This is a genomic window from Manganibacter manganicus (assembly GCF_002075885.1).
Classification (GTDB): Bacteria; Pseudomonadota; Alphaproteobacteria; order Rhizobiales; family Rhizobiaceae; genus Mesorhizobium; species Mesorhizobium manganicum.
Genome location: NZ_MDET01000016.1, coordinates 1 through 83,685, shown reverse-complemented (window position 1 = coordinate 83,685; position 83,685 = coordinate 1). Strand labels below are relative to the sequence as shown.

General features: G+C 64.1%; 74 protein-coding genes and 2 pseudogenes. 36 read left to right on the top strand and 40 right to left on the bottom strand.

What is annotated here, in order from left to right; genetic code table 11:
• Nucleotides 1-707 (top strand): IS5 family transposase gene (locus BFN67_RS12200; RefSeq protein WP_139789156.1). Its coding sequence is split into 2 segments (ribosomal slippage), with 708 coding nucleotides annotated over them: nucleotides 1-286 and nucleotides 286-707; the frame shifts between segments, so codons are not numbered across the junction. This gene is flagged as partial in the annotation.
• A 108-nt stretch (nucleotides 708-815) separates the two neighbouring features.
• Nucleotides 816-1,846: pseudogene (locus BFN67_RS12195) on the top strand (IS110 family RNA-guided transposase).
• Between the two features lie 224 nt (nucleotides 1,847-2,070).
• Here BFN67_RS12195 and BFN67_RS12190 read toward each other — a convergent pair.
• The 5 genes and pseudogenes from BFN67_RS12190 to BFN67_RS12170 form a co-directional block, all read right to left on the bottom strand.
• Nucleotides 2,071-3,064: pseudogene (locus BFN67_RS12190) on the bottom strand (IS481 family transposase).
• 173 nt (nucleotides 3,065-3,237) lie between these two features.
• Entirely contained in the window at nucleotides 3,238-4,509 is a 1,272-nt protein-coding gene (locus BFN67_RS12185; RefSeq protein WP_425349773.1) for a D-tagatose-bisphosphate aldolase, class II, non-catalytic subunit, read from the bottom strand.
• Nucleotides 4,506-5,501, bottom strand: a complete 996-nt coding sequence (locus tag BFN67_RS12180; RefSeq protein ID WP_080919842.1) for a tagatose kinase — start codon at nucleotides 5,499-5,501, stop codon at nucleotides 4,506-4,508. The genes BFN67_RS12185 and BFN67_RS12180 overlap by 4 nt, the downstream gene beginning before the upstream one ends.
• A gap of 90 nt (nucleotides 5,502-5,591) precedes the next feature.
• Nucleotides 5,592-6,794, bottom strand: a complete 1,203-nt coding sequence (locus BFN67_RS12175) for an ROK family transcriptional regulator (RefSeq protein ID WP_080919841.1) — start codon at nucleotides 6,792-6,794, stop codon at nucleotides 5,592-5,594.
• 206 nt (nucleotides 6,795-7,000) lie between these two features.
• Nucleotides 7,001-7,885 (bottom strand): sugar phosphate isomerase/epimerase family protein, encoded by an 885-nt coding sequence (locus tag BFN67_RS12170; protein WP_080919850.1) that lies wholly within the window; start codon nucleotides 7,883-7,885, stop codon nucleotides 7,001-7,003.
• 350 nt (nucleotides 7,886-8,235) lie between these two features.
• Between BFN67_RS12170 and BFN67_RS12165 the strand changes: the two genes are divergently transcribed.
• The 4 genes from BFN67_RS12165 to eda all read left to right on the top strand — a co-directional run bounded on the left by BFN67_RS12165 (nucleotide 8,236) and on the right by eda (nucleotide 12,641).
• The gene (locus BFN67_RS12165) at nucleotides 8,236-9,276 is read left to right on the top strand and encodes a sugar ABC transporter substrate-binding protein (RefSeq protein ID WP_139789155.1); all 1,041 of its coding nucleotides are present in this window, start codon (nucleotides 8,236-8,238) and stop codon (nucleotides 9,274-9,276) included.
• A gap of 30 nt (nucleotides 9,277-9,306) precedes the next feature.
• Nucleotides 9,307-10,887 (top strand): sugar ABC transporter ATP-binding protein, encoded by a 1,581-nt coding sequence (locus tag BFN67_RS12160; RefSeq protein WP_158083512.1) that lies wholly within the window; start codon nucleotides 9,307-9,309, stop codon nucleotides 10,885-10,887.
• Nucleotides 10,888-10,995: 108 nt separating this feature from the next.
• Nucleotides 10,996-11,937: an ABC transporter permease gene (locus tag BFN67_RS12155; RefSeq protein ID WP_158083511.1), complete on the top strand. Its 942-nt coding sequence runs from the start codon at nucleotides 10,996-10,998 to the stop codon at nucleotides 11,935-11,937.
• A 50-nt stretch (nucleotides 11,938-11,987) separates the two neighbouring features.
• Complete coding sequence (gene eda, locus BFN67_RS12150; protein WP_080919837.1) at nucleotides 11,988-12,641, top strand: bifunctional 4-hydroxy-2-oxoglutarate aldolase/2-dehydro-3-deoxy-phosphogluconate aldolase; 654 nt, start codon at nucleotides 11,988-11,990, stop codon at nucleotides 12,639-12,641.
• A 54-nt stretch (nucleotides 12,642-12,695) separates the two neighbouring features.
• Here eda and BFN67_RS12145 read toward each other — a convergent pair whose 3' ends face one another.
• From BFN67_RS12145 to BFN67_RS12105, 9 genes are all read right to left on the bottom strand, one after another.
• A complete protein-coding gene (locus BFN67_RS12145) occupies nucleotides 12,696-14,150 on the bottom strand; it encodes an FAD-binding oxidoreductase (RefSeq protein WP_080919836.1) in 1,455 nt (484 codons plus the stop codon).
• Complete coding sequence (locus BFN67_RS12140; protein ID WP_080919849.1) at nucleotides 14,150-15,148, bottom strand: ABC transporter permease; 999 nt, start codon at nucleotides 15,146-15,148, stop codon at nucleotides 14,150-14,152. The genes BFN67_RS12145 and BFN67_RS12140 overlap by 1 nt, the downstream gene beginning before the upstream one ends.
• A 22-nt stretch (nucleotides 15,149-15,170) precedes the next feature.
• Complete coding sequence (locus BFN67_RS12135) at nucleotides 15,171-16,691, bottom strand: sugar ABC transporter ATP-binding protein (RefSeq protein ID WP_080919835.1); 1,521 nt, start codon at nucleotides 16,689-16,691, stop codon at nucleotides 15,171-15,173.
• 139 nt (nucleotides 16,692-16,830) lie between these two features.
• Nucleotides 16,831-17,922, bottom strand: coding sequence for a substrate-binding domain-containing protein (locus BFN67_RS12130; RefSeq protein ID WP_080919834.1), 1,092 nt, complete (start codon nucleotides 17,920-17,922; stop codon nucleotides 16,831-16,833).
• A gap of 232 nt (nucleotides 17,923-18,154) precedes the next feature.
• A complete protein-coding gene (gene rpiA, locus BFN67_RS12125; RefSeq protein ID WP_204842165.1) occupies nucleotides 18,155-18,865 on the bottom strand; it encodes a ribose 5-phosphate isomerase A in 711 nt (236 codons plus the stop codon).
• A 45-nt stretch (nucleotides 18,866-18,910) separates the two neighbouring features.
• Nucleotides 18,911-19,750 carry a MurR/RpiR family transcriptional regulator gene (locus BFN67_RS12120; RefSeq protein WP_080919832.1) on the bottom strand — a complete coding sequence of 280 codons (840 nt, stop codon included), beginning with the start codon at nucleotides 19,748-19,750 and terminating at the stop codon, nucleotides 18,911-18,913.
• A gap of 2 nt (nucleotides 19,751-19,752) precedes the next feature.
• On the bottom strand, nucleotides 19,753-20,439 hold the full coding sequence (locus BFN67_RS12115) for an HAD-IA family hydrolase (RefSeq protein ID WP_080919831.1): 687 nt from the start codon (nucleotides 20,437-20,439) through the stop codon (nucleotides 19,753-19,755).
• 16 nt (nucleotides 20,440-20,455) lie between these two features.
• Complete coding sequence (gene xylB, locus BFN67_RS12110) at nucleotides 20,456-21,976, bottom strand: xylulokinase (RefSeq protein WP_204842163.1); 1,521 nt, start codon at nucleotides 21,974-21,976, stop codon at nucleotides 20,456-20,458.
• A gap of 4 nt (nucleotides 21,977-21,980) precedes the next feature.
• Entirely contained in the window at nucleotides 21,981-23,423 is a 1,443-nt protein-coding gene (locus BFN67_RS12105; RefSeq protein WP_080919848.1) for an aldehyde dehydrogenase family protein, read from the bottom strand.
• Nucleotides 23,424-23,860: 437 nt separating this feature from the next.
• Between BFN67_RS12105 and BFN67_RS12100 the strand changes: the two genes are divergently transcribed.
• From BFN67_RS12100 to BFN67_RS12085, 4 genes are all read left to right on the top strand, one after another.
• Nucleotides 23,861-24,622, top strand: coding sequence for an SDR family NAD(P)-dependent oxidoreductase (locus tag BFN67_RS12100; RefSeq protein ID WP_080919829.1), 762 nt, complete (start codon nucleotides 23,861-23,863; stop codon nucleotides 24,620-24,622).
• Nucleotides 24,623-24,700: 78 nt separating this feature from the next.
• The gene (locus BFN67_RS12095; RefSeq protein WP_080919847.1) at nucleotides 24,701-26,197 is read left to right on the top strand and encodes a xylulokinase; all 1,497 of its coding nucleotides are present in this window, start codon (nucleotides 24,701-24,703) and stop codon (nucleotides 26,195-26,197) included.
• A 193-nt stretch (nucleotides 26,198-26,390) separates the two neighbouring features.
• Nucleotides 26,391-28,430, top strand: coding sequence for a transketolase (tkt, locus tag BFN67_RS12090; RefSeq protein ID WP_080919828.1), 2,040 nt, complete (start codon nucleotides 26,391-26,393; stop codon nucleotides 28,428-28,430).
• 22 nt (nucleotides 28,431-28,452) lie between these two features.
• Complete coding sequence (locus BFN67_RS12085; RefSeq protein ID WP_080919827.1) at nucleotides 28,453-29,895, top strand: xylulokinase; 1,443 nt, start codon at nucleotides 28,453-28,455, stop codon at nucleotides 29,893-29,895.
• 11 nt (nucleotides 29,896-29,906) lie between these two features.
• Here the strand turns inward: BFN67_RS12085 and BFN67_RS12080 are convergent, their stop codons facing one another.
• The 13 genes from BFN67_RS12080 to BFN67_RS12020 all read right to left on the bottom strand — a co-directional run bounded on the left by BFN67_RS12080 (nucleotide 29,907) and on the right by BFN67_RS12020 (nucleotide 43,011).
• Complete coding sequence (locus BFN67_RS12080; RefSeq protein ID WP_080919826.1) at nucleotides 29,907-30,638, bottom strand: GntR family transcriptional regulator; 732 nt, start codon at nucleotides 30,636-30,638, stop codon at nucleotides 29,907-29,909.
• 100 nt (nucleotides 30,639-30,738) lie between these two features.
• Complete coding sequence (aldA, locus tag BFN67_RS12075) at nucleotides 30,739-32,175, bottom strand: aldehyde dehydrogenase (protein ID WP_080919825.1); 1,437 nt, start codon at nucleotides 32,173-32,175, stop codon at nucleotides 30,739-30,741.
• A gap of 24 nt (nucleotides 32,176-32,199) precedes the next feature.
• Entirely contained in the window at nucleotides 32,200-33,195 is a 996-nt protein-coding gene (locus BFN67_RS12070) for a zinc-binding dehydrogenase (protein ID WP_080919824.1), read from the bottom strand.
• Between the two features lie 10 nt (nucleotides 33,196-33,205).
• Complete coding sequence (locus BFN67_RS12065) at nucleotides 33,206-33,976, bottom strand: SDR family NAD(P)-dependent oxidoreductase (protein ID WP_080919823.1); 771 nt, start codon at nucleotides 33,974-33,976, stop codon at nucleotides 33,206-33,208.
• Nucleotides 33,954-34,481, bottom strand: coding sequence for a 2,4'-dihydroxyacetophenone dioxygenase family protein (locus BFN67_RS12060; RefSeq protein WP_080919822.1), 528 nt, complete (start codon nucleotides 34,479-34,481; stop codon nucleotides 33,954-33,956). The genes BFN67_RS12065 and BFN67_RS12060 overlap by 23 nt, the downstream gene beginning before the upstream one ends.
• An 11-nt stretch (nucleotides 34,482-34,492) precedes the next feature.
• Nucleotides 34,493-36,157, bottom strand: a complete 1,665-nt coding sequence (locus BFN67_RS12055) for a GMC family oxidoreductase (protein ID WP_080919821.1) — start codon at nucleotides 36,155-36,157, stop codon at nucleotides 34,493-34,495.
• Between the two features lie 8 nt (nucleotides 36,158-36,165).
• Complete coding sequence (locus tag BFN67_RS12050; RefSeq protein WP_080919820.1) at nucleotides 36,166-37,263, bottom strand: ABC transporter ATP-binding protein; 1,098 nt, start codon at nucleotides 37,261-37,263, stop codon at nucleotides 36,166-36,168.
• A 10-nt stretch (nucleotides 37,264-37,273) separates the two neighbouring features.
• A complete protein-coding gene (locus BFN67_RS12045; protein WP_080919819.1) occupies nucleotides 37,274-38,374 on the bottom strand; it encodes an ABC transporter ATP-binding protein in 1,101 nt (366 codons plus the stop codon).
• Nucleotides 38,374-38,616: a hypothetical protein gene (locus BFN67_RS12040; protein WP_080919818.1), complete on the bottom strand. Its 243-nt coding sequence runs from the start codon at nucleotides 38,614-38,616 to the stop codon at nucleotides 38,374-38,376. The genes BFN67_RS12045 and BFN67_RS12040 overlap by 1 nt, the downstream gene beginning before the upstream one ends.
• A gap of 4 nt (nucleotides 38,617-38,620) precedes the next feature.
• Nucleotides 38,621-39,481 (bottom strand): carbohydrate ABC transporter permease, encoded by an 861-nt coding sequence (locus tag BFN67_RS12035; RefSeq protein ID WP_080919817.1) that lies wholly within the window; start codon nucleotides 39,479-39,481, stop codon nucleotides 38,621-38,623.
• 14 nt (nucleotides 39,482-39,495) lie between these two features.
• Nucleotides 39,496-40,440 carry a carbohydrate ABC transporter permease gene (locus BFN67_RS12030; protein ID WP_139789154.1) on the bottom strand — a complete coding sequence of 315 codons (945 nt, stop codon included), beginning with the start codon at nucleotides 40,438-40,440 and terminating at the stop codon, nucleotides 39,496-39,498.
• A gap of 94 nt (nucleotides 40,441-40,534) precedes the next feature.
• Complete coding sequence (locus BFN67_RS12025; protein WP_080919816.1) at nucleotides 40,535-41,890, bottom strand: ABC transporter substrate-binding protein; 1,356 nt, start codon at nucleotides 41,888-41,890, stop codon at nucleotides 40,535-40,537.
• Between the two features lie 53 nt (nucleotides 41,891-41,943).
• Nucleotides 41,944-43,011 carry an Ldh family oxidoreductase gene (locus BFN67_RS12020; protein WP_080919815.1) on the bottom strand — a complete coding sequence of 356 codons (1,068 nt, stop codon included), beginning with the start codon at nucleotides 43,009-43,011 and terminating at the stop codon, nucleotides 41,944-41,946.
• A 126-nt stretch (nucleotides 43,012-43,137) separates the two neighbouring features.
• Between BFN67_RS12020 and BFN67_RS12015 the strand changes: the two genes are divergently transcribed.
• The 17 genes from BFN67_RS12015 (at nucleotide 43,138) to BFN67_RS25070 (ending at nucleotide 59,528) form a co-directional block, all read left to right on the top strand.
• Nucleotides 43,138-43,815, top strand: a complete 678-nt coding sequence (locus tag BFN67_RS12015) for a GntR family transcriptional regulator (RefSeq protein WP_080919814.1) — start codon at nucleotides 43,138-43,140, stop codon at nucleotides 43,813-43,815.
• Between the two features lie 228 nt (nucleotides 43,816-44,043).
• Entirely contained in the window at nucleotides 44,044-44,814 is a 771-nt protein-coding gene (locus tag BFN67_RS12010) for an SDR family NAD(P)-dependent oxidoreductase (RefSeq protein ID WP_080919813.1), read from the top strand.
• Between the two features lie 36 nt (nucleotides 44,815-44,850).
• Nucleotides 44,851-45,939, top strand: coding sequence for a glycerol dehydrogenase (locus BFN67_RS12005; RefSeq protein ID WP_080919812.1), 1,089 nt, complete (start codon nucleotides 44,851-44,853; stop codon nucleotides 45,937-45,939).
• A gap of 11 nt (nucleotides 45,940-45,950) precedes the next feature.
• Nucleotides 45,951-46,676 (top strand): SDR family oxidoreductase, encoded by a 726-nt coding sequence (locus BFN67_RS12000; RefSeq protein ID WP_080919811.1) that lies wholly within the window; start codon nucleotides 45,951-45,953, stop codon nucleotides 46,674-46,676.
• Between the two features lies 1 nt (nucleotide 46,677).
• Nucleotides 46,678-47,448 (top strand): GolD/DthD family dehydrogenase, encoded by a 771-nt coding sequence (locus tag BFN67_RS11995; protein WP_080919810.1) that lies wholly within the window; start codon nucleotides 46,678-46,680, stop codon nucleotides 47,446-47,448.
• Nucleotides 47,449-47,499: 51 nt separating this feature from the next.
• Nucleotides 47,500-48,141 carry a glucose-6-phosphate isomerase gene (locus BFN67_RS11990; protein ID WP_080919845.1) on the top strand — a complete coding sequence of 214 codons (642 nt, stop codon included), beginning with the start codon at nucleotides 47,500-47,502 and terminating at the stop codon, nucleotides 48,139-48,141.
• Nucleotides 48,138-49,088, top strand: a complete 951-nt coding sequence (locus BFN67_RS11985; RefSeq protein ID WP_080919809.1) for a shikimate dehydrogenase family protein — start codon at nucleotides 48,138-48,140, stop codon at nucleotides 49,086-49,088. Before BFN67_RS11990 ends, BFN67_RS11985 begins: the two co-directional genes overlap by 4 nt.
• Before the next feature lie 3 nt (nucleotides 49,089-49,091).
• Nucleotides 49,092-50,015, top strand: a complete 924-nt coding sequence (locus tag BFN67_RS11980) for a phosphoglycerate dehydrogenase (protein WP_080919808.1) — start codon at nucleotides 49,092-49,094, stop codon at nucleotides 50,013-50,015.
• Complete coding sequence (locus tag BFN67_RS11975) at nucleotides 50,015-50,887, top strand: MBL fold metallo-hydrolase (RefSeq protein WP_080919807.1); 873 nt, start codon at nucleotides 50,015-50,017, stop codon at nucleotides 50,885-50,887. The genes BFN67_RS11980 and BFN67_RS11975 overlap by 1 nt, the downstream gene beginning before the upstream one ends.
• Before the next feature lie 103 nt (nucleotides 50,888-50,990).
• Nucleotides 50,991-51,878, top strand: a complete 888-nt coding sequence (locus BFN67_RS11970; protein ID WP_080919806.1) for an SIS domain-containing protein — start codon at nucleotides 50,991-50,993, stop codon at nucleotides 51,876-51,878.
• Between the two features lie 127 nt (nucleotides 51,879-52,005).
• Nucleotides 52,006-52,740 carry a deoxyribose-phosphate aldolase gene (deoC, locus tag BFN67_RS11965; protein ID WP_080919805.1) on the top strand — a complete coding sequence of 245 codons (735 nt, stop codon included), beginning with the start codon at nucleotides 52,006-52,008 and terminating at the stop codon, nucleotides 52,738-52,740.
• Nucleotides 52,741-52,749: 9 nt separating this feature from the next.
• Nucleotides 52,750-54,297 carry a xylulokinase gene (locus tag BFN67_RS11960; protein WP_080919804.1) on the top strand — a complete coding sequence of 516 codons (1,548 nt, stop codon included), beginning with the start codon at nucleotides 52,750-52,752 and terminating at the stop codon, nucleotides 54,295-54,297.
• A 64-nt stretch (nucleotides 54,298-54,361) separates the two neighbouring features.
• Nucleotides 54,362-55,120 carry an SDR family NAD(P)-dependent oxidoreductase gene (locus BFN67_RS11955; RefSeq protein WP_080919803.1) on the top strand — a complete coding sequence of 253 codons (759 nt, stop codon included), beginning with the start codon at nucleotides 54,362-54,364 and terminating at the stop codon, nucleotides 55,118-55,120.
• A 363-nt stretch (nucleotides 55,121-55,483) separates the two neighbouring features.
• Nucleotides 55,484-56,677 (top strand): sugar ABC transporter substrate-binding protein, encoded by a 1,194-nt coding sequence (locus BFN67_RS11950; RefSeq protein ID WP_080919802.1) that lies wholly within the window; start codon nucleotides 55,484-55,486, stop codon nucleotides 56,675-56,677.
• Nucleotides 56,678-56,789: 112 nt separating this feature from the next.
• Nucleotides 56,790-58,274 carry a sugar ABC transporter ATP-binding protein gene (locus tag BFN67_RS11945; RefSeq protein WP_080919801.1) on the top strand — a complete coding sequence of 495 codons (1,485 nt, stop codon included), beginning with the start codon at nucleotides 56,790-56,792 and terminating at the stop codon, nucleotides 58,272-58,274.
• A 12-nt stretch (nucleotides 58,275-58,286) separates the two neighbouring features.
• Complete coding sequence (locus BFN67_RS11940) at nucleotides 58,287-59,351, top strand: ABC transporter permease (protein WP_080919800.1); 1,065 nt, start codon at nucleotides 58,287-58,289, stop codon at nucleotides 59,349-59,351.
• 51 nt (nucleotides 59,352-59,402) lie between these two features.
• The gene (locus BFN67_RS25070) at nucleotides 59,403-59,528 is read left to right on the top strand and encodes a hypothetical protein (protein WP_280951328.1); all 126 of its coding nucleotides are present in this window, start codon (nucleotides 59,403-59,405) and stop codon (nucleotides 59,526-59,528) included.
• A 459-nt stretch (nucleotides 59,529-59,987) separates the two neighbouring features.
• Here BFN67_RS25070 and repC read toward each other — a convergent pair whose 3' ends face one another.
• The 3 genes from repC to repA all read right to left on the bottom strand — a co-directional run bounded on the left by repC (nucleotide 59,988) and on the right by repA (nucleotide 63,561).
• Nucleotides 59,988-61,196, bottom strand: a complete 1,209-nt coding sequence (gene repC, locus BFN67_RS11930) for a plasmid replication protein RepC (RefSeq protein WP_080919799.1) — start codon at nucleotides 61,194-61,196, stop codon at nucleotides 59,988-59,990.
• Nucleotides 61,197-61,357: 161 nt separating this feature from the next.
• A complete protein-coding gene (gene repB, locus BFN67_RS11925; RefSeq protein WP_080919798.1) occupies nucleotides 61,358-62,383 on the bottom strand; it encodes a plasmid partitioning protein RepB in 1,026 nt (341 codons plus the stop codon).
• Nucleotides 62,380-63,561: a plasmid partitioning protein RepA gene (repA, locus tag BFN67_RS11920; protein ID WP_080919797.1), complete on the bottom strand. Its 1,182-nt coding sequence runs from the start codon at nucleotides 63,559-63,561 to the stop codon at nucleotides 62,380-62,382. The genes repB and repA overlap by 4 nt, the downstream gene beginning before the upstream one ends.
• A 1,266-nt stretch (nucleotides 63,562-64,827) precedes the next feature.
• Between repA and BFN67_RS11910 the strand changes: the two genes are divergently transcribed.
• A complete protein-coding gene (locus BFN67_RS11910; RefSeq protein WP_080919795.1) occupies nucleotides 64,828-65,166 on the top strand; it encodes a type II toxin-antitoxin system RelE/ParE family toxin in 339 nt (112 codons plus the stop codon).
• A complete protein-coding gene (locus BFN67_RS11905) occupies nucleotides 65,163-65,507 on the top strand; it encodes a helix-turn-helix domain-containing protein (RefSeq protein WP_080919794.1) in 345 nt (114 codons plus the stop codon). The genes BFN67_RS11910 and BFN67_RS11905 overlap by 4 nt, the downstream gene beginning before the upstream one ends.
• A gap of 22 nt (nucleotides 65,508-65,529) precedes the next feature.
• Here BFN67_RS11905 and BFN67_RS11900 read toward each other — a convergent pair whose 3' ends face one another.
• From BFN67_RS11900 to BFN67_RS11890, 3 genes are read right to left on the bottom strand one after another with little or no spacing between them, the layout of a single operon-like run.
• A complete protein-coding gene (locus BFN67_RS11900) occupies nucleotides 65,530-66,678 on the bottom strand; it encodes a site-specific integrase (protein ID WP_080919793.1) in 1,149 nt (382 codons plus the stop codon).
• A 2-nt stretch (nucleotides 66,679-66,680) separates the two neighbouring features.
• Nucleotides 66,681-67,205, bottom strand: coding sequence for a GNAT family N-acetyltransferase (locus BFN67_RS11895; RefSeq protein ID WP_080919792.1), 525 nt, complete (start codon nucleotides 67,203-67,205; stop codon nucleotides 66,681-66,683).
• The gene (locus BFN67_RS11890) at nucleotides 67,202-67,483 is read right to left on the bottom strand and encodes a type II toxin-antitoxin system TacA family antitoxin (RefSeq protein ID WP_080919791.1); all 282 of its coding nucleotides are present in this window, start codon (nucleotides 67,481-67,483) and stop codon (nucleotides 67,202-67,204) included. Before BFN67_RS11890 ends, BFN67_RS11895 begins: the two co-directional genes overlap by 4 nt.
• A gap of 200 nt (nucleotides 67,484-67,683) precedes the next feature.
• Between BFN67_RS11890 and BFN67_RS11885 the strand changes: the two genes are divergently transcribed.
• From BFN67_RS11885 to BFN67_RS11865, 5 genes are all read left to right on the top strand, one after another.
• Complete coding sequence (locus BFN67_RS11885; protein WP_080919790.1) at nucleotides 67,684-68,712, top strand: DUF1403 family protein; 1,029 nt, start codon at nucleotides 67,684-67,686, stop codon at nucleotides 68,710-68,712.
• Nucleotides 68,713-68,717: 5 nt separating this feature from the next.
• Nucleotides 68,718-69,413: an SMC-Scp complex subunit ScpB gene (scpB, locus tag BFN67_RS11880; RefSeq protein ID WP_080919789.1), complete on the top strand. Its 696-nt coding sequence runs from the start codon at nucleotides 68,718-68,720 to the stop codon at nucleotides 69,411-69,413.
• A gap of 151 nt (nucleotides 69,414-69,564) precedes the next feature.
• Complete coding sequence (locus BFN67_RS11875; RefSeq protein WP_080919788.1) at nucleotides 69,565-70,482, top strand: hypothetical protein; 918 nt, start codon at nucleotides 69,565-69,567, stop codon at nucleotides 70,480-70,482.
• The gene (locus tag BFN67_RS11870) at nucleotides 70,472-70,960 is read left to right on the top strand and encodes a hypothetical protein (protein ID WP_192856819.1); all 489 of its coding nucleotides are present in this window, start codon (nucleotides 70,472-70,474) and stop codon (nucleotides 70,958-70,960) included. The genes BFN67_RS11875 and BFN67_RS11870 overlap by 11 nt, the downstream gene beginning before the upstream one ends.
• On the top strand, nucleotides 70,957-72,996 hold the full coding sequence (locus BFN67_RS11865) for a coiled-coil domain-containing protein (protein ID WP_080919787.1): 2,040 nt from the start codon (nucleotides 70,957-70,959) through the stop codon (nucleotides 72,994-72,996). The genes BFN67_RS11870 and BFN67_RS11865 overlap by 4 nt, the downstream gene beginning before the upstream one ends.
• Nucleotides 72,997-73,017: 21 nt before the next feature.
• Here the strand turns inward: BFN67_RS11865 and BFN67_RS11860 are convergent, their stop codons facing one another.
• From BFN67_RS11860 to BFN67_RS11835, 6 genes are all read right to left on the bottom strand, one after another.
• Complete coding sequence (locus BFN67_RS11860; protein WP_080919786.1) at nucleotides 73,018-74,064, bottom strand: DUF3800 domain-containing protein; 1,047 nt, start codon at nucleotides 74,062-74,064, stop codon at nucleotides 73,018-73,020.
• A gap of 33 nt (nucleotides 74,065-74,097) precedes the next feature.
• Nucleotides 74,098-74,862: a hypothetical protein gene (locus BFN67_RS11855; RefSeq protein ID WP_080919785.1), complete on the bottom strand. Its 765-nt coding sequence runs from the start codon at nucleotides 74,860-74,862 to the stop codon at nucleotides 74,098-74,100.
• 128 nt (nucleotides 74,863-74,990) lie between these two features.
• Nucleotides 74,991-75,905: a nucleotidyl transferase AbiEii/AbiGii toxin family protein gene (locus tag BFN67_RS11850; protein WP_080919784.1), complete on the bottom strand. Its 915-nt coding sequence runs from the start codon at nucleotides 75,903-75,905 to the stop codon at nucleotides 74,991-74,993.
• Nucleotides 75,898-76,740 carry a type IV toxin-antitoxin system AbiEi family antitoxin domain-containing protein gene (locus BFN67_RS11845; protein ID WP_080919783.1) on the bottom strand — a complete coding sequence of 281 codons (843 nt, stop codon included), beginning with the start codon at nucleotides 76,738-76,740 and terminating at the stop codon, nucleotides 75,898-75,900. The genes BFN67_RS11850 and BFN67_RS11845 overlap by 8 nt, the downstream gene beginning before the upstream one ends.
• A gap of 332 nt (nucleotides 76,741-77,072) precedes the next feature.
• A complete protein-coding gene (locus tag BFN67_RS11840; protein ID WP_139789153.1) occupies nucleotides 77,073-77,756 on the bottom strand; it encodes a hypothetical protein in 684 nt (227 codons plus the stop codon).
• 49 nt (nucleotides 77,757-77,805) lie between these two features.
• Nucleotides 77,806-78,723 carry a helix-turn-helix transcriptional regulator gene (locus tag BFN67_RS11835; protein ID WP_080919781.1) on the bottom strand — a complete coding sequence of 306 codons (918 nt, stop codon included), beginning with the start codon at nucleotides 78,721-78,723 and terminating at the stop codon, nucleotides 77,806-77,808.
• Between the two features lie 320 nt (nucleotides 78,724-79,043).
• Here BFN67_RS11835 and BFN67_RS11830 point away from each other — a divergent pair, with 320 nt between their 5' ends.
• Both BFN67_RS11830 and BFN67_RS11825 read left to right on the top strand, forming a co-directional pair.
• Entirely contained in the window at nucleotides 79,044-80,222 is a 1,179-nt protein-coding gene (locus tag BFN67_RS11830; protein ID WP_080919780.1) for an anti-phage 6A-MBL system MBL-fold protein, read from the top strand.
• A 2-nt stretch (nucleotides 80,223-80,224) separates the two neighbouring features.
• Nucleotides 80,225-82,480, top strand: a complete 2,256-nt coding sequence (locus BFN67_RS11825; protein WP_080919779.1) for an anti-phage 6A-MBL system cap2_3 protein — start codon at nucleotides 80,225-80,227, stop codon at nucleotides 82,478-82,480.
• Here the strand turns inward: BFN67_RS11825 and BFN67_RS11820 are convergent.
• Nucleotides 82,477-83,624, bottom strand: a protein-coding gene (locus BFN67_RS11820) for an IS3 family transposase (protein WP_139789152.1) whose coding sequence is annotated in 2 segments (ribosomal slippage) — nucleotides 82,477-83,375 and nucleotides 83,375-83,624 — 1,149 coding nt in all. Because the reading frame shifts where the segments join, the coding sequence is not laid out codon by codon here. The genes BFN67_RS11825 and BFN67_RS11820 overlap by 4 nt on opposite strands.
• Nucleotides 83,625-83,685 lie beyond the last annotated feature (61 nt).

Genomic DNA, 83,685 nt, shown 5'->3' with positions numbered 1-83,685 from the left:
CCATTCTTCCCGCTGTCGCACGGGGTGCCGAGGGTTGACGACCGGCGGGTGGTGAGCGGCATCGTCTACGTGATCCGCAACGGGCTGCAGTGGAAGGATGCGCCGGCTGGCTACGGCCCGCACAAGACGCTCTACAACCGTTTCATCCGCTGGAGTCTGATGGGCGTGTTCGACCGTATCTTCGCAGGGCTTGCCGGAGAAGGACCGAAACCCGAGCGCATCATGATCGACGCGACGCATCTGAAGGCTCATCGCACGGCGGCGAGCCTGCTCAAAAGGGGGATGTTCCCCGTCGTATCGGGCGAACCAAGGGTGGGCTGAACTCCAAGCTCCACACCGTCTGCGACGGTGAAGGCCGGCCGATCATCCTGCTTTTGTCGGAAGGCCAGATGAGCGACCACAAGGGCGCCCGCATGGTGCTCGACGCCTTGCCGAGCGCTTCACACCTGATCGCCGATCGCGGCTACGACAGCGCCTGGTTCCGGACCGAACTCGAAGCACGCGGCATCAAACCCTGCATTCCGTCGAGCCGGAGCCGCAAAGTTCCATACGCCTACGACACCGCGCTCTACCGCCAGCGCCACAAGGTCGAGAACCTGTTCGCCAAGCTCAGGGACTGGCGTCGAATCGCAACTCGCTACGACCGATGCGCCCACACCTTCTTCTCGGCCATCTGCATCGCAGCCGCCGTCATCTTCTGGCTCTGATCAATGAGATGCCGTAACGGGGCCTGCGTCGCGCACTGCTCGTTACCGCTTGCAAGATCAGAGTAAGCCGGTGCTGTTCCCGTATCGGATCCAGAAGGAGGATTGCGGATGAGAGTGTTTGTCGGGTTGGATGTGTCGTTGGCGAAGACCGCTATCTGCATGGTCAGCGAGCACGGGAAGATCGTGAAGGAAGCACAGGTCGCCAGTGAGCCCGAGGCGCTGGCGAGTTGGATAGGAGAACAGAATGGCAGCATCGCCGCCATCGGCCTCGAGGCCGGCCCCTTGTCGCAATGGCTTCATAGCGGATTGTCCGAGGCAGGTCTGGACGTCGTTTTGATGGAAATCGACAGGTCAAGGGCGCCTTGAAGGCCATGCCGATCAAGACCGACCGGCGCGATGCGGAGGGGATTGCACGCCTGCTGCATCTCGGCTGGTTCCGCCCGGTTCACTGTAAATCCGTTTCGGCGCAGGAGGTCCGTGCCGTGCTCGGAGCTCGGAAAGCGATCCAGCAGGGTATGATCGCACTGGAAATGTCCCTGCGTGGGCTCCTGCGGAACTTCGGACTGAAGGTCGGTGCTATCTCGCGCGGGCAGTTCGAGCATCGCATCCGCGAACTGGCGGGCGGCAATCTATTGCTCGAAGCCGCGACGGAACCGATGCTACGAGCGCGGGCCTCTCTGCGGCGCGAACTGGCGGAGCTGGAACGACGCGTCCGCCAGCTCGCCCAGGACGATTCGGTATGCCATCGGTTAATGTCCATGCCCGGGATCGGCGCAGTCGTGGCTCTGACCTTCCGCTCTGCTGTAGATGATCTGCCCGGTTCACATCATCGAAAAAGGTTGGCCCTTGGGTTGGCCTGACACCCTTGCAATCAGTTTGGCGAACGTGATGTATCGGGCGGCATCACAAAGGCCGGAGACGTCAATCTGCGCCGCGCGCTTTGTCAGGCCGCGACCGTCATGATGAATCGGGGGCGCTCGACATGGCTCAGAACATGGGCAGCACAGATCGCACGCCGCCGCGGTCGCAAGCGCGCCATGGTGGCGCTTGCGCGGCGCATCGGAGTGATCCTTCACCGAATTTGGGTCGATGGTACCGCCTTCCAGGCAGAGGCACCGATCATCCCACAAGCGATTTAACGAACTGAAGCTCCCACAGTTGCCTGCTTGACCGCAGGCCTTCGAGGTCCCCCAGGGACGCGGTTCCGATGATGCCGAGGTCAGGACTGTTGCCGATCTCCGTCGAGCACGCCAATGAGATGGGCACATCCGAAACTGCATCGAACCAGCATCATGTTGGCAGCTCGCGCGCTGACCACGGACCGAAGCATGCACCCGGGTGATCTTACAGGAAGGCCGCGGCTCTAGATGTTTGGTCCCGGGATTTGCTGGAGCGGATTGAGTGTGAAGCGTTCGGGCTGAGCGGCCCATGTCTTGCAGATGAACTCGTAGGGCGTGAGCCCTTTGAGGGTCTTGAGCCTGCGGGCGAAGTTGTAAGCGGCAACGAAGTCGGCGAGGGTGTTGCCGGAGCTGATCATGGCTCTCGTAGTAGAAGCGCTTGACCGTGGCGTCTTTGATGGTGCGGTTCATCCTCTCGACCTGCCCGTTGGTCCAGGGATGTTTGGCCTTGGTCGTGCGGTGCTCGATGTCATTCGTGGCGCAGGCATGCTCAAAGGCGTGGGCTCTGAAGGTTTCGCCGTTGGCGATGGCCTCTTTGATCAGCGGCACGGCCGAGCCTCCGGCACCGGGCGTGGTGAACTGGATGCCGTTGTCGGTGAGCACGGTGTGGATCTTGTAAGGGACGGCAGCGATCAGCCGCAGCAGGAACTCTCTGGAGATGGCGGTGGTGGCCTTTTCATGCAATTCGACGAAGGCGAACTTCGAAGTGCGGTCGATGGCCACGAACATGTGCAGCTTGCCCTGTTCGGTGCGCACCTCGGCAATGTCGATATGGAAATAGCCGATCGGGTAGCTCTTGAACTTCTTCTTCGCCGGCCGGTCGCCTTCTACATCGGGCAAGCGGCTGATGCCGTGACGCTGCAAGCAGCGGTGCAATGACGAGCGTGTCAGATGCGGGATCGTCGGCTGCAGGGCATAAAGGCAATCATCGAGCGGCAGCAGCGTATAGCGCCGGAAGGCGATGATGACGGCCTCTTCCTCGACGGAGAGCACCGTCGATCTCGCCTCTTTCGGCCCGGTCGGCAGATCGGCCACCGAGGCCCGCTTCTTCCACTTGGCGACGGTCTTCTGGTTGATCCCGTAGCGCTTCGCCAGCGTTCTCAGGCTCGCTTGACTATGTTGTATCGCTCGACGGACCGCCGCTGTCGTCGTGGCGCTCCCATGGTGAACCTGGCCCATAGCGCATCCTTTGATTCGGATGATAAGGATGCACCATCAAAGTCCGGGATCAAACATCTAAGCACACACTGCGCCACTCAGCATCAAACCGCCGCCACGTCCGCCTGCGGGCGGACGATTACGCTCGCCCAAAATCGCTTGACTGGGACGGCCCCGTTACCGATGTCCTGAGCCTAGCGCATGCCTACTGCCAAGCGATAGCCTTCGAGGCTGGTTTCTACTGCGGTAATCAGGAGTTGCCGGGGATCGAGCGGGCTTCCTGTAAACGATTCGAAGCCGGGCAGGTGCTGGCGCAGCAGCGGCGCGGGCACGATCTTGCCCGCCAAGGCGGCAATGAGCCTATCGACCGCGGCGACGGCGGCGGGATGGTTCCAGTAATAGCGGATTCGGTCGGAAAGCGAGTAGTGCCGCTGGACCCGCCGCTGTGCAGCGTTTCCACGATAATGACTGCGCCACCAGCGAGGCTCTTCGACCATCAGCGCCTCCATTGCCGCAAAGAGCGGTCGCGACCCATAGTCCGCCAGCATGTCCGACGCGATCACGTCCAGACCGTAGAGCGCCTGACGCAGATCGAACGTAAGCTGGGGACCAACCTTTAGGATTGCAAAACCGTCCTCGACTAGTTCGCGTAACGCAGCCGGGGTTTGGTAGTCCGTCGAATGGGCCTCGTAGACGAGCCCCTCTTCCTGACGAAGCAGCCCGGCGAGATGCTGAGCCTTCTCCCGGTCATAGCTAACGACATTTTCGTTGCCGAACTCGACGCCTGGCTGGACCACGATGGCGATGATCCGCGAAAAGGCAGCGGCCAGCCCCGCGTCCTCGAAGACCTCGCGATGGATTTCCCAGGTCCGCCGGACTGCTTCGAGCCTGGTCGGCTCGATCGCGTCGATGACGTGATCCGCGCCGCCCGGCGGCGGAACCTCGGTGCCGATCACGTAGAGCAGCGGCTTTGCCCCCGCAGCCGAAGCCGCCTGCTCCGCGCGCCTTGCGAGCCGGGCCGCGCGCCGCGCGATGGTGGTGTCGTCCAGCGCGGCAGGCTCGCCCGCGCATCCCATCGACGCGTCAAGATGGATCTTGCGGAACCCCGCCTCGACATAGGCGGCGACCATGTCTTCCGCCTTGGCCAAGGCAACCTCCGCGCTCTCGGCGCGCCATGGGTTCGGTCCCAGATGGTCGCCGCCGAAGATCACACGGTCGGCCGGCAGGCCTTCGCTTTGGGCGATTTGAAGCGTCATCGCCAGGAAATCGGCCGGGCGCATGCCTGTGTAACCACCGAACTGGTTGACCTGGTTGCAGGTCGCCTCGACGAGGACCGGATGGTCGTGCCGGACACCGTCGCGGATCGCCGCCCTGATGACCAGCGGATGCGAGGAGCACACCGAAACGATACCTTTCGGCTTGCCGACGCGCAGAGACGGCGCGAGATCGAGCAGCGGGTCCATCAGGCTGGCCTCCTCGGCGTATCGGCCATGAAGCGGTCGAGTTCGGCCCTTGTGCCGGCACCTTCCATCGGCCCCAGCCGGGTGACGTTGCGCGCGCCGGCGGCGTTGGCGTAATCCAGAACCGTCTGCGGCGGCATGCCGAGCCGCCGGCAGGCGATATAGGCGCCACCGAAACAGTCACCCGCGCCCGTGGGATCGACCTCCTCGACGGCGAAAGCAGCCACGTCGGCCCGCTCCCCGGCCGCGGAAAAGAAACTGGCGCCCTGCGCGCCGCGCTTCACCACCACCTCGCCAGCGCCGCGCGAAAACAGCGAGGCAAGCGCGTCTTGTTCCGTCGTCGTTCCCGTCGCGGTGAACAGTTCCTCGCCGGAAGGCAGGACCAGGTCCGATATGTCCAGCATCCGCGCAAAACGCTCGCCGACCGCGCCTTCACCCAGCAGTTCCTTGCGCATGTTCGGATCGACGGAGATGCTGCCGCCCCGGCCCCGGATCACTTCGACGGCGTATTCGAGGATCGTCCAGATCTCGGCGATGGAGAGCGCGGTGCCCATCACATGCAGATGCCCGGCCCTGCCGATCAGCGTCTTGGCCTCGCGCGTGAGACTGACCAGCCCGGACGCGGATTTGGCGATGTTGTAGACGAAGTCGCGCGACCCGTCGCCACGGTAGCGGACAAAGGCGCTGCCCGTCGGGTAATCGGGGCTGACGGCGATGGCCGAAACGTCGGCGCCGTCGCGGCGCAGCCGTTCGACATTGATGCGGCCGAAATCATCATTGCCGACACAGGCCACGATCCCGGCGCTGCCGCCGATCCTGGCGCACTGGTCGATGAAGATCGCCGGCGCGCCGCTTGGGTAGGGACCCGTCAGGTCGATCGGCTCGAGAAAGCCTTCGCCGCGGGTCCTGGCCATGATCTCGACGAGGATTTCGCCCACCGTGACGGTCGGGCCGAGACTGTCCGGAGCTAGAGCTTGGGAGGAGGATCTGGCTGACATCCCGTACCGACCGTCAGACAACGATGAAGACCGGCATAGATCGAATTGTATGTTTATGCAACATATTATTGAACGGCGCACCGTAGCCTATCAGCCGTCGCCGTCAGCCGTTTCCGAGAGGCGCTGGCTTTCGAGCGAAAGATAGCGCTGATGCATCATGCAGGCCGCACCGAACGCCGGCCCGCTTCCCTCCAGTTCCGTCACGACGATCTCCGGCAGCAGGAAGGCGCTGTCCTGCAGCGCAGCCATCGCATCGACGACATGGCCGGCCATCGGCGCGTAAAGAGCGGCCACCGAACCGCCAAGCACGATGCGGTCGGGGTCGATGATGCGGCAGGCCTGGGCGAGACCGAAGGCCAGTGCCCTCGCCCAGTCCCGGGCAACGCCAAGCGCGGCCCGCTTGCCGGCGGCGACGTCGGAAAGGAGGTCGGACAGCAAGGGGTTCCCGCCGGCAAGCCGGCGGTAGCGGTCGAGCAGCACCTCAAGCCCAACGATCCGCTCCAGCGCCCGGTATTCGCCGTCGGCGTCGGGGACGAGCAGATGCCCGACCTCGCCCGCGACGCCATTGCCGCCGCGGAACAGCTTGCCGTCAAAAACGATACCGCCGCCGACGCCGCTCTCCATGACGAGGAACAGGGTGACGCCGGAAGGCGGCTCCTGTCCATGGTAGGTCGCGCCGATGGCGAAGGCGTTTGCATCGTTGTCCGCCAATACAGGCACCCGGACCGGAAGCTGCGCCCGCACGAGATCGGCGAGATCGACCTCGCGCCATCCGAGCAAAGGCGCCAGGCGCACCCTGCCCTGCCCGTCCATCTGCGAGGGCGTCGCCACGCCGACGCCCTCGCACCGCCGCAGCCGCTCCGGCGGAACGACGTCGAGAACAAGCCTGACGGCCTCGCTTGCAGCGACACTGACATCGCTCGATGCGCCCGCGAACGGACGGATTTCGCTGGCGACCACATTGGCGGCGAGGTCTATCTCGACCACGCCCATGTGCTCGACGCCGATTTCGATCCCGACGAAGCCGAGCGCATCGGGAACCAGTTCGAGATGGACGCCTGGCCGGCCGGCACGATTTGCCGTGCCGCGCCCGGCGCTTTCAACCTCCCGCACCAGGCCGTCGCCTGCAAGGGCTTCGATGATATGGCCAGACGACGAGCGGTTGACGCGCAGACGGCGGGCCAGGTCGGCCCGGGTCAGAGAACCGAAATGGTGAAGCGCCTGCAGGACCGCGATCTCATTGCGCTGCCGGATCCGGCGAGGCGAACTGGCGGTCTGCAAGGCGTCGTTCACGAGGATATCTCGTTTTTATGGGGCAAACGGGGCGGATGCCGATTCGCAGTCAGCGTAGCCCTTTTCAGCCCGGGAATGAATTTGCCGGACCCTTTCGTCCACCAGCAGGAGAGCGCGAGGGTCGGCAACGGCCACCCGGTGTGTTCGGCACCTGCGCGATCCGGGCGGGTCGGAGGCCGGCCGGCCTCCGATTCCTCGATGTCGGATCAAGGCCGCGCGTTGGTGGTGCGGCGACGCTTGGCCTCGGCCATTTTGGTCTCGATGAACAGCTTGGCGTGCTCGGCCAGCGGAACGCTGTCGTTCCAGGTATCGCGCCAGATCGCGCAGGCGAGCGAGAGCGCCTGGTCGACGACCTTGGTCGAGAAGGATTCGAAGGTGATGTCGCGCTGGTAGTCGATGTCGAGCAGCGCATCGAACATCAGGTCGAAATCGATGACGCCGTCCCCCAGATAGCCGCGATTGCTTTCGCCGATATGGAAGTAGCCGACCTTGTCGCCGGCGAGACGCAGGGCGGCGGCGGGGTTCGCTTCCTCGATGTTCATATGGAAGGTATCGAGGTGCAGGCGCACATGGTCCGACCCCGTCGCTTCGATGAAATCCAGTCCCTGCGCGGTGGTGTTGAGCAGATTGCTCTCGAAGCGGTTGACGATTTCGAGGACGAGGTCGACGCCGGCCGCCTTAGCGATATCGGCGGTCCGGGCGATGGCCGCGATGCTGTTCTTGCGGCCGCGATCGGTCGGCATGGTCGAATATTTGGTGTGGGCGGAATAAAGGATGCCGCCCAGCTTGCTGCCGCCGATGTCGCGCACGGCCTTGACGGCGTTGGCAAGAGTCTCCTCGCCCTTCTTCACCACCGAGGCGTCCTCGCTGGACACGTCCGCGTCGGGCGACAACCCCATGGTGACGGCGATATCGAGGTCAAGCGACTTCGCCTTCTTCGCCAGCCTGTCGAGATTGAACTTCTCCGGCCGCAGATAGGCGAGTTCGATCAGGCGATAGCCGCAGGCGCTGGATTTTTCCATCGCCTGCTCGATGCCGGATTCGGTGGCGCCGTCGGTCCAGACGAACGAATGAATGCCGAGTTTTTTCAAGAGATCCTCCTTGGCGTCACGACAAATGTTGACTGTCGCAACAAAATGCCTCAAAGTGCCCTCTGTCAAGCGCTGACGACAGAAAGCACTCTATTTTGTACCTTTGCTACATCATGTGTCGGCCTTGGCAAAATGAAAGTCAGAAATCTGGTTGTAAACGGCTAGTTTTCACACGGTAACGATCCGCTGAGGAGCTTGCCAGACCAATATTGGTACTATAACTACATAGTCGCTTGGAGGAGCTGCAGGCCGGAGGAACAGAACCGGAGCGCGGCGCGCCATTCAGGGCAGGAAACCAATCCGACCGAAGGGCAGACGCGGCCCCGAAGGTCCGACATCTGGAGGAACGCATGACCAATCTCGCTCGCTGGGCAGGCTCGACCGCCCGCATTTCGCTCATCGCCATGGCTGCCGCCTTCGGCGTCGGCCAGGCCTATGCGATGGATCCCATCGCCGATCGCCCGCAGCCGGTGGACAATGCCAACGGCACGAAAGCCAGGATCGCTATGATCGGCTTCGCCAACAATCCTTACTGGGTCTCGGTGCAGAAAGGCGTCGATACCGCCAACGAGGTGCTGTCCTCGCGCGGCGGCGAGGTGAAGTGGATCGTGGCCGGCGCCAACATCGACGTGCCCACGGTCGACCAGGCGATCCGCGCCGCGGCCACCCAGGGCTACAACGGCATCGGCTTCTTCATCGCCGGCGAAGGCAACTGCACCCTCGTCAAGCAGATGGTCGCCAAGGACGTCGCCATGGGCGCCTACAACACGCTCTTCCCCTGCGTCGAGGCGTCGGGCGGCGTGATCGACTACGCCCAGGACCAGGTCGCCGCCGGCAAGAACGCCGCCGCGGAACTGATCAAGGCGGTCGGCGACAAGGAAGGCAAGGTCGGCATCATCGTCAGCCAGTTCACCGCCCCGGGCTCCGAGCAGCGCCGCAAGGGCTTCGTCGAAGGCCTGAAGGGCAGCAAGCTCACGCCGGTCAACGAAGGCGTCGAAGCCAAGGATTCGGCCGGCGCTACCTTTGCCGCGGCCAAGGATTTCATCACCTCCACGCCCGATCTCGTCGCTCTCTACGCCACGGCGGGTGGCCCCTTCGGCGCGGCGCAGGCGGTCAAGGCCGCCGGCAAGCAGGACAGCATCAAGGTCATCGGCTACGACTTCACGCCGGAGAACATCGCGGCGATCCGGGACGGCAGCATGTATGGCGCGACCGGTCAGGACGAATTCGGCCAGGGCTACAATGTGGCGATCACGCTTTTCAACGCCGTCGTCGCAAAGCAGAAGCCCGAACAGGTCCTGCAGCCGGCGATCAGCCTGTTCATGACCAAGGACAACGTCGATCAGCTCGATCCGGCCAAGCTGCCGGTCGGCGCCGTGCCGAAGCTCTGATCGCCGATCACGGGCTCGACGATGGCCGGAATGACATCTTCATCGTCCGCGACCGACGCCCTGTCGGTCGCGGATCTCGGCAAGTCCTTCGGCGCCGTGCAGGCGCTGAAGGACGTGACCCTGTCGTTCCGCTATGGCGAAGTGACGGCGCTGCTCGGTGAAAACGGCGCCGGCAAATCCACCCTGATCAGGCTCTGCAGCGGCGAGCACCAGCCGACGACCGGCAAGGTCGCCATCGACGGCCAGGTGCGGGAGCTTCCGAATCCCCTGGCGGCGACGGCGCTCGGTATCGCCGTCGTGCACCAGGAGCCGCAGCTCGTTTCCGCCATGACGATCGCGGAAAACATCTTCCTGGCGCGCCTTGGCGGCAACGCGGCCGTCGCCGCGCATCGTCCCGGCGCCCTTGCCAGGGAGGCAAGGGCGCTCCTTGCCGAGATTAGCCTGTCCGGCGCCTTTGCCGACCTGAGCATGAAATGCGCCGGCCTGTCCGCTGCGGAGCGGCAGCTGGTCGAGATCGCGCGGGCGCTGGCGGCAAAGCCGAAGGTGCTGTTCCTCGACGAACCAAATTCCAGCCTGACGCGCCGCGAAACCGACCGCCTGTTCGGCATCGTCCGCCTGCTGCGCGAGCAGAGCGTCGCCGTCGTGCTCGTCAGCCACAGGCTCGGCGAGGTCTACGAGATTTCCGACCGCGTCATCGTCATGCGCGATGGCAGCAAGGTCGGCGAAGGCACGGTGGGCGACCTGCCGAAAACACAGGCGATCCGCCTGATGGCGGGTGATCGGCTCGTCGAGCAGACGGCCAGGGACGAGGCGGCAGCCAGGGAGATCGACCCGAAGGCCGTGCCGGTACTGCGGGTGCGAGGTGCCAGCGGCATCGCCTTCTCGGACGTTGACATCGATATCCACGCCGGCGAGATCGTCGGGATGGCAGGACTCGTCGGCTCCGGCCGAACCGAGATCGTGCGCGGTGTGCTCGGAGCGGATCCGCTTTATTCCGGCAGCATCGAGTTGAACGGTGATCCGGTACGATTCAGGACCCTGCGCGACGCCGTGAAGCACGGCATCTCCTTCATCAGCGAGGAACGGCGCACCTCGGTCTTCTACGGTCATGACATCGGCTTCAACCTTACGTCGAACGTGCTGGGCCGTTTCGGCCGGCTGGGCTTTTTCAGCCAGCGCCGCCGCATGCGCTTCGCGCAGGAGCGCGCCGACCGCGTCGGCGTCAAGGCCGAGAGCGTCGCCACTCCCATTCGCGCCCTGTCGGGCGGCAACCAACAGAAGGTGCTGCTGGCGCGGGCGCTTGCGTCGAACCCGTCGCTGCTCATTCTCGACGAGCCGACGCGCGGCGTCGACGTGCGCACCAAGGCGGAGATGTACGCGCTGATCCGCAATCTCGCCCATGTCGAGGGGCTGGCTGTGTGGTTCATCTCCTCGGAAATGGACGAGATCCTCCACCTCGCCGACCGCGTCATGGTCGTGCGTGAAGGCCGCATCGTCGACAACATCGCGAAGGGGCCGCAAGCGGCGCAGGTCGTCGCCTCGGCACTGGGCGAGAAGGCCGAGGACGCCGTCGCCTTCTTCGGACGCCAGGAACGGGGCGAAGCGCATTAGATTGCAGGCGGCCGGCGCTGTCGCCGATGCCAAGATGAACGGAACGGAATCGAGATGAGTGTTGCCGGCGTGAGAAACCTGCCTTTCCTGAAGGGCCAGGAACTGGGATTGGCCGCGGTCGTGATCGTGCTGTCGATCGCGTTCTCCTTCTTCAACCCGCACTTCCTGACGACGGACAATTTCCGCAACATTCTCGTCGCCGTCGCCGTGGTCGGCATCATGGCGATCGGCCAGTGCTTCGTCATCATCGCCAAGGAGATCGACCTGTCGGTCGGTTCGGTGATGGGGCTCAGCGGGCTGTGCGGCGCCTACGCCATGTCCGCCGGCCTGCATCCGGCGCTGGGCGTGCTCGTGGCGCTGGCCGTCGGCGCCGGCTGCGGCCTGATCAGCGGACTGATCGTCGTCTACGGCAAGGTGAATTCCTTTATCGTCACGCTCGGCATGCTGTCGGTCGCGCGCGGCCTGACCTACGTGCTGAGCGGCGGCCTGCCCATCCTGATCGATCCGCGCGTGATGTTCATCGGCCAGGGCGAGGTGCTCGGCATTCCCGTGCAGGTCCTGATCTTCTTCGGGCTCGTCGTGCTCGGGCAGATCGTGCTCAAGCGCTCTGTGCTCGGCCAGCGCGTCGTCGCCGTCGGCGACAATGACGAAGCGGCGCGGCTCAGCGGCATCCCGATGAACTCGACGCGGCTCGCCGTCTTCGTCTTCAGCGGGCTGGCGGCGGCGGTGGCCGGCCTCGTCTACACCGCACAGGTGAGCGTCGCCGAGGCGCAGGCCGGCACCGGGCTCGAACTCGACGTCATCGCGGCGGTGGTCATCGGCGGCGCCAGCCTGTCGGGCGGGCGCGGCTCGATCATCGGCGCCATGCTCGGCGCCTACCTGCTCGGCGCGCTGCGCAACGCCTTCATCCTGCTGGAGCTTTCGCCGTTCCTGCAGCAGATGAGCGTCGGCCTGGTCATCGTCCTGGCGGCTCTGTTCGACCAGTTCCGCCAGGGCGCGTTCCAGCATTCGGTTCTCGCCATCCGGCTGCGCCGCCTTTTTGGCCGCTAGAATTTCAGCCCAAGGCGCCTGACCTACTTCAAGCAAGCATTGGAAAGACCATGAACAATCCGATCGATGTCATCGCCAGCCTGGGCGTCGTGCCCGTGATCGCCATCGAAAAGGCGTCGGATGCGGTTCCGCTGGCCGACGCCTTGCTGGAAGGCGGGCTGCCGGTCGCCGAGATCACCTTCCGCACCGAGGCGGCCGCCGACGTGCTGGCCGCGATCCGCGACGCCCGGCCGGAACTCGTCATCGGCGCGGGTACGATCCTCGACCGGGACAGTCTCCGCCGCGCGATCGACAGCGGCGCCCGCTTCGCGCTCGCGCCCGGCTATGATCCCGATATCGTCGATGCCGCGACGGAGGCGGACCTGCCTTTCTGTCCCGGCATCATGACGCCGACGGACCTGACGCTGGCGACGGCGCGCGGCGTCAGGCTGGCGAAGTTCTTCCCGGCCGGAGTCGCCGGCGGTCCCAAGGCGCTCAGTGGCATCGCCGCGCCCTTCGCGCATCTCGGCGTGCGCTTCATCCCGACCGGCGGCGTCACGCAGGCGACGATCGGCGATTGGCTGGCCGTCAGGCAGGTCGTGGCCGTCGGCGGCACCTGGATCGCCAAGACGGAAGACATCCGCGAAGGGCGCTTCAAGGCAATCGCGCAAAACGCGGCCGAAGCGGTGAAAACCGCCAGGCAGGCGCTGGACGCCCGCGCATAACGGCACGGCAAGTCCGGATGCCGGCCGAAAAGCGCGGCCGCCTTGCGGAGACGCCTATTCGGGAATCAGCGCGCCCGGATTCATGATGCCGTGCGGGTCGAGCGCCGCCTTGATCGCCCGGACCGCCGATCTCTGTTCGGCCGGCAGCCAGTCCCAGTAGACGTCGCGGCGGCTGCGTCCGACACCGTGCTCGGCGCTGAACGACCCGCCGAGCGCGCGCATGATGGCGTAGAGGCCGTCGAGCATCACCTTGCCGTTCCGCCTGATCTCCTCCTCCGCCATGCCTACCGGCGGCATGACGTTGAAATGGATGTTGCCGTCGCCGGCATGTCCATAGGAGAGCGGTTCCCAGCCCGGCCAGTCGACGGCGATATAGACGCGCGAGCGCTCGATCACTTCCGCCACCCTGCTCAGCCGCACCGACAGGTCGGTGCGGATATGGCGGCCGCGCTTTGCCTGGCCTTCGACGAGGTTCTCGCGGATCGCCCAGAAATCAGCGGCATGCGCGCGGCTCTGCGCCAGCGCGCCATCGCCGAGGAGCCCGGCCTCGAAGGCTTCCACCAGCAGCGCCTCGACGAGCGCGCGACCGTCGATCGCTGCCGAACAGCCCAGTTCCATGATGACATGCACCGGCCACTCGCCCTCGAGCGGAACGCGCGTGTCGCGGGCGGCGATGCGGGCAAACGGAATGCACTCCGCACCGATCACCTCGAAGGCGGTGAGCAGGTCCGAGCAGACGCGCCGCGCCATGCCGAAAACCGTCATGGCGTCGGCGAAGGAGGCGAGGCCGAGATAGGCGGTCTCGATATTGGCGGGACGCGGAAACAGCTTGACCTCGACGCCGGTCACGATGCCCAGCGTGCCCTCCCCGCCGATCAGGAGTTGCTTGAGGTCGTAGCCGCGATTGTCCTTCCTCAGCCCGTGCATGCCCTCGAACAGGCTGCCGTCGGGCAGCACCGCCTCGACGCCGAGCACCAGGTCGCGCGTCATGCCGTAGCGCAGCACGTTGATGCCGCCGGCGTTGGTCGAGACGTTGCCGCCGATCTGGCACGAGCCCTGCGCGCCGAGCGCGAGCGGAAAAAGCATGTCGCTGGCTTCCGCCGCGTCCTTCAGCACCTGAAGGATCACGCCGGCATCGGCGGCCAGGGTAAAATTCTCCGGATCGATGGCGCGGATCCGGTTGAGCCTTTCCAGCGAGACCACGACGGCGCGGGGCGGCCCTTCCGCGATGCCGCCGCTGACCAGCCCGCTGTTGCCGCCCTGCGGGATCAGCGCGATGCGGTGCTCGGCGCAGATCCTGACGATCGCCTGCACCTCCTCCACGCGCGACGGCCGCAGCACGGCGAGCGCGCCGCCCCGATAGTCGCCCGTCCAGTCGTGAAGATAGCGTTCCGCCTCGGGCGCGCCGGCGTCGACGAAACCGGCAGCATCCACCACGGCGCGCAGGGCCGCCAGCGCGGCGGCGGCCGGCGTAGCGCCGGCCGCCTCTTGGGAGGAAGAGATCGTCATCAGCCGAAGTAACGCACGCGAATGGCGTCGATCGCAACCGCGATGAAGATCATGAAGCCGCCGATCATGCCGACGTAGAAGGACGGGACCGCGATGATGGCGAGCCCCACCTGGATGACGGTAAGCAGCAGCACGCCGCCGAGCACACCCACCACGTTGCCGCGTCCGCCGAAGACGCTGACGCCGCCGATGATGGGCGCGGCGATGGCGTAGAGCAGGTAGCTCGAGCCCTGGTTGGAGGTGATGGCCATCTGCCAGGAGCCCAGCAGGAAGCCACCCACGCCGGCCAGGAATCCGGCGATCGTGAAGGTGATGATCTTGACGCGATCGACGCGGATGCCGGCCGAGTTCGACGCAACCGGATTGCCGCCCACTGCATAGATGCTTCGCCCGAGAACCGTCTTGCGCAACATCACCGCCATCGCCACCAGCGCCACCACGAAGATGATAGGCATGACCGGCCAGCCGCCGATGGCCGCCTGACCGATCCAGACATAGCCGTCGGGCAGGTTGGTGATGGTGCGGCCCTGCGTCAGGGCCAGCAGGGCGCCCTGCAGGATGATCATCATGGACAGCGTCTGGATGAGCGAGACCATGCGCAGCTTGGTGATGCACAGGCCATTGAAGAAGCCGATCAGCGTCGCCACGCCCACACCGACCAGCATGGCGAGGAACCAGGGCAGGCCGAGGTTGGAATAGGCCATGGCGCCGATGGCGGAGGAAAAGCCGAGATTGGCCGGCAGCGAAAGGTCGATCTCGGCCACCAGCAAGGGCAGCGCGACGGCGAGGCCGATCATGCCGAGCACGGTCGCCTGAACCATGATGTTCTGCAGGTTGAAGGTGGTGAAGAAATACTGGTTGAAGAGGCCGAAGATCACCACCAGGGCGACCAGCCAGATCCACACGACGTTGTGCAGCACCCACCCCAGAACGGACGTGCCTTCCTTGCCGGGAGTCTTCGCGGCCGGCGCTGCAAGTGCGGAGGCGACTTGGTTCATTGTTTTCTCCTTCGACGCGCGCTCAGCCATGGGACGTCGTGCCCTGGCGCAGCCGCTCGTTCGTGATCGCGGCGCCCGAGAGTTCCTCCCGTACGGCGCCGCCATCGAAGATGCAGACGCGGTCCACCGACCGGACGATCTCGTCAGTGTCGGTGGAGACGATGATGACGGCCACGCCGCTGCGGCTGAGATCGTCGATGATGCGCAGCACGTCCTGCTTGACGCCGACGTCGATGCCGCGCGTCGGCTCGTCGAGGATGAGCAGCCGCGGCTTCGTCGCTAGAACGCGGCCGAGGCACACCTTCTGCTGATTTCCGCCGCTCAGCGTATCGACGGTGGTGGACGGCCCTGGAGCCTTGATGCCCATCGCTTCGAAATAACGGTCCGACAGGTTGCGCTCGGCGTCGTTGCTGAGAAAACCGGAGCGCGCCAGCGAAACGAGCGAGGAGAGCGAGATGTTTTCGCTGATCGTCATATGCTTGACGAGCCCGTCGCGATGCCGGTCGTCCGAAAGGAAGGCGATGCCGGCGTCGAAGGCGTCGCGCGGCGAGGCCGGCAGCTTGTGAGGCGCCTCGTCGGCAAAGGCGATCGTTCCCGAGCGGACAGGAACGAGGCCGAAGACCGCCCGCACCAGTTCCTTGGCGCCGGCACCCGGAAGGCCGGTGAAGCCGACGATCTCGCCGGCATGCAGGTCGAGCGCCTCGACCCGGACGCCGGCGCTGACGACCGAGCGCAGGCTGACGGCCGCAGGCTCGGTGTCGAATTGCCGCCGTTCGCGTTGGAACAGAACGAGACCCCGGCCAAGCACGAGTTCGGACAATTGCTCCGAGGTCAGTCCCTTCACGTTCTCGGTCCCACCGGCGAGCACGCCGTCGCGCAGCACCGAGCAGGCGTCGCAGATTTCCAGGATTTCGTCATTGTAATGCGAGATGAAGATGAAGGTGACGCCCTGCGCCTTGAGGTCGCGCATGAAGGAGAAGAGCTGCGCCCTGTCCTCCACCGTCAGGGCAGCGGTGGGCTCGTCCAGGATGATGATCTTGCCGCCGCTGAACATGGCGCGCAGGATGTTGAGTTTGCGCCGCGCCACGGCGTCGAGCCGCCCGGCCATCGCCTGCGGATCGATGCCGGTTCCCTCCAGCATGCGCGCGGCGTCGGCGCGTAGCTTGCTCCACCGGACGAAACCGCCGGAAGACGGCCAGATGCCGAGCATCAGGTTCTCGGCCGCCGTGAGATGATCGACGATCATCGGCTCCTGCGTGACCAGGAAGACGCCGGCCTCCTCCATCGCCTTGATGTCGACACTGGCAATGGCCCGGCCGTCGAGAAAGATCGTGCCCGATGTCGGCGTGCGCTGCCCGGAGATCAGGGACACCAAGGTGGACTTGCCAGCGCCGTTCTCACCCAGGAGCCCGTGGATGGTGCCGCGGCGGATGCCGAGCGAAACGTCGTTCAGCGCCAGGACGGGACCATAGCGCTTGGTGAGATTCTCGACCCTGAGGATGAATGGGTCCTGTTGCGATGCGACTGCCGAGGCTGCTGTCAAAACGAACTCTCCGACGAGGACCGGAAAGGAAAGCTCCCTTCGGCGCGGACACGCCACGCCGGCACGGGACCAGCGTGGCGCAGATCATGTCTGCGATCAACCGCCTTCAGGCATTGGTGCCGTAAGGCGTTGGATGCGATCAGGTGTAGGGGATGCCCCATTCCTTCTCCGCGATCGCACCCCAGTGGCGCTTGTCGCCGGCGTTGTCGCTGTCGATGACGAATGGCGGGATGATCAGCGTCGGGCCGGTCGTGCCTGCGACGATCTCGCCCTTTTCCCAGAAATATTTCTTGTTCTCGTAGGTGCCGGTCGGAACCGCCTCGCCCTTGAGCGAATGCTTGACCAGCATCTCGACGGCGATCTCGCCGTAGGCGATCGGATCCTGCGAGACACAGGCATCCATATAGCCTTCCTGGATCCACTTCAGCGCGACCGGCTCGCCGTCGATGTTGACGAAGATGACGTGGCCGTCCTCGCCTACCTTCTTCCAGCGGTTCTTCTGCTGGAGCGCGGTAACGATGCCGCGCGACGGGGAGTCGCTCGGCGCATGGACCGCGTCGAGGTCGGGATATTCCGACAGCGTCGAAAGCGTCACCGACAGCATCTGGTCCAGTGCGCCCTCGGTCGGACGGGCCAGATACTTGATGTCGGGATATTTGGCGAATTCCTCGTCCATGCCTTCCTTGCGCAGCCGCCAGGCCACGCTCTGCAGCGCGCCGAAGCAGTTGAGCACCGTGCCCTTGGGGCTGCCGTGCTTCTTGGTCAGACGCTTGACGATCTCCTGCGCGGCCATGACGCCGCCCAGCTTGTTGTCGAAGCTGACGGTGATCGCCACATCGCCGCCGTCCGCCGGCGTGTCGATGATGCCGACAGGAATCTTCTTCATGTTGTAGCGGCGGATCGCCGACACGATCGCCTGGCTGTCGATCGGATCGGAGACGATCGCCGACGGCTGGCTCAGCATCAGGCTCTGCCACTGCTCGAGCTGCTTGGTGTTGTCGAAGCTGGCGTTGGTCGCCTGGAAGCGCATCTTATTCGCCGCCACGGCGCGCTTCACCGCCTCTTCCTGGATGACGAAGAAATAATAGTCGAGGCTCTTGTTGCTGTAGGGGATGAAACCTTCATCCGCCCACGCAGAGCGCCCCAGCAACGTGCCGGCGCCGGCCGCGATACCCAAAACGCCGCCCGCCTTGAGCAGGCCGCGACGAGTCAATGCGTTCAATCTGTCCATCTGCTTCCTCCCGCAGTTTATCTAGCAATACTAGATTTCCAGAAACCCTTCAAGCCATTTTCGCAGCTTCGCGCAACTAAAATATTGCAAGAGGCGTCCGGTCATATTCAACAAAAATCTCTATATTTTTCAAGATTTTATCTTATGCCCTGATTGAGATGCACAAACGGGATCGCGCCGCGACCAGCGGCGGCAACACACGCAACAAAATAAGGCCAATATGTAGTATTTACTATTTATCGCGGAGTTTCACATAGGCGGTCCCGTCAAAGCGGCCGACAACCATCCCCCGGGATTCCCGTGTGAACAGGCCGTTTTCCACCACGCCGGGGATGCGGTTGAGCTCGATCTCGAGTTTCGCCGGTGCCGGAATGACTCCACACCGGCAGTCGAGGATGAAATTGCCGCTGTCGGTGACGACCGGCTGGCCGTCCCGCATACGGCGTTCGATCGCGGCCCCCTTCACGCGATTGTCCGCCAGCGCCTGCGCGACCATCCGCTCGGTCTGCTTCCAGGCGAATTGCACGACCTCGACCGGCAGCGGGAAAGCGCCGAGCTTCGCCACGATCTTGCTTTCGTCGCAGATGGTGATCATGCGCTTCGACGCATGCGCCACGATCTTCTCCCACAACAGGCACGCGCCGCCGCCCTTGATCATGTTGAAGTCGTGATCGATCTCGTCGGGACCGTCGATGGTAAGGTCGATCTCGCCCATATCGTTGGGATCGGTGATGGCGATGCCGACCTCCCTCGCTACGTCGTTGGTCGAGCGCGACGTGGTGGTGCAGGTCAGCTTCATGCCGCACGCGACATGGTTGCCGAGTTCCCGCACGAAGAAATGCGAGGTCGTTCCAGACCCCAGCCCGAGTTTCATGCCATCCCGGATGAATTCCTCGATGACCTTGCGGCCTGCCGCCTTCTTCGCCTCGTCCTGGACGCTCATCACTATTCCTCGCTACGCATGGGCGCGCCCGCCAGCGGGCGCAATTCAGATCTTTTCCGTCTGCCAGAAATCGAGCGCCGGAAGCTGATCCGGAAACTCGCTGCCGCTCGTCATCGCAATCGCGGTGACAAGCATGTTCACCACGAGATGGTGGTTCAGCCGCGACGCCAGCGGCGTCATCAGTTCCGTGCGGTCGTAAGGCAGGACCGAGATCAGCACGTCCGAAACCTGGGCCAGCGGACTTTGCGCCGCCGTGATCGAAAGCACGCGCGCCCCTTTGGCGCGGGCTGCGGTCGCGATATCGACCATCTGCTTGGTATGCCCCGACTGCGAGAAGATCAGCACCACCTCGCTCGGCCTGGAGGTCTCGGCATGAAGCCATTGCTTCTTGCGGCCGATCAGGGCCGCGCAGCGCATGCCGAGCCGCTGGAATTTGTGTTCCGCGTCCAGCGCCGTGATCTCCGAAATGCCGCTGGCGTAGATGCCGACCCAGCTTGCGGCGTTCAGAAGCCTGGCGCCCTCGTCGACCTGCTGCGGTTCGAGGTCCTCCAGCAGCCGCTGGATCGCGTTGAGCGAATTTCGGGCGGTCTTGCGCACGACGTTCTGGATGGAATCATCGGGCACGATCTGCTCATAGGCAAACGGCGCCGACGGAACCAGGCTCTGCGCCAGATGAAGCTTGAAGTCCTGATAGCCCTGGAAATCGAAGCGCCGGCAGAAGCGCATGATCGTCGGGTCGCTGACCGCGCATTCCTGCGACAGCCGCGCCATGCTCATGTGGATGACATCCGAAGGATTGGCACTGACGAAGCGCGCGACGCGCAGTTCGGCCGATCCCATTCCTTCGCTTTCCTGCAGGATACGCTGGAGCAGGCTTACCGCCATCGTCAGTCCTCCCGGGCGGCGTCATCCATGCCGTCAAGATCGCGCAGACGGGCAAGCCGCATGGACGGCTCGACGTCGACGCGGCGGCCAGTCCCCCAGGACACGGCGTAGAAGGGAACGCCGGCGCCGGCGGCGGTCGTCTTGTCCACGATCGTGTCCCCCACATAGGCCCAGGGCCGTCCGTTCAGCTTCATCCGCTCGGCCACCGCCATGAGGTGCGCGGGGTCGGGCTTGCTCGCCGGAGCGGCGTCGGCGCCGACGATCGCGTCGAACAGATGAGCGATGCCGAGGATGCCAAGGACCTTCAGCGCCAGTTCCTGCGGTTTGTTCGTGCACAGGCCGAGACGGATGCCGCAGTCCCGGAGCGCTTCGAGATCTTCCCGGACATGCGGATAGAACCGGGTCCTGTCGGCGGGCGTGCGGGCATAATTGTCGAGATATTCCTCGAGCGCCGCATCGATCGTGCCGTCGTCCGAAGGTAGGCCGAGCGATACGAAAAGGTCGTGGACGAGCCGACGGGCGCCGAAGCCGATGAATTTTTCCACCGTCGCGACGCTCTGGGCCGGCCAGTTGTTGCGCTCCAGCATGAGGTTGAGCGCCGCCGCGATATCGGGCGCGCTGTCGATCAGCGTGCCGTCGAGGTCGAATACCAGCGCTTCATACCGATGGGTCTGCGTTGTCGTGGCCATTCGTCTCCCCCGCTTCCTATCGGTCCAGGCCGGAACCGGATAAGGCCGAAAAAGCCCCGGACAAGTCGTCGTAAAGGCCTGCGTAGATCGCAAACGCCTCGCGCATCGCCGCCGCGCCGGCCGCGTCCGGCGTTTCGCGGGTCACCGCGCGGCAGGATTTCGCTGCTTCGACCGCGTCGGCCCAGACGCCGACGCCGACGCCGGCGACAAGGGCGGCGCCGAATGCTCCGCCTTCCGCGGCGCCGTCCGTGGTGACGACGTCGCAGCCGAAAAGATCGGCCTGCATCTGCCGCCACAACGTCGAGCGCGCGCCGCCGCCCGACGCCTTGATGATGCTGCGGCCGATGCCGGCGGCTTCCATGAGGCGGTAGATGTCGAAAAGCGAATGCGTCACGCCTTCCATCAGGCTGCGCGCCATGTCTGCCGCCGCGTGACGGGCGGTGAGACCGACGAAACCGCCGCGTGCCGAGGGATCGGGATGCGGGCAGCGCTCGCCGTTGAGATAGGGCAGGAAGACGAGACCATGTGAGCCGGCCGGCGCATTGGCCGCGGTCCCCGCCATGTCCTTCGCCGAGGGCGCCTCGCCGCCGCGGAAACCGGCCAGCATGGTGCGGAACCACTCCATCGCACCGCCGGCATTTAGCGAAACGCCCATGCAATGCCATTTCGACGGCGCGACGTTGCAGAACACCTGAAGCCGCCCGTCCGGATCGGCGACCGGCGCGTCGAGCGCGGCCGCGACGATGCCGGCGGTGCCGATCGTCGTCTGCAGCGCGCCGGGCGTGATCACGCCGGAGCCGATGGTCTGGATGACGCTGTCGCCGCCGCCGCCGACAACCGGCGTCCCTTCCGGGATGCCGAAGAGCGCAGCGCCCGATCGGCCGACCCTGCCGCTGACGACATGCGATTCATGACAGGGCGGCAGAATGGCGGCATCGAGATCCAGCAGCTCCAGCAGGCCGGATGCCCAGCGACGCTCCCGCGTGTCGAAAAGCCCGGTTCCGGACGCGTCGGAGACCTCCGTCGCGATCTCGCCGGTGAGCACGAGACGCAGATAGTCCTTCGGATTGACCACATGGCGCAACCGGCCGAACAGATCCGGCTCGTGGTCGCGCATCCATATGATCTTGCCGCCGGTATAACCGACCAGCATCCGGTTGTTGGTCCGCGCCAGCAGGCCCTGGATGCCGCCGGCGCGTTCCGTGATGGCGTCGCATTCGGCGCCGTTGCGCTGGTCGTTCCACAGGATCGCGGGACGCAGCACCTTGTGGCCGGCATCGAGCGGCGTCAGGCCGTGCATCTGGCCGGAAAGCCCGACCGCCGCGAGTTCGGCCTCCGGCCGCTCGGCAAGAACCGCAGCGACGGCTGCGCGGGCGCCGTCGATCCACGAGGCCGGGTCCTGCTCTGTCCAGCCCGGACGCGGCTGCGACAGACCATAGGTTTCGGTGTGGCTCGCCAGCACCACGCCCTCGCCGTCGATAAGCAGCGCCTTGCAGCCGGACGTTCCGATATCGATGCCGAGGAGCGCCTGGGTCACCGCCTCACCTCGCCTTCGGCTCGCCGTAGCGGATGCGGACATGCTTGAAGTTCATGTATTCGAGCATGCCTTCGCGGCCGTGCTCGTATCCCACGCCGCTCTGCTTGCGCCCGCCATAGGGCGCGTTCATGATTCCCGCATCGACATTGTTGACGGCGACGTTGCCGTAGTCGAGCCGCGCCGAGGCATAGCGCACCTCGTCCATGTCGCGGGCATAGAGATAGGAGGCAAGTCCATAGGGCGTGTCGTTGGCCAGGTCGATCGCCTCGTCGAGGCCGTCATAGGCCATGACGCCGACGAGCGGGCCGAACGTCTCCTCGGTCATGACCTTCATGTCGTGCGTGCAATCGGCCAGAACCGTCGGGCGGAAGAAGTGACCGCGCGCGAAGGCCTCGCCCTGCGGCGCGCTGCCGCCGGCCACGAGCCGCGCGCCCTTGGACAGCGCGTCGGCCAGATGATCCTGCGTCTTGGCGAGCGGCTCGGCGGAGGCCATTGCGCCGACATCGGCGTCCGGCATGTCGATGCCGTTGCCGATGACCAGCGCGTCGGCGGCGCGTCCGAGCTTCGCCGTGAAGTCGTCGGCGACGGCGCGCTGGACGTAGATGCGGTTGATGGCGATGCAGATCTGGCCCATGTTGCGGAAGGAACGCCGGGCAGCCCCCTTCACCGCCGCGTCGATGTCGGCGGAGGCGGTGACGACCAGCGGGCAGTTGCCGCCGAGTTCCAGCGACAGCCGCTTGACGGTCGAACACGACTGCTGAATGCGCAGCCCCACCGCGCTGGAGCCGGTAAAGGCGATCTTGTCGACGTCGGGATGCTCGACCAGCGCCTGCCCCACCTTCGAACCCGGCCCCGTCACCACATTGACGACGCCCGCCGGGATGCCGGCCGCTTCGACCATGCGTGCGATCGCCAGCGCCGTGAACGGCGTCAATTCCGCGGGCTTGATGACGATGGTGCAGCCCGCCGCCAGCGCCCCGCACAGTTTCCAGCCGATCAGCTCGGCCGGATAGTTCCACGGCGTGATGGCGCCCACCACGCCGATCGGCTCGCGCACCACGAGGCTGTCGATATCGGTGGTCGCATTGGGGACGATCTCGCCGTGGACGCGCGCGGCTTCCTCGGCATAGAAATGGCAGGCCTCTGCGAGCTTCAGGATCTCGCCGCGCGCCTCGTTGAGCGGCTTGCCCTGCTCCAGGGTCAAGGTGCGCGCCATGTCGTCCGCATGCATGGCGATCGCCTCACCAAGCCGGTGAAGCGCCTTTGAGCGCTCGACCGGCGCCAGCCGTGACCACGGCCCGAAGGCCTTGCGCGCAGCCGAAACGGCGGCATCGATCTCCGCCGGGGTGGCGCATGCGATATGCCCGAGCACCTCCCCCGTGGCCGGATTTTCGACCGGAATCTGCGCGCCCTCGCCTCGCCGCCACGCGCCGTCGACAAAGAGCATGCCGGCCAGCTCCTGAATCACTTTTCCTCCATCCTCACGACCGAGTTCGCGGATTTTTCCTCACCCCGTCGTCAATAACTAGATTTACTACATGGCGCAACCGTGTTGGGCTATGCCGGCGCAGCAGACCACCAGAAACAATGGGGATTCCATTTAAACCGTTGTTTTAAATGCTATAATTATTCGCCATTCCGGCACTTTCCGGGAACAGATCGCGATAGGCTGCACAAGGAATTGACCTGGAAAAGCAAACCGGAGCAAAATAAGATGCTAGTTAAAAAGTTAGTTCTACTACTACCAAAAATTCGTGCATAGGCACAAGAAATTGACTACAAGACCTCCTTATCGGCCTTTCCGACAGGCCGATCGGGAGGAAAACTACAATTCTCGCCAATCCCGGCGGCACGACGGATACGCACAGCGGAGGAATCGCGTTTATGTCCTATATGTCGAAATACGACCTTTCGGGCCGGCGCGCGCTCGTGACCGGCGCGGGCCAGGGGATCGGCGAGGCGTGCGCCGCAGCACTTGCCGAGGCCGGCGCGCATCTCGTGGTGACCGACCTGAACGGCGCCCGCGCCAAGGCGGCTGCGGAGCGGCTGACGGCCGGGGGCGGAAAGGCGGAAGCACACCAGCTCGATGTGACAGACACGGCCGCCCTCAATGCGCTTGCCGCCTCGCAGCCAGTCCTGGACATACTGGTGTGCAATGCCGGCATCGCTTCCAACACGCCCGCCGAGGACGTTTCCGACGAGGAATGGGACCGCGTCATCGGCATCAACCTGACAGGCGTCTTCAAGACCTGCCGCGCCTTCGGCCGCAAGATGCTGGAAGCGGGCAGCGGATCGATCGTCAATATCGGGTCGATGTCGGCCGACATCGTCAACACGCCGCAACCCCAGTGCCATTACAACGCCTCGAAGGCCGGGGTCCATCATCTGACGCGGTCGCTGGCGGTCGAGTGGGCGCTGCGCGGCGTGCGCGTCAACGCGGTCGCACCGACCTATATCGAGACGCCGCTGCTGGCCAATCTGGAAGACAGCAAGGGCATGGTCGACCGCTGGATCGACCTGACGCCGATGAAGCGGATGGGCCAGCCGGACGAGATCGCCTCGGTGGTCCTGTTCCTCGCTTCGGACGCGTCGAGCCTGATGACGGGCTCCATCGTCTCGGCCGATGCCGGCTATACCTCGATCTGAAGCCGTTTGCCGCTTGGGCGGACCGCGCCGCGCGCGCGGCCGGCAGCACGGGAAAACGCCTGCAAGGAGGGCCATGACTTGAGCGACGCGCTCTATCTCGCCATCGACGTCGGCACGGGCAGCGTGCGCGCGGCGCTCGTCGACAGGACGGGCAGGCCCATCGCCATCCGCGCCTTCGAACACGAGCAGATCGTCCCCGAATACGGCTGGTCGGAGCAACGGCCCGCCGACTGGTGGGCCGGCGTGACGCGCGCCATCCGCACGGTGCTGGACGATGCGCCGGATGCCGCGCGGCGCATCGCGGCCGTCTGCGGCTGCGGCCAGATGCACGGCACGGTGCTGCTCGACGCGAACGGGCAACTGACCCGCGATACCGTTCCGCTGTGGAACGACAAACGCACGATGGGCCACGTCGCCGCGTTCGAAAGGCGTTTCGGCCTGGACGAATTCATTGCCGAAAGCGGCAATCCCCCTGCCCCGCCATGGCCCGGCTTCAAGCTGCAATGGATTCGCGACAACGATCCGGAGGCCTATCGCCGGGCGGCAGCGGTGCTGATGCCCAAGGACTACGTGAATTATCGCCTCACCGGCGAGATCACCATGGACCGCACCGAGGCCGCCTGCTCCTTCATGATGAATCCGCGCACCGGCGACTGGTCGCAGTCGATGTGCGACCGGCTGGGTCTCGACCGCGACAAGCTGACGACGATCCGCGATCCGGCCGAGGTGCTGGGCGTCGTGAGTGCCGAGGCGGCGCGCGAGACGGGCCTGCGCGCCGGGACGCCCGTGCTGGTCGGCGGCGGCGACTATCCCGTCGCCCTGCTCGGCTCAGGCGTATGTCGTCCCGGCCTGGGCTCGGACGTGACGGGCACGTCGTGCATCATCACGGTCGTCGCCGACAAGCCGCTGCTGGCGCCCGAAATCTCCAATGTCGGCACCCCGGAAGGCAATTGGGGCGCCTTCATCCTGCTCGAGACGGGCGGCGACGCGATGCGATGGGCGCGCCGCGCCTTCCATGAAAACGGCTGGAGCTATGAGGCGATCGCCGCCAAGGCGGCTGAAGCGCAGGCCGGCGCCCAGCGCCTCTTCTTCATGCCGTATCTCGTCGGCGAGCGCTTCGGCGAACATCGCAACGCCCGCGCGCAGTTCTTCGGCATCACGGCCGAGCATGGGCTGGCCCATCTTCACCGCGCCGTGCTCGAAGGCGTGGCCTTCGGTGCGACGCGGCACCTGCATCTTATGGAGGACATCTCCGGCCGCAAGGTCGAGCGGGTCGTCGCCTCGAGCGGCGGAGCGAAATCGGAGCTGTGGCTGAAGATCAAGGCGAGCGCCTATAATATCCCCATCCTGCTGCCGGCCGAGCCGGAATGCGGCGTCATCGGCGCAGCGGCGCTCGCCGCGACGGCGGAAGGCAGATTCTCAAGCGTCGAGGACGCAGCCACAGCCTTCGTGCGCCACGAACGCGAGATCCTGCCCGACCCCGCCTGGGCCGAGACCTATGCGCGCATGCAGCCCTTCTTCGAAAAACTCTATCGCCATTCGCAGGCGCTCTATGACGATCTGGATCGTCTCTAAAGCGTGTCGCGGTCTTTCAGATTCGCTCCGTACGCTTTGGGTCCTTGTTTTTTCAGCATGTCTTTCCCGAAACCGATGCCTACTTTCGGGAGACATGCTTTAGGCCGGGCGCAAGCGGCCAGAAGCCGTTTGACAACAAGTCGTCCCGATCGATACTTGTCCGTACAGGATGATAAGTTGAGGAGACGGACGGATGACGGCTCAGGCGCGTGACCATCGCAGGCTGGCCAACGCCATCAGGGCGCTGACGATGGACGCCGTGCAGGCCAACAATTCCGGCCATCCCGGCACGGCGATGGGCATGGCCGACATCGCCGAGGTGCTCTGGAACGATTTCCTGCGCCACAATCCGGGCGATCCGGACTGGCCGAACCGCGACCGCTTCGTGCAGTCGAACGGCCACGGGTCGATGCTCATCTATTCGCTGCTGTACCTGGCCGGCTACGATCTTTCGCTGGACGACCTGCGCAGGCATCGGCAGTTCGGCTCCAGGACACCGGGGCATCCCGAGCGCGGGATAACGCCGGGCGTCGAGACGACGACCGGCCCGCTCGGACAGGGCTTCGCCACCGCCATTGGCATGGCGCTCGCCGAGCGCCGGCTGGCCGAGGAATTCAACCGCGACGGCTTTCCCGTGGTCGATCACTTCACCTATGTCTTCGCCGGCGACGGCTGCCTGATGGAAGGCATCAGCCAGGAGGCCGCCTCGCTTGCCGGCACGCTCGGCCTGTCGAAGCTGATCGCCGTCTATGACGACAACAACATCTCCATCGACGGAGAGGTCGGCGACTGGTTCGCCGACGACACCGCCGCCCGCTTCCGCTCGCTGAACTGGAACGTGATCGCGGAGGTGGACGGCCACGATCCCGTCGCGATCAGGGCGGCCTTCGAGGCCGCGCACGCCTCCGACCGGCCGACCTTGATCTGCTGCAAGACGATCATCGGCTTCGGATCGCCCAACAAGCAGGGCAAGGAGGAATCGCATGGCGCCCCGCTCGGCGCGAAAGAAGTCGCCCTGACGCGCGAGGCGCTCGGCTGGGACTATCCGCCGTTCGAGATCCCGGGCGACGTCGTCGCCGGTTGGGACGGGCGCGAGAAGGGCGCGCGCATGCAAGCGGAATGGGAGCGCATGTTCGCAGCCTACGGAAAGTCCCACCCCGAACTCGCGGCCGAATTCAGACGCCGGATGAAGGGCGAGCCGTCGCCCGCCCTCGCCAAGCTGGTGAAAGAGGAAGCCGCCGCCATCCTCGGCAAGCCGGCGGAAGACCAGCCGCTGCGCAAGGCGTCGAGCCGCATTGCCGGCCTGATGACGAAAGCCGCGCCCGAACTGGTCGGCGGCTCGGCCGACCTCAGCCAGTCGACGCTGGCCTGGACGCAGGCGTCGCGCTCGATCCGTCCGGGCGATTTCTCCGGTAATTTCGTGCATTACGGCGTACGCGAGTTCGCCATGTCGGCGATGATGAACGGCATGGCCGCGCATGGCGGCCTCGTTCCCTCCGGCGCGACTTACCTCGTCTTCAGCGACTACAGCCGCAACGCGGTGCGCCTGGCGGCGCTGATGAAGCTGCGCGCCGTCTTCGTCTACACGCACGATTCCATCGGCGTCGGCGAGGACGGACCGACCCATCAGCCGTCGGAGCAGCTTGTGGCGCTGCGCGCGATCCCGGACTTTTCGGTATGGCGGCCGGGAAGCGAGCTGGAAGCACTCATCGCCTGGGACGAAAGCCTGCGCCGCGAGGGGCCGAGCGCGATGGTGCTGGCGAGGCAAGGCAGCAAGGGCGTCGACCATCGGCCGGGAGACGACGAGAAGATTCGCAAGGGCGGCTATGTGCTCTCCGATCCGGAGAACGGCGCAGCTCCCGATCTGGTTTTGGCCGGCACCGGCTCCGAGCTTTCCCTGGTGCGGCAGGCTGCGGCGCGGCTCGAAGCGGAGGGCGTCGCCGTGCGTGTCGTGTCCGTCCCGAATGCCAACGTCTTCGCGCGCCAATCCGGGGACTACCGGTCCAGCGTGCTGCCGCGCCATCTGCCGACCATCGTTGTGGAGGCGGCCTGCTCGTTCTACTGGTATCAGTTCCTCGGCGAACGCCGCAGGATCATCGGTGTCGACCGCTTCGGCGAATCGGCGCCCGGCCCGGAGGTGTTCTCCCACTTCGGCTTCACAGTGGACGCCGTCGCGGAAGCGGCCCGCAACCTGCTTGCCGAAAACGGCGGCGCGACCGCCGCTCCGGCATAGACGATCGACGGGAGGTCTGTGAATGTTCCTTGGGATCGATCTCGGGACCGGCTCCGTCAAGGCGCTGCTGATCGACGAGAGCGGCCGCCCGGTCGCCGAAGCGAGCCGTGCTTACGAGTTGAGCTCGCCGGTTCCCGGTCATGCCGAGACGGACCCTGAACTATGGTGGACGCAAACCGTGGAGGCCGTGCGCGAGGCCTGCGCGGCGCATGGCGAGGTTGTGCGCGGCATCGGCCTGTCCGGCCAGGCACACGGATTCGTTCTGGCGGATGCGAAAGGGGCGCCGCTCAGGCCCGCCATTCTGTGGCCTGACCTGCGCACGGGCAGGCAAGTGCAGGATGCGCTGGCGCTCGACGGCGATTTGCGGCTGCCGCTGTGCAATCCCATCGCCACCGGCATGGCCGGACTCGGGCTCCTATGGCTGAAGCGGCACGAACCCGCCCTCTTGGAACAGGCGAGCGCCGCCCTGTCGCCGAAGGACTGGCTGCGGTTCAGGCTGACGGGCGAGCGCGCGACCGAGCCCTCCGACGCCTCGATGACGCTGCTCTACGACATGCGCGCCGACGGCTGGGCAAGCCCCTTCGCCGAAAGCCTCGGCATCGATCTCTCCCTCCTGCCGCCGCTTCGCGCCTCCACGGATGTCGCCGGCGGCCTGACCGGCGAGGCCGCCTCGGCGCTCGGCCTGCGGCAGGGCATCCCCGTCGCCCACGGCCTTTCCGATACCGCCGCATGCCTGCTCGGGCTCGGCCAGACAGCGCCCGGCGAAACCGTGCTGCAGGTTGGGTCCGGCATCCAGATCATGACAATGGTCGACCGCGTGACGCCCGAACTCCAGCCCTTCTACAACACTTTCCGGGGCGTCGGCGCGGGCGTTTACAAGATGGCGGCGCTGCAGAATGGCGGCACGGTGTTCGAATGGGCGCGCGGCGTTCTCGACGCCGACTGGGCGGAAATGTACGCACGCGCCTTTGCGCCGGACATCGACAATGGCGGCGTGCTCTTCCTGCCCTATGTCAGCGGCGAGCGCGCGCCGCTGCTCGATCCGCAGGCGAGCGCGGTCTGGTCCGGCATGAGGCTCGGCGCCGGGCGCGACCAGATCATCCGCTCGGTGTTCGAAGGCGTGGCGCTGGCGGTGCGCGACAGTTGGGACGCTCTGAAGGCCACCGGCGTCGAGGCGTCTTCCATGCTGCTGACGGGCGGGGGCGCCGCCGATCCGCGCTGGCGGCAGATGCTGGCCGACTTCGTCGGAATGCCGATGCGCCCGTTCCAAGGCCGAGACGCCGCGGCGCTCGGCGCGGCCTATCTCGGCGGCATTGCCGCCGGCCACTGGCGCGGCGTCAAACACCTTCCCTTCGCGACATCCGGCGAACCGCCGCTCGAACCGCGTCCTCTCCCCAGCCTCGACGACCTGCTGGCGCGCTTTCGCGCCACTTACGGCGCGCTGAAATCCGCCCGCGAGAAATAGCCGCCGCGGGGTCAGCTCTTCTGCCGGTAGAGGTCGATGCTGAGGCGGGTCCGGTCGGGGTGATGCCAGGATTCATAATATTCGACCGCCTTGCCGTCCTGATCGAACGTCGTCTCGCGGTTGAACAGCACGCGGTCGCCCCGTTTCAGCTTCAGGATCGAAGCGATATGGCTGTCGGCGCGGCCGATCTCGATCGTGCGCCTGCCGGTCGAGGCGATGACACCACAGGCTTCGTCCAGCCAGACATAGAGGGACTTGGTCTCCAGCCCGTCAAAGTCGAGAAGGGCCGAAAAGCGGCGGTACGGCAGGTAGTTCCGGACGACGAGCAGCAATTGCCCGTCCACATAGCGCACACGCTCGAGAAAGACCGCCCTGGGATCGCCGATTGCCTTGGCGACATGCGCCGGCGCCGCGATCTGCTCCTGCCGCAGCACTTTCGTGGTCAGCGTGAAACCCGCCTTGGCCATCCCCTCCTGCAACGGGTCCAGGCGTTGCTGGAGGACGATCGGCACCTTCTTTTCCCGCACGAAGGCGCCCCGTCCGCGCTCCGTCTCGATCAATCCGTCGAGCGCGAGCGACTGCAGTGCCTGGCGGACGACCGAACGCGAAACGCCATGTTCGGCACACAATTCATGCTCGGACGGCAGCTTGCCGCCGCTGGCGATCGCGCCCGAAGCGATTTCGGACCGCAGGTGCTGCGCAAGCTGGAAATAGAGCGGAACGGGAGTGGTTCGGTCGATCATGCGGGTTCCGGCGAAAGCGCCGGGACCCTAGCGCGGCCCGGACATCCGGACAACATGCGGTTTGCACGGCTCGACGCCGCTTGCCGCCTGTAGCCGTCCGTCAGCCGTGCTCGATATAGACCGTCTGCGTCTCCATATATTCGTAGAAGCCGTGCTTGCCGTCGGCGCCGCCGATGCCGGACTTCTTTCGCCCCGCATGAAAGCCCTGATAGGCCTCGCCGTTCTCGCGGTTGATGTAGGTCTCCCCGAACTGCAACCGGTTGCTGGCCTTCAGAGCCTTGTTGAGGTCGCTGGTATAGAGCGAGGAGGTCAGGCCGTATTCGGTGTCGTTGGCGTGATGCACGGCCTCTTCCCAGGAATCGACCACCGCGATCGGCGCCACCGGCCCGAAAATCTCCTTGCGCATGATCTCCATGTCCGGGCGGCAATCGACCAGCACGGTCGGCTCGTAATGATAGCCGCGGTTGCGGTCGGCCTGCTTGCCGCCGAGCGCAACCTTCGCGCCCTCGCCCCTGGCGCGCTCGACCATGCCGGCCACCTTGTCGAGTTGCACGGCGTTGACCAGCGGACCCATGTCGAGGTCCTTCTCCGCCAGCGGGTCGCCGTAGCGCACCTTCGCCATCGAGGCCACGAACTTCTCCACGAAGGCGTCCGCCACCGGACGCTCGACGAAAATGCGTTCCGCGCAGTTGCAGACCTGGCCGGTGTTGTTGATGCGCGACTGGGTGATGGCGCGCGTGGCGAGGTCGAGATCGGCGTCCTTCAGCACGATCGCCGGCGCCTTGCCGCCGAGTTCGAGATTGACACGGGTGAGGTTCTTCGCCGCCGCTTCCATGATCGCGATGCCCGTCGGCACGCTGCCGGTGAAGGAGACCAGATCGACGTCGGGATGGCTGGTCAGCGCGGCACCGGCCGTCCTGCCGCGCCCGCTGACGAGGTTGAACACACCTTCCGGCAGCCCGGCCTCGGCTGCCAGTTCGGCGAAGGCGAAGGCGTTGAGCGGCGTCTCCTCGCTCGACTTGATGACGATGGTGTTGCCGGCGACCAGCGCCGGCGCCAGCTTGCGGCCGATGAGATAGAACGGGAAGTTCCACGGCAGGATGCCTGCCACCACGCCGACCGGCCGCCGGTAGAGCAGGATCGTCTCGCCCTTGCGGTCGCTTTCGACGATGTCGCCCTCGATGCGCCGCGCCCACTCGGCCATGTAGTCCATCAGTCCGGCCATGCCGAGTACCTCACCCTTGGCGAGCGGCAGGATCTTGCCCTGCTCGTGCGAGATGATCTCAGCCAGGCCGTCGGCTTTGGCGCGGATCTTTTCGGCGATGGCGCGGACATGGCCGGCGCGTTCGATCGCCGGCAGTTCCGCCCAGGAAGCTTGCGCCTTGCGCGCTGCCGCGACGGCCGCATCGACCGTCTTGGCGGACGCGTCGGGCACCTCGGCGATCGTCTCGCCCGTCGCCGGGTTGAGCACGGGTATCCGCTCCTCCGCCTTGCCGTCGACGAACTGCCCCGCGATGTAATGCCTGTATTGCGCCATGCCGCTTCTCCCGATTGTGTGTTGTCAGGTCGCGCTGTCGACCAGCGCCACGATCTTGCCCGTCACCTCGCGCCGCATCAGGCGCAGGAGGCCGTCCGGAATCTCGTCCAGGGTGATGATCTCCTCGACCATCGGATCGAGCCGCCCAGCCGCCAGGCGCTGCATGAGGTCGTCGCCGATCACCGCGAAATCGCGCTGCGTCGCCATGTGACCCGCCGCATAGGCGCCGCCCAGCCCGACCTCGTGGATGGAGGCGGCGTAGGTGTAGGAAGGCACCTCGGCCATGTTGGGCAGCGGATCGACGGAAATCAGGTGGCCGTTGTAGTGGAGGAAGGCCAGCGATTTACGCGCATCGCCGGGATTGACCACCTCCAGCATGACGTCGACGCCTGCGCCGTCCTGCGTTTCGGCCCGCACCTTCTCCAGCAATTCCGGATCGCGGTAATCGAGGACGACGTCCGCGCCGAGCTTGCGCACCGCCGCATGATGCTCCGGGCGGGCGAGGCCGATGACCTTGGCGCCCTCGGCATGCGCGAACTGTGTTGCGAAGCCGCCGACGCCGCCATTGGCGCCCTGCACGAGGATCGTCTGCCCGGCGGCGAGATGCGCCTTGCGGAACAGGCCCTGATAGGCGGTGTAGCCGGCGCAGGGCACGGCCGCGGCGTCGGTCCAAGACACGGTTTCGGGCACGCGCGAGAGCACATGGAGGGGCGCGACCGTGTATTCGGCGAAGACGCCACGCTTCAGAAAGCTGTGATGGAGGACGACGCGGTCGCCGGGCTTCCAGTCGGTCACGCTCGCGCCGGCGCTGTCGATGACGCCGGCCCCGTCCAGGCCCAACGGATGCGGATAGAGCCAGCCCGGCTTGTGGTCGTTGGCGAACTTCCAGTCGGCGGGATTGAGCGAGACCGCCTTGATCCGGATCCGGACCTCGCCAGGCCCCGGCTCCGGCATAGGGACGTTCGCGATGCGGACATCTTCGATGCGGCTCGATGCCGAGGGAACAACGACTGCCTTCATGACCGGATTCTCACGTGATCAGATAACCGCCGTCGACGACCAGCACGGCGCCGGTGACGAAGCTGGCGAGCGGCGACGACAGGAAGACGACGGCTGCGGCGACCTCCGCCGGCTCGCCCCAGCGCTTCATCGGCGTGCGGCCGAGGATCGGCTGGTTGCGCGCCGGGTCGTCGCGAAGCGCCGTGGTGAGCGGCGTGGCGATCCAGCCCGGCGCCACGGCGTTGACGCGGATGCCGTCGTCGGCATAGGCGATCGCCAGCGATTTGGTCATCTGCGCCACGCCGCCCTTCGAGGCCGAATAGGCCGGCACCAGCCCGCCGCCGAAGAAGGACAGCATCGACGCGGTGTTGACGATGGTGCCGCCGCTTTCCTTCAGCCGACTTCTCGCCGCCGCGCAGACGCGCATGGAGCCGGTGAGATTAATATCCACCACGTCGGCGAACACGTCCGGCTCCAGTTCGGCGCCGCGACGGATCACCCCGGCGCAGTTGACGACATGATCGAGCCGGGGCCGGCTTTCCACGACGGCGCGGACGGCTGCGCCGTCGCGCACGTCGAGACGCCGGAAGTCGATTCCGGTCATTGCCTTCCTTGCGCTCTCGACCTCGGCGTCGGTCGCGCCGGTGGCCAGCACGTCCGCGCCGAGCGCCGCGAAGGCTTCTGCAGCGGCCGCACCGATGCCGGACGTGCCGCCCGTCACCAGCACGTTTCGGCCGGCGAACAAGTCGGGGCGAAGCGCCTCCAGCGCCCCTTTCGCGTCAACGGATGAATTGATCGACATAATCCTCGCCCAGTCCGACGCGGGCATAATGCTCGCGGCACATGTCGATCTTGGTGAACACGTCCTCGAAGCCGAGCGGCTCGCCATAGGCATCGACGTAATACATGATGCCGTTGACCTGGAAGTAGGTGATCATCTCCTCGACATCGTCCGGCACGACGAGCGTATGGGTCTCGCCCGGCGGTTCGAAGACGTAGCCGCCCTCTTCCGCCACCCAGTCGTGCTCGAGGTAATGCCAGCGGCCCTTCAGTACCCAGCCATGCACCGCCTGCGGATGGCGATGGCGGCTCAGCACGCCGGATTTGCGCACCTTCAAGAGGTTCATCCAGTAGCCCTGTGAGCGGTTGAGGCACAGCGGCCGGAACCAGACGTTCTCGCCCTGCGGCACCCAGACGCGCTCGTCCTTGGGAATGCCGTCGGGAATGACGAGATCCGGCAGGGTTTCCTTCGGCATCGGAAGCTGATACGGCATCCTCGGGTTCGGGTCCTTGCGCATCGGAGGCATGAGCGTTCTCCCTAGACGGCAGCCGCGACGGGCTGGCTTGGCTGGGTTGACGACAGGTCGGCCGGTGTCTTGCGCGGTCGGCCCAGGATGAATTCGGCGGCCTTGTCGGCCACGACCAGAACGGCGGCGTTCGTGTTTCCGCTGATGATGGTCGGAATGACGGAGGCGTCGGCGATCCGGACGCCCTCGACGCCTTTCAGCGTCAGTCGGGTGGATACGACCGCGTCGGGGTCGCCCTCGCGGCCCATGCGGCAGGTGCCGACCGGATGGTACACGGTCTTGACGAAACGGCGCGCATGGGCGGCAAGGTCTTCGTCCGACGTCTTGTCGGGACCGGGGAAGACCTCGCTGGCGATCATCGAGCGCAGCGGCTCCTGCGCCAGGATCTCGCGGGCGCGCCGGATCCCGCCGATGGAGAGCCGCAGATCTTCCGGATCGGCGAGATAGTTGGGATCGACCAGCGGCTGGTTGTCCGGAGCGGCGGATGCGAGCCGCACCGTGCCGCGCGAGCGCGGACGCGCCACGCAGGAATTGAGCGTGATGCCGTAGCTTGCCTTCTGGTCGGTGTGGTCCTTGTCGAGATAGACAGTCGGAACGCAGAACTGCTGGATCTTCGGCGTCGCGGAAAGGTCGTCGGGATCGAAGAACGCACCCGCCTCGACCCCGTTCGAGGTGACGGGGCCGGTGCGGTTGAGCAGGTATTCCATGCCGTTGCGCATCTGTCTCCAGCCGCGGTCGTGGCCGTAATAGCCATACGGGCCGTTGCATAGCGCCACGACCGGCGTTTCCGTGTGGTCCTGCAGGTTGGCGCCGACGCCGGGCAGGTCCACCACCGGCGACACGCCGTGCGCGCGCAGGTGATCGGCCGGACCGATGCCCGACAGCATCAGGATCTTCGGCGTGGCGATCGCCCCGGCCGCCATCACGACCTCGGCGCCGCAACGCGCTTCGCCGAGCTTGTCGCCTTCACTGTAGCGTACGCCGACGGCGCGTCCCTTCTCGATAATCACCGAATGGGCGAGCACGCCGGTCCTGACGGTGACACGCCCTGTCCGCATCGCCGGACGCAGGAACGCATCCACGGCGGAGCAGCGGCGGCCGTCGCGGGTGTTCACCTGATAGGTCCCGACGCCGCGCTGGCTTTCGCCGTTGAAGTCGCCATTGTGCGGCAGGCCGTTGCCCTGCGCCGCAAGCACGAATGCGCGTGACAGTTCCGAGACATGGCGGAGATCGGAAACCTTCCACGGGCCGCCGACGCCGTGATAGCGGTCGTTCAGCCGCTCGTTGTCCTCCATGTCCGTGAAATAGGGCAGCAGCGACGCATAATTCCATTGGTCGTCGTCCGTCTGGCTTGCCCACAAGTCGTAGTCGGCGGGCTGGCCACGCATGTAGACCATCGCGTTGACCGACGAACCGCCGCCGAGCACGCGGCCCTGGGGCACGATCGGCGTGCGGCCGCCGAGATGCTCCTGCGGCACGGACTTGTAGAACCACATGTAGCGCTCGACGCCGAGCAGCTTGACGAAACCCGCCGGCATCCGGATCAGCGGATTGCGGTCGTCGGGACCGGCTTCGAGCACGAGCACCGTATGCCTCGCCTCGGCCAGCCGCGCCGCGACGAGACAGCCGGACGTTCCTCCGCCCACGACGATGTAGTCGTATGTCGGCGCGGCCATGACCCTTCCTACGCGGCGAGGTCGTCGTCGATGCGACGCGAATTGTCCTGCGGGAAGAGAAGCAGGTGGTCGGCGTCGATGGTGAGCGGAACGACCTCGCCACGCCGCGGTCGCACGGAAGGATGCGCGACCAGCGTGAAGCGCACTTTGCCGACATCCACCATCACCAGGTTCTGGTCCTGCAATTCCTCGGTGACGAACACCTTGCCTTCCAGCACGAGGGGACCGTTGGCGCCGATCGACAGGAAATGCGGACGCACGGCCGCGAGCGCCTCGGAGCCGAGCTGCGCGGCCTTATCGGAAAGGCGTTCAGGCAACGTGAGCGTCTGCCCTTCGAAAGCGAGCGTCCAGCGCCCGCCGTCCCTTGCCAGCCGGCAATCGAAGAAGTTGATCGGCGGCTCTCCCACGAACCCGGCCACGAATGCGTTGACGGGCCGGGCATAGATCTCGTCGGGCGGCGCCATCTGCTGGATGAGGCCGTTGCTCATGACCATGACGCGGTCGGCGAGCGCCAGCGCCTCCTCCTGGTCGTGGGTCACGTAGATCATCGTGTAGTGATACTGCTGATGCAACTGCTTGATGAAGCGACGCATGCGATACCGCTGGCGCGTGTCGAGATGACTGATCGGCTCGTCGAGCAAGAACACCGAAGGCTTGCGCACCAGCGCCCTGGCGAGGCCGACACGCTGCGCCTGGCCCGACGACAGGCCCTGGGGTTTCAGGCCCAGCAAGGGCACCAGTTCCATCTTTTCGGCGATGTCGCGCACCCGCCGGTCGATCTCGTCCGCGTTCATGCCCGCCGAGCGCAACGGAAAGGCGATGTTCTCGTAGATCGAGATGGTCGGGTAGAGCGCATAGGATTCGAACGACATGGCGACGTTGCGGTCGCGCGCGCGGACATCGTTGACCACCTTGCCGTCGATCTCGATGGTTCCTTCCGACACGGTTTCGAGCCCCGCGATCATGCGCATGGTCGAGGACTTGCCGCAGCCCGACGGGCCGAGGATCGCCACGAATTCCCCGTCGGCGATCTCAAAATCGATGCCGTGGACGGCCTTCACCGTGCCATAGCGCTTGACCAGGCCGGTCGCCTTTATCGAAGCCATCGCTCTCTCCTCAGACCGAAGGAACGGCGTGCACGACGGCGCGCGCGTCCTGGAAAAGATGCACGGCGTCGCGCGGGAAGGCGATCGCCACCTCCTCGCCGACATGGATGGACGTATGCGCCGGAACCGAAACCGAGACCTGATCGCGGCCGATCCCGACAAGCGCGATCTTGGAGTGCCCGAGATGCTCGATCACGTCGACCCTGCCGCGCAGCGCCGCGCTGTCGCCCTGCTGCGCCAGCCGCACCTCGTTGGAACGGAACCCGACCTGGATCGACGCGTCGGCCGGCCTCAGTCCGTCGAGCGCATCGGCGCGAAGGGTCGCGACCGGCATGCCGTCCGGGGTCACGAAGGCGACGCGGTCCGCCTCGCGGCGCGGCTCGACGGTGATGAAGCTCATGGGCGGATCGCCGACGAAGGACGCTACGAAGGCGTTGGCCGGCCGATGATAGAGATCGGCCGGCGTCCCGATCTGTTCCAGGCGACCCTGATTGAGCACGGCGACCCGATCGCCCAGCGCCAGCGCCTCGCGCGACGACGTCGTCGTGAACACCACGGTCGCGTTGAGGTCGTCGGCGAGCGCCTTGAGCTCGGCCCGGATCTTGTGCCGGAGCTTGGCGTCGAGATGCCCCACCGGTTCGTCGAGGAGATAGATGTCGGCAGGGCGGATGATGGCGCGGCCGAGCGCGACGCGCTGGCGCTGGCCGCCCGACAGGAAGCCTGGCCGACGGTCGAGGAGATGGCCGATGCCGAGGATTTCCGCGATGCGCTTGACGCGCTGGTCGATCTCGGCCCGCGCCATGCCGCGTGCGTGAAGCGGAAAGGCGAGGTTCTCGCCGACGCTCAGATGCGAATAGAGCGCGTAGTTCTCGAAGGCCATGGCGGCGTCGCGCCGCTCGGGCGGCAAATGCAGGATCGAGACCCCGTCGCGCAGCACGTCGCCGGTGGTCGGGCGGGTGATGCCGGCCAGGATGTTGAGGATCGTGCTCTTGCCCGCGCCCGCCGGTCCGTAGATGACAAGGAATTCCTTGTCCCGCACCGTCAGGTCGATCTTGCGCAGCGCCACCTTGGCGAGGCCGTAGCGTTTGTGGACTGCCTTGAGCTCGTACATCAGACGGCCTCCTCCATGAGCGCCCTCACCTCGGCCTCGGCGCGCGCGCGCTCGGCGACGGCGCGCGACCGTGCCCTGAGGAAGAAGGCGAGTGCCAGCGCGACGGCGACGACGTTCATGACGACGACCGAGACGGACTGGCTTCCGAAATACCGCTCGACCAGGCCGAGCCACGCGAAGACGACGCCGATATAGATGAGGACGGCGCGGAAGCCAGCGTCCCAGGCTTGACTGAAACTCATGACCTCACCCCCTTACCGCGCCGAAGGTCAGGCCGCGCACCATGTAGCGCTGCATCAGGAGCACGAAGGCCATCATCGGCAGGACGCTGATGGTTGCGGCGGCCGCGACCGGCCCCCACAGGATGCCCTGCAGCGTGAAGAAGGATTCCACCCCCACCGTGATCGTGCTCGCCGTCTTGCGGGTCAGGATGTAGGCGAACAGGAACTCGTTCCAGCAGAAGATCAGCGTGAAGACCCCCGTCACCGCGATGCCCGGAGCCGCCAGCGGGAAGACCACCTTGCGCAGGACCTTCATGCGCGACAGGCCGTCGAGGCGCGCGGAGTGCTCCAGCTCGCGCGGAATGTCCTGGAAGAACGACACAAGCAGCCAGATCGCGAAGGGCAGGTTGAACATCGTATAGGAAATGATCAGCGCGCCCGGCTGGTCAAGCCCTACGCCCAGGAAGCGGCCGACGGCGGTCTTGCCGGTGTCGCGGAAGATCAGGAAGTAGGGCAGGATCACCGCGATGGCCGGGAACATCTTGGTCGACAGGATGAAGAACAGGATGTGGCCGTCGCCGACATTGTAGCGGGCGAAGCTGTAAGCGGCGAGCGCGCCGGCCACCACCACCAGTACGGTCGAGGTGACGGAGATGAACAGCGTGTTCTTGATGTAGAACAGGAAGTTCTTCTCCCAGATCGCGTGGACGTAGTTGTCGAGCGTCGGCGTGAACAGGAAGCGCGGCGGCGACACCATCACGTCCTGCGGCGGCTTGAACGAGGTCACGACCATCCACAGGATCGGAAAGACGATGAAGGCGAGCACCAGGACGATGAGACCGTAGCGCAGGACTTCGGTGGCGAAACTTGTCGGGCGTTGCAGCATGGCGAGGTCCTCTCTCAGCCTTCCGACGCGCGGGTCGAGAACTGCTTCAGGAGCGGTGCGAGGGCGAACAGGCTGGCGACCAGCATGGCGTAGAGGAAGAACACGGCCATGGTGGACGCATAATCCATGCGGAACAGCTTCAGCCCGGTGCGGTAGAGATAGAAGGTCATCGACTCGGTGGTCGTTCCCGGCCCGCCGCGCGTCAGCACCGCCACGGCGTCGTAGAGGCGCACGCTGTCGATCGTGCGAAGGACCAGAACCAGGAAGAGCACCGGTTTCAGCATCGGGAAGGTGAGCGTGCGCAGCACCCTGAACGTGCTCGCGCCGTCCAGTTCCGCCGCCTCGAAGGGCTCCTTCGGCAGCGCCTGGAGGCCGGCCAGCGCGATCAGGGCAACGAAGGGCGTCCACTGCCAGACGTCGAACAGCACCACCGACCACAGCGCGATGGTGTAGTCGCCAAGCCAGTTCGGCTGTGGCAGGTGAAGCAGGCCGAGGAAATAGTTAATCAGCCCGAACTGCGTGTCGTAGAGATAACGCCAGAACAGGCCGGTGACCGCGGCCGAGGTTGCCAGCGGCAAGACCATGAGACTGCGGATGATGCCCTTTCCGGCCGTCGCGCCGTTGATCAGGAAGGCGATCGCGATGCCGAGCACCATTTCGAGGACGACGGCGGACACGGTGAACTGCAGCGTCACGCCGACTGATTTCCAGAAGGCCTCGTCGGCAAGCACGATGCGATAGTTGTCGAGGCCGACGAAGTCGCCCAGCCTTCCACGCGTCAGATCGGCGAAGCGGAACGACACGTCGAGCGCATAGGCGAGCGGCAAAAGGGCAAAGACCAGGATCACGACCATGGCGGGCGTGATCAGCAGGATCGAAAACCACCTGTCCGACATGCCGGCCGACATCGTCGCGGGGCGGCGCGTCTGCGAGGCTGGAATGGACATGGATTGCGACATCAAGGGCACTCCGGAAACGATGTTCTGTCTGGCCGGGCGCGCGGCGGAGCCTTGGGAACTCCGTCGCGCGACCGGTCCTGGTCCGGGAGGACGATCACTTGCCGATCGGGCACGGACCGCCGCAGATCTTCTCGACATCCGAGGCCAGCTGCTCCGCCGCCTGGCGAGCGGTGATCTGGCCCGCGGCTGCCGCCTGCAACGGTATCTGCATGGTGTTGTAGATCTTGGCGCCGAAGGGCGTGTCGAACAGGTTCGAGCGAAACCCCTTCATGTCGTCGAAGATCTTCAGCAGCGTGGCGAAATGACCGGTCTTGGCGCGGCTTTCCGGCGTCGCGAACTGCGGGTCGGACAGCACGCTCATCAGCGTCGAGGTGCCGCCGGCCTTGGCGAACTCCATCTGCGCGTCATGGCCGCCGATATAGGCGACGAAATCCATCGCCTCCTTGGGATGCGTCGAGCTTGCAGACACGGCCAGCAGGAAGCCACCGATATAGGCCTTCTTCTCCGGTGCTTCGGCAACACCCATCCTGGCGCCGGGCACGCTCTGCTCCGTCGTCACCGCATTCGGCCACTGATCGAGGAAGAACGAATAGGTCTGGGCGATCTGGCCGTCCTTCATCTGGTTCATCACGCCGTCATAGGTGACGGTCAGCGCCGCCGGCGGGGCGAACTTCACCAGCTTGAGGTAGTCATCCATCGCCTTCTCGACCGCGTCGACCGGCACCTTGCCGTCGTCGGTCAGCCAGTCGGCGCCCTGGCTCCACAGCACGCCCGACATCTCGTCCTGGATTTCAGGGAACGGCCCCGCCATCAGGCCGACGCCGTAGAAATCCTTCGTCAGTTCCTCGCCCTTCAGTTTGTCGCCCTTCTTGCGGGTGAAGAATTCGGCGATGTCGCGATGCTGCGCCCAGGTGGTGGGCACGGCGAGGTCGTAGCCGTATTTTGCCTTGAAGGCGGCCTGCTCGGTCGGGTCGTCGAACAGGTCGGCGCGATAGATGTAGCCGGCCGTATAGGTGTAGTAGGGCAAGCCCCAGACATCGCCCTTGTACTGCGTGGTGAGCGCCGCCAGCGTCGGCGCGACGTCGTCGAGCTGCGCCTTCTTGTCGGCGAAATAGTCCGTCATCGGCAGGATGAAGCCGTTCTCGGCGAACTCCGCCTTTTCGGACGTCTCCAGTGTGACGACGTCATAGGCGCCGGTCTGGCCGACCATCTCGATGACCTGCTTGTTGTAGAGCTGCGAATTGTCGATGTTGACGACATTGACCTTGACGCAGTTCTTCGCCTCGAAGCCGGACACCAGCTTGGCCATCGCGTCGGTGTAGAAGCCGGCGATGGTCGACCAGGTGATCGGCACGCGGTCGGCGTCATTGCACGCCTGTGCCGAGGCGGCCCCGACGGTGGCAACGAGTGCGGTCGACGCGACCGCCCCGGCAATCAGTATCTGCTTCATTCCCAAATCCTCCCTTTTCATCGTCCGGCGCGACCGCGGCCGGCCCGAATGCCTCAAATCCGCGATGTTTCCTGCAGCGTCGTATCCGCGCCTTCCGCGCCTGCAAGCAGGCCCAGAAAGGCCGCCGTCTCGAGATCGACCGGTATCCCCTCCCGCTCGCGTTCGGCCTCGATGGTCCATTCCCTGTCGCCGGGCGCCATCGTGTCCGGCCCCGCTCCGCGGACGGCGCCGAGATAGGCCGCCATGCCGGCGCGGAAGACTTCGGCGCCGCCGAAGCGCGCCGGGTCTATGGCGAGACAGAAATGCCCCATGTTTCGCGGCGTCGTCCTGTCGCCGGCGCCGACCATCGGGATCATGGCGTGGTCGGCAGTCATGCCCTGCAACACCGCCGAAAGCACGGTCGCGACGCCGGCAAGCGCCGCACCCTTGAAGCCGAACTCCTCGCCGCCGAGAGGAAGCAGCATCGAGGCCGCATGCGCGTCGCGCGTAGCCGTGCCGTCCGCCCCGGCCGCCACGCCCTGCGGCAATTCCTTGCCAAGCGCGCGAAACAGCAAAACGCGGTTGAGCGGTATGGACGAGGTCGCCATGTCGACCAGCCAGGGGCGCCGGCCACCGCTCGGCGCGGCGAAGGCCAGCGGGTTGGTGCCGTGGAAAGGCTTCGCCCCGCCAAACAGTGTCACGGCCGAATCCGAATTGGTCGTGGCGAAGCCGATCATTCCTGCCTGAGCTGCGGCAATGGCATAAGCTCCGGCCGCGCCGAAATGCGAGGAGCGCACCACGCCGACCGCGCCGATCCCGGCTTCGCGCGCCAGCGCAATCGCCTCTTCCATCGCGCGATAGCCGGCGAGATGGCCCAACCCGTCGTCCCCGTCGACGACGGCTGTCGCCGCAGCGGTGCGCCGTACGGAAATATCGGGATTTCCTTTCACCCGGCCGGCGCGAAGAACCGAATCGTAATGGCTCACCAGGCGCACGCCGTGGCTGTCCACGCCGATGCGCGAAGCGTGCATGAGCGCCCTGACGCAGGCGTCCGCCGCCGTCCCGGACGCACCCGCAGCAAGCAGCCTCTGCTCGAGGGCGCGCGAAAGGACGTTCGCCTTGATCCTTACAGTTGCCGTCATGGGCTTGCAGCCAGGTACGCAGTTGCCATTTGGCATCTGGCGTATCATATCTGATATCTCAGTCAAACGATAATTGCGGACCGACGTGCGAATCGCACAATAAGTCGACAAGGAAGGGGAACGACCATGGCGCTGGAACGGGGACCGTCGCTGACCGAGCAGGCGGCGGACGAAATACGGGTCAGGATCGTGCGCGGCGCCCTGCAGTTGGGCGAGTCGCTGTCCGAGATCATGCTCGCCAAGGATCTGGGAGTCAGCAAGACCCCGGTGCGCGAAGCCCTCATGCAGCTCAAGCGCGAAGGGCTTGTGGAAGTTCACCCGCAGCGCGGCACCTTCGTCTTCTCGATGAGCCCGGAACAGGTCGGCGAGCTTTCCGAGCTGCGCGGCATACTGGAGACGGCGGCGCTGCGCCTGGCGCTTGAGCGAAACGCCGCTGCGCTTGTCCAAAGCTGGGCGGGAACCGTCGGGGAAATGAAAACTGCCCTCTCCGAAAGCGACGCCGAACGCTACCGGATCCTCGACGGGGCGTTTCACCGCACGATGTTCGAACTGGCGGGCAACGCCTACCTGCTGGAAGCCTTCACCACCATCGCCTTCCGGGTCCAGGCGCTGCGGAACCGCCTGTCGCTCGAGGCGGAACTCAACAGCACCTCGTTCGGCGAACACGAAGACCTGCTGCGGCTGGCTCGTAGCGGCGACGCCACGGCCGCCGAAGCGCTGCTCGTCCGTCATATCGAATGGACGCGATCCCACTATCTGGCGAAGCTGGCCGGCAACGGGGCGCCAGGCCAGGGAACAGCCTGACGATAGCGGGGAAACGCGGCGACCGCCACGGAAACCGTCGCCTCCCACCGCCCCATTTTGTATCTTTGCTACAGACTCGTTGCGCATATCACCCGTCACGGGGCGAAAAGACCCGTGATCGCTCCTCCCTCAGCGACATTTACCCAATGATTGCCCATTGACAGTGATTGTCAAGGTAGTTTTATTACAAAGCTGAGGCGACCTTGAGGGGAAGCCGGGAGGTTCGACATGTATTCAGAAATGCTCCGGCTGGACGGACGGAAGGCGCTCGTGACCGGCGGCAGCCGCGGCATCGGCTACGAATGCGCCCGCGCGCTCGGCCAGATGGGGGCGCGGGTCGTGCTGTCCGCGCGCGGCGAGGAGGAAGGCAGGGAGGCGGCGGAGCGCCTTTCCGGCGAAGGCCTCGACGCCACTTTCGTCGCCGCCGATCTGACCGCGGCGGACGGACCGGCAAGGCTCGTGAACGCCGCGGCGGAAGCGCTCGGCGGCCTCGATATCCTCGTCAACAATGCCGGCGTCGCGCGACACAAAGCGAGCCTCGACGTCGATCGGGCGCTGTGGGACGAGGTGATCGACACCAACCTGACCAGCCTGTTCCTGTGCTGTCAGGCAGCCATCCCCCTGATGACCGAGGCCGGCGGCGGATCGATCGTGAATGTCGGTTCGATCTCGGGCTTCATCAGCAACATTCCCCAACACCAGGCCGCCTACAACGCGTCGAAGGCCGGCGTGCACATGGTCACCAAGTCGCTCGCGGGCGAGTTCGTCGAGCGGAATATCCGCGTCAACGCCGTCGCGCCCGGCTATATCGAGACCGCCATGACAAAGGGCGGGCTGGAAGACCCCGATTGGGCGAAAATCTGGAACGGCATGACGCCGATGGGGCGTCCCGGAAAGCCGAGCGAGGTCGCCTCGATGGTTCTGTTCCTCGCCTCCGACGCGGCCAGCTACATGACGGGATCCATCGTCACCATCGACGGCGGCTACACGCTGCGCTGACCGGACAATCAACGGCAATCGGGAGGACCATCACCAATGTCACGCGCTTACGGCGGCCCAGGAAAATACATTCAGCGGCGCGGCGAGATCGACAGGCTCGCCGCCCATGTCGCGCCGCTCGGCACGAAGGCGCTGGTCCTCGTCGACAAGGTCGTGTTCGACGCGCTCAAGCCGCGCATCGAGAAAGGGCTGGACGGCGAGATCGAGGCCCGGTTCGAACGGTTCAACGGCGAATGCTCATGGGCGGAGATCAAGCGCGTCACGGCGATCGCATCGGACGCCGTGGTCGTCGCGGTCGGCGGCGGCAAGACCATCGACACCGCCAAGGTCACCGCCATGAACACCGGCGCCCGCATCGTCGTGGTGCCGACCATTGCCTCCACCGACGCTCCATGCAGCGCCGTCGCCGTCGTCTACGACGAGCACGGCGTCTTCGTCGAATCGCTGCGGCTGACGCGCAATCCCGACGTGGTGGCCGTCGATCCCGAAGTGGTCGTCGCCGCCCCTGCCCGCTTCCTGGTCGCCGGCATCGGCGACGCGCTGTCGACCTGGTTCGAGGCGCGCTCCAATCTCGAATCGCGCACCGACAACTATGTCGCCGGCGGCTTTCCCGCGACACAGGCCGGCATCGCGATCGCCGAGAAGTGCCACGAGGTATTGATGCGCGACGGCCTCAAGGCCAAGGCCGCCGTCGAAGAGGGCCTGTGCACCACCGCGGTGGAGAACATCATCGAGGCCAACACGCTCCTATCCGGCCTCGGATTCGAGAATTGCGGCTGCTCGGCCGCCCACGGCATCCACGACGCGCTGACCCAGCTCGACGAGACGCACGGGTTCCTGCACGGCGAGAAAGTGGCCTTCGGCGTGCTCTGCCTGCTCATGCTGGAGGACCGCGATCCGGACGAAATCGAGGCCATGATCCATTTCTGCCGCGCGATGGGCCTGCCGACGACGCTGGCGGACCTGAAGATCGTCGAGGACGTCGAAGCCAAGATCGAGCGCGTCGCGACCGCTGCCCTGAAGAACCCGGACGACATCATCTACGCGACGCCGGTGGCGCTCAGCGTGCCGCTGCTGCGCGATTCCATCCTGGCGCTCGACGCCTTCTCGCGCGCGCTGGATTGAGGAGAGGCGCGATGGCAGACAAGCCGCTCGTCATGATTACCGGCGCCAGCGCCGGCATAGGCCAGGAAACGGCGCGCGTCTTTTCGCAGGCCGGCCATCCCCTGCTGCTGATCGCGCGCCGACCCGAGCGGATCGAGGCGATGGGCCTTCCCGACACGCTGGCCGTCGGCGCGGACGTGCGCGACTACGACGCGCTCGTGGCGGCCGTCGAGGAAGGCGAAAGAAAATTCGGATCGGTGGACTGCCTCATCAACAATGCCGGCATCTCGCGGCTGGCGCGGCTGGACGAGCAGGACCCGAAGGAATGGCGCGACCTGGTCGACATCAATTGCCTCGGCGTGCTCAACGGCATGCACGCGGTGTCGTCCGGCATGAAGGCGCGGCGGCGCGGCACCATCATCAGCGTCTCGTCCATCGCCGGGCGCAAGGTCTATCCGCATCACGACGTCTATGGCGGAACCAAGCACTTCGTCCATGCGATCAGCGAAGGGCTGCGGCAGACCATGTCGGCGCATGGCGTGCGGGTGATGGTCATCTCGCCCGGCGTGACCAAGTCGGAGATCGACAAGACCATCACGCACCAGAACGCCTACGACTTCTGGAACAAGGGACGCGAGGCCATGGACGGCGGTATCGACGCCAACGACGTCGCCCGCACCATGCTGTTCGCCTACCAGCTTCCCCAGACCGTCAATCTCCAGGAGATGACGATCACCCACACACGCCAAGAGTTCTGAGATGGCCGATCCCGTATCCGACACCATGCCCGACCTGCTCGATTTCGCGGGACGCTCCGTCTTCATCACCGGTGCGGCCGCGGGCATCGGACAGGCCGTCGCCGAGGCCTTCGCCGCACACGGCGCGCGCCTGGCGCTGATGGACCGCGATGCGCGCATCCAGGACGGCGCCCGCACGCGCGGCGAGACCCATCTCGGACTGGTCGGCGACGTCACCGACGAGGACAGCGTGCAACGCTGCGTCCGGACTGCCGAGCAGGCGTTCGGTGGCATCGACATCCTCGTCAACAATGCCGGCATCGGCCCGCTCGCTGCTGCGGAGAGCTATCCGACCGCGGAGTGGGACCGCACGCTCGCCATCAATCTCAAGGGCGCGTTTCTCGTCGCGCGCACCGTCGCGCCGGGCATGCTCGCGCGCGGCAAAGGCCGCATCGTCAACATGGCCTCGCAGGCGGCGACCATCGGCATCGAGGGCCATGTCGCCTATTGCGCGTCGAAGGCCGGCATCATCGGCATGACCAACTGCATGGCGCTCGAATGGGGACCGCGCGGCGTCACCGTCAATGCCATCTCGCCGACCGTGGTGGAGACCGAGCTCGGCCTGACCGGCTGGGCCGGCGAAAAGGGCGTGAAGGCGCGCGCCGCGATCCCGACCCGGCGCTTCGCCAAGCCGTGGGAAATCGCGGCCGCCGTTCTCTATCTCGCCGGCGACGGCGCCGGGATGGTCAACGGTGCCAATCTGGCGATCGATGGCGGCTACACGATCGTCTAGAGCATGGTCCCGAAAGCGGGCCGCAAGCATGAAGTGGAAGGACCGATACTCGTGAAGAAACATTTCGAACCGGTCGGTTGCGACGTCGACCTTGCGACCGGAGCCATGACCAACGCCACCGGCAGCTACGAGAAGCGCTTCGGCGATCTCGCCGGTCTCTACGGCGACGAGGCGGCCTTCCAGCGCATGCGCGCCGAGTGGGGCGACAAGGTGGTTTATGCCGTTTCGGATTTCCGCCCCTCCGACCGAGCCGGCGACGTGATCTTCGGCGTCACGCGCATGGTTCCCGGCAAGGTGGGCGACGAGTTCTTCATCACGCGCGGCCACATCCACCAGCAGACCGACCGCCCCGAAATCTACTACGGCCAGAAGGGCAAAGGCCTGATGCTGATGGAATCGCCCGAAGGCGAGACGCGCATCGTCGAAATCGAGCCGCTGACCTGCTGCTACGTGCCGCCCTACTGGATCCACCGCTCCGTCAATACGGGCCCGGAAGAGCTGGTGATGCTGTTCTGCTACCCGGCGGATTCGGGGCAGGACTACGCAATCATCGAGCGCTCGGGCGGCATGCGCAGCCGCATCCTCGATGACGGCGCCGGCGGCTGGAAGGTGGTCGAGAACCCCAACTGGCGCCCGCGTGACGAAGCCGCGCTCGCGGCGGTCTACGCTTCTTCGAAAAAGGACGCGGCATGACCTACCAGCCAGCCACGCAACCCACCTTCTACTTCATCGGCGTCACCACCGCGAAAAGCTCCATCATGCGGGTCTTCCCGGCCTGGGCCAGGCATCTCGGTCTCAAGGACGCCGTCATCAAGGGCATGGATTTTCCCCTCCATGCCGACCCGCAGGCCTATCGCGAGGCCGTTTCCTTCATCAAGCAGGACCCGCTTTCGCTGGGCGCTCTGGTGACGACGCACAAGCTCGACCTCTTCAAGGCCGCGCGCGACCTGTTCGACGAGATTGACCCGCATGCACAAGCCATGAACGAGACGAGTTGCCTCTCCAAGCGCGACGGCAGACTGGTCTGCCACGCCAAGGATCCGATCTCGTCCGGCCTGGCAATCGACAATTTCCTGCCGAGGGATTATTTCGAGCGCACCGGCGCGGAACTGATGTCGATGGGGGCCGGCGGCTCCACCATCGCCATCACCTGGCACCTCATGCGGCCCGAGCGCGGCTCGGACCGACCGTCGCGCGTGGTCGTGACGAACCGCTCGCAGCCGCGGCTGGACGAGATCAGGCGCTTCCACGAAAGCCTGAATTTCGGCGTGCCTGTCGACTACGTGCTGGCCGACAGGCCGGAACTGAACGACGAGGCCATGGCGAAACTGAAGCCCGGCTCGCTGGTCATCAACGCGACCGGACTGGGCAAGGACGCGCCGGGCTCGCCGCTCACCGACGCCGGCGTCTTTCCCGAACGCGGCATCGCCTGGGACCTCAACTATCGCGGCGACCTCGTCTTCCTCGACCAGGCGAACCGGCAGAAAGCCGCACGCCACCTGCAGGTGGAGGACGGATGGACCTACTTCATCCACGGCTGGACGCAGGTCATCGCCGAGGTTTTCCATATCGACATCCCGACGTCCGGGCCGGCCTTCGACGAGATATCGCGCATCGCCATCGAGGCGGCGAAGAGCTGAACCATGGCGCGCATTCTCATCACGCCCCGTTCGCTCACCCAGGAGCCGCCGCGCGAGCTTTCCATTCTCACCGAGGAGGGCCATGAACTGGTCTTTTCCACGCCGGGCAAGCTGCCGGGCGAAGCGGAACTGATCGAGCTGCTGCCCGGCTGCGCCGGCTGGCTGGCCGGCATCGAGCCCGTCAGCCCGCGGGTGATCGACGTGGCCGACAGCCTGAAGGCGGTTTCGCGCAACGGCACCGGCGTCGACAACCTGCCCTTGCCCGACCTCGAGCGAAAGGGCGTGCGCGTGCTGCGCGCCGAAGGCGCGAACGCGACCGGTGTGGCGGAACTGGCGATCGGGCTGATGCTTGCCGTCCTGCGCTCCATCCCGGCTGCCGACCGCGGCATCAAGGCCGGAGGCTGGCCGCGGCAGCGCGGCAAGGAAATGCGCGGCCGCACCGTCGGCGTGGTGGGCTGCGGCGCGGTCGGGCGTCAGGTGGCGCAAATCGCCTCCGCCATGGGATCGCAAGTCCTCGGCTACGACCCCTACCCGCGCGACTTCGCCACCGCCGGGCCGTTCTCATGGGCGGGGCTGGACGAGCTTTTCTCGCGCGCGGACATTATCTCGCTGCATTGCCCGCCGCTTCCCGGCGGCGCCTTCCTCATCGACGAGACCCGCCTGAAAGCCATGCGGCCGGGCGCGGTCATCGTGAACACGGCGCGCGCGGCGCTGGCGGACGAGGACGCGCTGCGGACCGCGCTGGACGAGGGCCGGCTGCACGGCTATGGCACGGACGTATTCGCGGTCGAGCCGCCGGAACAGGGAAGCCTCGCGTTCCATCCGAAGGTCGTGGCCACCAGCCACATAGGCGGCTTCACCGACGAGAGCGTGAGCCGCGCGACGGAAGTGGCGATCCGCAACCTGCTCGATGCGCTGGCGAGTTGATGGTGAAGATGCGCGTTCTCGATTTCGTGGAACCGCTGGCCGAACATCTCGCCGGTCAGCCGGCGGACGGCGTCTCGCTCTACTGGCTCGGCCAGGCCGGGTTCCTGATACGCGCCGGCGGCCGCACGCTGCTGATCGACCCCTACCTGTCCGACAGCCTGGCCGAAAAATATCGCGGTACGCGCTTCCCGCACGAACGCATGATGCCACCGCCCATTGCCATCGGCGACCTGCCCTCCATCGCCTGCGTGCTGGTGACGCATCAGCACACCGACCATATGGACCCGCAGACGCTCACGCCGATCGCGAAGGCGTTTCCGGCCTGTCGCTTCGTCGTGCCGCGCGCGTCAACAGGAGAGGCCGTGAAGCGCATCGACGTGCCGCCGGCACGGCTCGTTGCGATGGATGCCGGCGAAAGCGTCGAACCGCTCGCGGGCGTGCGCATCCACGCCGTCCGGGCGGCTCACGAAACGCTTGAACGCGACACCCAGGGCAACCACCGCTTCCTCGGCTACGTGCTGGAGACAGGCGGCGTGAGGATCTATCATTCAGGGGACACCGTCCCGTTCGACGGCCTCGTGGACGACGTGAAGCCGCTGGCTCCGGACGTGGCGCTGCTGCCGGTCAATGGACGCCGCCCCGACCTCGGCGCCAACGGCGTGCCCGGCAATCTGTCGATCGAGGAGGCCATCGATCTTGCCCGCGCGCTCGGCGCCGGCGCCGCCGTTTTCCATCACTACGGCCTATTCGCCTTCAACACGGCCGACCCCAGGGTGATCGACGCCGCGGTCGAGACCGCGATGCGGGGCGGTTGCGAAACAACATTGCTTAGGGCACAAACCGGCAGAGAATATCGCGTTTCCCAGAGCTGACGGATCGGCTCGCGGGCATCCGTTCTTTCAGCCGCGCAGCATCGGCGCGGGAGGCGCGGATGCAGGCAAACCGGCCGCCAGCTTCCAGCCGCAACGGATTCCCATGCCGCGCAAGCCAAGAGTCTCCGAAACGATCGGAACCAACGAGAACATCATCGAGACGGTCCGCACGCGCCTCGACTTCCTGCGCAAATCCGACCGCAAGGTGGCGGAAGTGGTGCTGGAAGACCCGCGCCGCATCCTTCACGCGACCGTCGCCGAAACCGCGGAATGGGCCGGCGTCAGCCAGCCCACGGTGATCCGCTTCTGCACGTCGATCGGCTGCCTCGGCTATCAGGACTTCAAGCTGCGGCTGGCGCAGTCGCTCGCGCTCGGCACGCCCGCCACCCACTCGGTCATCCTGCCCAGCGACGGCCCGGAAGCGGTCGCGGAAAAGATATTCGACTACACGATCACCAGCCTTGACTGGGTCCGCAACCGCCTGGACGGCCAGGCGATCCGCAAGGCGGTCGACATCCTCGCCAACGCCAAGCGCATCGAGTTCTTCGGCTTCGGCGCATCCGGCATCGTAGCGCGCGACGCGCAGCAGAAATTCCCGCTCTTCGACGTGCCCTGCGGCGTGGAGATCGATTCGCACCAGCAGATCATGGTCGCGTCGATGCTCAGTCCCGGTGACGTTCTGGTGGTGATCTCGAATACCGCCGCGACGACCTCGCTGCTCGACACCGCAGAACTGGCGCGCAAACGCGGCGCCGTGGTGCTCGGCCTCGTCGGCATGCACGGACCGCTGGTCGAGCATTGCGACCATGTCGTCCTCGTCGAGACGCTGGAGAACACCAATATCTACACACCGACGATCTCGCGCATTGCCGCACTCGCCGTCATCGACATCCTGTCGACCGCCGTGGCGCTACGGCGTGGCGAGGAGCATGTGGAAAGCTTCGGCGAAATGAAGAAGCATCTGAGCTATCTGCGAACGGACGACGACTAATTGCGTACCTGTAATACTGATATCTGATATATTTCATCCGTATTGAAGGTATATCGCCTTATTCCGTTGACATTTCTGTAGTCATGCTACAGAAATGAAAGACATTCAGTCCGGGAGGAACAGGGCCATGTCAGCCGCCGCATCGGCACCCGAAAGCATGGACGCCGCGGGGCTCGCCGCCCTGATCGATATCAGCGCGGTCCAGGCCTTCCATACCGAACAGGACGTGCGCGCGCTGGCCGGGATCGCGACGGAAAACCGCTTCATCGCGGCCCATGCGCTGCCGCATTTCGTGCCGCTCCTGCGCAGCCTCATCCCCGCCGGTTCCTTCACCATGGTCGGCGGCCCGGTCGGCTTTCCCTCGGGCGGCCATGCCACCCGGACCAAGATCGCCGAGGCCATAACCCTCGTCGCCGACGGGGCGCAGGAACTCGACATGATGATGAATATCGGCCGGCTGAAATCCGGCGATACCGATTATGTGGCGGAAGAAATCCGTGCCGTGGCCGACGCCATCGCGCCCGTGCCGTTGAAGGTAATCATCGAATTGTACCATCTGAGCGACGATGAGATCCGTCGCGCCAGCGAGATCGTCGCCGAAAACGGCGCGGCGTTCGTCAAGACCGGCACCGGCTGGACGCCGAGCGCCACGACGGTCGAAAAAATCCGCATCATCGCCGAGACCGTGCGCGGCCGCGTCGCCATCAAGGCGTCCGGCGGCATCCGCAGCCTGGAAACGATCCGCGAAATGGTCGCCCTCGGCGTCAGCCGCTTCGGCATCAACACGAAGACGGCCGTCGATCTGGTCCGCGAATGCGCGGCGCTGCCGGGCGGCAGGCTGATCCTGTCGGACGCGGCCTGAGGCCTGCGGATGCCGCGTTCTGTCGCCGCATTCGATCTCGGCACCGGCGGGATCAAGGGAGCCGTCTTCGACGCGGCGGGCGTTTGCCTCGCCGAACACGTCGTCTCCTACAAGACGCTCTTTCCGGCCCCGTCGCGCCATGAGCAGCGGCCGCAGGACTGGTGGCAGGCTTTTCTCGATTGCTTCGGCGCGCTGCTCGCAAGACCCGAGGTCGATGCCCCGCAGATCTCCGCCATCGCGTTCTCCGGCCACAGCCTCGGCTGCATCCCGCTGGATGAAAACGGCTCTCCTTTGCAGGACGCCGTTCCGATCTGGTCGGACGGCCGCGCCGGCGCGCAGGCGAACGCTTTCTTCACGCGATTCGACCAGGACCGCTGGTACAGGATCACCGGAAACGGCTTTCCCGCGCCGCTTTATACGCTCTTCAAGATCATGTGGCTGCGCGACGAGGCACCGGAGGTTTTTGCGCGCACCCGCACGATCATCGGCACAAAGGATTATATCAACCTGCGCCTGACCGGACGGATCGCGACGGATATTTCCTACGCGTCCGGCTCCGGTTGCTTCGACCTCGCGGCCGGCCATTACTCGGACGAAATCCTTGCCGCTGCCGGCATCGATCCCGCCCTGCTCCCGCCGGTCGTGGCCTCGACGGAAACAATCGGCGCGCTCCGCCCGGAATTTCGCGACCAGTTCGGCCTTGCGGCGGACGTCAAGGTCATTGCGGGCGGCGTCGACAACAGTTGCATGGCGCTGGGCGCCGCGACCTTCGCCGAAGGCGATATCTTCAGTTCCATGGGATCGTCGAGCTGGCTGACCGTTTCCTCGGCACGGCCCCTGCTCGACGACCATGTCCACTCCTATGCGTTCGCTCATGTCGTGCCCGGACAGTTCATCTCCGCCACGTCGATCTTTTCCTCCGGTACCAGCATCGGCTGGATCCGCGACCGCCTGACGCCCGACATCGGGGAAAAGGCCGCCGCCGGCGGCCGCAACGCCTATGAGGCTATGATCGAACTCGCATTGACCTCGCCTCCCGGCGCGCGCGGGCTGCTGTTCGTGCCGACGCTGGCCGGCGGCACGGCGCTGGAAGGCGGCCCCGCCGTGCGCGGCGCGTTCGTCGGGCTGGACCTCCAGCACGAGCGCGCCGACATCCTGCGCGCGGGACTGGAGGGCATAGCGCTGGGCTTACGCGTGGCGCTCGACCAACTGCGCCGCATGACGACGGTCAGCGACGAGATCATCGCCGTCGGCGGCGGCGCGCAGAGCGCTGCATGGCGGCAGATCTTCGCCGACGTCTTCGGCTGCACGATCCTCAAGACACGGGTGGACCAGGAAGCGGCGGCGCTCGGAGCGGCGGCGCTGGCACTGGTCGGCATCGGCCTGTGGGAGGATTTCGAGCCGGTTCGCGCGCTGCACGTGCCGGAAGGACGTGCGCAGCCGCAACCCGCAACCCGCGCCGTCTACGACGCCGCGCTGGCTGCGTATCGGCAAGCGGCGGCGCACCAAAGGGACCTGGCGTCCGCGCTGGAAACGTTGCGCGCGATATCGACCTGAATGCAGCTTCTGCCGGCTACGACCGTCGGGCAGCCATGAGACAATCCAGACCGGGAGGATGACAATGGACGACATCATCAACACCTTCAGCAAGGACCTCTTCAAGGGCAAGTCGGTGCTTGTCACCGGCGGATCGAGCGGTATCGGGCTGGCGATCGCCCAAGGCTTCGCCAGGCTCGGCGGCGACGTGACCGCGCTCGGAAGCTCGGCGAAAAAACTGGAAGCCGCCTCCAGGGACCCGGCCAACGCAGGCATCCGCTTCGAACGGGTCGATGTGCGCGATCCCAAGGCGATCAAGGGCTTCGTCGCCACGCTCGGCAAGCTCGACATATTGGTGAACGGCGCAGGCATTGCCCGTCCGACCGCCGAGTTCGAGGACGAGACCTACACGGAGGTCATGGACGTCAACCTCAACAGCCAGATGCGCTTCGCCATGGCCGCGCTGCCGCTGCTCAAGGCGTCGAAAGGATCCATCATCAACATCGCCTCCATGCTGAGCTACGTCACCGATCCGCTGGTTCCGGCCTACGGCGCGAGCAAGACCGGCGTGCTCGGCCTCACCCGCCATCTCGCCCACGCTTTCGGACCGGACGGCATCCGCGTCAACGCCATCTCGCCGGGCTACCACAAGACCGACATGACCAGGGGCCTGTGGACCGACCCCGAGCCCGCCGCCAAGATCGAACAGCGCTCCGCGCTCAAGCGCTGGGGCACGGTCGACGACCTCGTGGGAACGGCGATCTTCCTGTCGTCGCCGGCGGCGGCCTTCGTCACGGGCACCGACCTTCCCGTCGATGGCGGTTTCGTGGTCGGCGGCTTCTAGAAGCCGCCCCCTGCCATCGGAAGGGTGTCCGGGTACTGCCAATGAGGTAGTTAAACTACAATCTTGAAAGCTGTCGTCTATCGACCGGATTTTGCTTTCGATTCAGGTATACAAACGACGACCGCCTAATTTGCCTTGATTAGCCCATTCTTTCGACAGGCAGCTCGGCAAGCCGGCGAGCGCGGAACCGTGAGCAACTTGTCCGAACAAGATAATCGCCGTCGCGACATTTTTGTAGTTGAATTACAAAACTGCCTTGTTAACATCCCCTCACCGGGGTCTGGAGGAGGCGTTCCGGGATGCGGCTCGGCGGAGCCGCTACAGCAGGTTGTTCGGCCTTAGGCGGCCTTTAGGGAGGAAAGAATGAGAAACGGATTTTCCAGATTCATGGCCTGTGCCGCGCCTGCCGCACTGGCGGCCGGCCTGCTGTCGGCGGCGGCGCTTCCGGCGAATGCTCAGGACCAGAAGCCCATCGACATCACCATCGGCTGGGCGCCGCCGGACATCACCGGCGTGTTCAAGACCGCGACGGACTTCTTCCAAAAATCAGCCGACGACGCCAACAAGCACGGCTTCAACGTCAAGCTCATCACCCGCGCCCAGACCAGCCCGACGGCCTTCGCCGAGCAGGTCGCCAACATCGAGGACATGATCCAGCGCGGCGTCGACGTGATCGCCGTCTCGCCGGCCGAGGTGGCGACCGTGACGCCGGCGCTGAAGCGGGCGCGCGAGGCCGGCATCCCGGTCATCATCGTGAACCTGCTGGAGCCGATCAAGGGCGTCGACGTCAACGCCTATATCGGCTTCGACAATTCGGACGGCGGTCGCGTCAGCGCCAATGCCGTGGCCGACTATTTCGGCGCGCCCGGCGTGCTGGGCGACGGCGACAAGGTCGAGGTCAAGCCAGACACCTATCTCGACCTCGGCTTCTGGAAGGATCTGACGTCGAAGGAAAGCGAGGCCGACCGCGCCAAGATCAAGGCACGCGGCGCCATCATCGAGGGCGTCGCCGGCGGCTTCTATTCCACCGAGCGCCTCAAGGGCTTCCGCGAGGTGTTGAAGGAGTTCCCGGGCATCGAGATCGTCGGCAACCCCTGCGCCGGCGACTGGAACCGCGAGAAGGGCACGCGCTGCGCGGAGGATATCCTGCAGTCCAATCCCGACAAGCTCGACTTCATCTGGGCGGCATCCAACGAGATGGGCCTCGGCGCCATGCTCGCCGCCAACGCGCAGGGCCGGCTGGAAACGGCCGACGACGGCCCCAAGACCGGCGACAAGAAAGTGGCGATCTTCACCAACGACGTGACACCGGAATCGGTCGACCGCATCGCCGAGGGAAAGATCATCGCGGAGACCACCCACGGCTTCGCCGACTGGGGCTGGTTCGGCACCAAGTTCGCGGTGCAGCTCGCCTGCGGCATCGAAACGCCCAAGACCTACGACATCCGTCCGCGCACGGTCTACAAGGTCAACGCGCGCAACTTCTATCCCGAGCCGAAGCTCGAGGCGATCGACTGGGACGGCATCCACGCGAATTGCAAGAAGGCCGAGAAGTAAGCCCGCCGCAACCGGAAGGGCAGCGGGCCTTGCCGCTGCCCTTTGCGCCGATCCACCGGCTCGCTCCGAATCCGCGTCTGGCCCGGGGCGGGCAAATCCTTCGAGACACGCCTTGAGCGAACCCGAAATCCTCCTGAAGCTCGACCAGGTCGAGAAGCGCTTCCCGGGCGTGATCGCCCTCAAATCCATCTCGATGGATCTGCGGGCAGGCGAGGTGCAGGTCCTGCTCGGCGAGAACGGCGCGGGCAAATCCACGCTGATGAAGATTCTCGCGGGCGAATACCGGGCAAGCGCCGGGACGATCACCGTTCGCGGCAAGGAGGTGTCCACGCTGACCCCGGAACTGGCCGGCGAACTCGGCATCGGCCTCGTCCATCAGGAATTGAGCCTCGTTCCCGCTCTCAGCGTCACCGAAAACATCTTCCTCAACCGCCTGCCGTGCGACCCGTTGCGGCGCATCGACTGGCGCAAGGCGCACGACATGGCCCGACGCGCGCTCGACGCGCTCGGCGTGTCGATCGATCCAACCGTCGAGGTGCGCAGGCTGGAAGTCGCGGAACAGCAACTGGTCGAGATCGCCCGCGTTCTCGAGCGCGGCCCACGCATCCTGCTCCTCGACGAACCGACGTCGGCCCTGTCAGACGGCGAGCGGCTGCGCCTGTTCGACGTCATCCGCCGCCTGAAATCGCGCGGCGTCGGCATGATCTACATTTCGCACCATCTGGCCGAAATCCCGATGATCGCCGACCGCGTCACGGTGTTGCGCGACGGCGTCGTGGTGGAGACCCTGCCCGCCGAGAAGGCGGACGAGGATACCGTCGTGCGCATGATGGTGGGCCGCGCGCTGGACGAACAGTTTCCCAAGCAGGCGGCGGCGATCGGCGCGCTGGCGCTCGCGGTCGAGAACCTGGCGTCCGGCGTCTCGCTGAAGGACATTTCCTTCACCCTTCGGCGCGGCGAGATCCTCGGCATCTACGGCCTCATGGGCGCCGGCCAGTCCGAGCTGGCGCCAGCCCTGTTCGGCCTGCAGCCGATCAAGGCCGGCGGCATCGCCGTCGACGGCAAGGCGGTGCATTTCTCCTATTCCTCCGACGCCATTGCGGCCGGGCTCGGGCTGATTTCGCGCGACCGGCGCCAGAGCCTCGTGCCGATGCAGCCGGTCGGTCCCAATCTCAGCCTGTCATGGCTGTCGCGCCGGCGCCTGCTCGCGCCGCTGGACCTGAAACGGGAACGCGAGGAAAGCGGGCGTTACGTCAGGGAACTCAGGGTTCGCCCCTCCTCGCTCACCCACCAGCTCATGTTCTTCAGCGGCGGCAACCAGCAGAAGGTCATCCTCGCGCGCTGGATGTCGTCTGGCGCGCATGTGCTCATCTTCGACGAGCCGACGCGCGGCATCGATGTGGGCGCCAAGGCCGAGGTGTTCGCGCTGATGAGCCGGCTGGTCAACGAGGGCGCGGCGATCCTGATGATCTCGTCCGAACTCAACGAGCTGATCGGCATGGCCGATCGCGTGCTGGTGCTGCACGGCGGCCGCGTTTCGGCCGAACTCGACCGCGACCAGCTTTCCCAGGAAAACCTGCTCCGGCATGCGAGCTGAGGACCCAATCCCATGAGCGAAACGAGCAGCGAACCGACCGTGACAAAGACCTCCTACGAAGCGACCACCGTGGCGCAGTCCGGGAGAGCCCACCTGCGGCATCTGCTGTTCCAGGCAGGCCCGCTGCTCGCCCTGATCCTGCTCATGGCTTACCTCTCCTTCGCCACGTCGAACTTCCTGACGGTCGACAATCTGTCGAACATCGCCCGCCAGAGCGCCTTCGTGGCGATCGTCGCCGTGGGCCAGACCTTCGTCATCCTCACCGGCGGCATCGACCTTTCGGTGGCGGCTATCGCGGCCCTTTCGGCATCGATCACCGCCGTGCTTCTGACGCAGCCGCTCGTCCTGTTCGGCCTCGATTTCGGCTTGCTTCCGCCCGAACTCGCGGTCGCGATCGGGTTGCTTGTCGGCCTCATAGCCGGCGCTTTCAACGGCTGGGTCATCGCGACGTTCAAGATCCCGGACTTCATCGCGACGCTGGGCACGATGACGATCTTCCGGGGCGCGGCTCTTCTCGTCACCAACGGCCTGCCCGTGCCCTCCTTCGACGCGCAGCGGCAGCTTCCCGACACGTTGATCTGGGTCGGCGGAGGAACCCTGTTCGGCTTCCCGGTCAGCGCGCTGCTGGCGCTGCTGTGCGGTCTGATCGCCTGGTACGTGCTGCGCTACACGGTGCTCGGCCGCTCCATCTACGCCGTCGGCGGCAACAGGGAGGCCGCCCGCGTCTCCGGCATCTCCATCGAGCGCACCAAGATCATGACCTACGCGATTTCCGGCCTGCTTGCGGCGATCGCCGGCATCGTCCTGGTCGGACGCCTCAACTCGGCCAATGCGCTCATGGCAGAGGGCGAGGAACTGCGCTCCATCGCCTCGGTGGTCATCGGCGGCACGAACCTGTTCGGCGGCGAAGGCGGCGTCCTCGGCTCCATCGTCGGCGCGGCCATCATCGGCGTGCTGGGCAACGGCCTCAACCTCCTAGACGTGAGTCCCTTCTGGCAGCGCATCGCCCAAGGCTTCGTCATCGTCGTCGTCGTCATCTTCGACCAGTGGCGTCGGCGCAGCATGACGCGCATCTGATATGCTCGGTCTGCACGGAAATGGCCAGATCAAGGACTGGTGCAGCGAACAATGTTCCATGCCGTCGCCAAGATGGAGGAATTCGGCTTCAATATCATCGAGATCTCGAAGCCGAATCCCAAGGCAATGGATATTGCCTTTACCGCGAGCAGGTGGAAGCGGCTCACGAACACCTGATGTTGATTTCCGCCGAGAACTGACTCTGACGCACTTTTGCAGAAGTGCAAGTCCTACGATGCACCGATCAATCGCGCTGCAGCAGATCCAGCTTTGCGCGCCCATACATCTGTTGCTTGATGAGCTTCAGGCGCGTAATCTGGCCCTCGGTTTGCCCATTCGACCACGGTGAGATGATGCGTTTCGAACGGCGTCAATGTCCTTTTCGACGCGCCACCGGCGAAAGAACCTACCAGGTTGTTCTTGGCTGATTCAAGCCAACCGTCGAGCTTAAGGGGAACTATCCGCTGAGCTCTGCGCGCGACGCCATTCGCCAAATGGGCAAAAGCGGCCAATATCCTGAAGGACCTAGCATCCGTCCCAGCATGGATGACCGGACCGAAGTCCGGTCCGGGCGGCATCCTGGCTTGAGAAACGAAACAGCCGGACGGTCTCAACTTGATTTGCCACCGCGGACATCTACCCGGCCGCCCTGTCTGGCGGCGAGCCGTTCGCTTTGAATGCCGCCATCAGCATAGGCCCGACGGTGAACTCCCCTGCCTTCGCCTTCTCGGTAAGCGCCCTCAGATAACCACCAGCCGAATTGATGTGCTGAGCGCGCTGCAGAATGCAGGCAACGACAACCGCCGCGTTTTCCGGGCCCATGACATGGCAGGCGTCTTCGTACGCCGACGGCGAGACGCCGAGATATCCCCTCACCTGGGCAGCCACCGCCATTAAATCTCGCCAACTGGCGATCCCGTCGACCGCATAGTCGATGATTTCCGGGCACGCCTTCAGTACAAATCCCAATGGATAGCCCTTCGGCAGCTCCTGCGGTTCTCGTCTTGGCTCGGCCGCCGCCCCGCTTTTTTCCAAAGCAGGTTCAAATTCAATAAGGGAGTCGGTGTTTGAATCAGAATACTGCCGCTCACTTTGATTGTCATTGCCGATTGAATCTTCGACATTCATGTGTGAATTCAGAAGGATATCCACTTCCTCGCGGATCGCAGCCAAATCGCCGACAATCGGCTCCAGCTCGGCAGCGGCCGCACGGCGCGGGATTGCATCCACAATGGCCCGAAAACGCCTCCAGAGGCCGCCCCAGTCGCCTGGAACGTCTTCCTCGACGGCCGCCTCGATCAGCTTGCTGATGTCTCTGCGGTGCAGCGTAATGCGTTCCCGCATGAGCTTCTGCGCGCGATTGCCGGCACGCACCCGTTCGGCGGCCTCAGAGAACTCGCCGGCGCGCGCCAGCATGGGTGCCAGCGAGAAGCCAAAGGCCTCCTCGAAGGCCCCTCCCCTGCCCTTACGGGCGTATCGTTTGCCGTTCGGGCTGTCCCGACGGATGACCAGGCCGTTCGCGACCAAAGCCGCCAGGTGACGCCGCAGGGTTGGTTCCGACATCCCGTGGGCGCGCAGGATCAACTGCCTGTTGGACGGGAATACGACCAGCCCGTTTTCCTCGCTCAGTTCGTCGTCTGGATAGAACGACAGCAAGGCCGCCAGAACCGCGAGAGCGCGGTCTCCGATGCCGACAACAGATTTTCCTTCGCACAGATCCCGGTAGGCCTGCCACTTGTCGACGGCCTTGCCGTCAGGGATTTCCTGTGAATCGTTTTGCGCTGCCAGTAAGGCAAGCGACATCGGCCGCCGCCCAAAAGGCGTCGTTGCAATGCCCGTTTCCATGTCCTTCCTTCACCCTCTCATTGGGCAAAAGAAACCTGCTCGCCGAATCGACGGTAATGACTCTTGACAGTGATTCGCGGATTTGCGATTCTCGATCCTGCTACAAATACGAGAGAGGCTTCCGCGGTTCGCCGTTCGGGGGCCTTTTTCTTTTGCGGTTTCTAGTCTCCTGTTTGTTTCGATTCAGACAGCCGGAATGCCTGATACAGGTCGTCTAGCTGTTCAGTGATGAACGATGCAAAGCGCAATCCGTCGGTCGACCCAACTGCAAGCGTTGCCGTTTTTCCGTTATCTTTCAGGCGAACGCTGACCGATTTATCTTCAGGAGCCCAAGTATTCTGCTTCGGCTTCTCCTCAACCGATTTCCCGGTTTCCAGGGAAACTCCGTCCTCGGGCAATGCGGAAAACAGCAGGTTGAACCGATCGTCTGAACTGGCTTCGAGAAACTTGCCCCTCTTAATGAAATCTTTGGCCTTGGAGGCGTTTCCCTTGATGACGTAGCGGCGTGCGAAGTCTTCCCATCGTCCCCGCCCGATTGCGGGCGCTGCGCCGATCAACTGGACAACTTCCCCGTCGATCGATGACGCGACCTTGATCATTTCTGAAACATGCGACTTTCCGGTGGCAAGGGACGCGCAGATGGTCTCCCGCTTATAGCCGGCGTTCTGCTGTGCGAGCGCGAAGGAACACTTTTCTATGTAGGAGAGATCTTGCCGGGCACTATTTTCCTCGCCTTGGAAAACGACAGCCTGTTCGTCCGTCAACTCACGGACCGTGGCCTTGAATTTTATCCCGAGCCTCTGTGCCGCGGCCAACCGACGACGGCCGTACACGATCTGGAACGAACCAGGTCGGCCAGGAGCGGGACGGACAAGGCCTGGAACGATCTGTCCTCTTTCCCGCATAGACTCGACGATCTCGGCGATGGCTGCTGCATCATATGCCCCTTCGAAGCGATCATGGATCGTTGAAGGCAAAACGTCATCGGGATCGAGTTCGACGATTTGTTCGCCGTCCTTCAGCAGTCTTTCCGCCAACTCGCTTCTTTCCTGCATCTGACGAACGCCCGCAGCAACCTTCATCAGGTGAGGCGACGTCGAGCGGACAGCGGCTACTGTTTCCGCTTCCTCGGTACCGAGCTGACCGAGAACGGCGGCGAACATGCCTTTGGAATCCTTGCGGCTCATTGTTCGCGCCCCCATGCTGCCGTGATCAGTCCCTCGATCTCCGCATTTGCTGCATTGATGGATTCGATTGCCCGATCATACGTCTTCGGTGCTGAAAAACGGGACCTCTGTACCTCGTACAGGCTCTGTTTCCATGTGAGGGCGTCGGCTACCGCCGTCGACTTGGCCACAGCATTGAGCAATAGGTCGTCTCCGAAAACCTGCCGCATCAAAGCCTGCATGTTGGCTTGCGGATGGTCATTGCCTTCAAACTTGGTGATCAGAAATTTTGCGAAGTCCCAGTGCGCTCCTGATCCGGCCGCGTCCAGAATCTGCATGTACGAAGCCGCCAATTCCAGGAATTTACCCGTGGAATCCACGTCGAGCATGTGGGCTGGAACCGGGATCAACACGGCTGTAGCTGCAGTAAGTGACGAGAGTGTCAGGAAGTTGAGAGAAGGCGCACAATCGAGTAGGACGACGTCGTAGTTGTCAGTCACCTGTTCGAGTGATTGCGAAACCCTGAGCAGAAAGCCTGTGCCGCCAGTTTTCCGCATCTCAAGCGCAACAGCGGTTTCGAACTCTGTCAATTCGAGGCCAGCGCAAATCACGTCGAACCCAGCGATGTGCGTTTTATGAACGACCCGATCCGTCGGTATAGGGTTGTCGTAGCGGATAGCCGAATAGAGCGAATCTCCTTCCCGGTAGTCGAACCCAGGCAACGCGCCGTGTAAGCTGGTCAGCGACGCTTGAGGATCCATGTCCACGGCGAGCACACGATAGCCACGCAATGCAAGCCAGTGCCCGAGGTGGATAGTCGTCGAGGTTTTCGAGGAACCGCCTTTGAAGTTGGTGATCGCGATGACTTGGCATTCCTCACCATCGACGCGGCGAGGATTGATCCATTTCTTACGCCCCTTCTCGGCCAGATGCATACGGAGTTCGAGCACCTGATCAAGTGAGTACAGTCGCTTACCGTTTGTTGTTGTTTCGGGTTCTGGCCCCTGCCCTTTCAAGGACACTTGTCGAATATATGCCTCGGTCACTCCAAGCAGCGCTGCGACTTCCGTCGAGGTGAACTTCCTCATCGTCCGAACGGCGTCCGGCGGATATTGAGCCAATTGCAGATTGTTGAGCGCCTTCTCGAGTTTCGTCGAGAAGGTGTTCATGAATTGCAAACTGCTTAGATGACGCGTCACCCGATTCTCCCTTGTTCCACACCTGTTATTGAGGGGCGATGTGGTAAACAAGCCATTAACGCTGTCGAAACTACGCAGAGATACCGAAATTCGATTATTTACCGTAGCCAGTGTTAGCCCGATTCGGGATTATCCGGCAAATCGGACGGGAGAGACGGGAAGTTCCCAGCTGGGAACTTTGTTGGAGGAGGATCCTGCCTGCAATCAGGACCCTTGCCAGTGATAGTTCCCAGCGGGGAACTTCAACGCCGTTGCATATCAAGGAGAGTCCAAACCACATGCTTATCGATACGATCAAAACTGGGATCGTAACACCGAACTTCGAGGACACCAGACTGTTCGTCCAAGGTCTACTTCGAAATCTAATCGCAGCATCGGCATTCCGACCGGGCTAAGATAGCGACCACACGATCACAGATGCCGTGGCAAAAGGGAAGCCACCTCGCGCTCACAAGATGGCCGTCGGCTCCGGATCACGACGACGGCATCATCAGGCGGGGATTCCATCGAGCCGACGTCAGCCGCCTGGAAGCCGCTGGCCGCAGTATCCGAACAAACTGCCCCTCGCCTCCGCAAACGTCGAATAACTCGAAGTCCCCGTAGCGGGCGCGCTCTTTCATCGACCTGTCGAGGATAAACTCCGACTGAGGTCGCCTCTTTCCCCCATCGTCTGAATCCACCCAGCCACGGGCATATCCAAACCCGTATTCATCATCCTTCCCATCCTTTCGAGCAGCCGCCACCCGGTTAAGGATCTTATCCCGTCGCATACCGAGTAGAGCTATCGGCAATAGCATGGCTCCGGTTGCGACGACCGGGGGACGCCATGGCTTGACCGAAGCCATTGTTTTGGAAATCACTCCACTTCGACCGTCAGGGCACCTTGCCCGATCCAACGGGTTTTCACCGATGACGGACCACGTACTGATTTCTCCGCGTGGTGTTCGTTCAAGCAACCGCTGAAGCTGACTGGTGATTTCAGGCGGGGCCGTTAAGTGCGCCAGGCGGTGGCTCCGCACGACGACGAGCGTCTAGCCGGCGCTGACGCCGTGCTGGCGCCTCTACAGGCGAGGCCGGGATCGCAATGCGCCGGAACCGTGCTGCGTGGACGATCGCCGCGTAGCCCACCGCACGCGGTTCCCTCTCCTGCGCTTCTATTGTTATAGATTTGGACAAAGACTCCGCCGAAGACGTCCCTGTAGCGAGGGTGGCATTGACTCTTCTCGGCGTGATCTCATATATACCCCATTGGGTTATAGGAAGCGCATGCAGACCGTCGCTGAGACACCATTGTTCATCAAGCAGGCGGCGGAGCTATTCAGCGACGACGAACGGAAGGAACTGATCGACTTTCTGGCAGCCAATCCGCAGGTGGGTGACGAGATTCCAGGCGCCGGTGGCGTTCGTAAGATGCGGTTCGGTGCCAAAGGCAAGGGCAAACGCGGCGGCGCGAGGGTCATCTACTATTGGTACAGCGATGACGCACCAATCTACGCGCTGCTGGTATACGCCAAAAATGAGAAGGTTGATCTGAGGCCGGAAGAAGCGAAAGCGGTTGCCGCGTTTGCCAAGGCGATCAAGGCCGCGAATAGGAGCAGGACATGAGCGAGATGACAAAGTTCGGCGCCGATCTGATCCAGGCCATGTCGGAAGCCTTGGCGCATGCACAGGGGAAGGACGTTCCCGGCGTCAAGGTCCACACTGTCGACGTCGGCGCAGTGGACGCAAAGGCGATCCGAAAGAAGCTTGACCTGACTCAGGGCGAGATGGCAACCGTGCTCGGAACCAGCCCTTCCGGCTACAAGAAGTGGGAGCAGGGTACGCGGCAACCAAGCGGTGCCGCCCGGACACTGCTTCGTGTCATGGACCGGGAGCCGGAGGCCGTGCTGCGTGCACTGTCGTCCAATGACGCTGCGGTCGCCAATAACAAGGAAGCTGCGCACTGAGCAGAGCCGGGGAAGCGGCGTTTCACAGCCCCGACGCTTTTGTGAGGTTGACCCGAAACCGGTCGCGCCGGCGCTGGTATTTTCGCGTCATCTCGGCGGAGGCGTGGCCGAGCTGTTTCTGCACATAGCGTTCGTCGACCTCGGCCGAGGAGGCGAGGCCGGCGCGCAACGAATGACCGGCGAACTTTTGCGCCCGCTCACCCTCGGTCAGCTCGCCGCGCACGCCGGCGGCGAGTGCCGTCCGTTTGACCAGTCGGGCAACCTGCTGATCGTTGAGCCGATCGGCGCTAACCGCCTTGCCCTGGCCGGTGACGCGCCTGAAGAGGGGGCCATGCGCGATGCGGGCGAATTTGAGCCAGGTTTCCAGCGCCACGACCGGGCAAGTCGCATCGGACGAGCCACGCCCGATCTCCACCTCCCGCCAGCCGGTCTTGCCGCGCAGGGAAACGAGCATGCCTTTGTCGAGGATCTCGATCCAGCCGCGGCCGTCTTCGGTCTGATCACGGCCGACGTCGAGGCCGACGATCTCGGAGCGGCGCAATCCGCCGGCGAAGCCGAGGAGAAGCATGGCGCGGTCGCGCAGGCCGCGCAGCGTGCCACGATCGAGCGCTTCCAGCATGGCAACGAGATCGTCACGCAGAATCGCTTCCTTCTGGCGGGGAGGGGAGGCGTGGGTGTTGCGGATACCGGCCATGACGGTGGCGATATGGCGGTCCTTCCTGTCGAGCGACTGGCCGCGCTGGGCATAATTCCATGTCAGCGAGGAGAGGCGACGCTCGATGGTCGACACGGAGTTCGGCTTCTTGTCGCCGGTCGCCTTTCCCGAAGCGCAGGCGGTGATGTAGAGGCCGACCACCTGCGGATCGGGGGGAAGCAACTCGATGCCCTGGCGGCGGCACCAGGAGGCAAAATGGCGCCAGTCGGCAGCGTAGGCGCGCCGCGTATTGGCGGAACTCGCCGCCTCGACGTAATCGCGGGCACGGCCGGCGAGCGCGTCGAGATGCGCCGGTAGGCGTGGATTAGTGACTGCCGGAAGGGGAGGGGAGGGGGCGTTCCCGTCGACGCCGGAGCCGGAAGGTGTTGCGGCATCGCGCCCCATCGCCGCGACGATGTCGACGATATCGGGAAGGTCGTTGTCGGGATCCTCGCCTGGGTTGCGCCCTGATGCCATGACTACAGTTTCCCGCCCAGGCGCAAGCCGGCTTCGAAAGAGGCAAGCGGTAGGAACAGGGACAATGGCCGATCGTCCAGGCTCAAGGCGCCATACGAACGATACCACTTCGCAACCCGCTCGTCCTTCGCGTCGATGAACATCAGCGTTCCGCCGACTTGCGCCGCGGCGCGGATGCAACGCAGGCCCGCCGCCATCAGCAACTGGCCGCCCAGTCCTTTGCCCTGCTGGCTCCGCGACACGGCGATACGCGCCAGGCGAAACCCACCGACCGCGTAGCGGCCAAGGCCTTTGCGGAACTTTTCCGGAACCCGTTCGAACTCGGCCTCAGCGGGACTTAATGTGTAGAAGCCGAGTAGGACCTCGTCCGTCTTGCTCACGGCCAAGGACGTTTTCGAAGCGCCGCGCTCATGGTTCTTGCGGGCATGGTTGCGCAGAAACCCGTTCATGGCGTGGTCGCCGCAGTCGAAACTTTCCCGATCGTGATGGCGGCCGACCGGTTCCTCGCGCCAAACGGGAAGACTCATAGATCGGCCGGCAGGGCACGCGCGGCGGCGATCATCTTCTCGTTCGGGGCAGGGGGGTTCTCCAGCGCTTCCAGGACCTTGAGCGTGTCACGCTCGGACAGCACGATGCGGTCGTTGCGCTCGATGATGTCGCGCGACGCTTCGAGTACCGTGCGCAGCACGAAATCCGTAATGCCGGCGGCGCCGGCGATTTCGGTGGCGCGCAGGATCATGGCCTTGTCGGCCGGCTTGATGCGAAACGACATGCGCTGGCTGTCGCTGACGGCGCCGCGGGGCATCTTTTTTTCCTTCAGGAACGTTGACGACGCCGATAGTGTAGGTTTCGGGGCTTCCCGCGTCAAGTTGTACAGTTTCATGCCGCACATTCTTATAATGATCGATAAGCCAACATTATCGTTCGTTCTACTGTGTCGACAAGTACGGCGCTTTTGGCGCGCATGGCTTGCAAAAAGCGCCGCGCTGATTCATGCTCTCAGGGATGATTCTCCGCCCGAAATTGATCCACTATGCCCCACTGGCCACCGCGAGCTCAGGCCCGGTCGCGCCGGCGGCCCCGGTGCCGACCTGGCTGCGCGCCGCGGCGGCCGCTCCGCAATCGCTTGAAGATGCCGCCTTTGCCGCGGCCGCGGCGCTGACCACCCTCGATGCGGTCGTGCGCCGGGAAGAAAAATGGGCGGGCGCCTGGCGGCAGCGGCTGGCGCTTTCGGCGGCCGCGGCAACGGCGAAGCAGGGAGGCCGCGTCGAGGATGAAGGCGCCCTGCGCGATACTTTTGTCTTCAGCGGCCCCGGCGATAGTTTGTCCGGGTCTACGACCCTCGGCCCTGCCGGTCTTTTGCTGCTCGCCTGGCGCCGGCTGGCATCTCGGCCGGCTGAAGAACTACTGACGACGAAAAACCTCGCAGCGCTGTTGGAAGAATTCGGTTACGCCCGTGACGACGAAAGCGTGAGCGACCTGATGGACGATCTCCGGCAGCTCGCCGCCACTGACGGGACGGTGGCAATAATGACCGGCGCCATCGGGATGGCCGAACGCCACGGCTTGGGGCGCGTCCTTGGAGCCTGGCTCGCCGACGCGCTGCTGGCGCAACGGCTGGGTTGGGTACACGCGGTGCCGCTGCTGGGCCCCGAGGCAGCCTTGGGCACAGGCGCCGGGCAGCGTCGATCGGCAGCCAGTTTTGGGGCGACAGGCATTGAGATAGATCCTGAGCGTGCCAAAAATCTGCTGGCGGCGCAGGCGCGGGCAGCACTGCGCGCCATTGATCTTTTCGCTGAACTCGGGCGCCGGGCGGACAAGCTCCTCGCCGTCGCGCCAAAACTGCGGGCCAAGGGAGCGGACGCGATCATCGACCGGTTGTTGAACGAAGACGCGCTCGTCGCCTCGCGCGGGAACAAAATAGACGAAAAGATGAGCGATCGCGGCCTGCGCCGCCTGTTCGACCGGCTTTTTGTCCTGGGCGCCGTGCGTGAGCTGTCCGGCCGCCCGAGCTTTCGCATCTACGGGCTGTGACGACCATGGCAGAAGCGAGACGCACACGAGAGAAAAGAGATGTCCAGCGAATGCTGGTTGATCGGGAGCTGGATCATCTGCCGCCGGAGGCGCGCTGGCGCGAATGGATGAACCGCGTCGAGGCCACCATTTTCGCCGCCAGCGCGCCGGTCGACCGCGAAATACTCGCCCGCATCGTCGGCAAAAGCTGCAGCATCGATCTGCTCATCGACGACATCCGCGAGGAGCTGCGTGGCCGCCCTTACGATCTGGTCGCCGTCGCCGGCGGTTTTCGGCACCTGACCCGGCCGGCCTATGCCGACGCCATCCGTGCGGCGGTTGGTGGAAGTGAGAAGACGTCCGAGCTGACGCAGTCCGAGGTGCTGGTGCTGATGTGCGTGGCTTATTTCCAGCCGATCACCCGGGCCGAACTGTCATCCTTCTTCGGCAAGGAGATATCCCGCGACCTGATCGGCCATCTGCGCGGCGCAAAACTGATCGCCTCAGGTCCACGCAGCCCTACGCCCGGCGCGCCATACACCTATGTCACGACAAAGGAATTCCTGCTGGAGTTCGGGCTCGACACGCTGCGCGACCTGCCGGATTTCGAGGCGCTGGAAGACGCGGGCCTGCTGTCGAAGGAAAGGCTGTTGGCCGGCGACATCATGCCAAGGTTCTCGGATTCCGGCTTGGAGGACGCTGACGCAATCATCGATCAATAGCGAGCCTATGTCCCGAATCTAGCGAAGCCGCCAAGTGCAGGCTCCAAGGCGCGGCGAGCGCCTCCTTCAAGAGCCTGCTAGCGATTTGTGTCTCATCGTTGAATTATAACGCGTTGGCGATAAGGTTGCAGCTTGGGGGGTATCCTGAAGGATGTTGAGTGCTGTGCAGGTCTGGAATCCAGACGACTGGGAGCTTTTCGCCCTCAGTCTTCTGCAAGGACGACACGGGCCGCTACATGTGCAAAAGATTCCGGCGGCGCATAAAGGCGACTACGGGATCGACTGTTATTGCACGAAGGACTGCGTAGCCTACCAATGTTATGCGGTTGACGAGCCGATAGACATCGCAACTCGTGCCGATCGCCAAAAGAAGAAGATAACGATCGACCTCCGAAAACTTCTCACGAACCACATCGAAGTGGCGAAGATGTTTCACGGAGTGCCGATCAGGCACTGGGTCCTGATCGCGCCGCTCCATGACAGCAAAGAGGTCAATCTGCATTGTGCGAAGAAAACGAAAGATCTCCGCACCGCGGGCTGTGTTGCGTTTGATCCGGCGATCGAGGTGATGATTCAAGATCCAAGCGCCTTCCCCACGGACGCTGTGGCGATCGGCATGTCGGCGCTTTCAAAGGTCACCTTGTCGATTCCGGTCCCCTCCCAAACGGAACTTGCGACTTGGGTCGCTGGCTCGTCCGACCTTTTGGCCAACGCGACGCAGAAACTAAGAAAGCGGGCCGCTGCCGATCAACTCGACGACGTCGTGGCCGAAGCGGTGAGGTCCTTCCTTCAGGGGAACGCCTTGCTCGACGCTTTGCGGTCGGGCTCGCCGGACCTCCATGAAAAGGTCATGTCGGCGATCAGGAGCCGCGCTCGTCGTCTTCAATTTGCGGGGCCACAGCCGGGAGATTCGGCAGGAGAAATCCTGAACGCGGAGCTCGATGCGCTCATCACGGCGATGCAGACCGCGGCGCCGAGTCTGTCCACTGAAAATGCCGAACAGATTGCCTATGGCTCAATCTGCGAGTGGATCATGCGCTGCCCGCTGGATTTCCCAAATGTCCAGTGAATCAATTCTCCGCAACGCGATCTTGGGCGGTTCGTTCACTTTCACAGCACGTCCCGATCCCGTTCCTGGTGATCTGCGCATGTCATGGGGCATGGCGGTGCTCGTCTTGGCGCTGTTCTACAGCCGGGCAAAGAAATCCAACTTTCAGAAACTTCAGTTCCTGGCTCATTCGGTGAGGCTGCCGGAGGGCCGGGAGGAAGTTCGTGGGCTTTTGTCGGGAGAGTATCGACCGACCGAGGTTTCAGTGCGCGTCGAACCATCGCTCAACCGAGCTGTATCCTATGCGCATGCCTTGAAGCTGGTGAAAATCGAGAAGGGAACGTCGGTCTCGCTGACCGACGCCGGCGCGAAAATGGCCAAGTCTATCCTCGAGGAGGGGGAGTCGTTGAAGGAGGAGGCCAAGTTCTTGAGCGAGGTGGCGCCACGCATGACGGATGCGCTGATGAAACGCGTTTGGCGGTTGGAGGACCTGCTATGACGCTGCGCTTTCGACATCTGAGGCTACGGGCGGTGACTACGGATGGCGCATACGGCGCCGATATTCCGTTCGTTTCGGGGCTGACCGTATTGTGGGCCGACAACACCAAAGGCAAGTCAACCTGCATGCAGGGCATGCTGTACGCTTTGGGTCTGGAGCGGATGCTGAGCCCCCGGCGCGAGATCCCTCTTCCGCACGCAATGACGACGTATTTGAACACGGACGAAGAGAAGCGTGTCGAAGTGATCGAATCGAGCGTTTCGCTTGAGATCGCAAACGGGGACAACCAGGTCATTACCGTAAGCCGCGCGGTCAAGGCCAGCACGGATACGCGGCTTGTTACGGTGGATTTCGGGCCAGCTCTGTCGGAGGGAAGGACCGACCTCAAGCGACAAAACTTCTTTGTCCTGGATCCCGGTGCTGCCCAGCGAGAAGATGGTTTTCATCACTTCCTGGAGGGTTATCTCGGATGGCGACTGCCGCAGGTCCGAAGGTACGACGCGCCAGAGACAAAGCTCTATCTCGAAACTGTATTCCCCCTGTTCTGGGTTGAGCAGAAATTCGGCTGGACGGCAATTCCGGCTGCGATTCCCACCTATATGAGAATTCGGGAAGTCCATAAGCGGGCCGTCGAGTTCATCATGGATCTCGATGTGTACAAGCTCGAAGTGCAGCGCGAACGTCTCGCCGAACGCATCGCCGCCAACGCAAAAGAATGGTCTGTTATAAGGCAAGAGTTGGAACGCTTCCTCGCACGCGGTGGCGGACGGGTCGCGGCGCTGAGCGAAAGCCCGCTTGCTGATCCTGCTGCGTTGTCGAGCGCTCATGTGCAGTTGGCGGAGGCAAAGGAATGGGTACCGTTGAGCACGGTCGTGTCGCAGCTCAGGGCTAGCGTTGCTGACTTGGCGGCCAAGGCTGTTCCGGCCGTCGAAGAGCAATCGGAGGAGGTGGCGCAAAAGCTTCAGCAGCTGACCCAGCAGGTCGACGAACTAAACGTGGAAAGGATTCGGCTTCATGCGCTTCAGCAGCTGAAGCTGGCCGACATGCAGTCGCTGCAGAGGCGGATCGATGCCCTCGAGGACGATCTGTTGAAGAATCTCGATGTCCAGCGGCTGCAGCGCTACTCCGGTGTAACCGCTGCACTGACGCCTGACAGATGCCCCACCTGCGAACAGGCGCTCGTCGACACGCTGCTGTCGCAGGAAGCGATCTCTGCGGTGATGCCTGTCTCAGACAACATCGAGTACATCCGATCGCAGAAGAAAATGTTCGAAGATATCCTGGTTAGGGAACAGGCGGACGAGAGCGAGCGGCGCGACCAGCTCTCAGCAGTCGGTCGCAAGCTGGTCGATTACTATGCTCAAATCAGGCTTCTTCGATCAGAGCTCGTAGCGCCAGGGTCAAACCCTTCCGCCTCCATCATCGAAGAACGCATTCGAGGCGAGGCTCGAATGCGGGACCTCGAAGCGTTGCAGGCGATCTTCGACGATGCCATGGATCGACTGCGGGCCTTACAAGATGTGTACGCTGCACTGTTAAAAGAACGCGCGGAGATTCCGGCGGAGAAACTTTCCCAGCGCGATCGGGACAAGCTCGCTCGCCTGACAGCGCTCGTTCAAAGCCAGGCGAGGGATTTTGGGTTCAGCACTTTCTCGCCCTTTGAGTTGTCGATCTCCGAAGACAGCTACCGGCCGGAGAAGGAAGGGTTCGAGATTGGCTTCGAGACATCCGCGAGCGATGCCATCCGACTGAAATGGGCCTATCAACTCAGCCTGCTCGAACTTGCCAATGAAAAACCCACCAACCACCCAGGCATGCTGCTATTCGACGAGCCGCGTCAGCAATCTTCTTCGCGACCGAGCTTTCAAAACCTCTTGAGCCGCGCCGCCGGGGCTAGGAAGCGGGATCAGCAGGTCATATTCTCAACAAGCGAGGATCTGGAAACACTCAAGGGCATAACGGCCAACATTGAGTGCAAAGAGGTGATCTTCCCTGGCTACATCCTGCAAAAACTTGGCTCCTGGCAGGGGGACTAATTTAAGCCGACTGAAGCCAGCTCAGAGATTGCGCTCCGCCCGTCGCCGCTCGTGGCGAAGCAAATGAACGTGGACGATCAGCTCGGACATCCTCCTCGACAACGTGAAATCATCTGTTTTGCCTTTCAACGTGTCTTTGAGCCTGAGGAGTTCAAACGACCTGGGCGTGCGCTGCGCCACCCAGAGCAACAGATCCGTTGCCTGGAGCCCGGCGTTGTCCTTCGACGATGGCATCTCAAACCGGGCAAGCTCATACTCGGCGAGTGATGCATCGGGGAACGCGCCATCGCTCGAATCGTGCCAGATGATACTCCCAAACTTAGCATAGGTCTCGGCAAGCGTTTTGCGAAACTCGTCCTGCTGGTCATGAACGAGCCGCTCGGGTGGACTGGTTTCTTTGGCAGCGAAATCGTGGATGGCCTGAAACAGGCGCGTGAAGGCAACGACGTTCGGAGTGTTGGCCTGATACCCCTTCCTTTTCTGGGTATTCGCGAGCGTGAAATCGGCTGGCCGTTGGCGAGCGTAATCGAATGCACCCCCGATCACATCCAAGACCGCCGGCGGTGCTGCCCTCCTGTCCAACGCCGCGTCGACCAGATCGACACAGTTGACGATGCCGGTGAAGTCATCGACGAGATAGGAATCCCAGAAGAGTTTTGCGGTGTCCCGGGACATGGCCCGGTCGATCGTCAGGCAGAGGACGTGACGATTGAGCTCGTCCCAATACCACTTGCCGGGCACGGCCTTGTTCTCCCCGGCATCGAAAATCACATCGACGAATTTGGTTGGAGCCATATAAGGTTTATGGATTTCAGTCAGGCTGAACACCCACGCACCGGATTTGTCCAATACGTCCAGAACCGCATGTCCAAGCTCCGCGACGGTCTCCTCCGGCCATTCATGTGCGTGAAACCGGTCGACGCCTTGTTGTTCGAGGAAGGGAGTCATGGCCGCCTTTGCAACAGGGGCGATGTCCGTAGTGGCCAGGATGGCGCCCAGCCGGAAATACTCATTCTGATCGAATATGTTGCGTCCAGAGTTGCCGGTCTCGTCCGCGAAGGCAAACATGATCTAGGCCTCAATGTGCGGTGCTTGGGGAATCTAGAATGTACCGCCACCCGGCGGTCGGCGCAGATACCGGAGCCGGTCTGCCAATTGCCTTCCCAGGCTCGCCAAACCCTCCCCATTGTTCAGGTAATGGAGATAGCGGTGATGACGCAGGTCGAACGGAATATCGTCCGCCGACTGCGTGATTGGAATCACGTGCTTGCCCAAGGTGTGCGCGATGCCGGCCTCGTAAAATACATTCGGGTTCTTGCCCGTGAAGTCGCAAATGACGACGTGGGATCGGAAGATCAGGCCGAAAATATCCTGAATGACCGCCGATTCCTTCCAGATGTTGTCGGCCCGTTCGCAGCGCAGGCCACAATTCCGGCTTGCCTCCTGGATTGCGCCGTAGACGCCCGAAAACGCACCGGAGAATGGCATCATCGCCGATACGAGTTCGCTGTCAGGCGCCTCGCGTGGCACCGAAAAGACGGCGGGCTGGAAGTAGATGCGTGGTCCGGTGCCAACAGTGCTCGACACACTCTCACCGCCTCCGCCGAAACGCGACGTGATGTAGCGCTCGACCTCGCCAAAATTCTCGGGAGCGTGCTCCACCATCGCCATCAACACCTGGAGCGCGCATCCGTCATAATCGTCGTCGCCGAAACTCAGACTCCGCAGCAGCCGTGGATGATCGTTCACGAGATCGAATCGATCCGTAAGGGAACCCAGCTCGATCCAATTCGAACTCGAGAAATTCGCGACAGCGATATTCTTGAACTCGACTACCTTGCGGCGCTGTTCGGCGTCGACGTGCATATTGCGGGTCCTATTGTTCCAGTACGACGAACTGTGCGGCGGTGACGACAAGAATGGATCGGCGTGAGAGAATTGTTAAGTTGAGACAGCCGCGACCATGTTTCGATGTCACGCGGTACCCGCCGAGCCTATTTTCGCAGACTTTCGATCTCCCGTCGCAATTGGTCATGCTTCTCCCGATTCTGTTCCTTCAGCTTTGCAAGGTTCAGCAGTTTCCAGCGCACGGCCGGCAAGTGCGCTGCCTGAGGTAAGCCGATTGCCTCGAAATCCGGCTCGCCGTCATGAAGGCTAAGGAGGAAGCGCATCGCATTATCATCGAGCCTCTCCGTCAGGTCGGCGAAGAGACGGGATCTGGTGATCAGCAGATCGTCGCAATCAACGGGCTCCGAAGTCATCCCCTCGAACTCCTTGACAAAAGCTTCGTCGATGGTCGCCAGGGATGGCCTGATTAGTTCGTGGGGTGGCCGGCCGGAGCTCGCGACATAGACCAGGAACGTTCGGAACAGCGAATCCGTCAGGCCCTCGTTCTCATAAAGCAGCTTCACGTCGAACAGGTCGCGAGGATGCTGCCGGTCGACCGCCGCGTGCAGCTTGCCGCCGAAAAGATCCTCGAATGCGACGACCTGCATTTCGGCGAATCCGAAGGTGTCCTCGACCGTGGCGCTGACCCGCCGCAGGTCTGGTTGGTGGACGGAGCCTCGTGCAACCGGCGACGTCTCGATCTTGATCGCGGTATTGCCCTGCCGCACGAGGACACGGGTATCGCTGTTGCCGCCGCCGGCGATCCTCTGCACGACCACTCCTTGCAGACCGCGTTGTAGATCGACACGGATGGTCTCGAGGGCTCCATCGATGCCCTTGAGGGTGGTCTCCCGATCTTCAACCGGCAGGTAGATGAGATCGATGTCGACCGACAACCGCGGCATGTCTCGATAAAAGAGGTTGATTGCCGTTCCACCCTTCAGTGCGAAAACCTCCTGGCGCGCGATGAAAGGCAGCGTGCGCACCAAAAGTTCGACCTGCCGCAGATAGGCCTCACGCATCGCTTGGCTCCCGCGGCAGGAGATCGGCGGGTACCGTGATGCGATAGGCTGGATGAAGACGGCCGCCCGACAGCAAGCTCCGGTCCCCGCTGCCGAGTTCCAGGCTGGATACGTCGATGTGTTTGCGCCAGGGATGGGCATGCTTGTCGGCATAGACCAGGAACAGGCGCTTCACCTTCACGCTGCGGCATTGCTCAAGCAACTGCGCCATCAGGCGGGGGCGCAGGCTGACCAGGGCCTCAAAGACAGTGTCCATGGTGTGAAAGCTGACCGTCCGCGGCACCTCGTCCAGAGCTTCGAGAACCGCGCGTTCGGCCGAGGCCATCTTTAGCGGCCAGCGCCACGGACTGAGCTGCAGTTCGCCGTCCGTGGGCTCAGCGAGGCTGAAAGAAGCGTTTTCCACGCCAAGCACCGGATCCTCGAACAGATCGTTGCGCCTGCGAACGAAATGCGTGTTGGTCTCCAGTTTCAACAGCCAGTCCGGAACGTCGTTACCATAGAGATAGACGTCGAGATCGTCGCCCAATCGCAGGTAGTGGCTGTGTCCGCGCAGGTCGAGCGCACTCATGCCACCTAGATGGAATCCGTAACCCATCAGCCACTGCGCAGAGAGGAGAGGTATCTTCCAGCCGGTCCGGGCTTCGGTGCTTTCCGCTGCGGCGAACGGCCGCCTGAACACCCCTTGCGCGACCCGCTCCAGCCATCCGCTCACGACGTAGGCGGACGTTGACTGGCGTGAGATGCCGTGACGTTTCATCCAGCCGGAATCAACTAGGAATCCGGGAGGAACAGCTTGGAGAAGGTGCTTTAGCTTTGTGGCCGAGGGTCTATTCATAGCTGACATAATCGCACAATCCTAAAGTGCGCTCAAGCGCCACTTTATCATATGCCATAAATGTCAATCCTATATAGACTTATCAACCACAGTGCAAAGTAGGTCGGCCTCCTGCAGCGTCGCCGATACGCCAGCTGCAGTCGTCCAAGGATCCTCGTCGCCACGGCAAAGATCATTGTCCAGGCGGCCCCGACGCTTTGTCAAAAATTATCGAGAAATCCCTCGCGAAATCGGATGCCGAAAAACTAGTGATCCCCAAACCCCCTCCACCGTATCGGGTTCGTTCTCTGCTTGCGATATTCCGGAAGCGGACAGATCCGCATTCGATCAGGCTACCCAACATAGCCGGTCCGGCTCTCCTCTTCCTGTTGAAGTGTCTGCAGTGCCACTCTGTTATCTGAGGCGGTGAACCTTTCGACGAACTCATTGCGAGCGAGGATTTGCAGTGGCCGATGTGGCGTGGGTTCGCTCTGAAGGAATTGATGAAGCGCCGATCTGACCGTGTCTTGACTGTGCGCGCGACGCCGCTGTCCCAGAAGCTCTCGCGCTGCGGCCGATCCGGTCAATTCCGCTAGACGCTCAGGTGCAAAGACGGGCATTTGACGCTCAGCGCTTCGGGCGATGAGGATCGTCCGAATGCACCAGAGCGCGCGTTTGAGCAGAAGTGATGCATTGAGCTCGTCGCCGAACTTGACCAGGAACCAAGCGAAGTCCGTTGCCCGCTCGATGTCATCGCGATAGCTCCTTTTGAAAGCGAAAGCCTTTTGGAGTTTGGGCAGATAGCCGTCCGGATCGATGAGCGATTTGGCTTCCCGGACTAGATGGCAGACGAAAAGGTCACCGGCCCGCGCGTCGGCTTCCAGCCGAGACCATGGATAAAGGAAGAGCGACAGATGCCCGACCGATACGTGTCGGGTTTCCTGATCAAGAGTAATCATCAGGAGGTCCGTATCGGACCCTTCGGCGCTATCGGAGCGTGCGAGGCTGCCGAACAACAATGTAGCTACTACCGGCATGGCCGCTGGCGCCTCGATAGTTCAGACGGCACAGCGCCGTGAAATCGTGTCATGCAGAATTGCGTTCTGACGACCTTGCCAAGGCTTCGATCGCCATTTGACGAGAGAGTTCCCTGGCTCTGGTGACCTCCTCGCGATTAAGCAGGACGATTTGTTGCTTCTCAGGCTTGAGTACCCCGGGTTCGACGTCGAGATTAAACTCGCTCATCAGATAGAAGCTCAGGCTAAGACGGCATGGGCGGACCAGACGCCCATCCGTCATCCCATGCTCGGAGGCGACGGCGGCTTGACGGGCCGGCGTTAGGGCCGGGTTGGGCACCAGGATCAGGTTGATCTTGTGCATCCACTCGAAATCGAGGGTTGGATCGACCGACGCTGGACGCTGGTCACCGACGGCTTCGATCCTATTGAGATTGTAATCACGGAAATCATTGTGGTCGCGCGACCAAGATCGCACATACCAACGTCCGGCGCTGTACGACAGCGCATGAGGCGCGATGGTTCTGGAAGAGTGTTGAGATCCAGTGAGGGACGAATAATCAATGTCGATCTCAAGCCTTTTTCGAACAGCGTCAAGCACGCGCAATAGCACCGACGGATCCGTCGGACGCCGACCGAGCGTGACTACCTCGACTGGGGGTAAGGTATCGAACCAAGTGTCGCCGGTCCGCATCCAGTGGTTCTCGATGGCGACGAGTTGAAGCAGGTAGCGGTCGATCGTCTCGCCGATGAATGCCGGTGAGAAACCATCGGCACGCAGATATGCCTTCTCTCCACGGTCATAGCGGAGGTTCTCCGGAGACCGCTTCTCGTAGAGGGCGATATCTGCCGAAGCCTGTTGTGCTGAAATCCCGAACGTCTCGGCCATGTCGCTTCGGTTGAAGCGGCCGTCCCAGAAGAGCCGGAAATCAATGAACTCAAGCCGCCGACGAACGCCCCAACGCAACCGTTCGCCATTATCATCCATGCGCCTTCCTCCTACTTACCCGATTCATGGTATAAATATCCATCAAGTTACTTGACGCGATTGTCGATCGTTCCCATATCTTATGGACGCACGAGGCAGATAGCAACCTCGTCGCCTCTAAAAGAGCGGGCAATCGTGAGAGTTTTTGAAGAGAATCAACTGGTTGAGCGCCCCTATCGAGTTCCTAGCGACGATAGGGGCACAAGCGGCATCGACGCAGCCGAGCTCGGCTCACGAATTCCCAAAATGAGCCCGCACGTGGGCGCGTTTGTTGTGCCCCCGGAGAGGCTCCGGTGTGACACCTACTTCAGGAGCTTCAATTGACCGCGAATCTGACTTTCTTCCCCGTGGCAAACGGGGACATGGCCCTTATCAACCTCGACAACGGCCAGAACATCCTCGTCGACATCAACATCCGCTCGGCGGCCGACGATCCCGACGACGACACCTACGACGTTGCGGCCGACCTCAAGGACCGCCTGCCGCGCGACAGCGAGGGGCGGATGTACATCGACTCGTTCCTGCTGTCCCACCCAGACGGCGACCACGTCACCGGCCTCCGCAACCATTTCCACCTCGGGCCGCCCGAGGACTTCCCGGATGACAAGAAGGACGACCTCATTCTCATCCGCGAGATGTGGTCGTCCCCAATCGTGTTCCGCCGGGCCAGCGCCAAGCACGTTTTGGGCGAAGATGCCAAGGCGTGGGCCGCCGAGGCCCGTCGCCGCGTCAGGCTTTACCGGAAAAAGGGTGCTGCCGTCGGTGACGGCGACCGCATCCTGCTGATGAGCAAGGACAAGGACGGCAAGACCGACGACATCATGGAGATCGTCATCCCGCAGTATGGCCTGATCACTAGCGCCAACCGCGGCGCGACCGGACACTTCGAGGGGCGGCTCCTCGCGCCGATGGTCGTCGACGAAGACGACGAGGATCTGATCCACTTGCTCGAGAAGAACAACTCGTCCGTGATCATCCGCTTTTCGATCGCCGGGGACGGATATCTGGACAAGTGCCGGTTCCTGACCGGTGGCGACGCCGGCGTGGCGATCTGGGAACGCCTGTGGGACCAGCTCGAGCACTACGACCGCGACTGGCTGTCCTACGACGTCATGGAGACGCCGCACCATTGCTCGTGGCGGACGCTCAGCCACGACCGCTGGTCACAGCTCGGCGAGAAGGTGAAGGTCTCCGAGAAGGCGCGCAATGCCTTGTCGCAGATCCGCGCCGGTGCCGTGATCGTCGCCAGCTGCAAGCCGATCAAGAAGGACGACAGCAATCCGCCGCATGAGCGCGCCAAGCGCGAGTATGTGTCGATCGTGGAGGATGACGCCGACCGCTTCACCTGCACGATGGAGCACTTCGACGAGAAGGGCACGCCGGTCGAGTTCAAGATCTACCACGCCGGAACTGCCCGCAAGATCGCGCTCTCGGCAGCGGCGAGCGCCGCGGCGGCAGGGGTCAGCGGCATCGCATCGGTCGCCCGGGCGCACGGCTGACCATGTCCTCCTCCGAACTGGAGCGGCACGCACGGACGTTCGTGCGTGTCGCGGAAAGGCATGCGCTGTGCAGCGGCATTGAGATCCTTTCCGTCGATGACCAGAGGGCGGTGATCGCCGTCACTATCCGCGTGGAAATGCCCCTAGCCGACGCGGCCCGTGGGATCAGCGACAGCGGCGTGAAGGTCCTTGAGGAAGTCCGGGTCAGCCTCTGGTCCAACTTTCCCTGGTCGTCCCCCACGTTCACGCTGCGCGAGGATTTCCCGCGCGGCTTCCCCCACCTGTCCAGCCGCTCCGGCAAGGGGCGGCCGATACCCTGTCTCGTCGCGGGCGCGCCTGACGAGTACTTCGGCCAATGGGGCTTGGTCGAGGCTGGGGTTGTCCAGATCCTCTCCCAGCTGGGCGCATGGCTTGCAAAGGCCGCTACCCGCTCGCTGATGGAGCCGTCGCAAGGTTGGGAACCCGTCCTCCGCTACGACCTCGACGACGTTCTGATTGCCGATCCCCGGCAGCTGCGTAACCGGCTCACCAATAAGGCCGGCCACCTGCTGCTGCGTTCGCGCCACATACAGTATTCTGTGGAGCAAAGGCGCGAGGCCATGATTCTCGTCACTGACGAGATCGCGCCGGCTTCCGGCAAACTCGCCGCGTTTCCATATAGCAGTGAAAAATCCGGCGGCGGCAGGACTGGCGAAACCGTAACGGCACTGTTCTGGCCCGCGATCGGAACGATCTCCAGTGAGATCCTCTCGGAGGACATCGAGACCCTGGACGACCTCGCCGCGCGCGCACGCGATATCGGCCTCGGCACGACGTTCAACTCGTTCCTCGCGCGCATGGAAGACCATTGGCGGGAATGGAGCGCGGACATCGTCATCCCGGTGGGCGTGGTCCTGTGCTTCCGTCGACCCTATAACCTGATCGGCCGGGATTCCTCGATCGAACTCCTGCCTTATGTATTTGAGATCGCCCCGATTAAGGGGCGGCGTTCCCTTGTAGATGGCCCGGACGGCAAACGTGTCAGGGCAGCCAAGGAAGTAGATCGGCTTTCGCCCGAATTGCTCAGGAGCATTTCCGGCGCGCCGGACTCCAAGTCGTTCGCGATGATCGGGTGCGGGAGTGTCGGGTCGAAGACCGCGCTGCACCTCGCCCGTGCCGGGGCGCGCATCACTGCGCTGTCCGATAACCGTTGTCTGATGCCGCATAACATGGCCCGGCACGCCCTTGTGCGCGGGCCGCTCCAATGGCCGAAGGCGAGTGAGCTTGCGGAGGAGTTGAGCCCGCTGGGCCAACGGCCGGGCGTCTACCTAGGCGATGTCTCGCTGGAGCTAGGCCTGCCCGAAGCGCGGGCTAAGATTGCGCCGCCCGGCACAGCAACCCTCGTCAATACGACGGCCTCGCTGATCGTGCGCGAAGCCCTGTCATTTGTCTCAAAGGACGCCTTGCCATCACGCATGGCGGAGATGGCGCTTTTCGGTCGAGGCAGTGGCGGGTTCGTCCTTTTGGAGGGAGCGGCACGCAATCCGAGCCTCGCAGACCTCGAGGTCATTATGAGCGCCGAGGCCAATCCCAGGGAACGCACTTTGTTGTTCGATCCAAAGTTCGGGCTCACGGAAGTCCAGATCGGCGATGGATGCGGTTCGCTGACGATGCCGTCCACCGACATGCGCCTGTCGGCCATGACGGCGCTTGCGGCCGAGCAGCTGGTGGATCTCGCTAGCGCCGGTGCGGGTGAGGGTGCGATCGCGATCGGGACGCACGATGGTGCCGGCACGACCAGTTGGCGGCGGATTGTCGTCCCGGAAATGCTTGAGATGCCCGTTGAGGGCGGCGCTTGGCGCCTGCGCATCGCCAGACCCGTCGTTGACCGGATGCGTGAAGACATTGCCCGCCATCCCGGGGTCGAAACCGGTGGACTGATGCTGGGCTCCTGCAGCGCGCGCACGATGCTAATAACCGTGGTCGACCTGCTCGACCCGCCGTCTGACAGTTCGCGCAGTGCCTCACTCTTCGTCCTGGGGAAGGATGGCCTGAAGAGCGCGATCGCTAAACGGTACGAGGAAAGTGGCAAGCGACTGATCGACGTCGGCACGTGGCACAGCCATCTGGCTGAGATCGGACCGTCGGCGATCGACCGGAGGACCGCGAAGGATCTAGCAGAGGAGCGTCCGCCTCCGGCCGTGCTCCTGATCGTGACGCCCTCAAGCTTCCACGCCCTGATGCATGGCCTGCTGCCGGTTTTTCGGACACCAGGTTAAGCTAACATAGCTTGCTCCTCGAACTCGACGGGGCTGAGATAGCCCAGTGTCGAGTGCCGTCGCCGAGGGTTGTAGAAGCGTTCGATGTAATCGAACACATCCGCCCTGGCGTCGTCCCTCCTCCTGTAGACCTTGCGGGCCGTCCGCTCTGTCTTGAGCGACGAGAAGAAGCTCTCCATCGCAGCATTGTCCCAGACGTTGCCCGACCGGCTCATCGAACAGGTGATGCCGTGGTCAGCCATCAGGCGCTGGAACTGCTCACTGGTGTATTGCGATCCCTGGTCCGAATGATGAAGCAGGCTATCGGGTTTTCCTCTGCGCCAGATCGCCATGATGAGGGCGTCGGTGACGAGTTGGGCCGTCATCTCCGCCTTCATCGCCCAGCCGACGACGCGCCGGGAGAACAGGTCGACGACGGCGGCAACGTAGAGCCAACCTTCGGCGGTCCAGATGTAGGTGAAGTCGGCGATCCACTTCTGGTTCGGAGCCGATGCCTCGAAGGCGCGGTCGAGGAGGTTGTCCGAGACGGCGGTCCGCTCGCCGGCGTCCTTCGGCAGCCCACGGCGGCGCGGCCGGGCACGCAACCCGTTCTCCCGCATGAGCCTCTCGACGCGATGCAGGCCGCAGGACAGACCCTCGGCCAGGACGTCATGCCAGACACGACGGGCGCCATAGGTGCGGTCACTGCTCTTGAAGCTGCGGTCGATCCGGGAGACGAGTATCTCGTCGTGCCGCGAGCGGACGCTGGGGCTACGGTTGAGCCAGGCATGGAAGCCTGAGCGGGATACATCCAGTGCACTGCACAGCCATGCCACCGGCCAGATGCCCCGGTGCCTCGCGATGAAAGCGAACCTCATATCGCTTCCCTCGCGAAGTAGGCTGCGGCCTTTTTTAGGATGTCGCGCTCCGCCTTCAGTTTGGCGACTTCCTTGCGCAGCCGGTCGATCTCGAGCTGCTCCGGCTTCATCTGGCCATGACCGGGAAAGGCATGCTGCGGATCGGCAGCAAGATCCCTGATCCATTTGCGCAGCACGTTCTCATGGAGATCCAGATCACGGGCGGCCTGCGCAACCGCAACGCCCCGATCCTTCACCAGTCTCACTGCCTCAAGCTTGAACTCGCGGCTGAACTTCCTTCTCTGCATTCCCTCTCTCCAGTTCCGTTAAACACCTTATCTCGGTGTCCACGAAACCGGCAGCAGGCCA

What these genes read in the sequence shown, in the direction of transcription:
- BFN67_RS12040 (WP_080919818.1), bottom strand. Translation starts at nt 38,616, where the DNA reads ATGAGTTTCAGTCAAGCCTGGGACGCTGGCTTCCGCGCCGTCCTCATC.
- aldA (WP_080919825.1), bottom strand. Translation starts at nt 32,175, where the DNA reads ATGGCGCAATACAGGCATTACATCGCGGGGCAGTTCGTCGACGGCAAG.
- BFN67_RS12015 (WP_080919814.1), top strand. Translation starts at nt 43,138, where the DNA reads ATGGCGCTGGAACGGGGACCGTCGCTGACCGAGCAGGCGGCGGACGAA.
- repC (WP_080919799.1), bottom strand. Translation starts at nt 61,196, where the DNA reads ATGGAAACGGGCATTGCAACGACGCCTTTTGGGCGGCGGCCGATGTCG.
- deoC (WP_080919805.1), top strand. Translation starts at nt 52,006, where the DNA reads ATGTCAGCCGCCGCATCGGCACCCGAAAGCATGGACGCCGCGGGGCTC.
- BFN67_RS12160 (WP_158083512.1), top strand. Translation starts at nt 9,307, where the DNA reads ATGACATCTTCATCGTCCGCGACCGACGCCCTGTCGGTCGCGGATCTC.
- BFN67_RS12115 (WP_080919831.1), bottom strand. Translation starts at nt 20,439, where the DNA reads ATGGCCACGACAACGCAGACCCATCGGTATGAAGCGCTGGTATTCGAC.
- BFN67_RS12145 (WP_080919836.1), bottom strand. Translation starts at nt 14,150, where the DNA reads ATGACGATCTCTTCCTCCCAAGAGGCGGCCGGCGCTACGCCGGCCGCC.
- BFN67_RS12085 (WP_080919827.1), top strand. Translation starts at nt 28,453, where the DNA reads ATGTTCCTTGGGATCGATCTCGGGACCGGCTCCGTCAAGGCGCTGCTG.
- BFN67_RS12045 (WP_080919819.1), bottom strand. Translation starts at nt 38,374, where the DNA reads ATGTACGAGCTCAAGGCAGTCCACAAACGCTACGGCCTCGCCAAGGTG.
- BFN67_RS11940 (WP_080919800.1), top strand. Translation starts at nt 58,287, where the DNA reads ATGAGCGAAACGAGCAGCGAACCGACCGTGACAAAGACCTCCTACGAA.
- BFN67_RS11955 (WP_080919803.1), top strand. Translation starts at nt 54,362, where the DNA reads ATGGACGACATCATCAACACCTTCAGCAAGGACCTCTTCAAGGGCAAG.
- scpB (WP_080919789.1), top strand. Translation starts at nt 68,718, where the DNA reads ATGGCAGAAGCGAGACGCACACGAGAGAAAAGAGATGTCCAGCGAATG.
- BFN67_RS11900 (WP_080919793.1), bottom strand. Translation starts at nt 66,678, where the DNA reads ATGGCATCAGGGCGCAACCCAGGCGAGGATCCCGACAACGACCTTCCC.
- BFN67_RS11905 (WP_080919794.1), top strand. Translation starts at nt 65,163, where the DNA reads ATGAGCGAGATGACAAAGTTCGGCGCCGATCTGATCCAGGCCATGTCG.
- BFN67_RS11835 (WP_080919781.1), bottom strand. Translation starts at nt 78,723, where the DNA reads ATGGATGATAATGGCGAACGGTTGCGTTGGGGCGTTCGTCGGCGGCTT.
- rpiA (WP_204842165.1), bottom strand. Translation starts at nt 18,865, where the DNA reads ATGAGCGTCCAGGACGAGGCGAAGAAGGCGGCAGGCCGCAAGGTCATC.
- BFN67_RS12010 (WP_080919813.1), top strand. Translation starts at nt 44,044, where the DNA reads ATGTATTCAGAAATGCTCCGGCTGGACGGACGGAAGGCGCTCGTGACC.
- BFN67_RS11850 (WP_080919784.1), bottom strand. Translation starts at nt 75,905, where the DNA reads ATGCGTGAGGCCTATCTGCGGCAGGTCGAACTTTTGGTGCGCACGCTG.
- BFN67_RS12005 (WP_080919812.1), top strand. Translation starts at nt 44,851, where the DNA reads ATGTCACGCGCTTACGGCGGCCCAGGAAAATACATTCAGCGGCGCGGC.
- BFN67_RS12000 (WP_080919811.1), top strand. Translation starts at nt 45,951, where the DNA reads ATGGCAGACAAGCCGCTCGTCATGATTACCGGCGCCAGCGCCGGCATA.
- BFN67_RS12020 (WP_080919815.1), bottom strand. Translation starts at nt 43,011, where the DNA reads ATGACGGCAACTGTAAGGATCAAGGCGAACGTCCTTTCGCGCGCCCTC.
- eda (WP_080919837.1), top strand. Translation starts at nt 11,988, where the DNA reads ATGAACAATCCGATCGATGTCATCGCCAGCCTGGGCGTCGTGCCCGTG.
- repB (WP_080919798.1), bottom strand. Translation starts at nt 62,383, where the DNA reads ATGAGCCGCAAGGATTCCAAAGGCATGTTCGCCGCCGTTCTCGGTCAG.
- BFN67_RS11960 (WP_080919804.1), top strand. Translation starts at nt 52,750, where the DNA reads ATGCCGCGTTCTGTCGCCGCATTCGATCTCGGCACCGGCGGGATCAAG.
- BFN67_RS12140 (WP_080919849.1), bottom strand. Translation starts at nt 15,148, where the DNA reads ATGAACCAAGTCGCCTCCGCACTTGCAGCGCCGGCCGCGAAGACTCCC.
- BFN67_RS11860 (WP_080919786.1), bottom strand. Translation starts at nt 74,064, where the DNA reads ATGTTTGCCTTCGCGGACGAGACCGGCAACTCTGGACGCAACATATTC.
- BFN67_RS11840 (WP_139789153.1), bottom strand. Translation starts at nt 77,756, where the DNA reads ATGCCGGTAGTAGCTACATTGTTGTTCGGCAGCCTCGCACGCTCCGAT.
- BFN67_RS12065 (WP_080919823.1), bottom strand. Translation starts at nt 33,976, where the DNA reads ATGTCGATCAATTCATCCGTTGACGCGAAAGGGGCGCTGGAGGCGCTT.
- BFN67_RS12035 (WP_080919817.1), bottom strand. Translation starts at nt 39,481, where the DNA reads ATGCTGCAACGCCCGACAAGTTTCGCCACCGAAGTCCTGCGCTACGGT.
- BFN67_RS12130 (WP_080919834.1), bottom strand. Translation starts at nt 17,922, where the DNA reads ATGGACAGATTGAACGCATTGACTCGTCGCGGCCTGCTCAAGGCGGGC.
- BFN67_RS12100 (WP_080919829.1), top strand. Translation starts at nt 23,861, where the DNA reads ATGTCCTATATGTCGAAATACGACCTTTCGGGCCGGCGCGCGCTCGTG.
- BFN67_RS12060 (WP_080919822.1), bottom strand. Translation starts at nt 34,481, where the DNA reads ATGCCTCCGATGCGCAAGGACCCGAACCCGAGGATGCCGTATCAGCTT.
- BFN67_RS12180 (WP_080919842.1), bottom strand. Translation starts at nt 5,501, where the DNA reads ATGTCAGCCAGATCCTCCTCCCAAGCTCTAGCTCCGGACAGTCTCGGC.
- BFN67_RS11855 (WP_080919785.1), bottom strand. Translation starts at nt 74,862, where the DNA reads ATGCACGTCGACGCCGAACAGCGCCGCAAGGTAGTCGAGTTCAAGAAT.
- BFN67_RS11825 (WP_080919779.1), top strand. Translation starts at nt 80,225, where the DNA reads ATGTCCTCCTCCGAACTGGAGCGGCACGCACGGACGTTCGTGCGTGTC.
- BFN67_RS12080 (WP_080919826.1), bottom strand. Translation starts at nt 30,638, where the DNA reads ATGATCGACCGAACCACTCCCGTTCCGCTCTATTTCCAGCTTGCGCAG.
- BFN67_RS12165 (WP_139789155.1), top strand. Translation starts at nt 8,236, where the DNA reads ATGACCAATCTCGCTCGCTGGGCAGGCTCGACCGCCCGCATTTCGCTC.
- BFN67_RS25070 (WP_280951328.1), top strand. Translation starts at nt 59,403, where the DNA reads ATGTTCCATGCCGTCGCCAAGATGGAGGAATTCGGCTTCAATATCATC.
- BFN67_RS11995 (WP_080919810.1), top strand. Translation starts at nt 46,678, where the DNA reads ATGGCCGATCCCGTATCCGACACCATGCCCGACCTGCTCGATTTCGCG.
- BFN67_RS12055 (WP_080919821.1), bottom strand. Translation starts at nt 36,157, where the DNA reads ATGGCCGCGCCGACATACGACTACATCGTCGTGGGCGGAGGAACGTCC.
- BFN67_RS11875 (WP_080919788.1), top strand. Translation starts at nt 69,565, where the DNA reads ATGTTGAGTGCTGTGCAGGTCTGGAATCCAGACGACTGGGAGCTTTTC.
- BFN67_RS11895 (WP_080919792.1), bottom strand. Translation starts at nt 67,205, where the DNA reads ATGAGTCTTCCCGTTTGGCGCGAGGAACCGGTCGGCCGCCATCACGAT.
- BFN67_RS12025 (WP_080919816.1), bottom strand. Translation starts at nt 41,890, where the DNA reads ATGAAGCAGATACTGATTGCCGGGGCGGTCGCGTCGACCGCACTCGTT.
- BFN67_RS12105 (WP_080919848.1), bottom strand. Translation starts at nt 23,423, where the DNA reads ATGCTCTTTGTCGACGGCGCGTGGCGGCGAGGCGAGGGCGCGCAGATT.
- BFN67_RS11950 (WP_080919802.1), top strand. Translation starts at nt 55,484, where the DNA reads ATGAGAAACGGATTTTCCAGATTCATGGCCTGTGCCGCGCCTGCCGCA.
- BFN67_RS11845 (WP_080919783.1), bottom strand. Translation starts at nt 76,740, where the DNA reads ATGAATAGACCCTCGGCCACAAAGCTAAAGCACCTTCTCCAAGCTGTT.
- BFN67_RS11910 (WP_080919795.1), top strand. Translation starts at nt 64,828, where the DNA reads ATGCAGACCGTCGCTGAGACACCATTGTTCATCAAGCAGGCGGCGGAG.
- tkt (WP_080919828.1), top strand. Translation starts at nt 26,391, where the DNA reads ATGACGGCTCAGGCGCGTGACCATCGCAGGCTGGCCAACGCCATCAGG.
- BFN67_RS11890 (WP_080919791.1), bottom strand. Translation starts at nt 67,483, where the DNA reads ATGCCCCGCGGCGCCGTCAGCGACAGCCAGCGCATGTCGTTTCGCATC.
- BFN67_RS11970 (WP_080919806.1), top strand. Translation starts at nt 50,991, where the DNA reads ATGCCGCGCAAGCCAAGAGTCTCCGAAACGATCGGAACCAACGAGAAC.
- BFN67_RS11870 (WP_192856819.1), top strand. Translation starts at nt 70,472, where the DNA reads ATGTCCAGTGAATCAATTCTCCGCAACGCGATCTTGGGCGGTTCGTTC.
- BFN67_RS12050 (WP_080919820.1), bottom strand. Translation starts at nt 37,263, where the DNA reads ATGGCTTCGATAAAGGCGACCGGCCTGGTCAAGCGCTATGGCACGGTG.
- BFN67_RS11980 (WP_080919808.1), top strand. Translation starts at nt 49,092, where the DNA reads ATGGCGCGCATTCTCATCACGCCCCGTTCGCTCACCCAGGAGCCGCCG.
- BFN67_RS12030 (WP_139789154.1), bottom strand. Translation starts at nt 40,440, where the DNA reads ATGTCGCAATCCATGTCCATTCCAGCCTCGCAGACGCGCCGCCCCGCG.
- BFN67_RS11985 (WP_080919809.1), top strand. Translation starts at nt 48,138, where the DNA reads ATGACCTACCAGCCAGCCACGCAACCCACCTTCTACTTCATCGGCGTC.
- BFN67_RS12120 (WP_080919832.1), bottom strand. Translation starts at nt 19,750, where the DNA reads ATGGCGGTAAGCCTGCTCCAGCGTATCCTGCAGGAAAGCGAAGGAATG.
- BFN67_RS11865 (WP_080919787.1), top strand. Translation starts at nt 70,957, where the DNA reads ATGACGCTGCGCTTTCGACATCTGAGGCTACGGGCGGTGACTACGGAT.
- BFN67_RS11975 (WP_080919807.1), top strand. Translation starts at nt 50,015, where the DNA reads ATGGTGAAGATGCGCGTTCTCGATTTCGTGGAACCGCTGGCCGAACAT.
- BFN67_RS12070 (WP_080919824.1), bottom strand. Translation starts at nt 33,195, where the DNA reads ATGAAGGCAGTCGTTGTTCCCTCGGCATCGAGCCGCATCGAAGATGTC.
- BFN67_RS11885 (WP_080919790.1), top strand. Translation starts at nt 67,684, where the DNA reads ATGATTCTCCGCCCGAAATTGATCCACTATGCCCCACTGGCCACCGCG.